This window comes from Fibrobacter sp. UWT2, assembly GCF_900142545.1.
Classification (GTDB): domain Bacteria; phylum Fibrobacterota; class Fibrobacteria; order Fibrobacterales; family Fibrobacteraceae; genus Fibrobacter.
Genome location: NZ_FRBF01000001.1, coordinates 57,672 through 172,293, shown reverse-complemented (window position 1 = coordinate 172,293; position 114,622 = coordinate 57,672). Strand labels below are relative to the sequence as shown.

110 protein-coding genes, 1 tRNA gene and 1 pseudogene (2 of these 112 only partly in view) are annotated in these 114,622 nt (G+C 51.6%); 38 read left to right on the top strand and 74 right to left on the bottom strand.

Annotation, left to right across the window (positions count from 1 at the left end; all coding sequences use genetic code 11):
• Positions 1-1,227, bottom strand: the 5' portion of a protein-coding gene (locus tag BUA40_RS00750; protein WP_072797271.1) for a glycoside hydrolase. It extends 267 nt beyond the left edge of the window; 1,227 of the gene's 1,494 nt are visible here — the first part of the coding sequence; the start codon lies at positions 1,225-1,227; its stop codon lies beyond the left edge, outside the window.
• A 269-nt stretch (positions 1,228-1,496) separates the two neighbouring features.
• Between BUA40_RS00750 and BUA40_RS00745 the strand changes: the two genes are divergently transcribed.
• Complete coding sequence (locus tag BUA40_RS00745; RefSeq protein WP_072797269.1) at positions 1,497-2,609, top strand: cation diffusion facilitator family transporter; 1,113 nt, start codon at positions 1,497-1,499, stop codon at positions 2,607-2,609.
• 25 nt (positions 2,610-2,634) lie between these two features.
• Here BUA40_RS00745 and bioD (BUA40_RS00740) read toward each other — a convergent pair whose 3' ends face one another.
• The 9 genes from bioD (BUA40_RS00740) to BUA40_RS00700 form a co-directional block, all read right to left on the bottom strand.
• The gene (gene bioD / locus BUA40_RS00740) at positions 2,635-3,300 is read right to left on the bottom strand and encodes a dethiobiotin synthase (RefSeq protein ID WP_072797267.1); all 666 of its coding nucleotides are present in this window, start codon (positions 3,298-3,300) and stop codon (positions 2,635-2,637) included.
• Between the two features lie 47 nt (positions 3,301-3,347).
• Positions 3,348-4,580 carry an aminotransferase class I/II-fold pyridoxal phosphate-dependent enzyme gene (locus tag BUA40_RS00735; RefSeq protein ID WP_072797265.1) on the bottom strand — a complete coding sequence of 411 codons (1,233 nt, stop codon included), beginning with the start codon at positions 4,578-4,580 and terminating at the stop codon, positions 3,348-3,350.
• Positions 4,577-5,317, bottom strand: a complete 741-nt coding sequence (locus BUA40_RS00730) for a 6-carboxyhexanoate--CoA ligase (protein ID WP_072797263.1) — start codon at positions 5,315-5,317, stop codon at positions 4,577-4,579. Before BUA40_RS00730 ends, BUA40_RS00735 begins: the two co-directional genes overlap by 4 nt.
• Positions 5,318-5,320: 3 nt before the next feature.
• On the bottom strand, positions 5,321-6,631 hold the full coding sequence (gene bioA / locus BUA40_RS00725) for an adenosylmethionine--8-amino-7-oxononanoate transaminase (RefSeq protein WP_072797261.1): 1,311 nt from the start codon (positions 6,629-6,631) through the stop codon (positions 5,321-5,323).
• Positions 6,632-6,692: 61 nt separating this feature from the next.
• Entirely contained in the window at positions 6,693-7,784 is a 1,092-nt protein-coding gene (locus BUA40_RS00720; protein WP_369827570.1) for an MBL fold metallo-hydrolase, read from the bottom strand.
• 7 nt (positions 7,785-7,791) lie between these two features.
• Positions 7,792-8,373, bottom strand: a complete 582-nt coding sequence (locus BUA40_RS00715) for a flavodoxin family protein (RefSeq protein ID WP_072797259.1) — start codon at positions 8,371-8,373, stop codon at positions 7,792-7,794.
• Between the two features lie 80 nt (positions 8,374-8,453).
• Complete coding sequence (locus tag BUA40_RS00710) at positions 8,454-9,119, bottom strand: DUF4405 domain-containing protein (protein ID WP_072797257.1); 666 nt, start codon at positions 9,117-9,119, stop codon at positions 8,454-8,456.
• A 15-nt stretch (positions 9,120-9,134) separates the two neighbouring features.
• Entirely contained in the window at positions 9,135-10,568 is a 1,434-nt protein-coding gene (locus BUA40_RS00705; protein WP_072797246.1) for a flavodoxin, read from the bottom strand.
• A complete protein-coding gene (locus tag BUA40_RS00700; protein WP_072797245.1) occupies positions 10,568-11,791 on the bottom strand; it encodes a carboxymuconolactone decarboxylase family protein in 1,224 nt (407 codons plus the stop codon). Before BUA40_RS00700 ends, BUA40_RS00705 begins: the two co-directional genes overlap by 1 nt.
• Before the next feature lie 285 nt (positions 11,792-12,076).
• On the opposite strand from BUA40_RS00700, the gene BUA40_RS14455 reads away from it, so the two are divergent.
• Positions 12,077-12,244, top strand: coding sequence for a hypothetical protein (locus BUA40_RS14455; RefSeq protein ID WP_173347696.1), 168 nt, complete (start codon positions 12,077-12,079; stop codon positions 12,242-12,244).
• Complete coding sequence (locus BUA40_RS00695) at positions 12,244-12,849, top strand: hypothetical protein (RefSeq protein WP_072797244.1); 606 nt, start codon at positions 12,244-12,246, stop codon at positions 12,847-12,849. The genes BUA40_RS14455 and BUA40_RS00695 overlap by 1 nt, the downstream gene beginning before the upstream one ends.
• 9 nt (positions 12,850-12,858) lie before the next feature.
• On the opposite strand, the gene BUA40_RS00690 is transcribed toward BUA40_RS00695, so the two are convergent.
• Positions 12,859-13,371 carry a flavodoxin gene (locus BUA40_RS00690; protein WP_072797243.1) on the bottom strand — a complete coding sequence of 171 codons (513 nt, stop codon included), beginning with the start codon at positions 13,369-13,371 and terminating at the stop codon, positions 12,859-12,861.
• A gap of 197 nt (positions 13,372-13,568) precedes the next feature.
• Between BUA40_RS00690 and BUA40_RS00685 the strand changes: the two genes are divergently transcribed.
• Entirely contained in the window at positions 13,569-14,381 is an 813-nt protein-coding gene (locus BUA40_RS00685) for a LysR family transcriptional regulator (RefSeq protein ID WP_072797242.1), read from the top strand.
• Here BUA40_RS00685 and BUA40_RS00680 read toward each other — a convergent pair.
• The 4 genes from BUA40_RS00680 to BUA40_RS14870 form a co-directional block, all read right to left on the bottom strand.
• Positions 14,370-15,761, bottom strand: a complete 1,392-nt coding sequence (locus BUA40_RS00680) for a DUF3943 domain-containing protein (RefSeq protein ID WP_072797241.1) — start codon at positions 15,759-15,761, stop codon at positions 14,370-14,372. The two genes, BUA40_RS00685 and BUA40_RS00680, sit on opposite strands and share 12 nt — an antisense overlap.
• 362 nt (positions 15,762-16,123) lie before the next feature.
• A complete protein-coding gene (locus tag BUA40_RS00675; protein ID WP_072797240.1) occupies positions 16,124-16,816 on the bottom strand; it encodes a flavodoxin in 693 nt (230 codons plus the stop codon).
• A 4-nt stretch (positions 16,817-16,820) separates the two neighbouring features.
• On the bottom strand, positions 16,821-17,153 hold the full coding sequence (locus BUA40_RS00670) for a putative quinol monooxygenase (RefSeq protein WP_072797458.1): 333 nt from the start codon (positions 17,151-17,153) through the stop codon (positions 16,821-16,823).
• Between the two features lie 179 nt (positions 17,154-17,332).
• Positions 17,333-17,428, bottom strand: a complete 96-nt coding sequence (locus BUA40_RS14870) for a type II toxin-antitoxin system mRNA interferase toxin, RelE/StbE family (RefSeq protein ID WP_198959551.1) — start codon at positions 17,426-17,428, stop codon at positions 17,333-17,335.
• A gap of 115 nt (positions 17,429-17,543) precedes the next feature.
• On the opposite strand from BUA40_RS14870, the gene BUA40_RS14450 reads away from it, so the two are divergent.
• The 3 genes from BUA40_RS14450 to BUA40_RS00655 are packed head-to-tail and all read left to right on the top strand — an operon-like array spanning position 17,544 to position 19,186.
• Entirely contained in the window at positions 17,544-17,696 is a 153-nt protein-coding gene (locus tag BUA40_RS14450) for a hypothetical protein (RefSeq protein ID WP_173347431.1), read from the top strand.
• A gap of 52 nt (positions 17,697-17,748) precedes the next feature.
• A complete protein-coding gene (locus BUA40_RS00660; protein ID WP_143149643.1) occupies positions 17,749-18,357 on the top strand; it encodes a type IV toxin-antitoxin system AbiEi family antitoxin domain-containing protein in 609 nt (202 codons plus the stop codon).
• Positions 18,347-19,186, top strand: coding sequence for a nucleotidyl transferase AbiEii/AbiGii toxin family protein (locus BUA40_RS00655; protein WP_083585206.1), 840 nt, complete (start codon positions 18,347-18,349; stop codon positions 19,184-19,186). Before BUA40_RS00660 ends, BUA40_RS00655 begins: the two co-directional genes overlap by 11 nt.
• 121 nt (positions 19,187-19,307) lie before the next feature.
• Here BUA40_RS00655 and BUA40_RS00650 read toward each other — a convergent pair whose 3' ends face one another.
• The 11 genes and pseudogenes from BUA40_RS00650 to BUA40_RS00600 form a co-directional block, all read right to left on the bottom strand.
• Entirely contained in the window at positions 19,308-20,144 is an 837-nt protein-coding gene (locus BUA40_RS00650; protein WP_178299487.1) for a phosphatase PAP2 family protein, read from the bottom strand.
• Between the two features lie 71 nt (positions 20,145-20,215).
• Positions 20,216-21,205: a permease gene (locus BUA40_RS00645; protein WP_072797226.1), complete on the bottom strand. Its 990-nt coding sequence runs from the start codon at positions 21,203-21,205 to the stop codon at positions 20,216-20,218.
• Positions 21,183-21,557 (bottom strand): arsenate reductase ArsC, encoded by a 375-nt coding sequence (locus BUA40_RS14840; protein ID WP_218588175.1) that lies wholly within the window; start codon positions 21,555-21,557, stop codon positions 21,183-21,185. The genes BUA40_RS00645 and BUA40_RS14840 overlap by 23 nt, the downstream gene beginning before the upstream one ends.
• A gap of 41 nt (positions 21,558-21,598) precedes the next feature.
• On the bottom strand, positions 21,599-21,838 hold the full coding sequence (locus tag BUA40_RS00635; protein WP_083585204.1) for a thioredoxin family protein: 240 nt from the start codon (positions 21,836-21,838) through the stop codon (positions 21,599-21,601).
• A 58-nt stretch (positions 21,839-21,896) separates the two neighbouring features.
• Positions 21,897-22,223, bottom strand: coding sequence for an ArsR/SmtB family transcription factor (locus BUA40_RS00630; RefSeq protein ID WP_072797224.1), 327 nt, complete (start codon positions 22,221-22,223; stop codon positions 21,897-21,899).
• A 279-nt stretch (positions 22,224-22,502) separates the two neighbouring features.
• Positions 22,503-23,402: an SIR2 family NAD-dependent protein deacylase gene (locus BUA40_RS00625; protein WP_072797223.1), complete on the bottom strand. Its 900-nt coding sequence runs from the start codon at positions 23,400-23,402 to the stop codon at positions 22,503-22,505.
• A complete protein-coding gene (locus tag BUA40_RS00620) occupies positions 23,371-24,192 on the bottom strand; it encodes a protein-ADP-ribose hydrolase (RefSeq protein ID WP_072797222.1) in 822 nt (273 codons plus the stop codon). Before BUA40_RS00620 ends, BUA40_RS00625 begins: the two co-directional genes overlap by 32 nt.
• Before the next feature lie 31 nt (positions 24,193-24,223).
• A pseudogene (locus tag BUA40_RS14715) lies at positions 24,224-24,640 on the bottom strand (Rrf2 family transcriptional regulator); the annotation flags it as partial.
• A gap of 46 nt (positions 24,641-24,686) precedes the next feature.
• On the bottom strand, positions 24,687-25,484 hold the full coding sequence (locus BUA40_RS00610) for a hypothetical protein (RefSeq protein ID WP_072797221.1): 798 nt from the start codon (positions 25,482-25,484) through the stop codon (positions 24,687-24,689).
• Positions 25,485-25,646: 162 nt separating this feature from the next.
• Positions 25,647-26,129: a cyclophilin-like fold protein gene (locus BUA40_RS00605; protein WP_255369140.1), complete on the bottom strand. Its 483-nt coding sequence runs from the start codon at positions 26,127-26,129 to the stop codon at positions 25,647-25,649.
• A 39-nt stretch (positions 26,130-26,168) separates the two neighbouring features.
• Positions 26,169-27,359 (bottom strand): Bcr/CflA family efflux MFS transporter, encoded by a 1,191-nt coding sequence (locus BUA40_RS00600; RefSeq protein ID WP_072797218.1) that lies wholly within the window; start codon positions 27,357-27,359, stop codon positions 26,169-26,171.
• A 265-nt stretch (positions 27,360-27,624) separates the two neighbouring features.
• On the opposite strand from BUA40_RS00600, the gene BUA40_RS00590 reads away from it, so the two are divergent.
• Entirely contained in the window at positions 27,625-28,128 is a 504-nt protein-coding gene (locus tag BUA40_RS00590) for a DUF2798 domain-containing protein (RefSeq protein ID WP_072797216.1), read from the top strand.
• An 86-nt stretch (positions 28,129-28,214) separates the two neighbouring features.
• Here the strand turns inward: BUA40_RS00590 and BUA40_RS00585 are convergent, their stop codons facing one another.
• Both BUA40_RS00585 and BUA40_RS00580 read right to left on the bottom strand, forming a co-directional pair.
• On the bottom strand, positions 28,215-29,408 hold the full coding sequence (locus tag BUA40_RS00585; protein ID WP_072797215.1) for an alpha/beta hydrolase: 1,194 nt from the start codon (positions 29,406-29,408) through the stop codon (positions 28,215-28,217).
• A gap of 17 nt (positions 29,409-29,425) precedes the next feature.
• Positions 29,426-29,965: a flavodoxin family protein gene (locus BUA40_RS00580; protein ID WP_072797214.1), complete on the bottom strand. Its 540-nt coding sequence runs from the start codon at positions 29,963-29,965 to the stop codon at positions 29,426-29,428.
• 194 nt (positions 29,966-30,159) lie between these two features.
• Here BUA40_RS00580 and BUA40_RS00575 point away from each other — a divergent pair, with 194 nt between their 5' ends.
• Both BUA40_RS00575 and BUA40_RS00570 read left to right on the top strand, forming a co-directional pair.
• Positions 30,160-31,041: a LysR family transcriptional regulator gene (locus BUA40_RS00575; protein ID WP_072797213.1), complete on the top strand. Its 882-nt coding sequence runs from the start codon at positions 30,160-30,162 to the stop codon at positions 31,039-31,041.
• 18 nt (positions 31,042-31,059) lie between these two features.
• A complete protein-coding gene (locus tag BUA40_RS00570; RefSeq protein WP_072797212.1) occupies positions 31,060-31,548 on the top strand; it encodes a GNAT family N-acetyltransferase in 489 nt (162 codons plus the stop codon).
• Here the strand turns inward: BUA40_RS00570 and bioD (BUA40_RS00565) are convergent.
• The 4 genes from bioD (BUA40_RS00565) to bioA (BUA40_RS00550) form a co-directional block, all read right to left on the bottom strand.
• A complete protein-coding gene (bioD, locus tag BUA40_RS00565) occupies positions 31,545-32,210 on the bottom strand; it encodes a dethiobiotin synthase (RefSeq protein WP_072797211.1) in 666 nt (221 codons plus the stop codon). The two genes, BUA40_RS00570 and bioD (BUA40_RS00565), sit on opposite strands and share 4 nt — an antisense overlap.
• Positions 32,207-33,349, bottom strand: coding sequence for an 8-amino-7-oxononanoate synthase (gene bioF / locus BUA40_RS00560; protein WP_255369139.1), 1,143 nt, complete (start codon positions 33,347-33,349; stop codon positions 32,207-32,209). Before bioF ends, bioD (BUA40_RS00565) begins: the two co-directional genes overlap by 4 nt.
• 96 nt (positions 33,350-33,445) lie before the next feature.
• On the bottom strand, positions 33,446-34,213 hold the full coding sequence (locus BUA40_RS00555) for a 6-carboxyhexanoate--CoA ligase (RefSeq protein ID WP_072797209.1): 768 nt from the start codon (positions 34,211-34,213) through the stop codon (positions 33,446-33,448).
• A 35-nt stretch (positions 34,214-34,248) separates the two neighbouring features.
• Positions 34,249-35,559 carry an adenosylmethionine--8-amino-7-oxononanoate transaminase gene (gene bioA / locus BUA40_RS00550; RefSeq protein WP_072797208.1) on the bottom strand — a complete coding sequence of 437 codons (1,311 nt, stop codon included), beginning with the start codon at positions 35,557-35,559 and terminating at the stop codon, positions 34,249-34,251.
• 162 nt (positions 35,560-35,721) lie between these two features.
• Between bioA (BUA40_RS00550) and BUA40_RS00545 the strand changes: the two genes are divergently transcribed.
• The 6 genes from BUA40_RS00545 to BUA40_RS00520 all read left to right on the top strand — a co-directional run bounded on the left by BUA40_RS00545 (position 35,722) and on the right by BUA40_RS00520 (position 41,330).
• The gene (locus BUA40_RS00545) at positions 35,722-37,023 is read left to right on the top strand and encodes a GGDEF domain-containing protein (RefSeq protein ID WP_255369138.1); all 1,302 of its coding nucleotides are present in this window, start codon (positions 35,722-35,724) and stop codon (positions 37,021-37,023) included.
• Positions 37,024-37,104: 81 nt separating this feature from the next.
• Complete coding sequence (gene queC / locus BUA40_RS00540; RefSeq protein ID WP_072797207.1) at positions 37,105-37,758, top strand: 7-cyano-7-deazaguanine synthase QueC; 654 nt, start codon at positions 37,105-37,107, stop codon at positions 37,756-37,758.
• Between the two features lies 1 nt (position 37,759).
• Complete coding sequence (gene queD / locus BUA40_RS00535; RefSeq protein WP_072797206.1) at positions 37,760-38,089, top strand: 6-carboxytetrahydropterin synthase QueD; 330 nt, start codon at positions 37,760-37,762, stop codon at positions 38,087-38,089.
• Between the two features lie 3 nt (positions 38,090-38,092).
• Positions 38,093-38,755: a 7-carboxy-7-deazaguanine synthase QueE gene (locus tag BUA40_RS00530; RefSeq protein WP_072797205.1), complete on the top strand. Its 663-nt coding sequence runs from the start codon at positions 38,093-38,095 to the stop codon at positions 38,753-38,755.
• 180 nt (positions 38,756-38,935) lie between these two features.
• Positions 38,936-39,772, top strand: a complete 837-nt coding sequence (locus BUA40_RS00525; RefSeq protein ID WP_072797204.1) for a TIGR02147 family protein — start codon at positions 38,936-38,938, stop codon at positions 39,770-39,772.
• Positions 39,759-41,330: a hypothetical protein gene (locus tag BUA40_RS00520; protein WP_072797203.1), complete on the top strand. Its 1,572-nt coding sequence runs from the start codon at positions 39,759-39,761 to the stop codon at positions 41,328-41,330. The genes BUA40_RS00525 and BUA40_RS00520 overlap by 14 nt, the downstream gene beginning before the upstream one ends.
• Before the next feature lie 33 nt (positions 41,331-41,363).
• Here BUA40_RS00520 and tatC read toward each other — a convergent pair whose 3' ends face one another.
• Complete coding sequence (gene tatC / locus BUA40_RS00515) at positions 41,364-42,080, bottom strand: twin-arginine translocase subunit TatC (RefSeq protein WP_072797202.1); 717 nt, start codon at positions 42,078-42,080, stop codon at positions 41,364-41,366.
• Between the two features lie 59 nt (positions 42,081-42,139).
• Positions 42,140-42,340 (bottom strand): twin-arginine translocase TatA/TatE family subunit, encoded by a 201-nt coding sequence (gene tatA, locus BUA40_RS00510; RefSeq protein WP_072797201.1) that lies wholly within the window; start codon positions 42,338-42,340, stop codon positions 42,140-42,142.
• Between the two features lie 236 nt (positions 42,341-42,576).
• Here tatA and BUA40_RS00505 point away from each other — a divergent pair, with 236 nt between their 5' ends.
• Together BUA40_RS00505 and BUA40_RS00500 are read left to right on the top strand one after the other, a co-directional pair.
• Complete coding sequence (locus BUA40_RS00505) at positions 42,577-42,918, top strand: P-II family nitrogen regulator (RefSeq protein WP_072797190.1); 342 nt, start codon at positions 42,577-42,579, stop codon at positions 42,916-42,918.
• Between the two features lie 31 nt (positions 42,919-42,949).
• The gene (locus BUA40_RS00500) at positions 42,950-44,224 is read left to right on the top strand and encodes an ammonium transporter (protein ID WP_072797189.1); all 1,275 of its coding nucleotides are present in this window, start codon (positions 42,950-42,952) and stop codon (positions 44,222-44,224) included.
• Between the two features lie 195 nt (positions 44,225-44,419).
• Here the strand turns inward: BUA40_RS00500 and BUA40_RS00495 are convergent, their stop codons facing one another.
• Genes BUA40_RS00495 through BUA40_RS00485 form a run of 3 tightly spaced genes read right to left on the bottom strand, consistent with a single transcriptional unit; the run spans position 44,420 to position 45,898 of the window.
• Positions 44,420-44,755, bottom strand: coding sequence for a hypothetical protein (locus tag BUA40_RS00495; RefSeq protein WP_072797188.1), 336 nt, complete (start codon positions 44,753-44,755; stop codon positions 44,420-44,422).
• Positions 44,756-44,770: 15 nt separating this feature from the next.
• On the bottom strand, positions 44,771-45,355 hold the full coding sequence (locus BUA40_RS00490; protein WP_072797187.1) for a hypothetical protein: 585 nt from the start codon (positions 45,353-45,355) through the stop codon (positions 44,771-44,773).
• Positions 45,356-45,367: 12 nt separating this feature from the next.
• The gene (locus tag BUA40_RS00485) at positions 45,368-45,898 is read right to left on the bottom strand and encodes a sulfurtransferase TusA family protein (protein WP_072797186.1); all 531 of its coding nucleotides are present in this window, start codon (positions 45,896-45,898) and stop codon (positions 45,368-45,370) included.
• A 131-nt stretch (positions 45,899-46,029) separates the two neighbouring features.
• Here BUA40_RS00485 and BUA40_RS00480 point away from each other — a divergent pair, with 131 nt between their 5' ends.
• Complete coding sequence (locus BUA40_RS00480; protein WP_255369137.1) at positions 46,030-47,595, top strand: glycosyltransferase; 1,566 nt, start codon at positions 46,030-46,032, stop codon at positions 47,593-47,595.
• On the opposite strand, the gene BUA40_RS00475 is transcribed toward BUA40_RS00480, so the two are convergent.
• The 5 genes from BUA40_RS00475 to BUA40_RS00455 are packed head-to-tail and all read right to left on the bottom strand — an operon-like array spanning position 47,585 to position 51,926.
• Entirely contained in the window at positions 47,585-47,794 is a 210-nt protein-coding gene (locus BUA40_RS00475) for a PilW family protein (RefSeq protein WP_072797185.1), read from the bottom strand. The genes BUA40_RS00480 and BUA40_RS00475 overlap by 11 nt on opposite strands.
• Positions 47,782-48,099: a prepilin-type N-terminal cleavage/methylation domain-containing protein gene (locus BUA40_RS00470; RefSeq protein WP_072797184.1), complete on the bottom strand. Its 318-nt coding sequence runs from the start codon at positions 48,097-48,099 to the stop codon at positions 47,782-47,784. The genes BUA40_RS00475 and BUA40_RS00470 overlap by 13 nt, the downstream gene beginning before the upstream one ends.
• Positions 48,096-49,067 carry a pilus assembly PilX N-terminal domain-containing protein gene (locus tag BUA40_RS00465; RefSeq protein ID WP_072797183.1) on the bottom strand — a complete coding sequence of 324 codons (972 nt, stop codon included), beginning with the start codon at positions 49,065-49,067 and terminating at the stop codon, positions 48,096-48,098. The genes BUA40_RS00470 and BUA40_RS00465 overlap by 4 nt, the downstream gene beginning before the upstream one ends.
• Positions 49,057-50,172 (bottom strand): hypothetical protein, encoded by a 1,116-nt coding sequence (locus BUA40_RS00460; protein WP_072797182.1) that lies wholly within the window; start codon positions 50,170-50,172, stop codon positions 49,057-49,059. The genes BUA40_RS00465 and BUA40_RS00460 overlap by 11 nt, the downstream gene beginning before the upstream one ends.
• Positions 50,169-51,926 (bottom strand): type II and III secretion system protein, encoded by a 1,758-nt coding sequence (locus BUA40_RS00455; RefSeq protein WP_178299484.1) that lies wholly within the window; start codon positions 51,924-51,926, stop codon positions 50,169-50,171. Before BUA40_RS00455 ends, BUA40_RS00460 begins: the two co-directional genes overlap by 4 nt.
• 263 nt (positions 51,927-52,189) lie before the next feature.
• Between BUA40_RS00455 and metK the strand changes: the two genes are divergently transcribed.
• A complete protein-coding gene (gene metK / locus BUA40_RS00450) occupies positions 52,190-53,380 on the top strand; it encodes a methionine adenosyltransferase (RefSeq protein ID WP_072797180.1) in 1,191 nt (396 codons plus the stop codon).
• Between the two features lie 107 nt (positions 53,381-53,487).
• Here metK and BUA40_RS00445 read toward each other — a convergent pair whose 3' ends face one another.
• From BUA40_RS00445 to BUA40_RS00425, 5 genes are all read right to left on the bottom strand, one after another.
• A complete protein-coding gene (locus BUA40_RS00445) occupies positions 53,488-55,215 on the bottom strand; it encodes a pectate lyase family protein (RefSeq protein WP_255369136.1) in 1,728 nt (575 codons plus the stop codon).
• Positions 55,216-55,348: 133 nt separating this feature from the next.
• Positions 55,349-56,215, bottom strand: a complete 867-nt coding sequence (locus BUA40_RS00440; protein WP_072797178.1) for a hypothetical protein — start codon at positions 56,213-56,215, stop codon at positions 55,349-55,351.
• Positions 56,216-56,217: 2 nt separating this feature from the next.
• Positions 56,218-60,324 carry a C25 family cysteine peptidase gene (locus BUA40_RS00435; RefSeq protein ID WP_255369135.1) on the bottom strand — a complete coding sequence of 1,369 codons (4,107 nt, stop codon included), beginning with the start codon at positions 60,322-60,324 and terminating at the stop codon, positions 56,218-56,220.
• Positions 60,325-60,364: 40 nt separating this feature from the next.
• Positions 60,365-61,237: a hypothetical protein gene (locus BUA40_RS00430; RefSeq protein ID WP_143149641.1), complete on the bottom strand. Its 873-nt coding sequence runs from the start codon at positions 61,235-61,237 to the stop codon at positions 60,365-60,367.
• A gap of 9 nt (positions 61,238-61,246) precedes the next feature.
• Entirely contained in the window at positions 61,247-61,999 is a 753-nt protein-coding gene (locus BUA40_RS00425; RefSeq protein ID WP_072797175.1) for a hypothetical protein, read from the bottom strand.
• On the opposite strand from BUA40_RS00425, the gene BUA40_RS00420 reads away from it, so the two are divergent.
• Positions 61,994-62,485 (top strand): peptide chain release factor family protein, encoded by a 492-nt coding sequence (locus BUA40_RS00420; RefSeq protein WP_072797174.1) that lies wholly within the window; start codon positions 61,994-61,996, stop codon positions 62,483-62,485. The two genes, BUA40_RS00425 and BUA40_RS00420, sit on opposite strands and share 6 nt — an antisense overlap.
• Before the next feature lie 66 nt (positions 62,486-62,551).
• The gene (locus BUA40_RS00415) at positions 62,552-63,790 is read left to right on the top strand and encodes a hypothetical protein (RefSeq protein ID WP_072797172.1); all 1,239 of its coding nucleotides are present in this window, start codon (positions 62,552-62,554) and stop codon (positions 63,788-63,790) included.
• Here the strand turns inward: BUA40_RS00415 and BUA40_RS00410 are convergent.
• On the bottom strand, positions 63,787-64,242 hold the full coding sequence (locus BUA40_RS00410) for a hypothetical protein (RefSeq protein ID WP_143149640.1): 456 nt from the start codon (positions 64,240-64,242) through the stop codon (positions 63,787-63,789). The genes BUA40_RS00415 and BUA40_RS00410 overlap by 4 nt on opposite strands.
• 100 nt (positions 64,243-64,342) lie before the next feature.
• Here BUA40_RS00410 and typA point away from each other — a divergent pair, with 100 nt between their 5' ends.
• Complete coding sequence (gene typA, locus BUA40_RS00405; RefSeq protein WP_072797168.1) at positions 64,343-66,175, top strand: translational GTPase TypA; 1,833 nt, start codon at positions 64,343-64,345, stop codon at positions 66,173-66,175.
• A 149-nt stretch (positions 66,176-66,324) separates the two neighbouring features.
• Here the strand turns inward: typA and BUA40_RS00400 are convergent, their stop codons facing one another.
• From BUA40_RS00400 to radC, 8 genes are all read right to left on the bottom strand, one after another.
• Positions 66,325-67,068, bottom strand: coding sequence for a hydroxymethylpyrimidine/phosphomethylpyrimidine kinase (locus tag BUA40_RS00400; RefSeq protein WP_072797165.1), 744 nt, complete (start codon positions 67,066-67,068; stop codon positions 66,325-66,327).
• A 13-nt stretch (positions 67,069-67,081) separates the two neighbouring features.
• A complete protein-coding gene (locus BUA40_RS00395) occupies positions 67,082-68,389 on the bottom strand; it encodes an MgtC/SapB family protein (RefSeq protein ID WP_072797163.1) in 1,308 nt (435 codons plus the stop codon).
• A gap of 62 nt (positions 68,390-68,451) precedes the next feature.
• Positions 68,452-70,131: a sensor domain-containing diguanylate cyclase gene (locus tag BUA40_RS00390; RefSeq protein WP_178299482.1), complete on the bottom strand. Its 1,680-nt coding sequence runs from the start codon at positions 70,129-70,131 to the stop codon at positions 68,452-68,454.
• 39 nt (positions 70,132-70,170) lie between these two features.
• Entirely contained in the window at positions 70,171-70,656 is a 486-nt protein-coding gene (locus tag BUA40_RS00385; RefSeq protein WP_072797159.1) for a dihydrofolate reductase, read from the bottom strand.
• 45 nt (positions 70,657-70,701) lie between these two features.
• On the bottom strand, positions 70,702-71,514 hold the full coding sequence (locus tag BUA40_RS00380; protein WP_072797157.1) for a thymidylate synthase: 813 nt from the start codon (positions 71,512-71,514) through the stop codon (positions 70,702-70,704).
• 19 nt (positions 71,515-71,533) lie between these two features.
• Entirely contained in the window at positions 71,534-71,773 is a 240-nt protein-coding gene (locus tag BUA40_RS00375; RefSeq protein ID WP_072797155.1) for a hypothetical protein, read from the bottom strand.
• A 111-nt stretch (positions 71,774-71,884) separates the two neighbouring features.
• Positions 71,885-74,596: an OmpA family protein gene (locus BUA40_RS00370; RefSeq protein ID WP_072797153.1), complete on the bottom strand. Its 2,712-nt coding sequence runs from the start codon at positions 74,594-74,596 to the stop codon at positions 71,885-71,887.
• A gap of 181 nt (positions 74,597-74,777) precedes the next feature.
• Positions 74,778-75,482 (bottom strand): RadC family protein, encoded by a 705-nt coding sequence (radC, locus tag BUA40_RS00365; protein ID WP_143149639.1) that lies wholly within the window; start codon positions 75,480-75,482, stop codon positions 74,778-74,780.
• Between the two features lie 130 nt (positions 75,483-75,612).
• Here radC and BUA40_RS00360 point away from each other — a divergent pair, with 130 nt between their 5' ends.
• On the top strand, positions 75,613-76,446 hold the full coding sequence (locus BUA40_RS00360; RefSeq protein WP_072797149.1) for a CvfB family protein: 834 nt from the start codon (positions 75,613-75,615) through the stop codon (positions 76,444-76,446).
• A 15-nt stretch (positions 76,447-76,461) separates the two neighbouring features.
• On the opposite strand, the gene BUA40_RS00355 is transcribed toward BUA40_RS00360, so the two are convergent.
• On the bottom strand, positions 76,462-77,193 hold the full coding sequence (locus tag BUA40_RS00355) for an OmpA family protein (RefSeq protein ID WP_255369134.1): 732 nt from the start codon (positions 77,191-77,193) through the stop codon (positions 76,462-76,464).
• 84 nt (positions 77,194-77,277) lie between these two features.
• Here BUA40_RS00355 and BUA40_RS00350 point away from each other — a divergent pair, with 84 nt between their 5' ends.
• From BUA40_RS00350 to BUA40_RS00330, 5 genes are all read left to right on the top strand, one after another.
• Positions 77,278-78,336, top strand: coding sequence for a hypothetical protein (locus BUA40_RS00350; protein WP_072797145.1), 1,059 nt, complete (start codon positions 77,278-77,280; stop codon positions 78,334-78,336).
• 48 nt (positions 78,337-78,384) lie between these two features.
• Positions 78,385-79,335 (top strand): YihY/virulence factor BrkB family protein, encoded by a 951-nt coding sequence (locus tag BUA40_RS00345; RefSeq protein WP_255369133.1) that lies wholly within the window; start codon positions 78,385-78,387, stop codon positions 79,333-79,335.
• A 94-nt stretch (positions 79,336-79,429) separates the two neighbouring features.
• Positions 79,430-80,011 carry a hypothetical protein gene (locus BUA40_RS00340; RefSeq protein WP_072797142.1) on the top strand — a complete coding sequence of 194 codons (582 nt, stop codon included), beginning with the start codon at positions 79,430-79,432 and terminating at the stop codon, positions 80,009-80,011.
• A gap of 65 nt (positions 80,012-80,076) precedes the next feature.
• A complete protein-coding gene (locus BUA40_RS00335) occupies positions 80,077-84,249 on the top strand; it encodes a hypothetical protein (RefSeq protein WP_072797140.1) in 4,173 nt (1,390 codons plus the stop codon).
• Positions 84,242-86,620, top strand: a complete 2,379-nt coding sequence (locus tag BUA40_RS00330) for an excinuclease ABC subunit UvrA (RefSeq protein ID WP_072797453.1) — start codon at positions 84,242-84,244, stop codon at positions 86,618-86,620. The genes BUA40_RS00335 and BUA40_RS00330 overlap by 8 nt, the downstream gene beginning before the upstream one ends.
• Positions 86,621-86,648: 28 nt before the next feature.
• Here the strand turns inward: BUA40_RS00330 and BUA40_RS00325 are convergent, their stop codons facing one another.
• The 4 genes from BUA40_RS00325 to argJ form a co-directional block, all read right to left on the bottom strand.
• Positions 86,649-87,389, bottom strand: a complete 741-nt coding sequence (locus tag BUA40_RS00325; protein ID WP_143149638.1) for a hypothetical protein — start codon at positions 87,387-87,389, stop codon at positions 86,649-86,651.
• Between the two features lie 93 nt (positions 87,390-87,482).
• Positions 87,483-88,496, bottom strand: coding sequence for an SDR family oxidoreductase (locus BUA40_RS00320; protein ID WP_072797137.1), 1,014 nt, complete (start codon positions 88,494-88,496; stop codon positions 87,483-87,485).
• A 122-nt stretch (positions 88,497-88,618) separates the two neighbouring features.
• Positions 88,619-89,794 (bottom strand): iron-containing alcohol dehydrogenase, encoded by a 1,176-nt coding sequence (locus BUA40_RS00315; protein WP_072797136.1) that lies wholly within the window; start codon positions 89,792-89,794, stop codon positions 88,619-88,621.
• Between the two features lie 144 nt (positions 89,795-89,938).
• Entirely contained in the window at positions 89,939-91,156 is a 1,218-nt protein-coding gene (gene argJ / locus BUA40_RS00310) for a bifunctional glutamate N-acetyltransferase/amino-acid acetyltransferase ArgJ (RefSeq protein WP_072797135.1), read from the bottom strand.
• A 100-nt stretch (positions 91,157-91,256) separates the two neighbouring features.
• Here argJ and greA point away from each other — a divergent pair, with 100 nt between their 5' ends.
• On the top strand, positions 91,257-91,721 hold the full coding sequence (gene greA, locus BUA40_RS00305) for a transcription elongation factor GreA (protein ID WP_072797134.1): 465 nt from the start codon (positions 91,257-91,259) through the stop codon (positions 91,719-91,721).
• A gap of 3 nt (positions 91,722-91,724) precedes the next feature.
• Positions 91,725-92,696 carry a DNA polymerase III subunit delta gene (holA, locus tag BUA40_RS00300; protein WP_072797133.1) on the top strand — a complete coding sequence of 324 codons (972 nt, stop codon included), beginning with the start codon at positions 91,725-91,727 and terminating at the stop codon, positions 92,694-92,696.
• A gap of 102 nt (positions 92,697-92,798) precedes the next feature.
• On the opposite strand, the gene BUA40_RS00295 is transcribed toward holA, so the two are convergent.
• From BUA40_RS00295 to pyrR, 9 genes are all read right to left on the bottom strand, one after another.
• Positions 92,799-94,331, bottom strand: coding sequence for a secretin N-terminal domain-containing protein (locus BUA40_RS00295; RefSeq protein WP_255369153.1), 1,533 nt, complete (start codon positions 94,329-94,331; stop codon positions 92,799-92,801).
• 5 nt (positions 94,332-94,336) lie between these two features.
• Positions 94,337-96,388, bottom strand: a complete 2,052-nt coding sequence (locus BUA40_RS00290) for a hypothetical protein (protein WP_072797132.1) — start codon at positions 96,386-96,388, stop codon at positions 94,337-94,339.
• Entirely contained in the window at positions 96,385-96,984 is a 600-nt protein-coding gene (locus BUA40_RS00285; protein ID WP_072797131.1) for a type IV pilus inner membrane component PilO, read from the bottom strand. Before BUA40_RS00285 ends, BUA40_RS00290 begins: the two co-directional genes overlap by 4 nt.
• A complete protein-coding gene (locus tag BUA40_RS00280; protein ID WP_072797130.1) occupies positions 96,977-97,594 on the bottom strand; it encodes a PilN domain-containing protein in 618 nt (205 codons plus the stop codon). Before BUA40_RS00280 ends, BUA40_RS00285 begins: the two co-directional genes overlap by 8 nt.
• The gene (pilM, locus tag BUA40_RS00275) at positions 97,594-98,739 is read right to left on the bottom strand and encodes a pilus assembly protein PilM (RefSeq protein WP_072797129.1); all 1,146 of its coding nucleotides are present in this window, start codon (positions 98,737-98,739) and stop codon (positions 97,594-97,596) included. The genes BUA40_RS00280 and pilM overlap by 1 nt, the downstream gene beginning before the upstream one ends.
• A gap of 113 nt (positions 98,740-98,852) precedes the next feature.
• On the bottom strand, positions 98,853-99,917 hold the full coding sequence (locus BUA40_RS00270; RefSeq protein WP_072797128.1) for a PilZ domain-containing protein: 1,065 nt from the start codon (positions 99,915-99,917) through the stop codon (positions 98,853-98,855).
• Between the two features lie 9 nt (positions 99,918-99,926).
• Positions 99,927-101,213, bottom strand: a complete 1,287-nt coding sequence (locus BUA40_RS00265) for an amidohydrolase family protein (RefSeq protein WP_072797127.1) — start codon at positions 101,211-101,213, stop codon at positions 99,927-99,929.
• Positions 101,200-102,159 (bottom strand): aspartate carbamoyltransferase catalytic subunit, encoded by a 960-nt coding sequence (locus BUA40_RS00260; RefSeq protein ID WP_072797126.1) that lies wholly within the window; start codon positions 102,157-102,159, stop codon positions 101,200-101,202. The genes BUA40_RS00265 and BUA40_RS00260 overlap by 14 nt, the downstream gene beginning before the upstream one ends.
• Before the next feature lies 1 nt (position 102,160).
• Entirely contained in the window at positions 102,161-102,721 is a 561-nt protein-coding gene (gene pyrR / locus BUA40_RS00255; protein ID WP_072797125.1) for a bifunctional pyr operon transcriptional regulator/uracil phosphoribosyltransferase PyrR, read from the bottom strand.
• 179 nt (positions 102,722-102,900) lie between these two features.
• On the opposite strand from pyrR, the gene BUA40_RS00250 reads away from it, so the two are divergent.
• The 4 genes from BUA40_RS00250 to mqnE all read left to right on the top strand — a co-directional run bounded on the left by BUA40_RS00250 (position 102,901) and on the right by mqnE (position 106,808).
• The gene (locus tag BUA40_RS00250) at positions 102,901-103,446 is read left to right on the top strand and encodes a peptidylprolyl isomerase (protein ID WP_072797124.1); all 546 of its coding nucleotides are present in this window, start codon (positions 102,901-102,903) and stop codon (positions 103,444-103,446) included.
• A gap of 88 nt (positions 103,447-103,534) precedes the next feature.
• A tRNA-Ala gene (locus tag BUA40_RS00245) sits at positions 103,535-103,607 on the top strand.
• Between the two features lie 119 nt (positions 103,608-103,726).
• The gene (locus tag BUA40_RS00240) at positions 103,727-105,766 is read left to right on the top strand and encodes a M23 family metallopeptidase (RefSeq protein WP_255369131.1); all 2,040 of its coding nucleotides are present in this window, start codon (positions 103,727-103,729) and stop codon (positions 105,764-105,766) included.
• A gap of 1 nt (position 105,767) precedes the next feature.
• Entirely contained in the window at positions 105,768-106,808 is a 1,041-nt protein-coding gene (gene mqnE / locus BUA40_RS00235; protein WP_072797122.1) for an aminofutalosine synthase MqnE, read from the top strand.
• Between the two features lie 10 nt (positions 106,809-106,818).
• Here the strand turns inward: mqnE and BUA40_RS00230 are convergent, their stop codons facing one another.
• Positions 106,819-107,064 (bottom strand): hypothetical protein, encoded by a 246-nt coding sequence (locus BUA40_RS00230; protein ID WP_143149637.1) that lies wholly within the window; start codon positions 107,062-107,064, stop codon positions 106,819-106,821.
• A gap of 6 nt (positions 107,065-107,070) precedes the next feature.
• Complete coding sequence (ettA, locus tag BUA40_RS00225; protein WP_072797119.1) at positions 107,071-108,765, bottom strand: energy-dependent translational throttle protein EttA; 1,695 nt, start codon at positions 108,763-108,765, stop codon at positions 107,071-107,073.
• Positions 108,766-108,891: 126 nt separating this feature from the next.
• Between ettA and BUA40_RS00220 the strand changes: the two genes are divergently transcribed.
• Positions 108,892-109,929, top strand: coding sequence for a BamA/TamA family outer membrane protein (locus BUA40_RS00220; protein WP_072797117.1), 1,038 nt, complete (start codon positions 108,892-108,894; stop codon positions 109,927-109,929).
• A 111-nt stretch (positions 109,930-110,040) separates the two neighbouring features.
• On the opposite strand, the gene htpG is transcribed toward BUA40_RS00220, so the two are convergent.
• Together htpG and BUA40_RS00210 are read right to left on the bottom strand one after the other, a co-directional pair.
• On the bottom strand, positions 110,041-111,927 hold the full coding sequence (gene htpG, locus BUA40_RS00215; protein ID WP_072797115.1) for a molecular chaperone HtpG: 1,887 nt from the start codon (positions 111,925-111,927) through the stop codon (positions 110,041-110,043).
• Positions 111,928-112,099: 172 nt separating this feature from the next.
• Positions 112,100-112,942, bottom strand: a complete 843-nt coding sequence (locus BUA40_RS00210; RefSeq protein WP_072797113.1) for an undecaprenyl-diphosphate phosphatase — start codon at positions 112,940-112,942, stop codon at positions 112,100-112,102.
• Between the two features lie 138 nt (positions 112,943-113,080).
• On the opposite strand from BUA40_RS00210, the gene BUA40_RS00205 reads away from it, so the two are divergent.
• Both BUA40_RS00205 and BUA40_RS00200 read left to right on the top strand, forming a co-directional pair.
• Positions 113,081-113,791 (top strand): polysaccharide deacetylase family protein, encoded by a 711-nt coding sequence (locus BUA40_RS00205; RefSeq protein ID WP_072797110.1) that lies wholly within the window; start codon positions 113,081-113,083, stop codon positions 113,789-113,791.
• A gap of 70 nt (positions 113,792-113,861) precedes the next feature.
• Positions 113,862-114,622 carry the 5' portion of a phosphoribosylaminoimidazolesuccinocarboxamide synthase gene (locus tag BUA40_RS00200; RefSeq protein WP_072797108.1) on the top strand. 124 nt of this gene lie beyond the right edge of the window, so 761 of the gene's 885 nt are visible here — the first part of the coding sequence; the start codon lies at positions 113,862-113,864; its stop codon lies beyond the right edge, outside the window.

The window sequence follows — 114,622 nt, the reverse complement described above, 5'->3', positions numbered from 1 at the left end:
ACTGCGGGCCGGAACGCTGAAACTGCACTTTGTATCGTCGACTTTGACTTCGGTTCCTTCTTTGAGGTTGCTATTGTCGTCGGTGACGTAGGGCTTGAAGCTTCCAATTTTTGTGTTTCCGAAATCAAAGTCCGCCTTGAACTCCTCATTCTTGGAATTGAGAATGACGACTGCGATTTTCGTCTTGAGGGAGTCGCGGTAGGCGGTGACCTTTACATCTCTTTCGGGATTCTTGGTAGCGTCGATTCTCCAAGAGCCGGGTCGCGCGAAGCGGCTGAAGTTCCCCATGACCCAGAGTCGCTTGGTAGGCTCCACATTGTCGGGGTTGCCTTGTCCTTGCGGCCAGAGGGCTCCGTTGCCGCAACTGGCTTCGCTGCAGGAATAAATCCACCAGAAATGCCAGGCGTTCATGTTCGCAATAGTCAGGGCGTCATGGATTACGCCTGCAACGCGGAGAGCACTTCCCATGCCCACGTCTTCCTTGTTACTTCCAAGATCATAGACTTCGGTTTCCCAGAATTCCTTGCCGGCTTCGTGGATTTCGGGATAAGCCGCCGGGTCTCCGCCGTATTCGTGCGTTCCGAAGATGTCCGTGTATTTCAGGGCGGCGGGATTGTTGAAGAAGGCTTTTTTGTAATTGGGGAATCCGTACCAGTTAATAGCTTCGGTGCCAATGATTTTGATGCCCGTGGTATCGAGGGTGGGGCCAAGGTAGTCGCCGACCCAACGTGCCAATTCATCGGGTTCGTAGTGGTTGTCTCCGGTGCCGTCGGGCTCGTTTTGCGACGAAATTGCATATAGATTAACGCCAGCCTTCCGCATGTCTTGCGTAAACTTCAAGATGGTGTTGGCCCAGTCCTGAGCGTGATTGAAATCCAGGTGCTTCTTGTCACCGTCGTAATTTACAGTGTATTTGGATATCCATGGGGCAGCCCAAACTTTGACTCCGTATTCACTCGCCTTTTTTGCGATACTCGTTTCTGATGTGGTGCCATCCGGAGCGATGCGGATACGGTGCAGCGTAAGCCCGGCGCCGCTGGTGGAGTCCCAAAGGAAGGCGGCATTCTTGTCGGTGATGGAACCGGCCCATGCCGAGGCAGCCCCAAAGCCGCTGATGCGCTGGTGTTCCTTGCCGATATCTACGTTAATCGTTGCCGCACTGGCGAGGGTGCCCAAAAACGCGACAAAACCTGCAAAAAAGGGAAATCCCTTAATTGAAAACGACATAAAGCCTCCCATACGAACTTTACTTACTATAAAATAAGTTGAAAAATTCGCTTAATATAGGGCTTTATTCGAATTCGTTTTGATAAATTGACAACAGAATGATGTATTTATCCGCTAGAACTTCTCGAAAAATTCCCATGTGGCTTGCGGCACCCAGGACTGCTGCTGACCGGGGTCCTTGTGGTCCCAAATGTCTTTTATTTCTACTTTCTTTAAGCGAACGATTGGCTTATCACCCAAGTCATTTCGCTAAAAAAGGATCAGATTTTATGAACGAAGCAGAAAACCGTCAAAAGGTCATTGTCCGAACAAGCATCATCGGCATTGCGGCAAACATCGTGCTGTCCGCATTCAAGGCGTTCGTCGGCTTTGCTACAAACTCCATCGCCGTGACACTCGATGCGGTGAACAACCTTTCTGACGCTTTGTCCTCGGTCATTACGATTGTGGGCGCAAAACTTTCGAACAAGTTGCCCGACAAAAAACACCCGCTCGGTTACGGTCGAATCGAATACTTGAGCGCAATGGTAGTTGCGGCAATCGTGCTTTACGCCGGCGGTACCTCGGCGGTGGAATCGGTCAAGAAGATTATCCACCCCGAAACAGCGGACTACTCCACGGCTTCGCTGGTCATTATCGCTTCGGCGGTAGTGGTAAAACTCGTGCTCGGCAAATTCGTGAAACGCCAGGGGGAGCGCGTGAACTCGGGCGCGCTCGTGGCATCGGGCGCTGACGCACTATTCGACGCCATACTCTCCCTTTCGGTGTTAGCCTCGGCCATCGTCTTTGTTCTCACGGAAATTTCGCTTGAAGCCTACGTGGGTCTCGTAATTTCGGGATTCATCATCAAGTCGGGCATCGGCATGCTCATCGAAACGCTGGACGATATTCTGGGCAAGCGCGCCGACGGCGACCTGGTCAAGAAAATCAAGAAACTGCTCACCGAAGAACCGCAAGTCCATGGTGCCTACGATGTCATCCTCAACAATTACGGGCCGGACAAGTTCCTCGGTTCCGTGCACTTGGAACTTCCCGATACCATGACCGTTGAAGAAGTCGACGTACTGACCCGCAGGGTACAGGCACGCGTACTCAAAGAAACCGGCGTGATTCTCACGGGCGTAGGCGTGTATTCACACAACACCAAGAATGACGAAGCTGCCAAAATTCGCAGCAACGTGTTGAAGTTGGTAAAGGAGCACCCTTGGGCATTGCAACTCCACGGCTTTTATGTGAACCTTGAAGACCGCACCATGCGTTTTGACGTGGTCATGAATTTCGAGGTCAAGCCGCAAGAAGGCCTGGACATTCTGCACAAGGAAATCCGCGAAGCCTACCCCGACTACGACCTGCATATTGCAGCAGACATCGACGCATCGTAGCGTCGACAGTGCTGTTTCTCAATTTTTAAAACGGTTGCACACCTAGGTCGGTGTCGCCGTTTTTTACTTTTGCAAGGATTTCAAGCCCCGTCAGGTCTTGCATCATGCGGATGTTGTCGTCTTCCATTTCGAGGTTACCGCTAGAGCCGTAGCGGTTCACGATGAGGCCGCGAACATCGAGGCCACAGCTGCGAGCGTACTCCACCGTAAGTACGCAAGCGTTAATGGAGCCGAGAGCCGCTGTCGTAACAATAACCAGCGGAAGGCCTAACGTTTTCATGATATCGACGAGGAATACTTTCTGGTCATCGTAGCGGATGGGGCAAATGATTCCCCCGCTGCCTTCGGCGAAAATGAATTCGTGGCAATTGCGGGCCGCATCAAAATCATCTTTGACTTTCGCGAGTTCTACTGGATTGCCTTCTTTGCGGGCAGCGAGATGCGGAGAGACAGCTTCTTTATAGACATAGCTGACGAGCTGTTCTTGCGTATCGGGTAGATTTGCGATGCGTTTCACGTAATCGGCGTCACCTGCAACCCATTTGCCATCACGGAGTTCTGCGCCGCTAAGGGCAGCCTTATAATAGCCCGCATCGATGCCGGAATCGCGCCATTTTTTTACGAGAAGGGCGGTAATGAATGTTTTGCCGACATCGGTTCCAGTTGCTGTGACGAAATAACCTTTGGACATAAAAAGTAAACAGTGGTTAGTGATTAGTGGTTAGGAATAGCGACGCTTCACAAGCAATCATTTATGATTTGAGCGATGGTTGTTGCGGCGGCTTGAAGTTGCTCGTGCGTGTGTGTGGCCATCAAGCTTGCACGGAGGCGGGCTTGCCCCTTGGCGACTGTCGGATAGCGAATCGCAGGAATGAGTATTCCCGCATTCTGGAGTTTTGCAGAAATTTCCAAAGCGCGGGCCTCGTCGCCAATGACAATCGGAACAATCGCCGAAGGAGACTGTTCAACTTTCACGCCTTCATGCTGCAAGGCTTCGCAGAAAAATTTCACGTTATCGCGCAAGTTCTGCACGCGTTCTGGATGCGCATCGATGTAGTGCAAGTTGTTGCAGGCTGCGGCGGCAACGGCAGGGGCCATCGCGGTTGTAAAGATAAAGCTGCGGGCCTTGTTGCGGAGAAAATCAATCAGTTGTTGCTTACCCGCCACGAAGCCGCCTTCGGCGGCGACGGCTTTGCTCAAAGTCCCGACGGTTACATCGGCGTGAGCACAGCCGTAGTGTTCGGCAAGCCCGCGCCCGGTCTTGCCGAGCACGCCCGTGGCATGCGCCTCGTCGATCATCAAGAGACAATCATTTTCTCTTGCAATCCGCAGAAGTTCCGGCAAATTCGCAAGGTCGCCATCCATGCTGAAAACAGCATCGGTCACAATAAGGCCACGGAAAGCCGAAACGGCACCGAGTTCCGCGGGCATTTCACGTGAGCAAAATTCATCCTTGGCCGCCGAAATCACGCGTTCCAGATCCGCCATATCATTATGCTTATAGACAAAGCATTTGGCTCGCGACAACCTAATTCCGTCAATAATGCTCGCGTGGTTCAATTCATCGCTAAAGATAAAGTCGTTCTTGCCACACAATGCCGAAATCGTACCGACATTCGCCATGTAGCCCGTATTGAACGTGATAGCGGATTCTTCGCATTTGAATTTCGCGATAAATTCTTCCAGTTCCTGATGCGGAGACTTGTTGCCTGTCGTAAGCCGAGCGCCGCCGCTACCTGTACCCCATTCCAAAACCGCCTGGGCCATTGCCTGCTTGAGTTCGTCGACGTTCGCCAAGTCCAAGTAAGAATTAGACGCCAGCAAGATTTGTTCCTGCGAAGCGCCGTTGGGCATGCGGATTTTCACGCATGACGATTCCGGCGTTTCCATCAAACGCATGGTGCGGTAGGTATTATTCGCCCGAGCTGCATCCAAAGCGTCTTTCGTAAAAATGTCAAGAATGCGACTCATGCCCCGACATCCACCAAAATTTTCTTCTTCTGCAAGTACTCGATACATTCTTCGGCACGTGCCTTGCGCGAATCAAACAGGAAAATGCGGCCTCCGTTTTCGTCGCCCATTTCCTTCATCTTCATGATGCGCACATAGCCAAGTTCCTTGCTCGCAACATAGCCCGTCACATAATTCGGGTCATCGCTCACACAAAATTCCGCAACCATTCCGGGGGCATTCGCCACCTTGGTTGCCAGCACAATCGCTTCGTTAAAATGATTCTTGCAGCCATCCACTTCGCTCGAATGCAGTGCATCCATATAAGTCGCACGCACGCCGCGTTCGTGGTCAGGTTCTAGGCGGTTTCCCGTCGCGATATCATACAGCATTGCACCACGCATCGGGAACGTTGCCCGCAGGAGTTCTGGAAGTTTTTCGCGAGCGTCGGCAGCAGCATCACCAATCAGTCCAAAAGCCTTCTCCAGCCCTTCCTGCCATGTTTCCACATCTATGCGCGTCACCGGCAAGGCCTTCAGAATTTGGATATCGCTTTCATGAACCTTCTCGATTTTCACATTGATAAAATCCGGGTCGCCCTTGGAATGCGTCATGGCCCGGCGCACCATCGCCGAACACACAGCTTCAACAGAATCCCGATTTACAATGCGTTCTGCGCCGGAAATATGCTGTTCGTGTTTCTGTTCACCCTCGCCCACTTGCTGCGAGGCCCGCATTTTTAAACTATAATATTCCATCACTTACTCGTGAAATTCGTCTTCGCCTTCTACGACAGGCGCGGGTTCACATTCGCCAATCATCTTGATGGCTTCGCAGATGCGGTCTATTTCAGAATCGGTCGTAATGAGCGGAGGCATCGTATAGACGTAATTGCAGAATGGTCTGAGCCACACACCAGTTTCACGAATCACGCGCAGAATATCGTCTGCGGAAGGTTTCGCCTTCAGTTCCAAGACTCCGATAGCGCCGAGAACACGCACGTCCGCCGCATTTTCAAGCGCACGGAGCGGCTCCAGATTCTGTTTAAGACGTTTTTCAATCCTAGCAACGCTCATTTCATAATCGCGACTTTCGAACAGCGAAAGCGAAGCAATTCCCGCGGCACAGGCCAACGGGTTCGCCATGTAGGTGGGACCATGCATGAATGCAGGAATCTTGCTGTTCGTAATCGTTTCGGCAACCTTCTCGGACGCAACGCAGGCCGCCATCGTAATGCTTCCGCCCGTGAGCGCCTTGCCGATACACATGATGTCCGGCTTTATCCCCGCATGCATCATCGCAAATCGCGGGCCCGTGCGGTAAAAGCCCGAAGCAATTTCGTCCAAAATAAGCAAGATACCGTAACGGTCGCAGAGTTCGCGGAGTGTCTTCAAGTAACCCGCATTGTAAAGCCACATGCCGTTTCCGCCCTGGAATACGGGCTCACAAATTACGGCGGCGATTTCATCTTTGTGTTCCTCGACAACGCGTTCCATCGAAGCGAAATCCGCCTGGTTCCAAGTCTCGTCAAAGCGGCAGTTCGGGCGTTCTGCAAAATAATGGTGCGGCATGATTCCGCGGAAAAGCGTATGCATTCCGTCCGGATCGCTAAGCGCCATCGCGCCTGCGGTATCGCCGTGATAGCCGCCCTTCAGGGCGACCAACTTGCAGCGCTCCGGATGTCCAAGGGAATACTGGTACTGCACAGCCATCTTGGCAGCGCATTCCACAGCAATGCTACCCGAATCCGCAAAGAAAATCTTGTTCAATCCTTCGGGCAAAAACTTCACTAACTTTTCGCCCAACTCAATTGCGGGTTCGTGCGTAAAACCGCCGAACATCACGTGGCACATTTTTTCACTTTGTTTCTGAATCGCCTCGACGATTTCAGAGGCATTATGCCCGTGCGCCATGCACCACCAGCTAGACACGGCATCAATCAGTTTCAAGCCGTCTGCCGTTTCAATCGTTGTTCCGTGAGCTGTTTTGGCGAGAAATCTTGCGGGAGTATTTTTCAGCGCCGCATACGGATGCCACAAATGTGCGCTATCAAAATCTAAAAGGTTTTTCATTTGCGGCCAAATATAGAAAAATACTATATCGCCATCGACGCGCTAACATAGGTAATGCGGTTTACTCCAGGTACACAACCTCGCCCATTTGCGGCATGAGCACGGGCTTACCTGATTCCTGGGCGGCACGTTTCGCATTTTCCAGCGGTTCGAAGTAAGTATGGTAAGCTAAGCAGAACTTAGAATGATGAACCGTCATGTAGCGGTTTGCATTCAGGTCCAGCATTTCTTTGCCGAGCTGTTCGGGCAGGGCATGAATTTGGTTCCAATCTTCATTGTACTGCCCGTTTTCTAAAATTGCCAGATCGATATCTGCAAATTTTTCACCTATCTTCTTGAAATGTTTGCCATAGCCGCTATCCCCACCAATCCAAACGGAACGCTTTGGCGTCTTGAATACAAACGAAGACCACAACGTTTTATTCGACCTTATCCCACGACCCGAAAAATGCCTTGCCGGAGTCGAGGTCACGTTAAAGCCTTCACCCAAATCGGTAGAATCCCACCAGTCGAGTTCCACGAGTTTCTCGATGGGGTATCCCCAGTATTCAAAATGTTCACCCACGCCAAGCCCCGTCACCACACGCTTTACGCGCGGTTCGAGTTCCTTCACGGCCTGGTAATCTAGATGATCCCAATGATCGTGCGAAATAACCAGGCAATCGATATCCGGCATGTCAACAGGCTTGTAAACGTCGGTTCCCTTGAACATCTTGTTCACAAAGCTTACTGGCGAACCCTGATAAAATACGGGATCCACAAGAATCTTCTTCCCAGATAAGTTCATCAAATACGAAGAATGTCCAAACCATACAATCCAATCGCGGTCCTGCGGCAGCGATTTCAAGTCCGTTTTGACGACCGTCAGCGCTGTATCGGGAACGGTTTGCGACCTTTTGCCGAACAAGAATTCAAGCGTCGTTTCAAACAAGTTCTTATCGCCCGTCATTGTGACAGTCTTTTCTTCATTCACGAACTTTTGACCATCGTAATGCGGTGACTGTTTGATGCGTTCAAGGCGTTTGCCTTGCGGAATACGCCCAAATTTTGCCTGGTTCAGGAACAGCACGCCAACGGTTCCCAGAATAAAAAGGGTCGATAAAATAATCGCCGTAATCATGAGTTTCTTGTTCTTCGCAAAACGCAAGCGCATCGTATTTTTAGCGGATAAAGTTCGTGAAAATTTTCTTTTCGGCTACGGGTTGTTCAACGCCTGCCTTCTTGCCCGCTTCGATGCTCTTCAGGATCCACGCCATGTTGCGGCCCAGTTCCTTCATAATCTGCACGCCTTCTTCGTCCTTCAGCACATCTTCGGGGCTAGAACCGTGGACCATATTCCAATAACGAGATGTCACCAGGGGCTGTTGCGCAAAGGTGGGGTACTTGTTCAGGGCGTCGAGCGTTGCGGTAGTGCCGGCACGGCGGGCAGAAGCAACTGTTGCGGCGGGCTTAAAGAGCAGTTCCGCTTCGGCAATGCCGTAAAGCCTGTCCAGGAACATCAGCATCTCGCCACTCGGGGATGCGTAATAAACCGGGGAGCCGTAAACAACGGCGTCGGCCGTTTTAAGGATTTCCTTGGCTTCGTGAACCACGGCGTCGGTTTCACCCTTCAGCACGCGGCCGCCCACAAAGAAGATTTCCGTCTCGATGCCAGCGGCCTTGAGTTCGCCAGCCACGAGGCTCAGCGCTGTATAAGTGCAGCCCTTTTCGCGACGGCTACCATTGAATAAAACGACCTTCATAAAAACTCCGTTGTTACGTCTTAAATTTATACAAAGTTCCTGCAAATTTCAATCAATAGACGCCTACACCAAGGTGAAAACTACGCTTTGACCAATTTCGCCACATAATGCACCGCAACGGCAAACAGCACAATAATGGCGATATAGTCCGCGAAAAAGAGAGCGTAGCCGCGTTCCGCGTCAAAGAAAAAGAAGGGCTGTTGTAGGAACATGTATTTCCAAAGCCCGCGAATGGCGAAGGCGTAAATTCCGTAACCCGCCACGAGAGCGGCAACCACGCGGGTTGCGACAAGGGCAGTCTTTGACTTGAATGCGCCCGCAAGTCCCAAGCGGTTTGCAATCAGGCTCACATGCAGCCCGATGTGGAGCGACATGAACACGTAATACCAGTGGCTGGCGAGCAGGTGCGCCGTGCGGGCAAAACTTGCGCCCGATTCAATCCCGAGCCAGGCGAACACATGGTTCGAAAGCATGATTCCGCTCACCATCAAGAAAATCGCGCACAAAAGGATCCCGCAATTCACGACCACCTGCAAGATGCGGAATGCGTTGTAGCGGCCCTTGAACAGCGAAAGGAAGAATCGCCGGTTCAGCGTGATGTGCACCGCCCACAGAACAAGCAGCACCACGCCCAGAATCTCGTGAACGGCCGTCGATTCAAAGAAGTAATTGCCGCCCATCAGCACGAGCGTCGCGACCGTCATCGCGATATCAAGCGGCATACGGATTTTGGCGGAAATAGGCATATCAAGGAATATACATTATTTCGTCTTCACGCCGTTTTTCTCGAGCCACTTGGCCACATCTTTCGAGAGGCTCGAACCGCCGGAGTAATGCACCGAAAGGCCTTCGCCGATTTTTGCATTGGGCGCGAGTTTCGCAATCGCAGTGATGCTCTGGCCAAAGCGCCCGCCACCGTGGGAGCAGAACGGCAGAATCCGCTTGCCCGTAAAGTCGTAACTTTCGAGCAAAGTCGCGATAGGCATCGGGATACTCGCCCACCAGTTGGGGTAACCGATGATAATCGTTTCGTAGTCGGCCCACTTCTTTGCGTCAGGCTTTTTCTTGAGGGCGGGGCGCGCCTGCTTGTGCTGGTCGTTCTGCGCCTGCTTCAAGACGGTATTGTAGTCGTCGGAATAGGGCTTCTCGAGTTCAAGTTCCACCATGTCGAAACCGGTCTGCTTCTTGATTTCGCGGGCCACGCCGCGGGTATTCCCGCTCCAGGAATAGAAAACGATCAGCGCACGGGACCCGCTTTTCGAGTTCGTCGCCGCTTGCGTCTTTTCGCCCTTAAAGCCCGCCGCTTCCTGGGTCACAAAAGTTCCCTTGACGCCTGCACCCGCATTCATGGCGAGCCTGAGCCCCACATTGTAACTCTTGCTGGATTGCTGCATGGCCCCGCGATAGGCGCTGCGGAGGTTCTTGCCGAAATCGTTCCAGCCGCCACCGCGATGCACGCGCCTTGTGCCCGAAGGTTTGCCCGCCGGATTGACCGTCACGCTTGTCGAACCTGCAGAAACACCGTAATCGCCGTAAAAGTCAAAGCACCATTCTCCAACGTTCCCGTAAATATCGTAAAGCCCGAAGGGATTGGGCTTGAACTTACCCACGGGGAGCGTGTTCCCGCGGTAAACGCCGGGGCGTGTTTCCAGAACCTCGTCGTTGAAATAATTCTGCTCGATTTGATACGGATAATGCCCGTAAAAATTCACGTCGTCGGCACCGGGAGCCTTCTTTGTGTAGAATGGCGTGGTCGTGCCGCCTCGGGCCGCGTATTCCCATTCCGCTTCGGTGGGGAACCTGTAGCCGTTCGCCTCGCGATTCCAGCTGACCGCATCGCCTTCGATAGCGTAAACGGGAGTGCGTCCGTCGCGTTCGCTTAACTTGTTGCAAAAACGAGCCGCTTCGAGCCACGTGATGTTTTCGACGGGCAAGTCGCCACCCCTGAAACTGGAAGGATTTTCGCCCATTACCTCGCGGTAAAGCTTTTGCGTCACCTCGTATTTACCCAGGTAAAAATCGGAGACTTTCACCTTGTGGAGCGTCTCGTCGTTGACGCGCCAGTCCTCGTTTGCGGGGCTTCCCATGTTGAAAGTCCCGCCCCTGATAAGCACGAAGCCGTCGGGCGCAGGTGCCGCAAAAGTTCCTACCGTCATAAGGCCAATAAATGCGCAAGCGAGAATTCTGGCAATCATTATTTCAACTTCCCATAGTCTTCGTCGCTCACGGGCTCGAGCCATTCGTTGCTTCCACCTTCGCCAGGGACTTCAATCGCCAAATGCTGGAACCAGGAATCCGGAGCCGCCCCGTGCCAATGCTTGACGCCAGCCGGAATGTTCACCACGTCGCCGGGCTTCAGTTCCACCGCCGGCTTGCCCCATTCCTGATAGTAGCCGCGGCCCGCCGTCGCAATGAGAATCTGGCCACCGCCCTTCTTTGCATGATGGATATGCCAGTTGTTGCGGCATGCCGGTTCAAAAGTCACGTTCCCGACACCCACCTGTTCCTTGCTGATCATGTCAAGATAGCTCTTGCCCACGAAATACTTGGCATAGGCGTCATTCGGCTTGCCCACCGGGAACACACTCCAGTCCTTTCCCGGCATGGATTTTGCGTCCGTCACACCAGCCGTCGCGCCCCCAGCATCCGCAGCCTCAGCCACCGCTTCCTTAAGCAATCGCAGAGCGTTCAGCGTGCGCGGGTAACCGCAATACGGCAAGCAGTTGTAAATCGCCTGTTCCACGTATTCGGCCGTGCGAATCTTGAGGTTCGCGCCGACATGCGCCTTGAGTTGCGGCTCCGTTCCCAGATTCACGAGAATCGCCATCGTCAGGAGTTCGCGGGTATTCAGATTGAGCCCCTTGCGGGTGTAGTAATCGCCAAAGCAGTTGCTCGCCAAAAAGTAATTGATAGTCGGCATCCCGTCCTTTCCGTTTTTCGCCATGTCGCGGAAAGCTTGGCCGAACAGCGTTCCCTGCGCGTCGGCACCCGCCTCCAGGCGGGACTGCGCCGTCACCGTCGCACGGTTTTCGTCCACTTTCACGTTCTTCGCCTTGAACACGCTGCGGGCAATTTCAACCGCATCCACCGTCCGCGGGAACCCGGTGTAAGGGGCACACTGGTAAATCGCCTCGAGAATTTCTTCGGGAGCAAGCCCCTGCGCAAGCGCCGTCGCCACTTCCTCTTGCAAAAGTGCACCCGACTGCTGCGTCACAAGCGACACCAGGCGAATCAACTCCACCTCGCGCTTTTCTACAAGCGGAGTCGCCGCCGGAACCTCGTTCTGCGTGAAGTTATCCATCACGGCACGCAGTTCCTTGTCCTGCGAAAGCGCCTTCGCCTCGCCCTGCGGGCAGCAGTCACACGCGGCAAGCACCGCACCCATACCAAGCATCGTCATAATCGTCCCTAGTTTCATGGTTTATTCCTTTTTTTCTACGCCTTTAATATAAATAAATGCGCAAACCCCGCAAAATACCATTTTTTCATGCTCAGTATGCGTAAAACGCATAGTGAAAACGACAAAATTCCGTTTCTTTTCCATATTGTCATTTTATGACACTCTAAAAATATATTTTTGCTCTTGCATGGTCAAAAGGCTTCATTTTCCTCAAATAAGCCAATTGACTCAAGTTTCACCACTTGCACCAACACGAGGAAAAATGTATATTGACTATAGTTCAATTCAACAATGGAGGTCATCATGGCACTAGCTATTGCATCAGTACCGATACTGACCGGCGAAGCGTCGGACAGGTTTGACCTCATGATGGAAGAAAGCGAAAAGCGTCGCGGTTCCATCGATTTTTCCAAGCAAATTGAACAGGCCAGAGACATTCTCTCCAAGGCCGACTTTAGAGAATATAAGTAATGAACTTTCTCCAACAGAATTGCCGCTTTGGGTTCTACACTCAAGGCAAGGCCGTCCTATGCAAATCATTCAAGTGCGGGGACAACGACTTGGACGATTTCTTCACAAAAGACGCTTTTTTGCAGAGCGAAGAGTTACTTTGCAAGAATTATTGTTTTTCTCTTGTCGATGACCCGGCTCAACTGGTAGCGGTTTTTACGCTTTCCAATGACAGCATCAAGAAAATTCCCGGATCTCGCAAAAGAAAGATTGAGAAGAACATTCCTCGCGAAAAGATATACAGCAGTTATCCGGCAGTCATGATCGGTCGTCTCGGAATTAGCCAAAATTTCCAAAGCAAGCATTTGGGAAGCGACGTTCTCAGTTTTATAAAAGCCTGGTTCGTCGATCCGCTCAACAAGACCGGTTGCCGTTTTCTGCTGGTAGATTCCTACAACAGGGAACGAAACCTAAAGTTTTATCAAAACAACGAGTTCAAATTCCTGTTCAGCACCGAAGAACAAGAACGCGAATTCCGGGGACTCGCGCCAGAGAAGCCTTTAAACAGTCGCCTGATGTATTTCGACTTGATTGAATTAAAGAAAAGGACTAGCAATCCTAAGTAAGGCGCAAGCCTACTTCACCCACTTATCGACTTCTTTCTGGGCCTTGTCGCGTTCGTTCTGGGCCACGTGTCCGTAGATGGCGAGGCCGGGGGTCACATTCGCGCCGGTCACCTTCTTGAGGCGCTGCACACCCGAGAGGCCGCTGCCTTCGTGAGTCACGAACGGGTGAATCGTCTTGCCCTTCAGGTTATACTTCTCGAAGAAAGTGAACATGGGCATGGGCATTTCGCCCCACCACACCGGGTAACCGACATAAATCTCGTCGAATTCTTCGGGGTTCACGTTCACCGGCTTGATTGCCGGGCGCGCGTCCTGCGCAAGTTCCTTCTTGGCCACGTTGATGCAGTCATCGTAGCCCCTGGGGTATTCCTTCGCGGGTTCCACATGCAAAAGCGTGCCGCCCGTCTTTTTCGCAATCATCTCGGCAATGATTTCGGTATTGCCCTTGGAAATGTTCCCGACGCTGTAGTTTTCATCGGCACGGGAATAGTAAACGACGAGGATTTTCTTTTCTGCTGCCATAGAGACTCCTAGAAGAAGTGATAAAAGAATCAAGGTGATTTTTTTCATGGAATCCGCCTTTTTCGTTAAAAATTCCTTTGAACCGGTTGTCTATAATATAAATAAATCCAGCACAGCCGCGTAATGCGTAATTTTTATGCCCACTATGCGTGAAACGCATAGCGGATTTATTATATTCTCCCCAAAAGGGGCTTTTTATGTTTGTCGAGACCTACATTTTGCGATTGCTGGCCGGGTTCCTGGAATACGGGACGCTTTCTGCCGTTGCGGACAAGCTCTACACTTCGCAGCCGGCGGTGAGCCGCGCGTTCAAGAAACTGGAAGACGAAATCGGCGCTCCGCTTTTCGAGCGCAAAAAGAACCGCATCGAGCTGAACGAGAAGGGACGCACGGTCGCCGAATACGCGAAGCGCATCATGGATTTGCAAGGCGAGATGATGGAAAAGGTGAGCCCGCAGGGAGCGGGTGCGCGCACGTTCTCTATCGCGTCGGTGGCCATTCTCCCCGCCATGCGGATGATGCAGGAACTGCAAGAAAAGCACCCGGGGGCACAGGTCACCTACAAGATTATCGACAATGAGGCGGGCGTGCTGAAGGCGCTGAACGAGGGCTCGGCGGATATCGGCATCACGCTTAAGGCCCCCCGCGCAAAGAAATACCGCGCCGAAAAGTATATGCAGGAGCGACTCTCGATTGCTCTCCCCAAAAAGCACCCGCTTGCGAAGCGCAAGTCCATCCGGCTCCGTGAACTCAAGGGCGAAACCATCATCCAGCGCAGCAACGTAGGGTTCTGGGAGCAGGTCAAGCGCAAGAAGATTCCCGACGCCACCTTCATCAAGCACGACAGCGTGAAGGGCATTTCAAAGCTCATCGAGCAGTCTTCGCTGTTGACATTCGTTTCGGACCACCAGTTCGATTACGAAATTCCCAAGGACCGCAAGATTGTGCCGCTCGCCGACCGCGAAATGAACGTGGAATTTTTCAAGGTGACTCTGGCGTCAACTCCCTAGCAGGTGGAAATTTAGGTACCACGAAAAGGCGTGGATGCGCCTGGACATGGGTTCGGCATATTCCGAGGAATAGGCAGCCATTTTCACGTAGGTGTCAAGCCTGTGGCCCAAATCCAACCAAGAGAACAGCCTGTATTCCACCGCGGTGTTGTTGAGGAGCAAAAAATCCCAGCCCGAAACGCCATATTCCGCAGTCGTTCCCTCGATGGTCTTCATGGCATCTATCGTCGTCTTGTTGTAGATTCTCCACCTCTTGTATAGGGTTTCTATCATCAGGCTGTATTTCACGCCGGAATTGTACTGGTAGCTATCCATATCGGGCTTGTAATCCGGGTGAAATTCTTGGATAATGTCATCGTAGCCCATGTCGGCAGAGCCGAGCATAATCCAGTAAACCTGGTTCATGACGCGGAACCGCAAGTTGGGAGTCAGCCAAAGGGCTATGTCCATGGCACCGCCAAGCGAAAGCGTGCTTACCGTGGCAAGGTCCCCGTAAAAAGTATCGTAATCCAAATTCACCGAAAAATCAAGCCAATGGCCTCGCCCGTGGATACCCCTGTTCACAAGTTTCCCCATGATATCCATCTGCAACACATTCCCTTCGAGTCCGCCTTCGCCGAAGAAGTTTAAAGTGAAATAATCGAAAGGCCGCCTTACCCTCGTGTAGGGCCGACCATACTCAAGGGAAACCGCCATCATCCCGTGACGGTCGTTCCATTCGGCATCCAGCTCGTCGGCGTCTTCGCCACCGAACCGATAGTCAGAACCGAACCTGGAGCCAATACCCGTGGCAACCGTCAACTCGATTGGCGTCCAGCCCGTATAAAAATCCCTGTTGCCGAACACCCTACGCTGGGCATAGCCGGCGGGTTCCAGGGCGAAAGCGAGCAGATGCCTGTACCAGGGCACCTTGGAACCGTTGTACGATGCGCGGGAAAGCCTGTAGAGGACTTCGCCGAACATGGAGCCCGCAACCGTCGTAGAAATCAAGTCGTTCGGCGCCGGGTATTCCGTTTCGCAGAACATTTCCCAGGTAGAACTCCCAAGGGCGGCAAACGCCATGCTTCCGTAAAAGCCGTAGCCACCGGCACGGGCCGTGGCGTAGTACATGGAGCCCTGATACGGGTGTCCGTAAAAGTTGATGGCCCAATGGTTATGGTCCCATTCCCAGCCTTCGCGGAAGTTCCGCTTCCAATAGCTGGGGCCCGTATGTGCGTAACTCTTGTCCAGGACCCAGTAATCCCAAGCCCACACAAAGGCGTTGAGCCCGAGCACTTCGGTCCCGACGATAAGCGGATTCACATGGGTGCCAAACAGGCTGTCTTTGGGAATAATGGTCGTGTCGGGAGCACTTTCTTTGGGAACCAGGGTGTCACCCATGCTCCTGCGGAAATTGACCAGATCCCGCGCTTCCTGCACGCTGAAAACAGCGTCCTTATCTAGAATCTTTATTCGGAGACTGTCCGGAAGTTGCGTAAATTCCTCGTCCAAATTTTGTGCATACGTGGTAACGCAAAAAGATATGACAAGAATAACAAACGCTTTTAGAACTTTCAGGAACTTCACGGCACAACTTTAAAAATTATCACGTCGTTTAAAAAGGGCATATTCGCAACTTTCTGACGGAGCAACAAATTCTGCAGATTAAACATACATGCACAGAGGCCAAAAAGTGGTACTGCTTGCTGGGAACCGTCGATTCTAAAAAATTCATGGCAATCCCGATGATGATCGACTATGGGTTACGGGCGCAGAACGTCTTCCAGCCATTCTTCGATTTCCTCGCGGCTGGTGCCGATGGCGAAGCGCTTGCTTTCGAGCCAGGTGGAATTGGGCGTAAGTTCCTGCAGCAGCTTGGCGCTTTGGCCCAGCGGGCTTGAAGCCGACGTGCAGAAGGTGAGCAAGGTCTTGCCAGAAAAGTCGTAGCCTTCGAGGAACGTGCTTATGATGCGGGGAGCAATCCCGTGCCATATCGGGTGCGCGATGATGACGGTATCGTATTCGTCCATGTTCTTGACAACGGTTGCGATTTCGGGGCGGGCGGATTCGTCTTTCTGTTCGCGGTCGGCACGGCAGTCCGTATAATAGGCGATGTCTTCGTCGGTGTAAGGGATTTTTGCAGTGATTTCGAATAAAGTCGCATCCAAGTATTCCGCTGCGTATTCGGCCAGCGGTTTGGTGTTGCCCGTTCTGGAGAAGTATGCCACAAGCGTTTTGCCACGGGACTTACTCGCCGATGTCGCGGAACTGGATGAAGTTTCGTCCTTTGAAGTCGCAGAACTCGAAGTCGCGGAATTTTTGCCGTCTTGCGAGACGCTGGATTCGACAGCTTCCCCGGTGCCTGTCGGAGAAGACGAGCTGTCGTCGGAACACGCAGCAAAGAGGCTCAAAAACAGAGCCAGTAGCAATGTCGAAAACAACGCGAGCGATTTCATCGGACTACTTCCTGATGAACTTTTCGTCGATCTTGGGCATGGTGTTGTCAGGCGTGTAGCGTTCGACAGTCATTTTCAAGTCGTACTTGTCGCGGAGTTTCGCAATCGTCTTCATCATGGGCGAAGCGTGGTGCACGTCGATGGCGGCCTGGCTTTCCCACGCGTCAATCAGCAAGATGGTTTCGGGATCGTCCAGCGACTGGAAATATTCGTAGCGGATGTTGCCTTTCTCGGCACGGATTTTCGCCACCGTCCCGCTAGAAACCATCTCTTCGGCGAACTTCTTTGCCGCCCCGTTCTTACCCGTATAGCGCAGGTTTACCGTAATATTGCTCATGGCACTCTCCGCAAACACGCTCGCAGCGAGCGCAAGGATTGAAAATAGCGTTAAAAACTTGAGTTTCACTTTGCCACTCCGAAATGTTTCGCATATAATATAAATAATTTCGGAGCATGCATAAAATGCTTAATTTTCATGCTCAGTATGCGCGGGACGCATAGTGGAAACAAATGCTTTTATGGTTTTCTGTCAGAAAAAATCTTCTTTAGATAAAGTAATAACCAATCTGGTTGAATATGGCATTCCCAGACGCCTTTGAAATTTCCCGTCAATTCAATCGAGCCAAGCAGTTGGGACTTTAGTTCCAGGCTTTCCCCTTTTTCAACAAATCCTCAAATTGTCATATTATGACATCCAAGGTATGTATATTTGTACCAGCGAGGTTCTATGCTGGTAACTTTCCTTATCGTGCTAGGTATTTTGGCTCTTTTCGGGGCTGGCGACGCAGGGGACGCCTGCGCCATTACCTTGCTGCTGAAAGTGCTGCCGTTCCTGATTTTCGTGGGGATTTTCGCATCTTTAATGTTCTGTAGCGGTTAAAAAGAAATAAAAACTTGCTTTTTCAACCATTTTATTATATATTTGGTTTGAAATGCAAGAAACAAACGAGAAGAAACTGGAAAAAATGCTGAACGCAAACAGCGGCTACATCACGCGAAAGCAAGTCGACATCCACAAGATTCCCTCGTGGTTCTTGACCGATTTCGTGCGAAAACAGGGCCTTGTCAAGGTAGACAAGGGATTCTACGCCCAAGAGCAATGGATCAGGGACGATTACCTTGTTTTTCAATACAAGTATCCCAGATTCATCTTTTCACACGTTTCCGCACTATTCTTGCATGGGCTAACAGACCGCCTACCCGATTATTTTGAGGTAACCGGGCCCAAGAATTATAGGCCATTTTCTCCGAACCCTTCCGTCGCAATCCACACAGATTCTCGCGATGAAACCTACAGGCTTGGAATTTGCAAAATCAAGACTTCGCTTGGACATCTGGTGGAATGCTACGACATGGAACGAACGCTTTGCGACATCATCAAGAACAGCCGAAAGATCGATGCAGAAATTTACGGCAAAGCGCTCAGGCTTTACGCAAAATCAAAAGACAAGAATACCCGCAGCCTACTCCATTACGCCCAAATATTGAAAATAGAGAACAAAGTGGCGGAACTTATGACGATGGTACTGAATGAAGATTAATAAGAATTCCCTGCAAGCGAGAATCAACAACCTCTCCAAAGAAATGAACGTTCACGCCAACGTCTTGCTCGTATCGTTCTTCTTTGATGCATTCATTTCAAGATTGGCCAAGTCAACATACGCCAACAAGTTTGTTTTCAAGGGCGGATTCTATCTCGCCACATTGCTCGGCGTAAAAAACCGCTATACTGCCGACATTGATTTCCTTTTGAGAAAGGAAACCATGAATGAGAATAGATTGAAGGAAATTTTCACCGACATCATCGCAATCGATGCAGACGATTCTATCACTTTTGAAATAAGCGATATTTCTCCTATCCGCGACGAAGACGCCTATGGCGGATTTTCCATCCTTTTGACGGGACGCCTAGAGAATGTCAGACAAAGTTTCCATGTCGATGTTGCCACGGGCGATCCTATTACGCCAAAAGATATCGAATACTCCTACCAAAGCCTCATCAGCAATGAAACCATTGCGTTCCGAGCCTACAACCTAGAAACGGTTGTTGCTGAAAAGCTTCAAACCATTCTTTTCCGAGGCCTGCTCAATAGCCGCTGCAAAGATTATTACGACATCTATATCATCAATCAATTGCAAAGGAATAACATCAATATTCCTGACTTGAAGAAATCTTTTGAAACAACTTGCCAATACCGCAAAACGCCTTTTAAAAAAGAAGAAGCTCTTTTGCTTCTAGAAGAAATTTCAAAGAGCGACATTCTTCAAACTCGATGGAAGAACTATGCAAAAAAATCTTCGTTTGCAAAAGATGTTCCATTTGAAGCGACAATTGAATCTTGCAAAGAGATTCTTGATTGTATTTTCTAACATTTCGGGGCTGGCGACGCAAGAGACATTTTCCAATAAAATTACCAGAACGCGATTGTCAAGTGGTTTATGCATTTTTTCTCTTTCGTCGGTCCACAAGGTTGTGTACCAGGCGTTTGACTTATATTCTCACGCTGAGCACGGCGCCTTTGATGTCGTCGTAGAATAGCGGGGCGATGGTGAATTTGGGCGGGGTCTGCTTTTCGCCGAGTTTATCCTTGTAGAACACGCTGCCGATGTACCAGCCGATGGAGGCTCCCATCAGGGTGCCCGCGACGGCGTCGGAGAACCAGTGGGCTTCGCCTTTTGCGCCAAGCACCATGCTTGTCGCGATGTAGCCTGCATACAGGGCGCAGCCCGCCACGACGAGGGGCTTGTCGCGGTTGTAGCTTGCGATGCTCATGGCCATGGCCGCGTTGGTCATGGAATGCCCCGAGGGCCAGCCGTAAAAGACGCCGCGCCTAAAAAATCCCCACTTGAAATCGCGGGAACGCTCGCCGCTGTTGAGTTCTGCGTCAGGGTGCTCGCGGGCCGAAATCGCCTTGAGGATGTTGTTGTAGAGGAAAGCCACGGCGGTGGCCTGCACGGCGACTGCACCGGTGTTGTTCAGCGCGCGGTTGTCGCTGATAAAGTACATGTAGCCCGGAACAAGAATCGGGAAGAATGTCCCCATCATCATGCCGGGAGTGAACGCAATGCCGTAAACAAGTTGATCCTGACGTGCCGCAAAACGGGCCACCATCAGGTCGTTGTTTTCCATCGAGAACTTGTACGTAAGCGCTCCGCCGAGCATGTGGAACCCGAGCGGCCAGCCGAACGCACTCAGCAACATGTTATGGCCCAGATGGTTGAGCGGAGAAAGCTTTTGTGCGCTATTGATGGCTGCGGAATCCACGCTTGTCGAATCGGCTGCGGGCGTTTCAGCATGTGCGAAACTTGCAAATACCGTGAACAGCACAAGCACCAATATCTTTTTAAATGTCGCTATATTCCGTAAATACATCCTTATAAAATATACAAACTAAATAATCAGGAACTTATAGAAAGATTGTAACCGATCCCAAGAACGATGATTGCCGCTGTAACCGTTCCGAAAAAGACAAATATCAGCTTAAGTGTCATGACCTTTTTCAAAAGCATGGCTTCGGGGAGCGAGAGTCCCACAACGGCCATCATAAAGGCAAGAGCCGTGCCAAGAGCGACACCCTTTTGAACAAGAACCTCGACAATGGGAATAACTCCAGCTGCATTTGCGTACATGGGAACGGCAAGAATTACCGCCAGGGGAACGGCAAACCATTTGTCTTTTGACAGGTATTCTTCAAAAAATCCCGAAGGAACATAACCGTGCATTAATGCGCCGATTGCAATGCCAGCAAGCACATAGGGCAAAACCGAACGCGTTACACCAAGGGCATCCCTTGCTACTTGGGGTATTTTCTGCAGTACTTGAACGAATCTTTGCTTAAGGCTACATGGCTTTGAATCGTTATTGACGGATTCGTTTGTCCGCTGCAAATTTTTCACCCATTCGCTTAGAAATCTTTCCAGTTTGAACCGTTCCAGGAACATCCCTAAAAATGTTCCAAGAAACACGCCGGAACCTACATAAATCACAGTCACTTTCAATCCGAATGTTCCCGCAAGCATGGCAACAGCGACCTCGTTTACAAGTGGCGATGTTATAAGAAAACTGAACGTGACGCCAAGGGGGATGCCGCCCCTGACAAAACCGATGAACAGGGGAATACTGGAACATGAGCAGAAAGGGGTAACCGCTCCGAAGATTGCGGCGAGGAAATATTGGACTCCGTACAAACGATGCGACGACAAAAAATTGCGAATCGCCTCAATCGGGAAAAATGTATTCAGCAGCCCCATCAGGAAACTAATAAAAAGCAATATCAGGATAATTTTGAGGCTGTCGTAAACGAAGAAATTTATCGTCGAACCCAAAGGAGACGAGCCATCCAATCCAATGATGTTGTAAACAAGATTATCGGTGAATAATTGTATCATAGAAAGCCCTTACTGCCATGTCTATTTCATCCCTTACACGACGAAATTCCTGCAGAATTTCGGTTTCAGTCCCTCTGAACGCGTCAGGATCATCAAAGCCAAGATGAATTCTGTTCTTGACTGCCCCAAAAAAAATCGGACAACTTTCTTTCGCCTTGTCGCAGACGGTGACAACGTAGTCCCACGATGTATCAAGATACTGCGATACATTTTTTGGCTTATTAAGGGAAATGTCAACCTCTCGTTCCTTCATCACTTCGATTGCAGTCGGATGCACGTTCTTTGCCGGAAACGTTCCTGCAGAACATACGGTCAACGACGAATCCAGTGCCTTGAGAAATCCTTCGGCCATTTGACTACGGCACCTGTTGCCTGTACAAAGAAAGAGTATCTTCATATTTCACCTTTGATAAGTTCTTTTATTTTATCTTCGCTAATTTTACCTGTGGACACAAGCCGTTCATCGATAACAAGCGCGGGTAAAGTCATGACATTGTACGGAAGCATTTGGACAACATCGTCAATGCGGGAAACTGAAGCATCTAGGCCCGATTCCTTAACGATTTTTTCAACAGATTCGGCGAAAGCAATGTTGCAGCCACACTGGCTCATGAGTATTTTTATGTTTTTCATTATTTCCTCTTTTTTTGTTTGTAGTTCGTAGAATAACGAACATATATGGTAAAATTTTTTAGCAATCGCATCCCCTATCGCAAAAATCCTTATTGAAAAAATCACCGAACAGTGCCTGGGCCTTTTTCCAGTTTTTTTTGTTTATACAGTACTTGACCTTGGGCGTTTCGATTTCACCCTGGATCAAACCGGCCTCTTTTAGTTCCTTTAAATGCTGGCTAACCGTGGCCTTCGCAATGGGCAGTTCTTCGTGGATATCGCCAAAATAGCAGGTATTGCGCTTGGCCAAGAACTGCATGATACTTATGCGTGCGGGATGCGCCAAAGCCTTGGCATACCTCGCCAAAGTCTCGGTTTCTTCACAGTATTTGCTTTTTTTGGCCATTTCGGTTCCTGTTCGTTGTTCGTAAATATACAAACATTATTAAAAAAAAGCAAGAGAATAATTGTATCTTTTTTCTTGAGGTGACAAGAAAACGTTTATTCCACCGAGAAAGTAGCCTTCACGTTCCCTTTGCCGAGGAATTTTCTTCGAGCGTCGCCGTGAAGGTGGTATCGTTCACATAGATTTTAAGTTTCACGAGAGCCTCCGTTTGAGCGGATGAATTGGCGGACGATTTTGGCGTCTGAGTTTCAGGTTGCGACGGGAACACCGACTAGAGCACTAGAAGAGAGACGCCACCACCTCGCCGATATCGCTGTCGATGCTTATCGAGCGGGTTCCGATATCGTCGGGAGCGTAGGCCTGTCCGTAGTTGATGCAGGCGTAGGTGGCGTTCGAATTCAGGGCGGTCATTTGCCAGAACGGGTACTTGATGATTCCGGGGGTGTTCATGCCTACGCCCAGTTCCAGGAACAGCACGTTTCCGCCGCGCATGGCGTTACATCTGTCGAGAAATTCGCGGTAACGTTTTGCAGCACGATGCCAGCCGTCGTCTTCTACGAAGGTGGAATCAGAGCGCAGGTTCATGGACATGGGGCGGCCGCAAATGGGGCACCTGGGCAACAGTTCCGCAGGGACGGTCATGGCGCCGAACAATCCCGTTTCTTCCGAAAATTTCTGGGCATCGAACATGGCACGAATCTGCTTTTCGTTGTCGTAGGTGCAGGGGTGGCATGGCTTACTGCATTGGAAAAGCCCGTAATCGCCCTGGGTGTAAAAAAGCCGATCCTTGTCAAAGCCCGCCTTTTGAAAACAGTGGTCCACGTTGGTGGTAAGGACAAAGTAATCCTTATCCTGTAGGATTTTCAGGAGATTTTCGTAGACGGGTTTCGGGGCGGCCATATAACGGTTTATCATGACATAGCGGCTCCAGAAGGCCCACTTTTCTTCGGGTGTGCCGTAAGGAAAAAAGCCGCCGGAATACATGTCCGAAAAGCCGTACTTTACAGAAAAGTCAGCGAAGTACTTGACAAAGCGTTCCCCGGAATAGGTAAATCCCGCCGATGTCGAAAGTCCGGCGCCCGCGCCCACGACGACGGCATCCGCCCTTGCCAGCGCCTCTTTCAGTCTCGGCACTTCGGCAGAAAAATCATCCGTTGAACTTTTCGAAAATCCGCGCATAGATAGCCTCGTCCTTTTCACTGAAAACGTTGAAGACAACCTTCATGGGTTTTTGCGAACGGCGTTTCCATTCCAGCACCGTATCCACCGCGATTTGGGCAGCACGTTCCGGCGGGAAACGGAATACGCCTGTAGAAATACAGCAGAAGGCGACAGATTCCACACCATTCCGGGCCGCAACATCGAGGCAGTTCCTGTAGCACGATTCCAGCAACTTGCAGTCCCGTTCCGTAAGGCCGTAGCCCACGATTGGCCCCACCGTGTGCAACACGTATTTGCAGGGCAGGTTGTAGGCCGGCGTGATTTTCGCCTGTCCCGTGGGTTCGGGGTGCCCTTGCCGTTTCATCAGGGCGTCGCAAGCGCTACGGAGACGAACTCCCGCGAAAGTGTGGATGCAGTTGTCGATACAGCTGTGGCAAGGCTGCCAGCAACCCGTCATGCCGCTGTTGGCCGCATTCACGATTGCATCCACCCTGAGGGTGGTGATGTCGCCGCGCCACAGGAACAAGGAATCGCCAAACAAGTCCGGCGCACCTGCGCTGAAGCGCCTGCCGATACTTTCGATGTCCGCGACATCCGTTATTCCGCGGTCACGGATGGATTCCTGCAGGTATTCGTCCTGAATCCTGTAGAATTCATCGCTTGCGGGGGCGGCCTCCCGCACGTTCATCAAGGAACGCAGCAGGATTTTCTGTCCTTCGGCGTCCGCGGGGATGGTCGTGCCGCTGTACCTGGGACTTTCCGCCAGTAGATACTTTATCAGGAATAGTCTGCGCTCTGCTTGGTTCATGTTTCCTCCCGGATGACTCAGGGGCGGTCTTGAGTTGTGCGGCGAGGCCCTTCAGGGTCGTCTTCTCCAGTTCCATTTCCAGAGCCGTCTGCGCCGAATTCAGGGCCGGGTCCAACAGGCGATGGATGTTCCTGCCTACAGGGCACAGCGGATTCGGTTCCGGGTGGAAACTGAAGACGATCCGTTCCTCGTCGTTATCGTTGATGGCCTTGTAGACATCCAGGAGCGTTATCTTGTCGGCAGGACGCGCAAGGTGAGAGCCCCCTACGCCAGGAGCCGTCTCTACCAGGCCCGCCTTTTGCAACTGCAAAAGGACCTTGCGGATGATGACCGCATTCACGCCGGTGCTGCCCGATATGAATTCCGAGGTCACCCGTTCCGCACCCTCGAAGAAGTGGATGCAAAGCAAGGTATGGACCGCCGCCGTAAAACGAACGCTGACTTTCATAATCCACAATTTAACAATTGTTGCCCGCGATCACGCGTGCCTTGGCCTATTTGTAGAACATTCCCGCCGTCATGTCCAGGTAATTTTCGCCGGAGTAGTTCGCGAATTCCTGCTTCATGGCGCTCTTGAATGCCGCCGGGTTCACGTTCTTGAGGGCAATATTCTTCATCACCTTCAGGTACTGGATTTTAGCACGCGCATCTTCCAGATTTTCCACCGTGTAGTGTGACGTGAGAATCAGGGAAATTCCGCGATCGATGTAATCCGTGAGCTGCGCGATGATGGCATCGGCGTGCTTGCTCCCTGCCACGATGGAATGGACGTCGTGGCCCATCATGTGGGTGTAGACAACGTTGATTTCGGGAAATTCGATATCGAATGCCTCCTGGGTCGCGACAATGCGCATGTCGATGCCCGCGAGATTCAAATTCTCGCCTTCGATAAAGTCTGTCGTCGCGTAAATGGAGCTGTCAAAAGCATCGCCAAAAGCCGCCGTGAAATTCTTGACCAGGGCCGCACCGCCTCCGTTATGGTTGTAATCGTCGGCATGGCGGGTGCTGTACACGGGAGCACCCTTCATGAAGGTCGCGCCCGCGCCATGGTAGGCAATCACCGTTCCCACGAATTCTACCGAAAGGCCCTTGATGTAGGCTTCCAGTTCCCTAATGTTGTCGAAGAAACAGGGGGCTTCGACCATGAACATCTTGCCGCCCTTTTCCAGCAAGAAACATTCGTCGGTTATCAGGTCATTTGTCTTGTAGGCATGCAGCTTGACCGCGCCGAAATCGTAGATTTCCATGACACCCTTACCAAGTTTTACGGTCTTGAAGTTGTTCTTTTCCATTTTGAGTCTCCTTGGGTCATGCCCTTTTTTATTTTTTTTATTGTTCTTTAATTGTTACAACACAAAATATATCCAATTGTCGTTGTAATGTCAATAGAACAACTAGAAATTTAAAATAAAAATTTGGTTACAAAAACAAGGGTTAGTTAGAGCTTTCGCTGTTTATTCCACCGAGAATGTCGCCTTCACGTTCCCTTTGCCGAGGATCTGCTGGAGGCGTTTCTTGTTCACGTTGTCAATACGGGCCAGGCGGGTGAAGTTCCAGGAATTCTTGTCGTAGTAGATGGTGATGGAATTGCCCTGGTAAAGGATGATGTCGCCTGCATCGGTGTCGATTTGCTTGTCGTTACGCGGGAAACTGCGCGGCAGGTCGGCCACCTTCTCGAAACTGCCGTAGTCGTGCATGTCGAGCGTCATGTCGCCCTGCATGAGAAATTCGGCGAAGGCCTCGGCCGAGGAATTTTCTTCGAGCGTTGCCGTGAAGGTGGTATCGTTCACATGGATCTTGAGTTTCACGGGAGCCTCCGTTTGAGCGGATGAATTGGCGGACGATTTCGGCGTCTGGGTTTCAGGTTGTGTTGAATGGTTCGCGGCATCGCTGCAAGCCACCAGAAAGAACAACGCTATAAGGACAATGTTTCGCATATACACAATATAAATAATTGTGCAAGCAATTCAAAATACTTATTTGCTATGACTCACTATGCCTTTTGCGCATAGTGAACCGATGGCGAGAACCGAAACAAGCGTCAAAACGGCACCCACAACTAGGACGATCGAAACACTTGTGGCAATGTCGCCCATGCCGACCAGCGGAGAGACGATTCCGCCCATCAAGAAGCCCGATGCCCCGATGGCCGCGGCTGCGGTGCCTGCATTTGCGCGTTCCGCATTCAATGCCAATGCGCTTGCCGGGGGCTGACTCATGCCGAACATGAACGTAAGCCCCATGAAGGCGACCTGCAGAAGCGGGAGTAAAGCGTGCGTCATGAGTGCGGCAGCAACAGCAATTGCGAAAACGAACATTCCCGTACCCGCGATTTTAAGGGCCTTGAATTCGTTGCCGACTTTACCCGACAACGCGCAACCGATGGCCGTGAAAACGGCGTTCAGCGCAAAGCACAGACTAAAGCCGACAGGCGAAAGGCCGTAGATTTTTTGGTAGATAAACGGCGAAGACGCGATATACCCGAACAAGATAATCATCGGGAATGTGCATACCAAGAAATACGATACGTAGGCGCGGTTCTTGAATACTTTTGCATACAAGCTAAAGCTCGCAAAGACAGATTTTTTGCTGCGTCGTTTTGCCGGGAGCGATTCCTGGAATTTCCCTAACATAAAGAGCAGCAGAGCCCCATACAGGAGTAACACAGCGAAAGTTCCCTTCCAGCTCATGAAATTCAGCAAGAATCCGCCTAGCACCGGGGCTATAATCGGAGCGACCCCGTTCACCGCGCTCACCATGGCAAGGAACTTGGTGAGGACGGGACCACGGTAGGAATCCGCCGAAATGGAACGCGCTATCACGATGCCGCCGGACGCCGCCATGCCCTGCAACAAACGAAACACGTTGAAGGTTACGATGTTCGGTGCGACAATGCAGGCGACAGTCCCGCAAACAAAAAGCAACAGACAAACTAGCAACAACTTTTTGCGGCCGTACTTGTCGCTCAGCGGGCCTACAAAGAGTTGCCCCACCGAAAGCCCGAGCATGCTCATGGTGAGGCTCAGTTGCGCCATCGATGGGCTTGCCGCAAAGTAATCGGCAAGGCTCGGCAGGGCCGGCAAGTAAAGGTCTGTCACGAAGGGGCCAAATGCCGAAAGCAGTCCAAGCAGCAGCATAAGGAAAGTGAATTTCTGTTTTCCGCTCATAAATTCCTCTTGGCGAAACCGCACGGAATCGCCATAAAAAAAGCCCGCAAAGCCTTACAACTGGACTTATGCGGGACCGCTACACGTTGATTTCGCAAGCGAATTTAGGAAAAAATTTTTCCGTTGGCAAGTTCTTGACAAAGCCAAAAAATATTTTTATTTATGGGCACGAAATTTCATTGCGTATAATGGTTCAGCGTGAAACTCAAACATCAGGGTTTTGCGCCTTTTTTATTGCGCAGGGCCCGCAACAAAAGAGGTTAAAATGGACTTTTACATGAAACTCCCGCGCTGCAAACGCGAATTCACCCTTTTTCTCGTGACGCTTTCGATTATCTCGATGAACATCATCGCGCCGCTCATCACCTGTTTCGAGATGGGCTTTAGCATGGAAAGTTGGGCGCACGTATTCCCGATTATGCCGATACTCTGGCCGTGCGTCATCGCGACGGTGCTTGTCACGTACAAGCCTGCGGCGTTCTTGACTTCAAAACTCACGCAGAAAGGCGACAGCTTCCACGCAGTGATTACACTCAACATTATGTGCACGGTTTTCCTGATGTCCATCATCTTGACGATTGTAGGTACCTGGGTCGGAAACCGCGAAATTACAATGGAGCCGTTGGTAAACTTCTTTTACAAGTGGCCTCGTAACTTTGCCATTTCGCTTGCGGTAGAAATCTTGATCGCGCAACCGATTGCACGCCGCGTGATGCTAGGCCTGCACAAGTACCGCGACGCACGCCGGGAAGCTGCAATTTCTAACTGAGCCGTAAATAATCTCAAAAAGCAACCAAGGTCACAATTTGTGACCTTGGACAGCAGCGATAATCGTCGCGGTTAGATGGATTTTGCTTACTTCAAGTTCGTCTTGAAGAATTCGTTCAGCTTTTCGAAGGGGATTTTTTCCAGGTTGTCGTAGAGGTCCACGTGGGAGGCTCCGGGGATGACGAGGAGTTCCTTGTTGCCGACGGTCTTGCTCCAGTTCTTGGTGGCGTCGAGTTTTGCGGGGACGTTCGCCTTCTTGCCGGTCATCTTTTCGAACGCGCCTTCGCCGAAGTAGCGGCTATGGGCCTTTTCGCCGTGGATGATGAGCACCGGGTTACGGATTTCGTCGGCATATGCGAGGAGTTTCGTGTTCATGAGCGAGGTGCCTGCGGAGGCGGCCCAACCCTTGTTGCTGTTGAGGGAGCGCTTGTGGTAGCCGCGCGGAGTCTTGTAGTAGGCGTAGTAATCCTTGACAAAGTAAGGAGCGTCGGCCGGGAGCGGGTCCACCACGCCGCCGGCCAGGTCGTATGTGCCGTTCTTGAAATCCTTGGTGCGCTGGGCCATCAAAGCCTTGCGGGCTTCGTTACGGGCATCGGCGTTGTTGGCGGAATCGAAGTAGCCGTTTGCGGTCACGCGGCTCATGTCGTACATGGTCGAAGCAACCGTCGCCTTTACGCGGGTGTCAATGCCGGCGGCGTTAATCGCCATGCCGCCCCAGCCGCAAATGCCGATGATGCCGATGCGTTCCGGGTCAACGTCGTCTCGAGTCGAGAGGAAATCCACGGACGCCATGAAGTCTTCGGTGTTGATGTCCGGGCTGTTCATGTAGCGCGGCTCGCCGCCCGATTCGCCAGTGAAGCTCGGGTCGAATGCGATGGTCAGGAATCCGCGTTCCGCCATCTGTTGGGCGTAAAGGCCGCTGGACTGTTCCTTGACGGCTCCGAACGGGCCCGAGACTGCAATCGCCGGGAACTTGCCGTTCACCTTGAGGCTCGTGTCCATGGGCACGAACATGTCGGCGGCGAGTTCAATGCCAAAGTGGTTCTTGAAAGTGACCTTGGAATGTTCGACCTTGTCGCTCTTGGAGAAAACCTTGTCCCATTCGGCGGTGAGCGTGAGCTTGTTCATATTTTCGTCCTTTGTCTGTTGTGCCGCTTCTGTTGCCGGTGCGGCGGTTTTGGCCGCATCATGCGCGGCGTTGTTTTCTTTTTCGGGGCAGCATGCCATCAGGGTGCATGCGGAAACCACGGCAAACGCCGCTTTAAAGAATTTGGATTTCATGATTTATCTCCTTGTGGTTAAGCTTTCTTTCCCATGGCGAACGCTTTTTTCAGGAGCGCGGAATTCTTCTTGACATCGCCTGCGCTTTCGGCACCCGTGGCGCAGAGGGCGCCCTTGAGCTTCACGCCGTCAAAACAGGCAATCCATCCGCCAATGCCGCGCTTCGCGATGTTCATGGCCTTCGCGTCGGTGTCGGCGGCAGACGTGAGCAGGTAAATCTCGCGGAACTTGTAATCGCTGGAATAGAGGGAATTTGCGCGGTCGAGCATCGTCTTGAGCTGGCCGCTCATCTCGTAATAGTAAATCGGCGTCGCGAACACGATGACATCAGCCGATTCCATCTTCTTGGTGATGGCGGGAGCGTCGTCCTTGATGACGCACTTGCCCTTCTTCTGGCAAGCGAGGCAGCCCATGCAAAAGCCGATCTTCTTGCCGCGCAACGATTCGAAATCCACCTTGTTGCCCGCCTCGGCGGCACCCTTCGCGAACTCCTGCGCCAGGGTTTCGGAGTTGCTTCCCTTGCGCAAGCTGCTGGACAAGACCAATACTTTTTTCATAGGTTCCTCTCGGTTGAAGTCTTTACATGTTCAAATATACCTTCATTTTTTAGATATTGCAAATACTTTGTTTTCATAACTAGATATGCTTATAAGGCATAGAAAATAAGCTTTCACAAGCCTTAGTTATTCCTTTCGGGCATTATTTTTACAATTTCATACCTGCGGGGCTTGAATTTTATTAGTTTTCGGGTATGGAACTTCGAGTTTTGCGGTATTTTCTGGAGGCGGCGCGGTTGGGGAATGTCTCGCGCGCGGCGGATAATCTTTGCGTGACGCAGCCGACGGTAAGTCGCCAGCTCAAGGAGTTGGAGGAGGAACTGGGCGAGAAGCTTTTCGAGCGCACGAACTACGCGATTCGGCTGACGCCTGCGGGGGAACTCTTGCGGGAGCGTGCAGAGGACATCCTTTCGATGGCGGACAGGACGGTGCAGGATTTCAAGTCGCTGAAGGAAGACGAGGTGGTGGGTGAAATCGCCATTGCCTGCGCGGAATCGCGGAACGTGAATTTTCTTTCGAAGTGCATCGGGATTCTCCAGGACGACTATCCGAAGATTAAGTACAACTTATATTCGGGCGACAGCGAGCGCGCCCTGGAAAAGCTGGACAAGGGCATTTTCGATTTCGCGGTGGTTGTAGATAACGTTGATTTGGAAAAGTACAACTGCCTTGCGGTGCGTTCGGTGGACCGCTGGGGCGTGGTGATGCGCCGCGACGATCCTTTGGCCAAGCGGGATTTTATTGAGCCGAAGGACTTGCTCGACAAGCCGCTGTTGGCGTCGCGCCAGGCGATGGTGGCGGATTTGCCGAAATGGTTCGGCGACGATATTTCGAGGCTGAACGTGATTGTGGGGCTGGATCTTTCGTACAACGGTTCGGTGCTTGCCAAAGAGGGCACGGGCTACCTGCTCACTTTCGACGGCCTGGTGGATACGAGCCGCAGTTCGCGCCTGTGTTTCAGGCCGCTCATGCCCGAGCTCACCACCAACATGTACATCATTTGGCGGCGGGGCCAGCAGTTCACGCGGGCGGGCGAACTTTTCCTCGACACGCTCCGGCACGTGCTGGGGGAATAAAAAAAGGAGATCATTCTCATGCTTAAAATTGAACAATATAATACAAAGTATATCAACGACGCGATTGAAATCTGGAACGACATTGTCGAAGACGGCATCGCGTTTCCGCAAATGGATTTGCTTGACCCGCAGACGGGAGACGCCTTTTTCAAGTCGCAGTCATTCACGGGCATCGCTATCGATGTGGACTCCGGCGAAGTGGTCGGGCTCTACATTCTCCACCCGAACAATGTCGGGCGATGCGGGCACATTTCAAACGCAAGTTACGCCGTCAAGAAGAACAAGCGCGGCCAGCACATCGGTGAATTTCTCGTGAAGGATTGCCTCGCGAAGGCAAAGGAAATCGGCTTCAGGATTTTGCAATTCAACGCCGTCGTCGCGACGAATACGTCAGCACTCAAGCTATACAAGAAGCTCGGCTTTACCCAACTCGGCGTGATCCCCAAGGGTTTCCTACTCAAGGATGGGAACTACGAGGACATTATCCCGCATTATATCGAACTTTAAAACGGTTGCACGCCTAGGTCGGTGTCGCCGTCTTTTATTTTTGCTAGGATTTCGAGGCCCGTCAAATCCTGCATCATGCGGATATTGTCATCTTCCATTTCCAGGTTGCCACTAGAGCCGTAGCGATTCACGATGAGCCCGCGGATGTCTAGGCCGCGGCTACGAGCATATTCTACCGTGAGCACGCAGGCGTTAATGGAGCCGAGCGCCGCCGTCGTCACTACGAGAATCGGGAGATTCACGGTCTTGATTATGTCTTCGAGGAAAATCTTTTGGCCATCATAGCGGATGGGGCAAATGATTCCCCCGCTACCTTCGGCAAAAATGAACTCGTGGCGAGCGCAGGCAGTTTCAAAATCGGCTTTGACTTTCGCCAATTCCACGGGATTTCCCTCTTTGCGGGCAGCGAGATGCGGAGAGACCGCTTCTTTATAGACATAGCTCACGAGCTGTTCCTGCGTATCGGGAAGATTCGCAATGCGTTTCACGTAATCGGCGTCACCGGCGACCCATTTGCCGTCGCGGAATTCAGCGCCACTGAGGGCGGCCTTGTAATAGCCCGCATCGATACCAGAATCACGCCACTTTTTAACGAGAAGGGCGGTCACAAAAGTTTTACCGACATCGGTCCCTGTTGCTGTAACGAAATATCCCTTATTCATACACCCTCTTTTACCGCCTGCGCAATTATGGACGCAGCGGTTTGAAGTTGTTCTCGCGTATGTGTTGCCATCAGGCTTGCGCGCAAGCGGGCCTGCCCCTTGGCGACCGTCGGATAGCGAATCGCAGGAATCAGGATTCCCTGTTCCTGAAGCTTCGCAGAAATCTGCATCGCCTTCGCTTCGTCGCCGATGACAATCGGAACAATCGCCGAAGGAGACAGTTCAACGTTCACGCCCTCGCGTTGCAAGGCATCGCAGAAAAATTTCACGTTATCACGCAGATTTTGTACGCGTTCAGGATGCGTATCGATGTAGCGCAAGTTATTGCAGGCTGCCGCGGCAACAGCAGGAGCCATCGCCGTCGTAAAGATAAAGCTGCGAGACTTGTTGCGGAGAAAATCAATCAGTTGCTGCTTACCCGCCACGAAGCCGCCTTCGGCGGCGACGGCTTTGCTCAAAGTCCCGACGGTTACATCGGCGTGAGCACAGCCGTAGTGTTCGGCAAGCCCGCGCCCGGTCTTGCCGAGCACGCCCGTGGCGTGAGCTTCATCGATCATTAAGAGGCAATCCGTTTCTTTCGCGATGCGCAGAAGTTCCGGCAGATTCGCGAGGTCGCCGTCCATGCTGAATACTGCATCGGTCACGATGAGCTTACGAGGAACCGGCAACGCAGACTCGCCCGTTCTAGACTTATCCGCTTCTTGAATCACACGCCGCAAATCCGCCATATCGTTGTGCTTATAGACAAAGCACTTGGCGCGGGAAAGGCGAATACCATCGATAATGCTGGCGTGATTCAGTTCATCGCTAAAGATAAAGTCGTTCTTGCCGCACAAAGCCGAAATCGTGCCGATGTTCGCCATATAGCCCGTATTGAACGTGATAGCGGATTCTTCGCCCTTAAATTTTACGATAAACTCTTCCAATTCCTGATGCGGAGTCTTGTTGCCCGTCGTAAGCCGAGCCCCACCGCTACCAGTCCCCCACTCCAAAACAGCCTGGGCCATCGCCTGCTTGAGTTCATCGATGTTCGCGAGGTCCAGATAAGAATTAGACGCAAGCAGAACCTGTTCCTGCGAAACGCCATTGGGCATACGGATCTTCACACGCGACGATTCAGGCGTTTCCATCAAGCGCATCGAGCGATAAGTATTATTCGCCCGCGCAGTCTCTAACGCATCTCTTGTAAATAAGTCTAAAATTTTCTCTTTCATGCTAATTTTCTCTGGATCCCGTCACTTCGTTCCAGGATGACTTGCGGAGACATCCACTAATACCTTTTTCTTCTGCAAGTACTCGATGCATTCTTCGGCAGAAGCCTTGCGCGAATCAAACAGGAAAATGCGGCCTCCGTTTTCATCGCCCATTTCCTTCATCTTCATAATGCGCACATAGCCGAGTTCCTTGCTCGCGACATAGCCCGTCACGTAATTCGGGTCATCGCTCACGCAGAATTCCGCCACCATTCCGGGAGCATTCGCCACCTTGGTCGCAAGCACAATCGCTTCGTTAAAGTGATTCTTGCAGCCATCGACTTCGCTCGAATGCAGAGCATCCATATAAGTCGCACGCACTCCGCGTTCGTGGTCTGGTTCCAGGCGTTCGCCCGTCGAGATATCGTACAGCATCGCGCCACGCATCGGGAAAGTCACCCGCAAGAGTTCCTGCAACTTTTCACGGAGCCCGCAGCCAGAGCCCATCAGCGGAGTGATCAGTCCAAAAGCCTTGTCCAGCCCTTCCTGCCACGTATCTACATCAAAGCGCGTTACAGGCAAAGCCTTCAAAATCCGAATATCGTTTTCGTGAACCTTTTCGATTTTCACGTTGATAAAATCCGGGTCGCCCTTGGAATGATTCATGGCGCGGCGTACCATCGCCGTACACACTGCCTCTACGGAGTCCCGGCCCACAATGCGTTCGGCACCGGAAATATGCTGTTCGTGTTTCTGTTTGCCTTCGCCCACCTGCTGCGAGGCACGCATTTTCAAGCTATAGTATTCCATTCACTTTGTCATGCCCGGCATGACCGGGCATCTCCTTATTCGTGAAATTCGTCTTCACCTTCTACGACAGGCGCGGGTTCACACTCACCAATCATCTTGATGGCTTCGCAAATGCGGTCAACTTCAGAATCAGTCGTAATAAGCGGAGGCATCGTGTAAACGTAATTGCAGAATGGCCTAAGCCACACGCCAGTTTCGCGAATCACATGCAGAATATCGTCCGCCGAAGGTTTCACCTTCAGTTCCAAGACACCAATTGCACCAAGTACTCGCACATCCGCCGCATTTTCAAGCGCACGGAGCGGCTCCAGATTCTGCTTCAAGCGCTTTTCAATCCGAGCAACACTCGTGGCATAATCGCGACCTTCAAACAGCGAAAGCGAAGCAATTCCCGCGGCACATGCCAACGGATTCGCCATGTACGTCGGGCCATGCATAAAGGCCGGAATTTTGCCATTCGTAATCGTTTCGGCAACCTTCTCGGACGCAACGCAGGCCGCCATGGTAATGCTTCCGCCCGTGAGCGCCTTACCGATGCACATGATATCCGGCTTCACACCACCATGACTCATCGCAAATCGCGGGCCCGTGCGATAAAAACCCGAAGCGATTTCGTCCAGAATCAACAGGATGCCGTAGCGGTCGCAAAGTTCGCGAAGCGCCTTCAAGTAGCCCGCATTGTAAAGCCACATACCGTTTCCACCCTGAAACACGGGCTCGCAAATCACGGCAGCGATTTCATCCTTATGCTCCTCGACAACGCGCTCCATCGAAGCAAAATCCGCCTGATTCCAAGCCTCGTCAAATCGGCAATTCGGGCGTTCCGCAAAATAATGATGCGGCATGATTCCGCGGAAAAGCGTATGCATTCCGTCAGGGTCAGAAAGAGCCATCGCGCCTGCGGTGTCGCCGTGGTAGCCGCCCTTCAAGGCAACCAACTTGCAACGCTCCGAGCGGCCCAGCGAATGCTGGTACTGCACAGCCATTTTGGCGCTGCATTCCACGGCGATGCTTCCTGAATCCGCAAAGAAAATCTTGTTAAGACCTTCCGGTAAAAAATTCACCAGTTTTTCGCCAAGTTCAATCGCAGGTTCGTGCGTAAAGCCGCCAAACATCACATGGCACATTTTTTCACTCTGCTTCTGAATCGCCTCGACGATTTCAGGGGCGTTATGCCCGTGCGCCATGCACCACCAACTCGATACCGCATCAATCAGTTTTAAGCCGTCGGCCGTTTCAATCGTCGTTCCATGAGCGGATTTTGCAAGGAACCTGGCCGGAGTATTCTTCAGCGCCGCATATGGGTGCCACAAATGCTCACTATCAAAATCAAGTAGCCTTTTCATTTGCGGCCAAATATAGAAATTCCCCTACACCAAGCAACATTTTACATAATTTTCCTATAAATAAAGTGGATAAAAACATTAATGACACCACTCTTTAGAAAAAGGTCTTATTTTTTTTCATTGAAATGAATATATTTTACAGGTATAGGGAGCAATGATCTTATGGACAATTACAAAAAATTTGTAGCAGACCTTCCTGTGAACTCTGCGGAGTTTTTCACAGCTATCACTCACGCCGTCACCGAACTGTACATTTCGATGCATGTACTTGATCTTGAGACCAACACTGCGTTCCCTATCAAGAGTAACGAATTCATCGATAAATTCATGAAGTGCGGTAGCACTCTACAAGAAAGCATTACCAATATCATGTCGAATCTTGCTTGTCCAGAAAGTGTTGAAACCATCAAGAACTTTACAATTCTTTCAACATTGCCAGAACGCATGAAGGATTCAAATGTGATATCAGAAATTTTTCATGGAAAGATTCACGGTTGGAGTAAGGCGATATTTGTACGCATTGGCGACGAAAAACCTCTACATCGAGTCCTGTATATTGTCGAAAATGTGAACGCGCAAATGACAAAGCTGGAACAAGAGAAAGAGCTCTTGGAGCAGAACCGCAAACAACAAAACATGATCAATGCCCTCATGAACGGATACGCCTCCGTTGCCAGTGTCGATTTTGTAACTGATAAGGTGGAAATTTTCCGCACTAGCGATCGAATCAAAAGCGCTATTGGCTCTACGAAAGAACCACCGACCTTCAAAGCACTTGTTGAAAAACTCCTCGACACGACGGTTCTTGAAGAAGATCGGGACAGTCTCAGAAAAGTGGCTGACGAGTCGTACATTAAAGAATACTTGCCAGTTGGCAATAGTTTATCAAAAATATTCCACAACGAACTCGGTCAGTATGTCGAAATGAAGGTGGTGCGAACTGGCGAAGAAACAACCGTATTCGGCTTTACCGATAAAACTAACGAAATCACAGAAATCAACGATAAAATCTACAGGGATTCGTTGACTCAAGTGATGAATCGTAAGTATTTCGACGAGATACTCGCATCACAGAATTGCCAAGCAGTCGTAATGGCCGACATCGACTTTTTCAAAGATGTGAATGACAATTACGGCCACCAGTGTGGTGACGCAGCCCTTACCGCCGTAGCATCGATACTGAGTTCATCGGTTCGTAATTTAGACCACATCGTACGTTATGGAGGCGACGAGTTCTTAATTTCGTTCAAGGGCATCAGTCATGAAGTGCTGAAAAACAGACTTGAACACATGCGCGCCAAGGCAGAAAAAAATCGTACTGAAAGATTACCCGAATGTAAAGCTAACGATGAGTTTTGGCGGAACATTCGGAGACGGAACCGTTTCAGACATGCTTTCTTTTGCCGACAAGGCGCTCTACATATCAAAGAAAAAGCGAAACTGCGTTTCCTTAATTCCGTTTGAAGGAAAAAATTAGAAAAGTTTCTATATTTGGGGCTGTCAGTTCGAAATCCATCCTGACTATAAACAAAACTAGGAGCCCCCATGAAAAACGCCTTGCTGGTACTTTCCGGCGGAATGGACAGTACCACTCTACTTTACGAACGCGCCGACGAAATCGCGCTCGCCGTTTCATTTGATTATGGTAGCAACCATAACGACCAGGAAATCCCCTTTGCCAAGTACCACTGCGAAAAGCTCGGGATTCCGCACCTGACGATTCCCCTCAAGTTCATGCATGACTATTTCAAGTCATCGCTTTTAGAAGGCGCAGATGCAATTCCCGAAGGAAGTTACGACAGCGAAAACATGAAATCGACCGTAGTCCCCTTCCGTAACGGAATCATGCTTTCCGTAGCCGCAGGCCTTGCCGAAAGTCGCGACCTCACCAAGGTCATGATGGCAAATCACTTTGGCGACCACGCCATTTACCCCGACTGCCGCGAAGAATTCGTCAAGAATATGTCGGCAGCCATTGCGGCAGGCACTTACGCAGGCATTACTATAGACGCCCCTTACACCAATATTTCTAAAGCAGACATCGCCCGCAAGGGTAAAGCCCTCGGCATCGATTACAGCCAAACCTGGTCATGCTACAAGGGCGGAAAAATCCATTGCGGCAAATGCGGCACCTGCCTCGAACGAAAAGAAGCCCTCGCCGAAGCGGGCATCGAAGACACCACGGAATACGGAGCGTAATATGTACAGAGTCATCAAGCGCATGGAAATCTCGGGAGCGCACAAGCTCTCGCTCCCCTACGAAAGCAAATGCCGCGGTCTGCATGGCCACAACTGGATTATTACGGTGTTCTGCCAGTCCGAAACGCTCGACGAAAACGGCATGGTCGTCGATTTTTCACGCATCAAGGAACTCGTTCACGGCAGGCTGGATCACCAGTTCTTAAACGACGTGATGGATGCAAATCCCACCGCCGAAAACATGGCCCGTTGGATTTGCGAACAAGTCCCCCACTGCTGCAAGGTGCAGATCCAGGAAAGCGAAGGCAATCTCGTGGAATACGAGGTTTAGTCCATGAAAGTTTGCGAAATATTTAGAAGCATCGAAGGTGAAGGCCTCCGAACAGGGCTCCCCGCCGTATTCATAAGACTTCACGGCTGCAACTTGCGATGTTCCTATTGCGATTCGATGTACGCCGTCGAAGGTTCTGACTACAAACAAATGAGCGTCACTCAGATTTTAGACGCGATAAAAGAATACAGCGGCATAACCCATGTAACGCTTACCGGCGGTGAACCCCTGATCCACCAAGATGTAGAGGAACTGCTCCGCCAGCTAAGCGGCAACGGCTATCGAGTCAACATCGAAACCAACGGGACCGTCCCTTGCAAATGGCATTTTCCCGGCTTATTCTATACCATGGACTGGAAATGCAAAAGCAGCGGAATGACCGCCAAGATGAAGATGGAAAACCTCGAGACGCTCGGAAGCAATGACGTCCTCAAATTTGTGGTAGGCACAATCGAAGACCTCAAAGAAACCGAAAACGTCGTCAAAAGCCTCGCGGAAAAGAAAAGCGACATGCCGCACCTATTCATTTCGCCCGTTTTCGGAAATTTATCTAACGATGAAATCGTGAACTGGCTACTGGGCAGCCGTACAATGGTCGAAAACAACGTACGGTTTCAAGTCCAGTTACATAAAATAATCTGGGAACCTGAACGCCGCGGCGTCTGAGAATTGTCCTTCTCTCGGGGACCCCTCTATATTGAACAGAGTGTTGCATATAGAAATATTTTTTATAAAGAATCACAAAACATTGTGATTTTTTATAAAAAAACTTAACTTTTGTTGCATAAAAGTATTGACAGGCGGATAAAAAAGAGATATATTCTTAGCATAACAGGATGGAAAACAATGAAACCGATTATTGAATATTCAGACTTCCGCCAGTTCTTGCTGGACTACTACGAGGAGCGCAAGCGCAGTTCTGCGTTCTCGTGGCGCGAGTTCTCGAAGATCGCCGGTTTTACCTCTTCTTCTTATATGAAGGTGGTGTGCGACGGAAAGAGCAAGCTCAGCAAGATCGGTGTAGAACGTGTTGCCGCAGCAATGGGACTCACGGGATTTGAACAGGATTACTTCCGCGCCATGGTCAAGTTCGGCCAGGCCGCAAGCGAAGAAACCAAAAAGGCTGCCTACAAGGACATGCTCGCAATTGCTAAAGTCCACAAGGTGCGCGTACTCGAAGGCGACCTGTTCGCCTATTACGACACCTGGCGCAACCCCATGATGCGTGAACTTGCACCTCTGATGCCCGGCGCCACTCCCGGCGAAATGGCCAAGATGTGCTACGCCGAAACCTCGGCACAGGAAGTCCGCGAATCGCTCGATTTTTTGACTAGGACCGGACTTCTCAAAAAAGGTAAAGACGGATCTTTCGCGCAATCCGAAACTTCCGTCAGCGGCACACCTGATGCCACCCGACTCGCACTCCGCGGCATGCACCGCCAGATGGCTCAACTCGCCGCCCCGGCACTTGAGCTGCCTACCGGCGAACGCAACTTTAGCGGCGTGACCATGGGTGTTTCCAAGAACACTTACGACCGCATCGTGGGCATGATCGACGAATTCCGCCGCAAGATTATTGCGATTGCCGCCGAAGACAAGAACATCGAACAGGTTTATCGTTTGAATTTACAATTATTCCCGCTTACCAAAAGCATAAAGGAGAACAACAATGAAAAAGCTTAACATTTGCATCGCGGGCGCACTCGCCCTCCTCTGCACCAGCTGCAGCGATTCCGACGGAGTCAAGGATCTCACCGGAACATCTGAAGAATTGAACGAAATCGCCGACAAGGGTTCCTCCAGCTCGGGCACGCCCGGTGCCGAATCCTCGAGCAGCATCGGCGATCAGAATCAAAATTCCTCTAGCAGCGTAGACGATCAGCAGACGAATTCTTCGTCGAGCGGAGATGCACAGACTCCGCAGATCAACGACGGCTCGCTGGACGCCTACCTGCAGCAATACGGTCTGCAGACCAAGCACCGCTTCGACAAGGCCGTGCTTGCATTCAACAAGAGCGAAATGGTCTCCAGGACTCCGGCTATGGACGGCTCCACAAATTCCACGGAATTCGATGGCGAGGGCGTCCGCAAGTTCGTACAGCAGAACATCAGCGCTATAGAAGCGCTGTTCCCGAAGGCTGCCGCCAAGTACGCCGACCTGGTTGAAGCAACCAAGAACGGCACAAACGAATGCTCGCTCTACTCCTTCAACCTTTACGGTAACGAAAAGTATGCCGGCCACGTGCTGGAATACATCTCCCCTGACACCATGAAGGTCGTGGATATCGAAGCCAAGAACTGCGAAGAAAACACGAGCAACCAGATCGTTCGATTCCTGTTCAGCTACTGCGGTGACGTGAGCGAGGATCCGGTCATTGAACGTACCACGGCAAAGTCGGACATCGCCAAGGACAAGTGCCCCGCCAGCAAGACCGACGACGAATGGGTCAACGTAATCGATTCGAAGGACATTGTCACGAGTTCGTCTTCGGAAACGCCGATTTCCTCATCCACAGACAATCCGAAGTCAAGCTCCAGCAAGGAAATCGCAAATTGCCGTCACATTTCAGATAACGAAGCATTGAAACAAGGTGCCAACTGCAACTCCGATACGGACATCGATATCGTTACCGACTGCGCTACCGGCGATGAATACAGATGCGCTTTAAATTACTGGACTCTAGTAAACGTCTGTGATCCGGGCAGCGATTGCGACGGTGACGGCATTCCTGACGGAATCTACAGGCCCGACCTGGAACCCTGCGACACGGACACGCTGCTGTATTTCTACGAACGTCACTACCAGTGCGTAGAAGGCAAGTGGGAATACCTGCCGCCTCCTGACTCCAGTGACACTCGCGCCCAGGCAAGAAACGCCACGCTCTCGCCCCGCCAAGGAATGGCAGTAACCCCGCGCGTCGTGATGGCAAGGAATGAGGACGGAACCATTTCGATTCGCGACGATGGTTACAACGCCTCTAACAACTTTGTCATAGAAGCGGTTTACACCGAAATTTCCGGCGACACCATTGTCGTAGACGTTATTTACCCTGACGGCGCAAAATTGAGCAGTTTCCAGATAGGTGCACTCACATTCACCGTGAGCAAAGTCTACACAAACGTGAAGTACTTAAGATATAAGGACGACGATCGAGTCAAGGAAATTCAAGAAGTAGACGAACTCCTCCCCTGCGCAAGCAGTTCTACTTGCCAGGAGTGCGGAGAAGGTCTCGAATGTTAAAAAAGGCTTTATTCTCTTAAGCCTGCCCCGCAATTACATGCGGGGCTTTTTGTAACGCCTTGCCGCCAGAAGCCCCGCTTCAAAAAGCAGATAAGTCGGCATTCCAAGCACCAGCTGGCTTATAATATCCGGCGGAGTCAAAAGCGCCGAGAGAGCGAGAACGCCCACTACCACGTAGGGGCGTTTTTTGCATACCGTCTCGTAATCGACAATTCCGCCGCGGATTAAAGCAAAAGTCACCAGCGGGAACTGGAACATGCATCCGAAAGCAAGCGAAAGCCAGAGGGCAAGACTCACTAAATTCGACACGCCAAAAACAGGCTGCAGCAAATCACTGGCAAAACTCATGCCGAACTTGACAATCAGCGGAAAGCAAACGATCAAGCAAAAGGCGACACCCGCCACAAACAAAAGTGAGGTCAACGCCACAATGGAACGGATAAACTTTTTCTCTTTTTCATAGAGGGCTGGCAGCACAAACTGCCAAATATTCCACGCGATAGCCGGCGAGCAGATCACCACATCCAAAAGGGCGGCAATTTTAAGCTGCAGCAGAAAAATTTCCAGCGGTGAAAAATAATGGAGTTGAAAATCACCCTGCAAAGCAATCTGACTGCAAAACCACTCCAAAACGTAGGGCGAAACTAAAAAGAGCGGCACAATGCCTATGGCAAGTACCGCAAGCGAACGCAACAACGCACGCCGGAGATCTTCCAGATGAGAGATTAAATTGGTTTCAGCTTCTTGCATACGAAACTAAAGTGTCATCCTGAGCGAAGGCGCGGAGCGCCGAAGTCGAAGGATCTCTTCTACTTTTTGTCTTCCGCTTCGGCGGCCTTCTCGACAGTCTTCTGCAAATCCTCGGCTTCTTCCTTCAGGGCATCCTTCGCCTTTTTGTATTCGTTCTGAGCTTTACCCAGCGAACGGGCCAGTTCCGGAATGCGCTTAGCCCCGAACAGGAGCAGCACAACCACCACGATCAAGATAATTTCGGGAATTCCGATAGACATAATTCACCTGCTTTTCTACGAAATATAACATAATTTCAGGCACAAAGCGAAGTTTTACAATTTCAGTTATCATTTCAATTATCGAAAAACACACGTTGTAAACATACATTATCAAAAGCTGATTTTCTTCTTAAATACGACCATTTTTTGTCGGTTGGAGTCAAAATTCAATTTTGGCACGCCTTTTGCAGTAGGTTGGGCAAAACAAGAAAACAACCTCAACAAAGGATAGGAACATGAAGCTCGTTACAGCTTATATCCAACCCGAACGACTAAACCTCGTAAAGCAAGCGCTATACGAGAAAAGCATTTTCAAGATGTCCGTCACAAACGTGCTTGGCTGCGGTCAGCAGAAGGGCTACAACCAACGTTTCCGCGGCGTCGTAACCGAAGTGAATCTGCTCAAGAAAATCTGCTTGAAGATTGCCGTGAACGATGAATTTGTACAGCCCTGCATCGACGCGATTATCGCTGGCGCAAGGACCGGTACCATCGGCGATGGCAAGATTTTCGTTACCGAACTCGAACAGTGCATCCGCATTCGTACCGGCGAAACCGGCCCCGAAGCGATTGGCTAAACAGTAACCACAATCAAAAGGATTTTCCACAATGAACGAAGCAGCAACTGTCGTACCTGTCAGCGACGCCATCTTTATGACAGAAAACATTTGGATCATGATCAGCGCCATGTTGGTGTTTATCATGGGCCTGGGCTTTGCCTGTGTCGAAGCGGGTCTTGTTCGTGCCAAGTGCGCGGCCAACGTCGCTTTCAAAAACATCGCGGTTCCCGCCATAGGTATCACGATGTATGCCGCCATCGGCTTTGCCCTCATGTACCCCGGAACGTTCAACGCGATCTCCGGTGTACTTGGATTTGCCGGATTCGGCATCGGTGACTGGGCTGACCCCTCTAAGTTCACCGCCGCCTACAACGGCCACTTCACCCTCTTCACCGACTGGTTGTTCCAGGCGATGTTTGCAGCAACCGCGGCTACCATTGTCTCTGGCGCTGTCGCCGAACGTGTGAAGCTGAACTCCTTCCTCGTCTTCACCATCGTCTACGTTGCCTTGGTCTACCCCATCGTGGGTAGCTGGACATGGGGCGGTGGCTGGCTCTCCACCATCGGCAAGGCCGGTTTCCATGACCTCGCAGGTTCTACGCTCGTTCACTCCGTGGGCGGCTGGGCAGCTCTCGCAGGCGTCATGATTCTCGGACCCCGTATCGGTAAGTATGTCGGCGGCAAGGTGCACGCTATTCCGGCCCACAACATTCCGCTCGCAACCATCGGTGTGTTCATGCTGTGGTTCGGTTGGTGGGGATTCAACGCCGGTTCTGCTCTCTCCGGCGACCCGAAGGCTACTAGCTGGATTCTCGTGACCACGAACCTCGCCGCTGTCGCAGGTATCATTACCGCAACGCTCACGAGCTGGATTGTTTCGAAGAAGCCGGACGCCACCATGGCCCTCAACGGCTGCCTTGCTGGCCTCGTCGCTATCACTGCCGGTGCAGACGTGGTTTCCCCGCTTTCTTCTTGGATTATCGGTGCCATCGCCGGTGTGCTCGTAGTCGGTGCAGTCTTCATGTTCGACCGCCTGCACTTGGATGACCCGGTCGGTGCTCTCTCGGTTCACCTGGTGAACGGTGTGTGGGGTACGCTCGCTGTCGGTATCTTCGACATCACTGGCGACTACACCCTCGGCACTCAGGCCATCGGCGTGATCGCTTACGCGGTTCCCTGCTTCGGTGCTGCTAGCCTCATCTTCTACGTCATCAAGAAGACCATGGGCCTCCGCGTTACCGAACGTCAAGAACTCCGCGGCCTCGACCAAAGCGAACACGGACAAGAATCCTACAGCGGATTCCAAATCTTCAGCAACATGTAATCCATACACTCTAGCAAAACGGATACATCAAAACGACCCTGGCTTTCGCCAGGGCCGTTTTTTATAAAAAGCGATAGAGCCGAGCGGTCTTTGTATTCGAGCGGTCTCCGTGAGCAACAAACGCCTCGTATTAACGAGGCGTGGTTGCGAGAGCGAGCGCTCTGGGTACGTACTTAGTAGATTGGGCGCGAGCGGTTATCTCAAAGCCTTGCGTGCCGAGCGCATCAGGTTCTTCAGCTGCTTCTTGTCGAGCTGCGGGACCTCGGCGTCCTTCTGGGCGCGAGACTTAGGAGCGCAATCTTCGCAAAGGTGCTTGGTCACCGTGCCGAAGCTGGCGGCGCCGTTACTGACGCTGGTTTCCTTAAAGCGGTAGGAGCGCAAAAGGGCTTCCTTCTTGCACTTGTCGCAAATACCCATCTTGGGGGCGGCAGGTTCACGGGTACGTTCCTTTTTCGGAGCGTCACTGGTGTCTTCCCAGGCCTTGCTCTGGGCCGCAATCTTGCGTGCGAAATGATCGTCTGTCAAGCTCATAGTACCTTCCTTTTTTTATTTCAATTCTTTCTTTATACAATCATAAAGGAACAACGCCATAAACGTATTGCAAATCGATGTCGGGGAGCCATCTTCGGTATAGAGGCTACGGCCGAACTTTCCGCGTTCCAGCTGTTTTTCCTTGAAATCGGCCACATAGGCCGCAAAATCCAAAATCTTTACCCGCTTTTCATCTTTCTGTTGTAACCCGCGAATGCAGTCGTTCAACGCCGTCAACTGGGAGGGCGCCACCGGGAACATGTCTTCAGGGACGGTCAGAAAATGAATGGAGGCTAGCGTCTTGCTCAGGATTTCGTCGGCCAACTTCTCGTAGGCCGCAAAAACCCCATTATAATCTTTACCGCCCCGCTTCAATTCCTTGAGTCCAAGGCCAACTATAATCCGCCCCGCCTTTTTACCGATGATGTCGGCCGAGGCGCGGTCGTAAAGTTGCTGCAAAGTCTGGGGGGCAGGGGCATTGATAGAAAACTGGATAGGCCTGTTGGCATCGCGACAAAGGAGTATTTCGGCAAAGCGGTTGGCAGCCTCGCCCTGTTCTCCCAAAAGTTCATCGCCTATAATCAGTATCCTGTTTTCCATTACTCCTATAATCTACACTCTTCCAGGCCGTTTGACCACAGAAATCGACCAAAAGCCCTCTTTTTTTTGCCTTTTTTTGACAACATGGCCATCGGCGACTAGGGCTCCAGGCACATTCTCGATAGGCGACCCATCGTCCAGGTAGATTTCCAGTTCCGCCCCGTCAGGGAGGCCAGACATCACTAGGCGGCTGCGCATGGCATTGTTCGGGCAAACGACCCCGCGCAAGTCCAACAGCGTCGGCACCCCACCCTTCAGGGTTTCCGGCAGAGGGTCCACCTTGGTCCGCTCACAAAAATCTGCAATTTCGGGGGCGAACCTCGCAGGCGAGTCCAACCACCTTCCCAGGGGGTAGTCGGACAGGTTCGCGGCAAGCACCCGGGCAAGGGCCTCTTCGGGGGGAATCGTAACTAAATTTTCACGTCTGTACCACTCCGAACAGGCGAACGAAATTAGCCTTCTGAGCGCAATTTCGAAGCCAGGATTCCCTTTTTGGGCATCCATCCACTTTTCAAGTGCATGTTTTTCGTTTTTTACAGACATTTGGGGTCTTTATTTGATATTTTTTTCAAGAAAATCTCTGCCACAATGTAGCAAACTTCCTTGCAGGTTTCTATATTTGGCCGCAAGTTCCGAATGGAGCAAAAGGTTTTACATATAGGTTATACGGTTTTATGGCAATCAGTACAATCCTACTCGACATCATGTTCGTTGTCTATGTCATCGCAGGCATCGGGCTTGTCATCTACGGTTTTAGCTGTTACTATAGCATCTACCTGTTCTTGAAGAACAGCCGCACTACACGTCTTTCTGACCGCAAAAAGATTCTGCAGTTCTACCGCGAACACTCCATGGACGAGCTGCCGCAGGTTACCACCCAGCTCCCCGTCTTTAACGAAGCCAACTGTGTTGAACGCCTGCTCGAAGCTGTTTGCGCTATTGATTACCCCAAGGATAAGCACGAAATTCAGGTCTTGGACGACTCTACCGACGAATGCTACGAAGTTGCCAAGAAGAAAGTTGCTGAACTCGCCGCCAAGGGCTACGACATCAAGCTGATCCACCGTACGAACCGCTCCGAATTCAAGGCCGGCGCTCTTAAAGAAGCTATGGAAGTGGCCAAGGGTGAATTCCTCGCCATTTTCGACGCCGACTTCGTCCCCGAGAAGGACTTCCTCCTCAAGACAATCCCCTACCTGGTGATGGACGAACAGATCGGTCTGGTCCAGGGTCGCTGGGGCCACTTGAACCGCACCGAATCCGGTCTTACCCTTGCACAGTCTATCGGTATCGACGGCCACTTCGTGGTGGAACAGTCCGCCCGTAGCTGGGGCAAGCTTTTCATGAACTTCAACGGTACCGCCGGTGTTTGGCGCAAGCAGGCCATCTATGGCGGTGGCGGCTGGGAAGGCGACACCCTGACCGAAGACATGGACCTTTCTTACCGTTCTCAGCTCGCTGGTTGGAAGATGAAGTTCGTGTTCGACGTGATCGTTCCGGCCGAACTCCCCAACGACATCAACGCCTTCAAGGCACAGCAGTTCCGCTGGGCAAAGGGTTCTATCCAGACCGCTATCAAGATTTTGCCGCGCGTGCTCAAGGCCAAGGTTCCTCTCCGCGTAAAGATTGGCGCCATCCTCCACACGACGCACTACTCGATCCACCCCTGCATGTTGTTTACCGCCCTCTGTGCTTGGCCGTTGCTCGCCTTCTTTGAACCGGTCGCACACCTGCCGACCTGGGCCTACACCGTCGGTTTCAGCTTTATCTTCCTCGCCGCTATCGCTCCTTCTGTTCTTTACTTTGTGGCACAGCGCTGCTCCGGTTACACCGGTTGGAAGATCCGCCTGCTCAGCCTCCCCATCCTCATGGCTCTGGGTGTGGGCATTGCAGTCAGCAACTCCCGCGCCGTGTTCTCTGCCGTGATCGGTGCCAAGGGCAGCTTCGTCCGCACGCCGAAGAGCGGCGGATCCAAGAAGAAGGCCAAGAGCCACTACGCCCAGAAGTTCCCGTGGCAGGCCGTTGTCGAACTCGGCGTTGGCGTCTACTGCATCTTCGGTCTTTTGGAATACATCGGTGCACAGAAGTTCATTATCGGACCGTTCCTCGCCCTCTATTCCGTCGGCTTCCTCTCTGTGAGCGTGCTGAGCTTCATGCACTACATCGGCAACCTCTTTGAAATGCACAGAGCCCGCGCCGCTGAAAAGGCCGCAGCCAAGGCAGAAAAAGCTACCGCTTAATTCTAGCGCCTAAGCAATAAGGATTTATCCGCCGCAGTTCCTCAAGGATTGCGGCGGTTTCTTTTTGGTAGTCGCCGTACAAGTGCAGGTAAAGCCTGTGGTAGCCCCCATAAAACTGAAGCGCCGCAAGCGATATGATCGAAGCGGACACGACTGCGACCAGGAGCTCTATCAGGGTAAAGCCTCTCACCGCACGCATCGCACAAGCCTCCGCAGCGAACCCACTTGAGCCCACGCGAGCGGTTTTACACCAGGCACCACCTTCAGCGAGGCGTCAACCCCATTCAAGGTAAAAGATGAATCTAGGCAAGCCGGCGGAGTCAAAACAAGCGATTCCATCGTCTGCGCCGCGGCAAGGATTTCATTCACATGCAGACGCTCCTGCGCCCGGACACGGTTAAAGCCATCTAGGTAACGGCCGAACACGACGATACCCGCCGCAAGCACCGAGAGTGCCACGCAGACTTCCATCAAGGTGAAACCGGGTTTGAGGCTACCGTTCATTTCAAGCTCCACTCAAAGGGTTTTAAATCGCCAGGAATAAAGTCAGGAACCAAGACAGAATCCTGATCCAATTCTAGTGGCAGATTCGCCGATTCAGCCGCCATCACAAACGAGGGATACCGCACCCCGACCTTGCGAGCCCCGTTCGGAAAGGCGATTTCATGCCGGGCGATGGCGACACCGGCGAACTCCACGCCCCGAGAAATTTCAATTCGATCTTCACTGAAGGCTTCCAGCCACCGGATTTTGATTGAGCCTCGCAGAAGCGAGCCGCGTAAGTGAATAGGCCCGCGAGCATACAAACGAAGCGTATCGAAGTCAGCGCTCCCACGCACATCAATCGAGCCATCGGCCATATAACGACCGGAAAACGCTTGAGGAGCAGAATTTCCGTAGCCGTCCAAATCCAGCAGCAAGTCTCCTTCTTGCACCCAAAGCGCCTGAAAGTTAGCCGATGAACCGGCTGAAGCCCGTCCCATAAGCCGACGGTTTCCGGACTTGATTTCCAATGCGAGAGGTGGCCGCACCATGGTGATTTCGCGATTCAGTTGTTGCCTAAAGCCCTCATAAATTTCACGTCGGAGCTTGTGCGACTTGAGCATATTACAGCCGCAGTCGCAGGCTACGCCCGCGAGCACATGAATGTGCTGTAACGCTTCGCCCGGCGGTGCCGATAAATTCGCAGACAAATCCGCCCACGGGCCTAGCCGCGAACGTTCAACTTTCGGGAGGTTCATATTCCACGGTTCACCCCTAAAATACCCCTCCGGAAAGCCCTCCAGGTACGCAATGAGGGCGGATTCCGCATCATAAATCTGCTGTTGCTTTTGGGCGCGGTGCTTTGCAACTCGTCGCACCCCGCCCGGCATCTGCAAAAGCGATGTCAGCAGGAGCGTCACCGCCAAAAGGATTCCTAAAACCAGCGGCAAAACGGCGCCTCGCCTACTCATGCAAAAATCAGAAACCATGAGAGCCCACCTTCTTCACGATGCTAGAATCGCCGCAAGTCAAAATAATCTGGTCGCGGCCTACCGCCCGAACCTCAAATAGACCTAACGAGTCTCCCGTCAAGACTTCTCTAGATTCCCCCGCTACCGCGACCACGGCAAATGTTTCACCTACGACCCCCTTCAAGAAAAGCTCCGGCAGAACGCATTGTTGTTTACGCTCTCGCGGCACGCTAATTTCCCGCGGTTTCTCAGCCGAGGTTTCTTCCGCCGCAACTTCCAGCAACGAGATTTCCGGCATCGACAATTCCGGCGGCACCACATCATTCAAATTCAAAAGCGAATCACGATTCAACTTCTCGCCCAGAGTCCAAAATTTTCCGAGCAACAATACGAGCGCAAGAATTACTAGCCAAAAAGTCCTGCGTCCAAGCATTGCGCCAGCGAACGCAGTGAAATCCTTCGTCGCATTCCCTTCGGGCTTTCGCAGGTCGCATCCTCGCCAAAAAGAATCTCGCGAAGCACGCTTGAATAACGCCAGCGAAAAATCGGATTCAACATTCTCTAGCAAGTTGATTTCTTCAAAATGCTTTGCCCGCGAAAACAACGCATCGCTTTCCAAGAACCGCCTAAAGCGAGAAACCGCCTGTTTCATTCGCGCATCAAGCGTTGCGCGGGAGCAATCTTCCGCAAACGATTCCTCGGACCAATGGCATAGTCGGCCTTCAAAGAATACAAGTACGCAAAGCCGACCTTCTGCGTGAGCGTAGCACAAGTAATTACCGGCGTTATCGCTTTCGGGCAACGCGCGAATCATCTGGTCTGTCGCCGCCGAAAGCCAAATCTGCCGCGGCAACGCCCGCCTACTATTTTCAAGCGGAGACTCCACCAACGCCACCAAAAATCTAGAGCGGCGTCCTTCAGCAGAATTGAAAGAGACCAAGTGCCATATCCGAAAAAATCCGCCGCACTCATGCAAGCGCAAACACGTTCGCGGAAATTCTTTTTCAAACAGATTTTCAAGTTCCGCTTGCACCGGGATTTCATCAAACGTGGTCATGCATTCCCACGTCAAGAGTTTCGCCTCTACAGGAATCGCGCAGTGCATCCCAAGCCAAACCATCATAAGCCCGCCTTTTCCACATGAGGCGTAATGAAGATGGCAAGTTCATTTTCTTCATCCTCTTCGGAGGTGTAACTGAATAAGCGTCCAAGCAGAGGGATACTTCCGAGGAACGGCACCGCCGAACGCACCTCGGATTTACTTTTTCGAATCAGGCCGCCCAGGCAAAGCGTTTCGCCGTCTTTCAGCACCACCATCGTCTTCAAGTTCCGCGTACTGATGTCGCGAGGGCCGTCGCCGGAGCTGCGCCCGGCCGATTTGATTTCAGGTGAGACCTCTAAAGTGATTCTTCCCTCCTGCGTAACCGACGGCGTCAGCTCTAATGAAATGCCATCGTTAAAGGAGCGGTAATCTGTAATCGGATAACCGTCAGCAGACACTTGGCTCACCAAGTAGTAGACGGTATTTGTTACATTGAGTTCCGCCTTATTGCCGTTGAGCGTGGTCAAGCGCGGGCGCGCGAGCACTTCGGCCTGATTGTTTTCTTCGAGCGAGGCGAGTTCCAATTCAAAGCGGTCGGGCAAGAGCCCGATTTTACCGAAGGCGCCCGCCACCGAAAAGTCCTTGCCCATAAAATCGAAGTAGCCTCGCGCGCCAAGATCGCGTTCCGCGCTCTTACGCGTGGCACCGCTGTGCAGCCCGATTTCAAAGCCACGCCCGCGCTTGAATTCAACCACAATGCACGAGAGCGTCACCTGTAGCGCAGGGATATCAATCTGCTTGAGCAAATCAACGGCCATCTGAATTTCGAAATGCGAACCGCCCAGCAGCAGCGCATTCTGCTCCTTAATCTCGGTCGCTACAAAGTTCGGACTAGGCGCAAACTTACCCAAGTACGCGAGTGCCCGTTCGCTATGGACATGCCGCAGCGGGTAGAGTTTGCTTGCCGAAAGCGCCTTGTGCGTACCGCCTTCGCTCACATACAAAGTCTTGCCATCAAGCGCAAAGCTATAGCGCCGCCCCTTGAACAGCGATTCAATTAAACATTCAAGCGTCACCGCATGCAACTTGAGTCGCATACTTTCGCGGATATCGCCGTACAGCGCCAAGTTCAATTCCGCCACCTCGGCAAGCATATTCAGCGCCTGCGCCAAATCGCCATCGTTCACCTCGGCACTGTACAAGTCACCGTCCTTGTAAATCCGAATTTTGTCGTCGGGCGCACTCCCTTCGCGAGTACGCTTGTCCGCATTAACAGAATTCACTCTTAGAATTCCATTTTCACGCCAAACCCGAAAACCATGTACAGACATGATGACGCGAAATGCCGCCTCGGCAGGCATGGAGCGAAGCTCGCCCGTAATGCGGCCTTCAAGTCCGGGTTCCGCCAAAATATTCAGACCCGAATTCAAAGCAAACTCGCGCACGAATTCATTCACCTCTTTATCCTTTACCGACAGTGAAACAAACGAATCGTGCAAGGTAAATTCATGTTCGCCGCGGGCACTCGCACGCCGCACATGGAACACAGATTCCCGCTGCACCAATTCAAGCCCGTGAGCCGAACAGAGCGCCGTCAAGGCTTCCAGCACGCCCACGCCATCTAAATGAAACGTCACCTTCAAATCGAGAGCATCGTCCACCAGCACAGGGGTCTTGTACGCTAGCGAAATCAGGCGCACCACCTCGGCGATTGGCGTGTCCACGAAATCCAGCGACACGGGCTTTTCGGCATGCACAGGCGTAAAACAGAGTAACGCCCCCAAAAGCATAGGGGCAAACAACGCAAAAGCTCGCTTTGCGGGTTCAAACAACAATGTATGGGGCAATATTCCCTCGGGAATGGCAATAACCCTGCCGCGGGATATAAAAAAGATTCCCAATTTGGCGAATCAACGCAAAGATACAAAATAATCCGTAAAAAGAACAAATTGGTCGCCACAAGGGCTGTTTGGAGTTGTCAGAGTTTATGCATTTTTGTACATTTATGCATAGAAAAACACAAACCCGTTTTTTCAGCGCTTGGGAATGCTCAAAAACGCGACATTCTTTTTGGTGCTGAAAACATTAAGGAGCCTACATGGCACATTATCTCTTTACTTCTGAATCGGTGTCCAAGGGACACCCGGACAAAGTTTGCGACCAGATTTCTGACGCTATCCTCGACGCTTGCCTTGCGCAGGACCCGAACAGCCGCGTGGCTTGCGAAACGCTCGTGAACACGGGCCTCGTCGTGATTTCCGGCGAAATCACCACCAAGGCAGTGATTGACTACCAGCAGATTGCACGCAAGACCATCAAGGGTATCGGCTACGTGAATCCGGAACTCGCCTTCGACTACAAGGGCTGCTCCGTGCTCGTCGCTATGGACAAGCAGTCTCCGGACATCGCTCAGGGCGTGGACGCCAAGGCCGCCGACGGTAAGGAAGATGACAAGCAGGGTGCCGGTGACCAGGGCATGATGTTCGGCTACGCCGTCAATGAAACTAAGGAACTGATGCCGCTCCCGATCAGCCTCGCCCACAAGCTCATGGAAGAAATCCAGAAGCTCCGCGAACAGGGCAAGATCAAGTGGCTCCGCCCGGACGCCAAGTCCCAGGTGACTGTTGAATATGACGAAAACGACAAGCCGGTCCGCGTGGACACCGTCGTGATTTCTACCCAGCACGACGAATTCGTGAACGGCAAGGAACTCAAGCACGCCACGATTGAAAAGGAAATCATCGAAAAACTCATTAAGAAGGTGATTCCGGCCAAGCTTTTGGACAAGAAGACCCGTTACCTCGTGAACCCGACCGGCAAGTTCGTGGTCGGTGGCCCGCACGGTGACTGCGGCCTTACCGGTCGTAAGATTATCGTCGACACCTACGGCGGCATGGGCCGTCATGGTGGTGGCGCATTCAGCGGTAAGGACCCGTCCAAGGTCGACCGCAGTGCCGCTTACGCTGCTCGCTATGTGGCAAAGAACATTGTGGCTGCAGGCCTCGCCTACCGTTGCGAAGTCCAGCTCGCCTACGCTATCGGTTACTCCAAGCCGGTGTCCGTTCTCGTGAACACCTTCGGCACGGGTAAGATCAGCGACCGCGAAATCGAAGCCATTGTCGCCAAGACCTTCGACCTCTCTCCGGCCGGCATCGTGAAGATGCTTGACCTGAAGAAGCCGGGCTATCAGGCTACCGCCGCTCTCGGCCACTTCGGCCGCACGGGCGCACGCTTCACCTGGGAAAAGACCGACAAGGCCGCCACGCTCAAGAAGCTCGCCAAGATTTAGGCTGCGGAGGTTTCGCAACCGCTAAACGGCGCAGGCCTAGCGCAAGATATAAAAACGGCCCCGAGATTTTCGGGGCTGTTTCTTTTACATGCCGAAGCGATTCGCGTTTATTTCACTGCGGTAAAGTAGCTTCTGCTTACGCCCGGAGCGGTAACGCGTACCAGGTACACGCCCGCGGGGAGGCCTGCGGTCAGTTCACGCGTGTTACGGAGCATCGACTGCGAGACATTTTCCGTTTTACGGACAAACTTTCCGTCGGTCGCATAGACACTCACGGTGTATGCACCTTGCTGGAGCGACAAGCCCGAAAGCATCGGGATGGCCGTCTTGGATGTATCGCCCAAACTCGTGTCGCAGACAGTCGTATCCTTCTTCGAGGTGTCCGGCGAAACCACCTGCGCCTTCACAAGCGTTACTTCGAACTGGTCGATATTCGGGCCGTCATTGCCGCCGACTGTTGCGAACTTAACCGCATTTTCGCCCGCGGCAAGACTCACGAGAACTTCCTGCGTATTCCAGGTCGTCCACGCCCCCGTCGCCTTGAACGATGCGGTCGCGGTGTCGAGGCCCGCACTTACAGCAAGACTGCGCGCCTCGCCAGAGCCGTTAGCGAAATCGATTTCGAACTTATACTGGCCCGCGGTATCCACTTTCACGGGCACGACCACGTTTCCGCCCTTGTCAAAGTTCACGTATCCGTCACCGTGAAAGCCCGAGTTGCTGCTTTCAGAAACGCCACCCGTAATGGAGCCCTTTTCGGCCTGGTACTGCTTATCGGGAGTCGGAGGCGGCGGCTCCACATAGTTCGCATCACATTCCGTAGGGCTCTTGAGTGTCGCCCCCGCGTTCGCCTTCACGGCGGCTTCCACCTCGCTTGCCGGCAGCATGAAGCCTGTGTAATCGTAGGGCGGCGTAAACGACGTTCCCGTGCCCTTCGTGTTGCCCGAGCAGTTCGTAAAGATGTTGTCGATTACCTCGTTCACGCCGGTGCCGTTCGCGTTGCCGGTGTAAATCGGGTTTGCCTCGTTGATGAACACATTCCGTTCGGTACGCACACGGCACATGTGGCCTGCCGAAACACCCAGCACGTCGGTACCGCCTGTAACGCTTGCATCGCCCGTCAAAAGGTTGTTTACCACGTGCACGTTCCCGTAGCGGCAACGCGGTTTACGCTGGTTTGCAGCCTTCCACCAGTTGAACATGTAGGTCACATTCAGCTTGCCCTCGCTTACGGGCTCGTTGTCGGAACTGCCGATAAGGTTCGAGAGGTTGTGCGTACTCTTTTTCTTGTAGCCGAATATGCACCACGTAAACGTTACATTGTCAGCGCCCTTCACCACGTCGGCGTTGCCATCCTGGCCGTCCCAGAATTCGCAGTGGTCTATCCAGATGTTCTTGGAACCGTCGTTTTCGATGGTGAGGTTGTCCCACGCCTGGTCGGCGTTGCTGCCCGGGCCCTGGATAACGATGTTGCGGACAATGATGTTCGAGGCCTTGCTGATGTGGATGGGAGCCTTCAAGAGCGTTCCCGGTTTAAGGCCGATAATTGTCTTGTTGGAGCCGGTAATATTCAGGCGGTCGCCGGTCGTGCCGCTCCAGCCGCTACCGAGGGTTCCATCGATGTAGATAACTCGCGGCGAGGAATCCTTCGCGTATTTTTGCAAATCGGCGAATGTCGTTACCGTAATGGGGGTTGCGTTACCGCCTCCGGTCACTTCGAAGGGGGTCGACGTACGGCCCGAACGGGTCGCCCAGCCGATGGGCTTACACTGGTCCACCGCGGCGGACGCGCAAACCGCGAACCCACACAGAATAGCCAAAATTCTGGAAGACATTTCAAACATCCGTGATACTCCTTGCGTCACCAACGCTTTTTTATAAATCTACCCTTTTTTCGCACAGAAAGGGCGTTTATGGCATAAAAAAGCATTTACAAGTTGTCCACGGACACGCATGTAGAGCGGAGGCTTACTTCTTCTTTTTGCCAGCGCCTTTTTTCTTCTTGTCCTTCATTTCGACGCGGCGGCTACCGGAACGCAGGCGTTCCCACGGGCCAAAGCTCGAAATCGAGAAAAAGAACACGTAGAACCATACGGCATACGCCACAAACTGGATTACGGCATAAGCCCAATTGCGTTCACCCATGTCAAAGGTGATGGCAGCAACGAGCAACAAGGCACCACCCATTACCGGCACCAGCAACTGCTTGGCCGCCTTCACCAAGGCACCGGCCTGCGGCACACCAGCAGCCAAGTGCTTGCCAGCAACCACGGCAAAAGCCATTGCACAAGCAAAGGCAAATGCAGAATGCACGCCCCACACAAGGCCAGCCGAAGCGCCAAACTTCGAAGAGACTATCTCAAGTATTCCGCTCAGGAACAGCCAAGAAACCGCGAACGGAAACAGCGCACAGGCCACCGAAAGCTTCACGAAAATGAACATGACAATCGCCACCAGCGCCAACACGCCATACATTGGAAGCGGCATACTTTCGGCGCCACCAAGCACATACAAGCCTGTAAACGAAAGAAGCGCCGCCACCACCGAGGCAATCCCCGCACGGGCTCCGCCAAACACGACAAACATCACCACGCAAGCAACGCTTGCCACGCCAAGGTAGCGAGCCGATTCCCACAAGGCTTTTGCACCTTCTGTTTCGGCAAGCCACATTCCAAACGCTTCAGAAGATCCGATCGGGAGCGATACAATTTCTTCCCAGCCTGTAGCCACAAACGAGACCGTCGCAATCACCATTACGACGAGCGAAATCAAACGAAAACGCAACATCCATTCCAAAAAAGTCTGAACTTTCCCAGGCTTTTCTCTCAAATCCATAATTACCTCGAAATAAGTAGTTTCTGTTTTTTAGTCCAAGTTTTCTTTCCGAAATCACCACTAGCGGCCACGGTGCTGCGCACCACGTAATGGTACAGGCCGTTTGCAAGGGGACGACCGTGATTGTCGCGGCCATTCCAATGAGTCACACCCGAAACAGCATCTTTAATCACTTTCACCAATTTGCCGTTCTGGTTGTAGATAAAGATGTCTACCTTCGAAGTTCTGTTATCGGGAGTCAAATTCTTGAAGTAGAACGTTGTTCCTTTTTTGCCCATCGGGTTCGGCACGTTGAATACATCGGCAAGACCGGCTTCCATGTCGTCCGTAATTTCAACATTCAAAGTCTTGGTCGACACATTATCCAAAACGTCCTTTGCAAACACCTTGAACACGTACTTGCCCGCAGGATACTGTTCCGAAGTAAAGTTCATGCGCAATTTTGCGCGCTTCGAAGTCTGTTCCAGGTAAGGCCACGGGTGGAACGGATCCTGAACGCCCTCGATTTCAAAGGCAATACCTTCGTCGGCATGTTCTCTGTAGTCGATTGCGGTAGAATCTTCGACAATCACCTGCAAGCATGCCGGAGATTGCATCTTGACCGTTTCTCCATCAGCAAAATTCGTCGCCACGCCGCCATAACAAGGCTGAATCTGAATTGTCGGCGGCAACGTATCGTTCAGCGAATCTGCATAATCCGAGATTCCGCTAATGACCAGATTCCTGAGCCAGGAACGGCCGACAGAACTTTCGTTCGTAGAATAGGCCCAAGCGCTAAATTCCGCTGTCGTGTCGCCAATGGAAATCTTGCGGGGAGTCACAAAATTCGTAGAGAATTTGCCGTTCTTCACCGGAATCTTTTCAGAATAAATCAATCCCCCATCATAGAACACATCGAGGGAATCATTATTCACTTCCAAGGACATTCTCTTATAGATACGACCTTCACGCAACACCAAATCAATATAGCCGTCATCCATGCCTTCTACAGTACCGGACAACGCCATACGATCCAGACCCTTGATAGAGTCAAGGGGCGTATCCAGCGATATCTTGAAATCACTGCTGGGCATGCGAATCACCGGTTCACCTAAAAGGACGTAACGTTCATTGTTATAGCGTTGCCTATCGTAGTCCAGGCCAACGGAACGCTTCGTCTTAAGAACAGCCATGCCAATGGTTTCGCCATTTTCCATCAAGGCGTTCATCAGGATACTCTTTCCGAAATTCGAATTATAATCGGCAAAGGTTTCGCGAGTCGCACCAATAGAAACAATAGAACCCGCATTAGGAGCCACCAGGAATTCTTCGGAAAGCGAACGGCTTGTACCTTCGTCAAAACGACCGACCGTACAAGAGAAGGATCCCAAAATGGTATAACGGCCCTTATTCGAAAGCTTGGGAATGTAGCTCGGTTTCAAAAGCCCTTCACTAGCCCAATCCGTCTTGGAACCGTGTCCAAAGTAAGTCGTAAACAGGGCGCCTTGATTCAAAATATTGATGAAGTCATCAGCGGCCCCCTTCTTCTGGCTTGCCGCATCTTCCGGATAATCCAGCAAATAGACCTTCTTGAAACTCCAGCGTTCCTGTTTGGAAATGGCCATTTGATCAAGAGCCTTCACTACGGATTCCTGGTACCACGTATGCTTCGTCATATCGTCCATGCCGCTATTTCGAGCGTCATCGGCCGCATGCAACAAGGTGGAGCGCCAATCCGAATAGTCCATGACACCTTTCTTTTCGTAATCCTTCGCCTTTTCGATGTAGTTGGCAAATTCCGTCACCGAAGAAACCGGAAGTCTACCCACCGAGACATCCAAATCATAACGGCCGTACATCACCGCTTCTCCGGAATCGAGTACGCCAAAGAAGTCTTCGACCACAGCGTCTTCTTTTTCGAAAGGCGGGAAATAAGATTTCGACAACTTGCTGTCAAAGCCGCGATAGTCAAAATTGCCTGCGCCCACAAGCAAAACGTAGCGGAAGTTCGGGCATACAGAATAAACGTAAGAAATGTAGTTGCGAACTGCCACCGGCGACAAACGTCCACCCGTATAGTGGTCATAAATATCTTCAAGAGTCACCACCGAAGTCGGAATCGCCTTCACAGAAGATTCGTCATTGCGGAACTCGGCCAAGGCCTTTGCAGGTTCCAGAAATTCAGTAGGCGTGATAATCAAGTATTCCAATTTCGAATTGGGCTTCGAAAGATCCTTCAGAACGCCATCGCCATAATCAGGAATGCCTTCGACCTTCAGTCCCGAACGGTACACGTTCTCGCGGACAGCCAAGTACCTTACATCTTCGCCGGCAGGAATGCTATCCTTCGCCACCGTTCCCGACGCCGCCAAGAAGCCAACCGGTTTCAGGTTCGAGAATTTCAGGACCTGAGTCTGCGCCGGAACAGGAACATTGATCACACCCGAAACAGCTCCGCCGGGCAAGAGCCATTCTGCGGAATCAACCACAGGGTTCCACTGGTAAGCAACCGTAAAGCCGTCAAAGCGGTCAAACTGTCTGTTGTTAGGCAGCATTTCAAGAACATACTGGTTGCCCTGCATCAAAAGCCCCGGATTATCCATGCGGAGATTACCGCCCGGAATAAGCTCCATCTCATAGCGTTCTGCGCGAAGGCCATTCACTTCCAAAGCAAAGACAATAGAATCCATGCGTTTTTTATAGTTGCCACTCGAAAGCGTCAGGTTTGCCACCTGATCGAAGCCCTGGACTGCCGAATTAGCCCACAGGGAACGGTGCGGGAAATAGCTCGTTGCAACATACTGCTTGCCTCCCTCCACCATGCCAGGCAAGTCAACGATTTCCCTGATTTCGTCATTGGAAAACGTGACACGGGTGGTTTCAAAACGGCCATGCCATTTCCAGAACCATTCCTTACCGGTCGCTCTTTCCCAGTCCAGTTCCTTTCCAAAGTAGGTGTCACGCAAGAGAGCATCTTTTTCGGCACGGACATAGCGCAACCAGGCAACATCTTTTCCATTCGCCGAAGGAGCCGCCACCTTTTGACTCAGGCGGAGTCCCTTGCCGGAATTTTTATAGCCGAACAGGAATTTCTGGTAAAAGGAATACGGAGAATAGGAATGGAAATAATCCATTTTTCCATTCACGAACATCGGATCTTCACGGTCGCAACGTTTCCAGAATCCACTGCCATAGCCGACAAAAATAATGGAGTCGCCATCATTAAAGATGCCATCGGGAGTACTGCCTCCAGGAGTATGGTCACGGACTTCGATGGGAATTTCAAAAATCTGGTTCGGCTTGCGTTCTTCTATACCAGGACCCATATCCGCCAAGGTATCGGGCGACGCACCATAAAGGCAAATTCTTTCTACAGGAATACCATCGATGGCATTTTGACGCTGCAACAGCACAAGCGAATTACGGATTGCGCTAAAGGGAACCGCATACAAGCCATCTTCGCTGAAAGAGGCCATGCTCCTGTCGCCCTTGTCACCCACCTGGAGTCTAGCCAGGAACGAAACATCGCCCAAACCGGCGTCCGCTTCCTTGCGCAAAGCCTTCATAGACTTGGCCCTAGACGTTCCAAAACGGGAAGCCGCTACAGGGTTTGCCACCTTGGAAAGAGCACGCTTGCCCGGATTGACCCCGCTTACGGAACCGTTGAACTGGACATTCAAGCGGAAATTCTTGCGGAGAGAAACAGAGGAACCATTCTTGACATAAAGGGGAACGCGGATATCGGTTATCCAGAGTCCATCGCGCAAGAACGGTTCAGAAACATTCACCGGCAAAATGCGCAAGGAATCCGAAGTTCCACCAGGGCCGCCCTTACAAAGAGCCTTTCCCAGAGGAACCAATTTAGAATCAGTCACAGAAACAGATGGCTTCTGATTCGACGGAACAGCGACATAGTAATGGCGGAAAGGAACCGCATTGCCATCCAAGTAGGCAGCGTTTTCAGGCAGGAAAACTCCGCCACGGTCACTAGGATCCAAACATTCATGAATGTTGGATTCAATAACATTATCGTCCAAGACAAATCGGTTCTTGGAATCCTCGACCACGCGGGCAAAAGAACAAATTGCCCCCAAGGCCACAAACAGAGTTATAAGTACTTTGGGCTTCACGCTACTAAAATAGCAAATAGCGGGAGCCCAGATTTACTTTTTAGCGGCGAATTTCCAATTCCGAATAGCCATTTCCGTTCGTGCGGAATTCAATGGTTTCTCCGGCTGCCGTCGTAGCCTTGAAAAGCTTGAAAAACGAGGGGGCAACGCCACGTACAAGAATCGCCTCCAGCTCGGAGCGTTTCAGCATCCATTTGGAATTCCAGGCAGGCATGTACCAATGCCACGGCTGCCAATTGAACACACCACGAACCGACTGCACAAAGGCCCTAAGCATCAAGGAATATTCATACTTGAAATAGTCTTCATAATCCGTCAGAATCGAAGCCTTTTCGTCAAGAGTCCTCGAAGCGTAATCCTTTACCATGTAAAGGGGTTCGTCGCCCTTCTTGTCGTAAGAGAAAATCATTCCCGACGGAAGCAGTTTCACCTTCAGGTTGTCCTTGTCGCGGTGAGCATATTCCGTTTCAGAAATTTGTCTGTAATCCCTGAGAACTACGTCGGGGCGAAGAACCGGATTGATCGCCAGCGGTTCCGGTTTTGCATCAAGGGATTGCAGCTCGTAGAACAGAATCGTCTCGCCATTTCCCTTGGGCAAAAGTACCGCAGCCAAAGGCTTTGCGCGTTCCGTAATCACCCACACCATTTCAGGCTTGTTGGTGCCTTTCAGCATAGGTTCCAGAACCCCCATCAGCGACGGGTCCTTGACACCGTTCACGTCCCATTCCATCCAGGTGCCCGTACCGCCTACGGAATCCAGCGTCGCAAAAAGGCGTTCGCCACTAAACGGCTTCTTGGATTCGACAGCGCCAACGACCTTTGCAGAACCGGCCGTATAAGGCTTACCCTTGGGTGCGGCCCATAAGCAGACCGCAGACATCAACAAGACAGCAAAAAACTTAAAATGTTTCATCCGCATTTATTAGAACCCGATCGGTTCGCAAAGAGAATCGTCCAGCCTAGAATAGGTCATGTGGTATTCGCGGTCCAGCCAGTAGAGTGCCAGTTTCTTGTTGGTCCAGCTCTTCTTGACGGCCGTCGCCTCGATACCCTTGGTAATCAGGGGCACCGTTTCGACCAGGTCCAGTTTCCAGGACTTATCGTCCCATTCAAAAATCATGATCGGCACTTCGGGGCTCTGTTCAAGTCCGATGCTTCCGCGGTCATTCTTGATTTTCATGGGTCCCAATTTCAGCTTGGTAAAGTTATGCATGATTCCCGCCTTCGACATATAGAGCCACAGCATGCGGTCTTCGGGAACCTGCCACAGGTGTTCGCGTTCGTAAAGGCGGTAAAGCAGAATCGAATAGATTTCGTAGAACTGGCAAGTATCCAAATCCTCGGGTCTGTACGTTCTCGCATGATTTTCCAACGTGTCGAGCCAGTATTCCGAAGAATCGGTCAGCATGGCATAAAGATCGTCGGCAGGCGTATCTTCGTGAATAGCGTTCAGGAGATTCTGGAACATGGATTCGAGCATGGCCTGCTTGTCGTATTCGCGGTGTTCCACCTTTTCGTTCTTGATTTCTGCCGATTCGCCAAGAGTGGCGTCCACCAGGGATTCGTTGCGCGGATCGTTCGTATCTTTTGCATTCGAAGAACCCGCACAGGCCGAAAAGATTACACCAAGCCCTATCGCAAGGGCCACAACAAATGTATTTTTAAGAGTATGCATCGCGATACCTATTTAAAAATGACGCTGGACGAACTGCTCCGCGCTTGCACCCTCAAGGGTTTTCAAGGGTCGGGCCCCGGCGGTCAGCACCGCAACAAGACCAACACGGGCGTTCTGCTCGGTTTACGGGATTTCAATTTAGAAATCAAATCGTGCGAAGGCAGGAGCGCTCACGAAAACAAGGTCCATGCGCTACACCGAATGCAAATGGCCCTGGCCTTGCAGGTTCGCGAAACCCCCGCCAACCCCGAGATGCCCTTCCCGGGCAGTAACGGCCACCTGCAACCCTCCAATCCCTTGTTCCCATTGTTCGTCGCCCACGTTTTCGACATCATGGCGACCAAAAACGGCGACACCAAGGCGGCAGCGGCGGCATTCAACCTGACCCCCAGCGCCCTGGTCAAAATCCTGCGCCAAGACAAAGCCTGCGCCACCAAATTGCAAGGAAACCGCAAACAAAACGGACAAAAGGCTCTAAAGCTCTAAATTTTGAACCGTTTTTTCAATTTTAGCGTGTTAATAAATAGGACCACTCAACCAAATGGAGGTAATATGAGTCCTATTAGAACAAAACACGCAACCATGGCCACATCTATCCTTTGTGCCTTAGCCCTCTGGAACTGTGGCAGCGAAACCCACGAAACCAGCGCCACCATCAGTGGTGCAGAACACGCATCCGTCGCGCTCAAGCTGCAATACAGCACTCCCCCGCTGTTAGACAGCCTGGTGCTGGACTGCTACGGAGCGGACACGCTCCACTACGTACGCTCCGCCGACAGCGCCCTCTTTAACATGGACCTGTTCCCTAGCGACAACTGGTCCTTCAAGGCTGAAATCTATGCCAACGGGGCCCTGATGCAGGTGGGCGAACTGTCGACCAAGCTGGAAGCCGGTTCCATCGAGAATCTTTCCATCCAGATGCACCCCATCGTAGGGTTCGTGCTAGTGGAAGTTCCTACGGGGCTAAAGAACGAAAGCGGTATCGCCAGCGGTACCATGATTCTCACTTCGGAAAGCGACCGCTACGAAATTCCCATGGTGGAATCTACTGGGAAAATCTACTTCAAAAGCGACATGCTGAAGCTCGGCGTCGAATACGATGTGCAGATTTCTCTCTTTGACTCCGACGGGAACGCCATCTACAGCTTAAGTGACAAGTTCCTGCTCACCGAAGACAGCCCGGTACCCAACCTGACCTTGAACTCCCTCCGGAGTAAAGTAGCTCTAGGCATCCAAACCGCAGAGGAGCGTCATGTCGAAATCACGCTGCCCCTGCGAGCCGGATTCCGTAAGCCAAAGGCCGACGACCTGCTGATTACGGAATACTACTCCGCCCCCAACGCCAAGGATAGCACTCAGTATGAATTCGTTGAAATCTACAACGGAAGCATCGACACCCTGCTCCTGGACGACTGCGTTCTGGGCATCACCAGTTCCAACGCCCTCAAGCGTTACGCTCTCACCGCAAGCGAAATCCTGCCGGGAGCAGCCCTGGTCTTGGGCGATGCCGTTTCCGAAAAGACTCCGGCAGAACACGTGAACACCGACGGTTGGAGCGACATGACCAACAGCAAAGGGAGCATTATCTTGCAATGCGACGGAATCACCCTAGATTCCCTGTACTACGCAAGCGCCCCCGACTCGCTGCACACCAACGTCGTTCCGGCTCTGGGTAGCGGCAAATACAATCAAAGCGGCCAACTGAACATTGACCGCTGGAAAGTGCGTTCGGATTCCTCGTCTTGGTGCCTTGACGCACCGACTCCGGGCGAACTGTATTTCTGTAATTAAGCGTGAATCTGCGTATTGGCCCGTTCCACGTCGAAAAGCCTACGAAGCAATTCGGTGCGGGACGGATCACGTTCTTCAGCAAGAGTCAGCGGACCCATGTTCAGGGCCACCAGGATAGAACCCGGATAATTGTTCGCGCTCTTGATGAAGTCGCTTGCGGAAACGCCTTCGGTGTAGAAGTCGACAACGAAAGTATCCCAGTCGTCGTTTTCAAGCTGTTCCTGGGCTTCTGCCTCGGTCTTTACGGCCTTGATGGTAGCACCCACCAAAAGGTCGGTCAGCACGGTAAGGCAAGCTTCGCGGTGCGAATCATCTTCTTCCCAAATCAGGATACGGCGGTCGCTATAGTCGCGAACCTGGGGGGTCTGGGCAAGGGAGTCCTCGGATTCAAACTTCTCGAGGGCAGCTTCGTCCATTTCTTCGTCATCAAAATTGTCGAATTCTTTTGCCATAGTAGCCCAAATATAGTAAACTTGCCCCAAAAACATTGCCATAATCGGCTATAATTTCTAAATTTGCGCGCAAAAATAAACGTCAATCAAAAGAGCCATTATGGATACATCTAAAATCAGAAACGTCGCCATTATCGCCCACGTTGACCACGGTAAGACTACCCTGGTGGACCAGCTCCTCAAGCAGTGCGGAACCTTCCACGAAAACGAAGAAGTGAACGAACGCGTGATGGACTCCGACAACCTGGAACGTGAACGCGGCATCACCATCCTTTCCAAGAACACGAGCGTCATGTACAAGGGCTATCGCGTGAACATCGTCGATACCCCGGGGCACGCCGACTTCGGTGGCCAGGTGGAACGCGTGCTCGGCACGGTGGATGGCGTGATTCTGGTGGTGGACGCCTTCGAAGGCCCCATGGCTCAGACCCGCTTCGTGACCCAGAAGGCCCTTGAAATGGGACTTATTCCTATCGTGGTCGTGAACAAGATCGACCGTGACGGCTGCAACCCGCACGCCGCTCTCGACAAGGTGTTCGACTTGTTCTGCGAACTTGACGCCAACGAACAGCAGCTGGACTTCGACAAGGTGTTCGGTTCTGGCCGTAAGGGCATCTGCAAGGCCGAAATGGAAGACCCCGATGGCGACTTCCACATTTTGATGGACAAGATTATCGAACGCATCCCGGCCCCGAAGGGCGATCCGAATGCAGAACCGCTTCTGCAGATTGCCTCCCTCGAATACTCGGGCTTCCTTGGCCGTTTGGCCGTGGGCCGCGTGCAGCAGGGTACCTTCAAGCCGAACATGACCGTTGCCCAGGCTATGACCGACGGCAAGGTCAAGAACATCCGTATCCAGAAGATTCTGCGCTACGAAGGCCTGACCCCGCAGCCCATCGAAGAAGCCGGTCCGGGCGACATCATCTTGATTGCCGGTCTCGACAACTTCGACATTGGTGACACCCTTTCTTCGACGAACAATCCGGTGCACCTCCCCCGCATCCATATTGACCCGCCGACCATCTCCATGCTCTTCACCGTGAACACCTCGCCCCTGGCCGGTAAGTACGGCGGAAAGTTCATGACGGGTAACCAGCTCCAGGAACGTCTGGAACGCGCCCACATGGCAGACCCCGCCCTCCTCGTCGAAAAGGTCGACGGCGCTTCTACCTTCAAGGTGTCTGGCCGTGGCATTCTCCACTTGACCATCCTCGTCGAAAACATGCGTCGTGAACTCTATGAATTCACCATCGGGAGTCCGCAGGTGATTTTCAAGACCGACGAAAACGGCAAGCTTCTGGAACCGATCGAAGAATTCAAGGTCGAAGTGCCGAACGAATTCAGCGGCGCCTGCATCCAGGAAATCAACACCCGTAAGGGCGAAATGGTCAACATGACCACCGACGAAAACGACCGCGTCACTCTCGAATACCTCGTTCCGAGCCGTGGCCTTATCGGTATCCGCCCGAAGCTGTTGTCCCTTTCCAAGGGTTACGCCATCAGCCAGTCCATCTTCAAGGACTACGAACCGTACAAGGGCGAAATTCCGGCCCGCGTGAACGGCGTGCTCATTGCGAAGGAACCGGGCGAAGCCGCAAGCTATGCCCTTTCCAACCTGGAAGACCGCGGCTACCTCATCATCGGACCGGGTGCCGAAGTTTATCCGGGCATGATCGTGGGTGAACACAACCGCGACGTCGACATCATCGTGAACGTGACCAAGGGTAAGCACCTTACCAACATGCGTTCCAAGTCTGCCGACGACATGATTCAGCTGACTCCGTACCGCCGCCTGACTTTGGAAGAATGCGTCACCTTCATCAACGAAGACGAATGCATCGAAGTCACGCCGGAAGTGCTGCGCCTCCGCAAGACCGAGCTCGACCCGATCAAGCGTAAGCAGCTCTCCAAGCGCCCTGCAGAAGAAGATTAATGACTAGGGAGGAGGAAATCCTTTCCCCCTCCCTAAAACCCTCCCTGCATTAACAAACATTCGTTTGTTAATGAGTGCCTTCGGCACGGAGAAATTCATAAAAATTTTAAGGCACTCTATCGAGTGCCTTTTTTTTGTAAAGGGGAAATCTAAACCAAGAACCCGAGGCGGCCTTCGCCAGTTTGCAGGTATTCGTTCATGTAGTTCTTCGCGATTTCGCAGGCGGTGGGAACGTCTTTGCCAAGCGCAACGTTCGCAAGGATTGCGGAACTGAGCACGCAGCCGGTGCCGTGCTTGCCTTTACCGGGGAACCTCGGACTGATAAACTTGAACTGTTCTTCGTTATACCACAAGGTATCAATCGATTCCTTGCCGCGAGCGTGGCCACCCTTCAGTAACACGGCAAAGTCGCGGCCCATCTTAATTTGACCGCGGGATTCCGCAAGGCCCAAGCCCAAGTACGCGAATTCATCTTGGTTCGGCGTCACCAAGTCAATGGACTTCATAATCGGCAAGAACTTTTCGGCATCGCGCATAAAGTGGAAACCAGCACTCGCACTTGCAATCGGATCCCACACGATGAATGCATCCGGAGACTTTTCACGGACAAATTCCACAATACGCTTCAAAGTACGCGCCTTTTCAACAAGGCCGATTTTCACGTACTTGAACTTATGTTTTTTAAAGAGTGTTTCGAGCTGAGCCTCGATGCGGTCCCAAATGACCCAGCCAGGGGCAACAAATTCTTCTTCGTTCTGTTGAGTGAGCGCCGTACAGACCGCCTGCCCGTAGACGCCAAAATGCGCCATCGTCTTGATGTCCGAGATAAAGCCTGCTCCGGCAGAACCGTCAAAGCCCGCCACCGTCAAAGCGTGAATCATTTTTTCACCCATACCCTATCCTTTTTTATAAGAACGCATAATACCCGATCAACCCAGCAGTCACAAGGCAAATCAAGATGACAGCAGGCAATATCGGACGACGCATTGATTTTGCACCCAAGAAAAATACCAAGCCACCCTTCGTGATCGTATTGGCAAGGCTAGCAAACAAAAGCGCCAGCACCAGTTCACGCACCGGTAGTCCCGATTTCAAGTTCATGTCAATCACCGAGAACGCCACCGCATCCATTTCAGCGGCACCGCCCAAGAAGCTACAAGCGAGCAACGCCCCCGAGCCCAGGTAAACGCGAGCCGCATTGGCCACGAACATCACACAGGTAAAGATGACGCCAAACTTGATCGCAGGCAACAGTTTGAAGGGGTTCGTAAAATCAGCCGATTTCTGCTGGTGATTGCGGAATTCCTTCAGCTTGAGGTAAAGCGCATAGCCCAGCGCCGGCACCACAGGCAATAGCAGCGGCAGCGCAAGGGGGCCAGCCAAAGAGCTACTCAAGAAAACGCAAATCAAATAAAGACGAGCATACATCACCGCCCAGCTCAGCACAATTCCGAGCGTAAAGTCCGAAGCGTAAGCCTCGTTTTCACGGCTGCGCCCTGCCAAATTCAAGGTCAGCGCCGTACTGCTGGCAAGGCCGCCGAGCAAGCCCGTAAGCCAAATGCCTTTGCCAGGCCCCACAAGCTTAATCAGACCGTAGCCCACAAAACCGATGCCCGAAATGAACACCACAAAAATCCAAATCGACCGCGGATTCAAGACTTCAAGTCCCGGCGGGCCATAAGAATTGTTCGGAAGGAACGGCAGCACCAACGCCGTAATCACCGCGAATTTCACAATGGCAATAATGTCTTCTTTAGAGAGGCGCTGCGCAAAAGTATGCAGCTGTTCCTTCGCCGAAAGCACCCAAAGAATCACCACCACAATCACGCATGATTCTAGCAAACGGCCATACCAACAAATGCCGCCCAGCAAATACACGATCACTACCGCGACACTGGTTGTAATACCGTCACCACCAGGCAAATGTCCCCCAGTAGAATCATCCTGCCTACGGTGACCAATCGCAAAAGACACGTGCATGGCCATTAAAAGCATGCCCACAACAACAAATCCGGTAATAAAAGGCGCCACACCGCCCATCTGGTCCGAAAGCAGTGCCGCCATGGCCCCCGCGAGCCCCACAAGGGTAAACGTACGAACACCGGCCGGATGCCTATCCGACTGGTCGTAGTAAGTGTGTTCGCGCTGCAGGCCAATAATCAGGCCTATGCCAATCGCAGCCGCCAAACGGTAAAACACATTAAAGTCTAGCATGTCTTTAATATATATTAAAGACTCAAAACAAGAAACAATAGACGAAAGAAAATATCAAAAAATTATTCTTTCCGAGCCGACTTCGACTTCATGGACGATTTCATGGCGTACATGCGCTCATCTGCCAAATGATAGACCTTTTCGGCGTCAATGCGCTGTTCTTCGGCGACACTGAAAGAATACTCCAAAAACTCATGTTTGAAGGCGATGCCATAGGCAACTTCCAAGGGAACCGGCAAATTGACGCTACTGGCTTTTTGAAGTTCCATCATTTTTTTTACAGCGTTCTTCACGTCAGCCACATGTTCACTGCGAACAATGGCTAAAAATTCATCGCCACCCACACGAATGGTCGTCCCAACGCCCTTAAAAGCTTCCTTGAAAACTTCTGCAAAAGCCTTAATGAATCGGTCACCTTCATTATGACCATACCGGTCATTCACCTCTTTAAGGCTATTCATGTCTATGCTTACAAAGGCATAATCACCAAAGCTCTTGTCAAGAATTTCGAAAATCTGCTGGCACTTGGCACGGTTGTAAAGTCCCGTCAAGGCATCCAGATAGGCCATCGTAGCCAACGCTCCCTTTTCGGCGCGGTCTTCCAAAATATATACCAAATAAACGACATAGCTTTGTACAAGCGACAGCACAAAGCCAAGCGTACCCAGAGGAATCCAAGACGATTCCAGCAACGAGTTATCGACAGCGAGATAGCGGGCGAAATTAAAGCGAAGCAAGTCCGCCACGACCATCACCACAAAGAACAAAACTCCACGGGAAAGAATCTTTCCGGACTCATCCATTTTTTTGTTGTAAAGAATACCGGAATAAACAAAGTATGCCAACCCGGCAATAACAACCACATGGAAAAACGCAAGCATTTTGGGGTAGAACAGCAACCCCGTAAAATGAAGAATCGATGCGACCACCAAGTAAGCAACTTCATAGATCACCAAGAACTTCATGACCTGAGTCTTGGAATGATTAAGACGCGTCTGGTGCATGTTCCAAAGCAGCAGCGTAAACGGAATCGGTGCAAAATAAAGGCAGATATATTCAAGGGTCGTATTGAGAGTCAAATTGTACGACACAACCTGAATCAGTTTCGTATAGCACATTGTCCAAGTGCCAAACGTAAATGACAGGAGCCCAATCATCAACAGACGAAAATAATTGACACCGTATATCCGCATGACGGTTCCAATCAGGACCGCAAGCACACCAAACAGAACAAGGAATATCCCGATGACTAGAGCAAAAATATGGCGCGAGGAATAATCGCTCGTAGCGTATTCTTCTGGCAAAAGTTCATATTTCGAGAAAGTAATCTTTCTTTTGTCTATTTTCTCGACAAGAACCACTTTCAGCTTTTGATGGTCGCCATGGTTCAAGTGGACATAGTGGTAACCGCATCCCGGAAACACGCGGTTTTTACCATACTCATACACACTTTCGCCGTTTTCGAAAACCTCGACAGCACTATGCACCGTTCGAAATCTGAAAACGGAATGAGAAAGCAGGTTCGCAGAAATTTCGCCTTCCAATATCAGCGAATCGCCGCTCCTGAGTCTCTTAGGGAACGTGTAGTTCACCAGAGATTCAACTTCGGTCTTTTCGCCCTTGTATGTAATAGTCCAACCTTTATCAAGGTAGACATGTCGCGGAGCTACGCCATTGGATCGAACCGCCACCAAAAAAACGACAAACAGCAAGAGCAACACTACAGCCGAAACAGATGTCACCCACAAATATTGCTTATGAATTGTTTCCGGCTTGACCAATTAACGCTCCCAGACTTCAAATGTTGTCGGATAATCGTTCTTTTCGTCAGCTTCGAAACGTTCTTCGCTCACCTTATGCCAACCGTCGCCCCATTCCGGGAACAGCACATCGCCATCGACATCGGCAAGTACGCGAGTCACATAAAGCTTTTGCACCAGGGGCATGGCTTCGCGGTAAACCGCCGCGCCGCCAATGATAAAGCATTCCGTTTCGTGGGCGGCGCGAGCGCTCTCGATCGCCTGAGAAAGATTATTGCAAACAATGCAGCCAGGAGCTTCAAAAGCCGCATTCCGAGTCAGCACGTAATTCGTGCGGTTCGGAAGCGGGCGTCCAATATCATCGTAATTCTTGCGGCCAAGCACAATAGAATGGCCCGTCGTAATCGCCTTGAACCGCTTGAGGTCCGCCGACAAATGCCACGGCAAATGACCATCGCGGCCGATTACATTATTCTGAGAAATTGCGACAATTGCAGAAATCAACATCTCTCGTTTCTCCTCTGTAGGGCGCAGCCCGTTCTATCGTCTAAGTTATACGGCTATAGGCGCCTTGATGGTCGGCCACGGGTCGTAATCCACCAGTTCAAAGTCTTCGAACTTGAATTCAAAAAGATCCTTCACTGCCGGATTCAACTTCATGGTCGGGAGCTTGCGCGGCGTACGAGTCAACTGCTCGCGGGCCTGTTCAAAATGGTTCGAATACAAATGCGTATCACCCAAAGTATGAATGAATTCACCCGGTTCGTAGTCGCAAACCTGAGCCAGCATCAAAGTCAAGAGTGCGTAAGAGGCAATATTGAACGGAACCCCGAGGAAGGTATCGGCACTGCGCTGGTACAGCTGGCAGCTAAGCTTACGCTTGCCAGAAGCGCCTACACCACCCACGTAGAACTGGAACAGGCAGTGACAAGGCGGCAACGCCATCTTGTCTACTTCAGAGACATTCCATGCGCACACCAGGTGACGGCGGGAATCGGGATTGTTCTTGAGGCTGTTGACCAAATTCTGAATCTGGTCGATGTGGCCACCATCAGGGGTCGGCCAACTGCGCCACTGATGACCGTAAACCGGACCAAGGTCGCCGTTTTCGTCAGCCCATTCGTCCCAAATGGTCACCTTGTTGTCATGCAAATACTTGATGTTCGTATCGCCCTTCAGGAACCACAGCAATTCATGAATAATCGAGCGCAAATGAAGCTTTTTTGTCGTCAGGCAAGGGAATCCCTTGGACAGATCGTAACGGCACTGGCGGCCGAATACAGAGCGCGTACCCGTACCCGTACGGTCAGAGCGGTCCACACCATTTTCCAAAATATCTTTAAGCAGATCGAGGTATTGTTGCATAGTTGTAATTTAATAAAAGTTACTCGCCGAATATTTCCACGCGCTTGTACTGCTTCACCTTTTTGTCTTCGGTGACCGCCTTTTCACGCAAAAGGGCATTGACCGCCTGCAAAATCAGGTCTTGCGTATGCTTGGGCACGGGCTTCTTGCCGAGGCGCGCCTTCTGCACCATCTTGTGGTTCAAATTGGCCGGGAGCATTTCCACCAAGTCGTGGTTGGAGGCTTCCAGAGAATGGAGGATTTCGTCAAGTTTGGTCATAGAGGAGTAGGAAGTTAGAAGTAGACAGTAGGAAGTAGGAAGATATTTTTGATTAAGATAGAAAAAGTCCCCGGCGGTGTGCCGGGGACTTTATTCAAAGGTTAGCGAAGATTACTGAACCAAGTTGCTTTCGCACTGGGTACCGTCGTTATCCGGCGTTACGAAGTGCATTTCGATACGGCGGTTCATTTCGCGGCCTTCGGCGGTGCTGTTGTCATCCACCGGGCAGCTGGAACCCATACCGATAGCCTTGATGCGATCCTTCTTGACGCCCGCCTTGGTGAGCACCTTCATCACTTCCTTAGCGCGGTTTTCGGAAAGTTTCTGGTTGGTCTTTTCCTTACCCACGTTGTCGGTGTGACCCTGGATCACGATCTTCAAATCCTTGTAGCTATCTTCTTCGACGAGCTTCTTAGCCACGTTCTGGAGGATCTTCTTAGCGTTGGATTCCAAGGTAGCCTTGCCGCTCTTGAAGGTCACGCCATCGAGCTTTTCGACAGCCTTCTTCGGGCAGCCATGGCCGTCGTCACCCGGTTCATCCGGGCAGCGGTCGATACCGGTACAAACGCTTTCGAATTCCTTCTGGAGCTTCTTGGTAGCAACCCATTCAGAGCAGACGCCGTCCTTATCCGGGTCCGGATCGTCTTCAATCGGGCAACCCTTGTTCCATTCAGGACCAGCTTCGAGTTCGCAACGGTCATAGCCATGGCACATTTCAGCGAACTGGTCAAGCATCTTCTGCTTGGTCACCCACGGAGAGCAGAGGGAGTCGCCATCCGGGTCCGGGCTTTCCATCGGGCAGCCCTGAGCGAAGGCTTCACCGGCTTCAGTCGGGCACTTGTCGACGCCAGAGCAGATACCGTCATACTGGTCGAGCATATTCTTTTCGGTCACCCAAGGATCGCAGAGGCCGTCCTTGTCGGTATCCGGGTTGCCGAGCGGGCAGCCTTCGTTAGTAGCCGGGCCGAGTTCGGTCGGGCACTTGTCGATACCCTTACAAGACTTGTCAATGAACCATTCCTTAGCCATTGCTTCGTCTTCAGCAGCCTTTTCGAAGTAGAAGCCCATCTTCTTTTCAGTCACCCACGGGTCGCAGAGGCCGTCGTTATCGGCATCCGGATCATCCCATGCGCAACCCTTGTTGGCAGCAGAACCGGCTTCACCCGGGCACATATCGTAACCCTTACAAATGTCGGCGAATTCGTTCATGGCGCCTTCGTCAGTCACCCACGGAGAGCAGAGACCGTCACCATCCGGGTCCGGCTGCTTGGTCGGGCAACCGTTGAATGCCGGAGAACCAGCCTGAGCCGGGCAATCGTCAATGCCTTCGCAGACATTAGCAAACTTCTTGAGCATCTTCTTCTGAGACACCCAGGCATCGCAAACGCCGTCACCATCAGCATCCGGATTGTCGAGCGGGCAACCATCGTCGCCTTCGCCAGCTTCGTTCGGGCACTGGTCAACGCCTTCGCAAACATCAGCAAATTCAGATTCGAATCCCTTTTCAGCAACCCAGGCATCGCAAACGCCATCTTCATCAGCATCCGGATTACCCAGCGGGCAACCCTGATTCAGGCGGTGACCGATATCGTCCGGGCACTTGTCTTCGTCATCCGTAATACCGTCGCCGTCGCGGTCCTGAGCCAGCAGGAAACCGCTCCAAGTGATACCGCCGTACACGGTGAACTTCGGGTTGACGCGAATACGGTCAGCATGGACAGCGTCAGCTTCCACAAATTCCGTCAAGTAGCCACCATTTCCATCCGAAACCATGGCACCATTCTCCATAGCCCATGCAGTAGCAATGGCTCCAGAGCGGTCGCCATCTCTCATGACTTCCACACCGGACAGGAACTTGTCAGCACCGAGGTGATAAGAAGCACCCAAGTGGATATCGACACCCACCGGCAGGTGGAATACCAAGGCGCCAGTCAGCTGCTTCATGTCAAGCTTGCCATCGCCATTGGCTGTACACAAGTCACCCATGCAGTATTCGTAATCATCCAGCTGGATATCCCAGTAGAATTCTGCAAAGAGAGACATGAATTCGAGGAAATAAATTTCAGCAGCAGCACTCATGAACGGAAGTGACTGATATTCGTCATTCATGGTATAGCGATAACCGCCGTTCAAGTGGAGCAAGAACGGGAAGCCGTCGCCACCGTCCAGCTTGCTGACATCCATCGTCACGGCAAGACCGCCCTTAATGGTGGTCACCTTGTTTCCGAAGGGGTAAGCAACGCCGTTCTTCTTGTTGATGTATTCCGGTTCACGAATCCACAGGCCCTGCTTGGTCGCATTGGACGTACCGGCAGTCACACCACCGAACACGGCAACATCGAAGACCTGGTCTTCGGGGAGCGGGAAACGGATCTTAACGTCACCCTTCAAGTTACCCACATATCCAACCTTCGAGTTAGAAATGGGACCCTTTTTATTGACATCTTCTGCAGTAAACTGGTCGTAGTAAACCGGCAACGTAACACCGACATCGAAATAATGCCAAATACCAATGGCAAAACCGATATAAGCCGATCCACCCAAGAAATCGCCAACCTTAGCGTTTCTTTCTTGTGCAAATAAACCTGCATCAACATAAGATTCCGTCAAGGCATATGCAGGATCTGCATCATTATTAGGGAACATGTCATTGCCAAAAGCGGCATCGCCCAAAAGGGTAAACACTAGCTTGGAATGACCAAGGGACTGAGCTGCCTGGGTCTTGTTCACACCCACGAAGCCTTCCTTGTTGATTGTCTGGGGATGTCCTGCAAAGGCAGAAGCTGCCAAAGCAAGGGCAAGGCCCATAGCTACCTTTTTCATAGCGTCTCCTTATAGTGGGCGGCCTACCAAACAAGGCTACCCGATTTAACTAATGTAAATATAACTTATTACTCAAAAAAGCAACAAAAAAATGCGTTTTTTTTTAGAAATCGCAATGAAAATCACACAACAAACCATTTGTAACATTTTTGTAATATTTGAAATTTTGTAGACTCCGGGCCTAAATCGGCTGGAAAGTTTTCTCGAATAACTCCGGCTGCTCCCTGCAAATACTCGAAAATCCCCCCTTCCCCACAATGACATGGTCCAAGACGGGAATCTGGAGTATCCGGCCCGAAGCACAAAGGACCCGCGTAATGGCCAAATCTTCCAGGCTGGGTTCCAACGATCCCGAGGGGTGATTATGGGCAAAAACCACCGAAACGGCACGGTCTTCAATCGCTTTGGCAAAGGCCTCACGGGGGTGTACAGGAGTCTTATTGACAAGCCCTGTCGTAATTTCATGCACCCGGATGACGCAATTGACCGAATTCAGGGTCACCACCACCAAGTGTTCCTGTTCCTCGTACTTCAAAAACGAAAGCCGCGACATCAAATCTTCCGGAGCCATGATCGGATTCGACTTGGCGCTCAGAATATACCGTCCCGAAAGTTCGAGGCAGGCCAGAATTTGGGCAGACTTGACCTTGCCAAGTCCCCGAATTTCGCGAATTTTGTCTAAAGTGGGCACCTGGGTCTGGTCCGAAAGGAATTCTGCCAGGTGGCGAGAAAGCTCAAAGACATTGCAATCCTGGTTCCCGCTGCCAAGAATCAGGGCGAGCAATTCTTCGTTCGTAAGGGCCGACGCCCCGTATTTTTCGATTTTTTCGCGGGGCAAGGAATTCCGAGCCGATTTGTCGTGCAGCATCATTTGATTTAGATTCATAAAACATCCTTTTGTAAGGGGGATCTACTTTATATACGCTGGAATTGAAAATTCGGTTCAAAATAGTCCCTTTGTTCTCCCCTGCACTTTTTCTATTTTTGGGCTAAATCACTTGAACGGAAGGTCCCTTATGGAATTAGGCAAATACAACCGCGCCCGGGTAGAAGAAATCATGCCCCAGGGTTACTACCTGGAACTTGAAACCGGCGGGCGCGTGCTTCTCCCCGGCAAAAAAGAAGAATTCAGCCTCACAGAAGGTGAAGTCCTGGACGTATTTGTCTACATGGATTCCGAAGACCGCCCCATTGCCACCCTCGACAAGCCCTACGCTACCGTCGGCGAATTTGCCGTACTCGAAGTCAAGGACGTGAACCGCATCGGCGCATTCCTGGATTGGGGCCTGAACAAGGACCTGTTCCTTCCCTACAAGCAGCAGCTCGGTGAACTCAGGCGCGGCGACCGCTGCGTCGTGTACATTCTCGAAGACGAAAAGAGCAACCGCATCGTGGCCACCGAAAAAATCAAGAGCTTCCTGAACCCCGACACTTCGGAACTCCACTTGGGCCAAAAGGTGCAGCTCGCCGCTTACGAAGTCACCCGCGACCACATTGATTTCCTAGTAGACTACCGCTACACGGGCCGCCTCATGGTTACTCCCAACACGCCGCGCATCTACATCGGCGACACCATGGCTGGCTACATACAACGTTTCACTGAAGACGGAAAGATAACCCTGAACCTCACGCCCGTGGGCTACAAGGGTATCATGAAGAGCGAAAGCCCCTCCGCCATCATGCAAAAGCTTGAAGAAGCCGGTGGTTTCTTACCTTACGGCGACCACAGCGATCCCGAAGACATCCGCCGCGAATTCGGCATGTCCAAGAAGACTTTCAAGAAAATCCTCGGAACGCTCTTCCGCGAAGGAAAGATTATTCTTTCCGACGAAGGCTTCCGCAAGAATTAATTCAGAACCCTAAACCTACTTGTGTTCCACCTGCACTTCGTCTTCGTTTAGTACACGAAGTTCGATGCGGCGGTTCTTTCGGCGGCCTTCTTCGGTCGCATTCGAAGCCCTAGGCTGGCTAGAACCGTAACCGCTTGCCGAAAGACGGCCGCGGTCAACGCCCTTTTCGGTCATATAAAGGAATACCGTATAGGCGCGCTGTTCCGAAAGCGTCTGGTTAAAGGCATCGCCCCCTTCGGAGCTGGTATGGCCCTGAATTTCGATGTGGGCCAAGGGATTCTTCAAGATTCCGGCCACGGCCTTGTCCAGGATTTCAATGGACTCCGGTTCCAGTTCTGCGCTGCCGGCCTTGAAGTTTACGCCTTTCAATTCCACACGGGTATCGTCAAACACCACCGTAATGCCACCCGTACTTGCCGTCGGCGACACGTAGGGAGAAGTACCGCAATCAAAGGGTCCCGTTACACTTTCGCAGTAGATTGTATAAGTTTCTTCGCGGGGAATATGGAAAGTGACCTCACCTTCTGCATCCGTAGTCACGGTCACTCTCTTATTGGGGTCGTTCTGTCCTACAAATGTCAACTTCTTGTGCGCCTGAGGCACATCCTGGTCGTTCGTGAACGTCACTGTAAGTACAGCATGAGTCTTGTTGGGCAATAAATCACGGGCAAGCGCAGGAAACGAAAAAAGATTTACACACAAAACTGCGCTAAAAACGGGCAAAACGCCAAAACGAAACCGTTTCACGGAACACTCCTTGAAAATCGAGGCAAAATTAGAAAAAATATTCTAAATTTGGACACGAAAACAAAAAACCTTCAAGGAGTAAACATGAAGTTCAGGAAAATCGCAGCGGCCGCTCTCGCGATGGGCATTTCCGCTTTTGCCGCTGATGCTACCGACAATATGACCCTCAAGGGCAACGTTCAGACCCAAGTCACCAAGTCCATCAACGACGAAGACAACAACTTCAGCAGTGGCTGGATTCGCGCCAACGTCGGCGGTCAGTATAAGAGCGAAAACCTGGACGGAACCATCATGCTCCGCATTTTCGCCCCGGAATTCGGCAACAAGATCAAGGACGGCGACGGCAAAACCACGAGCTACGACAAGATTCTCGCTGACCTCTACTGGGTGAACTACAAGTGGGCTCTCAACGACAACAACCAGTTGAACCTGAAAATCGGTCGCTGGAAGACCGACTGGTCCCAGTCCACCAACTTCGGTACCTATGTTGACAAGGATTTGACCAAGCGCGGCCTCTGGATGCGCGATTACAGCCACAACGCTGTTGAAATGGGCTGGAAAAACGGCCTGAACCAGTTGAACGCCATGGTCGCCACCAAGAACGGCACCGCCAACCAGGGTTACGTTCGTATCGAAGACGACATGAAGTTCACCTTCCCTCTGGAAGTCAAGGTGGCCTACCGTTCTAACGCCATCGACGTGGTGCAGAACACCGCCTATATTACCCACCGTGTAGCCGCCTACGCCAGCTACGAATTTCTCCCCATTCTCCGTGCCTACGGTGAATACGCCTGCATTTACACCCAGGACGACGACCTGAATACCGAAGTTGCAAACTATATCGCCCCCGAATCCAAGTATTTCCAGCCGGGCATCTACTTCCAGCCGTTCTACCTGGGCTTGGACCTCGCTCCGAAAACCGGTTTCATGAACACCCTGATGAGCCACCTCATGGTGGAATGGGAATACATCAACAAGCGTGACAACCTGGACGGTTCCCCCAAGGGTACTTACGACGACTGGGCATGGACCGTCGCCTACGTCAAGAGCATCGGCAAGTCCAAAATTCAGTTTAGCGTCTACAGCGAAAAAGAAATGTCCGATGTCGGTCTCGCCTTCCGCCTGACCAGCACCATCAAGTAATTCTTGTTCGTAATGCCAAATTGGATTAAAGAATTTTCCTGGGAGCGGATGTTCGACTATATTGCCGAACGTTCCGTTACCCCCGTCAAGGTTGCGATTATTGCAGGCAAGTCCTTCCTGTACTTTCACGGGCTTACCCGCGCCGCAGCCCTGACCTACACCACTTTCTTGGCTGTTGTTCCGCTTCTCATTCTCCTGACGTCCATTACCATTGCCGTCGGTTTCGGCAACTTTTTCTCGGACTACCTGCCGCACTTGCTCTCCTTCTTGGACCTTGACTGGCCTGTCGACCCGATTATCACGATCGTGAAAAATGCGGAGCACGTGCCTATCGGCAAACTCGGGTTCATTGGAGCCATGGGTCTATTCATCACGTTCATCCTCGCTTTCGGTAGCCTGGAATCGAACTTCAACGTGGTGTGGGAAAACAAGGTGTCTCGCCCGCTGCACAAGCAGATCCGCATCTACACCCCGCTTCTGCTTATCTTTGCAGGCATTATCGGTCTTTATGCCGGTTTTGTGAACTATCTGCAAAATGCGCTTTCGGTCATTGTGGTTGACGGATTGCATTTTGACCCGTCAGTACTCAAGAGACTCATCAACGCTTTCTGGTACCTCACATTCCACGGAGCGTTCCTCTTGATTATCTTCTTGACCCTGTATGCGCTCCCCGCAAGACCGGACCCCAAGAACTACACCAAGAAAAAGTTGCTTGTCTCTTCAATCGGCATTACCGTTCTTGCATGGATTTTCATCATCATTTACGTAAAAATCCTGATGCTCATCCAGACCATGCTCGTGACGCGTATGTCTATCTTCTATGGTTCGCTCGCCTTTATTCCCCTTATCCTTTTCCTGGTGTTCGGCATCTGGACCATCGTGCTCTGCGGAAATTCCGTGGTGTGGACGATTTGCACCTGGCCCGAATCCAAGGATCGCATCTGGAACTGGGAAGGAAGCCCCGCCGAAGGCCTGAATATGACCAAAGATCGACTGTAATTCGGCTTCCGGATTTCAGAATTAAAATAGCGGCAATCTGGCCTAGAGCCATTTGCCGTTTTTTTTATACATTGTAAGAAAAAGGACTTAGCTTATGAAAAAGATTCTCATTCTCTTGGTGGCCCTGGTGGCCTTCGCAAACGCAGAACTGCAGAGCGTAAAGTATTCGCCCGAAGAAAAGTCGAACGACGGCTTGAAGGCGTTCATCGGCGTGAGCGGCGGTAACGTGCTCGTGGCTGATGATGGTGCCATCTTTGCAAACCTCCGCATCGGTCTGGATATCAATCCCCTGCTCTCGACGGGTGTCTGGGTGTCCAGACTTTTAAGCGACGTGCGTAACTACAACGTCACCGACAAGCAGATGATCAAGTACATGTCCGTGGGTGGCTTCGTGGAACTGTTCCCGGTGCGCATCAACGACTTTTCCATCTCTGTACCGATTCAAATTGGCGGCGGCGCCCTCTATGTGATGGAACCGGACGACGAAGCCTTTGAATCCGAAGACTACTTCTTTACCGCCGACATGGCCGTGCATTTTAACTACCGTGTCACGAAGATGCTCGAGATTTCGATTGGCGGCGGCTACCGCATGTTCAGCGGCATCGAAACCAACGGCCTCGAGAACTTGGACTTCTGCACTCCGTTCGGAGAACTCCGCTTTACGATTAGAGAGTAAAGCCCGTTTAGGATTAAAAGGCGAAAATCTTGAGTTCAATAAAAATTTATAGTACGATCTGTCTTTTGGCAGCATCCGCTTGCCTTGCCGCATGGAGTGGCAAGGCAGAAAAGCCCTTATGTAACGAAGAGGCGATAATCGCATACGGCATCTACCAATGCGAGATTTCTACTCCGGAACAACTCGCGGGGCTTGCAGAACAACTCGACACCCTTGCCGAAGTTCCGACAATCACGTTGACGCTTGCAAGCGACCTCGTGTTTGGAGATGATTCCACAAGCGTTTCTGAATTCGAGTGGAAACCCATTGCAAAGTTCAGCGGCGAGTTTAACGGAAACGGCCATACGATTTCCGGCTTGAACATTACATCCCCGGACTCTGTGTTAGGCTTGTTCGAGTTCTTTAACGGCACTGTCAGAGACTTGACCATCGCCCATTCAACGCTGAACTACAAAGCCGGTTCGCCCGATCAGTATAGATATTTTTATGCAGGCTTTTTTGCTGGACAGGCAAAAGCAGACCTCATAAACGTTCACAGTATCGAAAACATGCTTCATTTCGAGGATTCGACAAGTTCCATTTTCGAAAGGGTCCACCTTGGAGGGATCGTCGGATACCTCAGAGGTTCTGTAGACAGTTGTTCTAATTCTAGTGAAATTGTCGCTGATTTTAAAGACATTTACGCCAACATTGGTGGCATTGTCGGTGAAAGCAAAAAAATTAGCAACAGCATTAATTCCGGAAACATTACCGTCACTGGAGACAATCTATACAGAAGAGACGTCGATGTCGGAGGTATCGCCGGAGAAGACGACCATACAACAAACAGCAAAAACAGCGGAACGATTTCAGCAAACGGGAACCGAGTCGGCGGAATCGTCGGTTACGGCAACTCTGATTTCTGCGAAAACATGGGTTCCATCACAAACACGCGCGTCATCCAAGGGTGGGACACTTCTTATGTCGGAGGCATTACCGGTTCGGGTAAAGCCCAATACAGCATCAACAAAGGCACAGTCAAAGGCGGAATTGCGGGAGGCCTTGCCGGAAAAGGCGGCGGCACGCAAAGCATCAACGAAGGTTCCGTAACAGGATCTCTTTATGCCGGGGGTATCGGCGGCGATTGCGGCAACGACATAGCATCTATCAACGGCAGCGTCATTGCATCTATCAACAGGGGTTCCATCGATGGAGGCAACGTCGGCGGTCTCTGCGGACGAAACTTCGCGATTATCGGTTCATCCATCTCTTATACCGAAAACGCCAAGGGCAACGCTTCTACAGGCGGTATCATCGCCATCAACTACGGCCAAGTGATCGGCGGCTTCTATGATACAACCGAAGTGCCCGGCATTCAGCCTATTGCCAAAGACAGTACAAAAGAGATCAACTGGGAAATGCGCGGCATGTCTACCAAGGACATGCAAACCGTTGAATTCGCAAGCAAACTCAATGATATCGTAAAAAATGGAACAGTGTTCGTAGACCGCAGTTTTGACGGATTCTATTCCGTTTTGCATCTATGGACAACAAACGGTTCATACCCGTTCTTCGCGGATTCCACCAATTTACCCATTCAAAAAATATTGCTTGACGACAGCCTTTACGTGAAAACAGCCTACACCGATTCCAAGGGACATCTACAAGAAATTCCACTAGCGGCATCTGAAGAAGGAAGATACTTCCAGGGCTGGATAGACTCTGTCGGCACGCCCGTGACCAAAACAACCGTATTTACGGACAGCCAGACGATTTACGCCAAATACTCCAACATCATTACCGATTCAAGCCTTGTCGTATTTAACGACAACCCCACAGAAAAAACGCCTATTATCGGATGGAACGGAGAATTCAAGGAACCCGTATTGAAGATGCACAAGGATTCTTCGCTCTACCAGGTGATTTCGACCCCTGGCGAGTATGCCTGGTACATCAAGAATACCACCCGCAGGATTGCCGGGAAAAACCAGTATGTTGATCGAGTGATTCTTGCAAACAACATTTACTTGTCCAAAGACACCACAAAATATTTGCCTGAAAATTATCTGACAGGATCACTCTTAGAGAACTTCGTTTTCGATGGCGATGGGCACAGTATATATGGATTAAACGGCAGGATGTTCTCCAGCATTCATAACGGGGCAGTTCTCCGCAACGTCAACTTGGTAAATACATTCATGAATCCTCATTCGGGATACGCAACCAATTACGCCAGTGCATTCGCTTACGACAACGAAGGAGTCATTCAGAACAGCTCTCTCCGTAATGCCTTTATTGATTCTACTGCAGTAGAATTATACGGTTTTGTTGTAAGCAATATAGAAGGTGCCATTATCGAAAATTGTGAAAACTACAGCAATTTTACGGAAGGAACTAAACGCCTGCAATATATTGCAGGCTTTGTGGGATACAACGCCGGAACAATCAAGAACGTAACCAATTACGGGAACATAAGCCTACCCATTGATCGAAACGGAATAAAGTTATCATCCCCACAGCCCGCAAGCATTGCGGGGATAGCCTTCACCAATGCAGGCGTGATCGAAAACGCCATAAATAAAGGCAATCTCTACGGCGACCTCGCCAGCGATGAAGAACAGCGTATGAGTATCGCAGGCATTGCAGTAAATGGAGGAAAAATCAAGAATTCCAGAAACGAAGGCAACATTACATTCAACTACAACAAAAGCAAATTGAATGTTCTCATCGGAGGAATCTCCAGCGGAACGGCATCTATCGATTCAAGCGTAAACTCGGGTTCAATCAAAGTCAACATTGCCGATAGCGTTGCAATCAAGTATATACTCCAGGTCGGCGGCATTGGCAAAGAAGGCTCTGTCAAGAATTCTACAAACGAAGGCGATATCACAATCATCGATTCCACTTCGTCACGATGGTCTCAAGCGATTTTTGGAGGAATTTTAGGAGCAGGAGGAACCATTGATTCTTGCATCAATAAAGGAAACATCACAGGATTCGGTCACGTGGGCGGTATTATCGGCGAAGGAGGAAACGGATCAATCCAGAATGTCCGCAATTTAGGAAAAATTACGGCATACAGTTCCCCGACTTACCTCACGACAGAGCCAGGCACTCATGTTGGAGGAATTGCCGGTTCATCTGGAGATAAGAATCAAATCAGCTATGCGTTTAATGAAGGTGCAGTCACAGTTGTAGCAAACGAAACCGACACCACCACGAGTTATGTTGGTGGAGTATGCGGGTTCTCAGTATGGAACGATATGAACATCGTTTCAAATACAGCGTCCATTTCGGCTAGTGGAAAAAAATCTTTTGCAGGCGGGATTAGTGGTTTCGCAAGATACAACAAAATGCAAAATATTTATAACTGGGGCGAAATAAAATCCGATTCCGCTGCAGGCGGTATTATTGGCAATAAATACATTTACCACAACTATTACGAAAATGTCTATAATGCGGCGCCAGTAAAGGCTGCTTATGTAGGCCCCATTGAACCATTTGCATATGAATTTGATCGCACGTTTAAAGACACCACCACAAGCATTTTTTACGATTCCACATTCGTTCGCGACACTGCAGATAAAGTGAGTATGTTTTACATTGATCCTATTAATCCTAGTGGCTATAACAGCAAGAGTTTCACAGCAATTGTTGCTATAACTCCCATGAATACGGAATCCATGCAGAGTGACAAATTCGTCAATATCTTGAACACGTCGAACAACGAAAAGCAAAACAGCGGCATATGGACTCGCAACGGAGGCTACCCCATATTCAACGAAAAGCCGACCCCAGTTGTCGCAAGTTCTAGTTCGCAGGCCATATCTTCTAGCTCGGAACCCAAATCCAGCTCTAGCATTCCGGCAAGTTCTAGCTCTAGCGTTCAGGAGAAATCGTCTAGCAGCCAGAAAATCGATTCCTCCAGTTCGCAGGCAAAGTCCAGTTCTAGCGTAGATTCCAGCTCTAGCTTGGAATCTACGGTCAAATCGTCTAGCAGTGCAAATTCTTCTAGCAGCCAGGGTAAAGTCTTTGTCTTACAGAACAACAAGGATTTCAACTTCTCGCTCGAAGTTTCTGGAAGAACAATTTTGCTTTCGAACGTTCAGGAGTATGCAAGCTACGTCCTATTCGACATGCAAGGCAAAACAGTTTCTGCAGGTGCTCTACAAAAAGGCTACATGCAGATTGCTGTACCGAGAGCAGGAACATACCTGATTCGTGTCGGAAAGAAACTGCAAAAGGTGATTGTTGAATAACTTTATTTCCATTCGCGGCTGTAGGCTGCACAATTTAAAGAATATCGATGCCCAGTTCCCGCTGGGCAAGATTTCTGTTGTATGCGGACCTTCGGGCTGCGGAAAGTCGACGCTTGTGCTTGACACCCTGCACGGGGAATCCAAACGCCGCTATTTGGAAACACTTTCGCCGTTTGCGGCGGAACTGCTCGGCGGTCGTCGCATTATTCCGCTGGATAGCGCCGAAGGTTTACCCGCAAGCCTTGCCGTTGGCCCAAGTCACGGCGAAACGCCAGCAAAGGCTTACGCCTTGAGCATTTCGGAATGCGATTCGACATTGCGCGCCTTGTTTGCAGCGTACGCGAAGCCTGCCTGCCCCATTTGCGGAAAGCCCATGGAAAGCATGAGTCGTGAAGACATGATTCGCGAGATAGCAAGCCTGCCGCAAGGGAGCAAACTGCAGTTTTTTGCGCGGATTGATGTTGAGAAACGAACAAGTCTCGATAAGTTGGCGGCGGTGTTCCTGGCGCAAGGCTTTACGCGCGCCATGGCAGATGAAGTCAGCTATTCGCTTGCCGACTTGACTGAAAACGAAAAGAAGATTGTCCCGAAGGAATTCTTTATTGTCGTAGACCGCGTGATTGTTCGCGAGAACACGCGCACCCGCATTGCCGAAGCAGTCGATGGAGTCTTGAAGCTCACACACGGCGAATTGATTCTAGACATCAACGGGAACCGCAAACTTTTCAGCACGGTGCCACGCTGCCCGGAACATGGAGCGCAGCTTTCAAGACCGCTCGCACCAGAAGACTTGTCGCCGTATTCCCGCACGAGCGTTTGCGAAAAATGTGGCGGCACCGGAATCATCGAAGACGGCGACAACAGCGAAGAATGCCCTGATTGCAAAGGACTTAGACTCAAGCAGAATTTTTTGAACGCGGCGATTGAATGTATTTCAAGTGAAGATGAGCCGCGCAAAATCCGTACCACGTGGCAAGACATCTTGAACACGCCCTTCGCGGAACTCGAAAGCCGGCTGCACGCCCTGTTTGACAATCGACTGTCGGCAAAGCAGCAACCCGCATTCCGCACGTTAATTGACCGCATCCAGGCGATTGTCGACCTTGACATCGGTTACCTTACGGCAGGGCGTGCAGGCGCCACCCTGTCGGGTGGCGAAGTCCAAAGACTTCGGCTTTCGAGCCTCAGCACCGGGCACCTGAACAACCTCCTGATTGTCCTCGACGAACCCGCCAGCGGTTTGCACCAGAGCGACGTGGAAGCCCTCTGGAAAGTCCTCAAGAAGGTTCAATCCCGCGGAAACACGCTCGTCCTCATCGACCACAATCCCGCCCTCATCAAGAAAGCCGACTGGATCATTGAAATGGGTCCTGGCGCCGGCGAAAAAGGCGGAGAAATTCTGTTGCAAGGAACAGCAAAAGAAATTCTTGGCAATCCGGTATCGCCCACAGGGAATTGGATTAGAGAAGTAGGAAGTAGGAAGCCGGAAGTAGGAAGAAATTTAAAACGTCAAAGCGAGAAGCGTAGCGACGCGACTATCGATGTTGAGAACTTCGCGATGTTCGACATGAAGCCGGTCACCGCGCATTTCCCGATTCAAAAATTCAGCGTCATCACGGGCCAGAGCGGTAGCGGCAAGTCCACGATTTTCTTCAGGAACCTTGCCCCACGCGCCACCAAGGGTGAATTTGAAAGTCTCGGCATCCAAGCTCTATCGATTCTTTCTACAGGCGATTTCCACGGAAACCGTCGCAGCACCGTTGCCTCGGCCATCAACCTGAACACAATTCTCCGCGATTTGTTCGCAAAACTCCCCGAAAGCAAGGTCCGCGGCTACACCGCCAGCAAGTTCGCGACGCACGCCCCCGGGGGCCGCTGCGAAAACTGCAAGGGCGAAGGCGTTATCCTCGACCCCGCGGGCTACGAAGAATCCGAATGCCCCGTATGCCTCGGCAGACGCTTTAAGGATGAAATACTCGAAGTCCGCTTCAAGTCGCTTTCCATCGCCGACATCTATGACCTAGAAGTCGGTGACGCCTACAAGCTATTCATCAACATGAAGCCCTTCGCCGACAAGCTCAAGCCGCTTGTAGATACGGGCCTCGACTACCTGAAACTCGGACAGACTACGACGCACCTCTCCGGCGGTGAACGCGCCCGCTTGCGCCTTTCCATCGCCCTCGCTCGCGCGAAGGCTCCGAACACGCTTTTCCTTTTCGACGAACCCGCACGTGGTCTCCATCAAAAGGACATCCAGCATCTACTCGACCTTATCCGCGGCCTCACCGAAGCGGGCCACACCGTCATCGCCATCGAGCACGCGCAAGACTTCGTCAACGCCGCCGACTACGCAGTGGAACTTTCAAGATAAGCGGTTAAAGCCTTCTAAAAAAAGCGATTTAATCCTCTTCCATCGTAACGAAAGTCGTCACTTCTAAAGAATCCTCGACACCGTACATATCGGTGTAATATGCCATCCACGTAATCGTGGTATCCTTTTCTAGCGGTTCTTCAAGAAACATGTACAAACGAGTTTCTACATCTTTAGGTATCAGCGGATAATTCGTATAAGTGGTATCCCCACAACCTAAAAGCGTTACAATCCTTTCCGTATTAGAAGAAACTCCAAATCCATCGGGCAAGTCTTTGCCATCAATATAATAGTTGCTCAAGAAATGATCTGTATGCCCATAATAGGAATAATACTTGCTATCATAGGGCTTGAGTATCAACGTGTCGAACAAGTCTTGCAATTTCTTTTCCGACAACTTGGGAACTTCAACATAGGCCGGCACGTAATCAATCAAGCGTTTTTTGCCATAATTGATGTAGGTCGTGTCGACTCGCGTCACATTTACCGTTAAATGCTTGGCAGAATCCTTTACGATACCATTTGCGCTTGCCACGCTATAACTATAGGAAAAACACCCATGAATAAACATCAAGGAACAATGAAAATTATCATCCTCGATATCACAAGTCATCCTATCCGTTGTCGCCGTCACCGTATCTAGGGAATCTTTGCCCACATAGTAAACAAAGCTATAGACCCTCACATCGGTGTAGGTTGTATCGCAAATATAATTTTCAGGGCAATCGTCTCTAGAACTTGCAGAACTTGTATTATCTCCGCAAGCCACAAAAATAATGATTAACTCAGCTAAAACAAAAAAACTAAAAACGCATTTGAACAAATGTTTTTTCATAGTTCAAATGTAGTTTATGTTTCGAGGTTAAAAAGATTTCTTCGCGCTTTCCAGCGTCGCAATCACCTTGTCACACCAGGCGTCGAATTCGGGTTCTTCTTTCTGGAATTCCGGATGCGCAAGCACATAGTCAATCGTGCGGCGAATTCCTTGGTCAAAACAAACCTCGGTGCGGAACGTGGGCACGGCACGCTTGAGCTTGGAATTGTCGAACACCACGGAGTTCGCCTTGTCGCCAATTAGACTCCCCAGCAAGTCGTAATCGCTTACATCTGCAAGGAACTGCGAAGACACATAGTAGGGCTTAAGTTCGACGCCGAGAGCATCGGCAACCGCCTTGTAAATTTGGTTCCACGTCAAAGTCTCGTCGCTTGTAATCTGGAACGATTCACCGATAGCGTGCACATTGCCCATCAGGCCCACAAAGCCGCGGGCAAAATCAGTGTTGAAAGTCATGGTCCAAAGGCTCGTACCGTCGCCGTGAATGATGACCGGTTTGCCTTCGAGCATGCGCTTTGCAACTTGCCAGCTACCGTTCTTGCCGTGAACGCCCAGTGGAATGTGGCGTTCATCGTAGGTATGGCTCGGGCGCACAATCGTAATCGGGAAACCGTCCTCGCGGTACTTGCGCATTAGGAATTCCTCCCCCGCAATCTTGTTGCGGGAATATTCCCAGTACGGATTCGCGAGAGGCGTGCCCTCGGTAATGCGATAATCCGAAAGCGGTTTCTGGTAAGCACTCGCAGAACTGATGTACATGAACTGCTTGGTTTTACCCTTAAACAGGCGGTAATCACGTTCGAGCGCACTCGGGTGAAATACGATGAAGTCGCAGACGACATCGAACTGCATGCCCTTGATTTTTTCAGCAACAGCAGCTTCGTCGTTGATATCCGCCTGAATGATTTCGACTCCCGCAGGAATGTCTTCTGCGGGGCGGTTTCCGCGATTAAGCAGGTACAGTTTCCAACCCTGAACCACCGCAAGGCGCGTAATCGCCATGCTGATGGTTCCTGTACCGCCGATAAAAAGTGCAATCATATTGAGGATGTGAGGTATGAGGCATGAGCACGGCCGCCTTCGGCGTCCTTTGAGGTTATAATCACGCCTACAAGCGCCTCAAACCTCAAAGTGCGAAGCACGACCTCACTGCTCATAGCTAGTTACACCGTTGCGTGGGCCGCAATTTTATAAATCTCAGTGACGTCCTTCGCCTTAAGCGGAACAAAGCCCCAGCCGTCGCCCGGGTTCTGCTTTTCGACAAGCTTCGGGATATCCTCTTCCTTGGCGCCGAGTTCAGCGAAGTTAATCGGCATGCCGATGGAATGCAAGAAGCGGCGGAAAGCCTTGATGCCTTCGAGGGCGGTGGACTTCGGGTTCTCGAAATTCATCTCGCAGCCGAACACGCGCGTCGCCATCTGCGCAAAACGCATCACGTTGTGGTCGACGACGTATTCCATCCAGGCAGGCATGATGACTGCTAGGCCCGCGCCATGGGCGCAGTCGTAAAGCGCCGAAAGTTCATGTTCGATGGCGTGGCTGTTCCAATCCTGACTGCGCCCGCAGCCCACAACACCGTTGTGGGCTACCGTCCCCGCCCACATGATGTTCGCACGCACCTGGTAGTTGGTCGGGTCAGCAATGGCGCGCGGCCCCTCCTTCACCATCGTTAAAAGCACCGCTTCGCACAGGCGGTCGGTGATTTCCACTTCGAGCGTATTCGTGAAGTAGCGTTCAAACACATGCGCCATGATATCGGTAATGCCGCAGGCCGTCTGGTAAGCAGGCAACGTGCAAAGGAGCGCCGGATTCTGCACCGCGAACTTCGGGCGGATATGTTCGCTACTTGCACCGCGCTTGAGCATGCCGTCTTCCTTGGTAATCACGGAGTCGCCGCTACCTTCGGAACCGGCAGCCGCAATCGTCTGCACCACGCCAATCGGGAGCGCAGATGTCGCCGAGGCCTTGCCCTCGTAAAAATCCCAGAAGTCGCCATCGTAAAGGCTCCCCACGGCAATGCCCTTGGAGCTATCGATCGTAGAGCCGCCACCAACGGCCAAAATAAAGTCAACCCCATTGGCGCGCACCATTTCGATGCCCTTGTAAATGAGCGTATCGCGCGGATTCGGCTTCACGCCACCGAGTTCCACATGGGCAATTCCAGCGGCATCGAGCGATGCCTTCACGCGGTCAATCAAGCCCGAACGCACTGCAGAGCCACCACCGTAATGAATCAGCACCTTGGTGCCGCCATACTTTTTAACGAGTTCACCGCATTCATTTTCGCGGTTCATGCCAAATACGAATTCTGTAGGGCTGTAAAAGTTGAAATTATCCATGATTATCCTCTTGTTTCTCCTAAAAATACAAGAAAATCCCGCCCGAAAGCAGGATTTTCTACTAAATGTTGTTCACGCTAGAAAACACCATGTAAACAGTCTTTGTTAGACAACCACTGTCTACTTCCTACTGTCTACTTCCTACTACGTTGTGTATTCTGCATTAATTTTAACGTAGTCGTAACTCAAGTCGCAAGTGAATGCGCTAGCGCTAGCATGACCGATGTTAAGAACGAGCGTTACTTTGTATTCACGCTGGCGGACTACCGCACGCAGAGCCTTGGTCTGTTCTTCGTCGAGTTGCACCGGGCGGCCATTAGAAAGCACCTGCACGTCGCCAAAGAAAAGGTCCGTCTGTTCGGCGATCATATTGCAACCGCTGGAACCGGCACTGCTGAGGATACGGCCCCAGTTCGGGTCTTCGCCGAACATAGCGCACTTGGCCAAGTTAGACGTACCAATGAAACGGGCCATGCGCAAAGCCTCTTCGTGGCTTTCGGCCTTTTCGATGCAAAGTTCAATCAGCTTGGTAGCACCTTCGCCGTCGCGAACGATATCCTTGGCAAGTTCCTTCATCACGAGCATGAGTGCTGCACGGAATTCACCCTGTTCGGTGAGCGTCAAGTCTTCGTACTTGAGGCCGCTCATGCCGTTAGCCAAGAGAATGCAAGTGTCGTTCGTGCTGGTGTCGCCATCGACCGTAATCGCATTGAAGGAATCAGCGATGTCGGCGCGGAATTCAGCAAAGAAATCAATCGGCAAAGCAAGGTCAGTCGTAATAAAAGCAAGCATCGTGGCCATGTTCGGGTGAATCATGCCCGAGCCCTTGCAGGCGCCACCAATCGTCACCACACCCTTTTCGGTCTGGATTTCAACGGCATGGCTCTTGAGCGCAAGGTCAGTCGTCAGAATGGCGCGGCCAAATTCTTCGGAAGCATCGGCGTGGAGCTTTTCGACAAGCTTCGGGATACCGGCTTCAATCTTGTCCATCGGCATCAGGTGGCCGATCACACCGGTGCTGCAAACGAGTACGCTCTTCGGGGTAAGCTTCAAGGCTTCTTCGGTAAGGACAGCCATGCGTTCTGCATCGCGCAGGCCCTGTTCGCCGGTACAGGCGTTTGCGTTACCGCTGTTCACCACGACAGCAGAAGCAAAGTGGGCGTGTTCAAGAGCGGCTTTGTCGTAAAGCACCGGAGCAGCCTTCACCTTGTTCGTTGTAAACACGGCAAAGCAACGTGCAGCCTTTTCGCTCTTCAAAAGAGCCATGTCAGCGTTTCCGCTGGCCTTAATGCCTGCACAAATACCAGATGCGGTGAATCCCTTCGGGGAACAAACGCCGCCTTTTTCCAATACAGTGTACATAGTATCTCCTATTGTTTTTTACCCCCTAAATTATAGCAAAAAAGCGACTATGTTGAACACTACGCGATTCCGCTCAACAAAAAAATTCTAATTTAAAGGCATGGCTAAAACACCCTGTACTAAAGAAACTTACGACAAATTGGTTGAACGTTACACCTTCCTCAAGAAGGTCGAACGTCCCCGCGTTGTTGATGAAATGGAAGAAGCCCGCAAGCAAGGCGACCTGAGCGAAAACGCCGAATACCACGCCGCCAAGGAAATGCTGGCTCATATCGATCTGGAAATCCCCAAGCTGGAAGACCAGATTTCTAATGCAATTATCGTTGAATTTGACGCAAACTCCGACACCGTCCGCTTTGGCGCCACCGTCACCGCTAAAAACCTCGCCACCAAGAGGGAAGTGGTTTATCAGCTGGTGAGCCCCGAAGGCGTCGATCCGATGAACGGCAAAATCAGCTTCAAGAGCCCCATGGGTTCCGCTTTCATGGGTAAAAAGAAAGGCGAAATCGTCGAAGTCGTGACACCCAAGGGCAAGAACCGCTTCGAAATCGTCGACTTCAAGTAAGCTATGATTCTAGCCCTCATCGGCAAAGACCAGTTCTCCAAGGACAAACAGGTCGACAAGTTCCTGACAGACTCCCTCGGAGACCGCAAAGACGACCCGCTTTCTAAGCAGGTCGTGTATGCCTCTGACACCAACATTCCGTCGGTCGCCGGCCTCATCATGGAAAGCTGCGGTGCAGTCTCCATGTTCGCTCCGGAACAGGCGGTGGTCGTCCGCAATGCAGACGCCATGAAGGCCGATGAATCCAAGGCTCTCGCCCGCTGGCTCAAGGATGCCCCCGACTGCAAGCTCTTGCTTGATTTCGACGAACTCCGCGCGAATTCGGAACTCTACAAGATTCTGCAGAAGGTCGGTAAAATCGAAAAGTACGAAGAACCCAAGCAGTACAAGATGCAGGATTGGATTGCATCGAACATACCCGCCCACTTCGGAAAACCGATCGAGCCCGCCGCCAGCCAGTACCTGGCAGACGCTTTGGGCACGAACACCAAGCTCGTTTGCGAAGAACTGGAAAAAGCCTTAATTTACGATCCGGACTGCACCAAAATCACCTTCGATCTCGTGAAGACCATGATTACGCCCCGCCGCGAAATCCCGCCTTACGAGATTCTGAACTACTTTGGAATGCGTGACGCCGTAGGTTACACCCGCAAGTTGCACGAGATTCTTTACGGCAACAAGGACAACGACGCGATCCGCATCGTGAACGCGCTTTATGGCTACGCCGTGGATCTGCTCAACTTCATGTCGCTTACCGCCAAGAAGATTAGCGCCGAAGACGCCGCCCAGGCACTCGGCAAGAACTACTTTATGTTCTGCAAACAGGGCAACGCCGCCGAATGTTGCCGCCGTTGGGGCAAACCGCTCCTCTGCCGCGTCATTCGCCGCCTCGCCGACCTCAACTACGAATTCAAGAGTTCTAGTTGGACCGTGACTAGCCAAGAACTCGCCCTCGCCGCCCTCGTGGTGAGATAGTAAGCATCAAGCACGAATTCATCATTAAAACAAAAATATTGTCTATTATATGAAAAGAGCATCGGCATAGCCGATGCTCTTTTTTAAACGCAGTAAATTAGATTAGTTCCAGCCTTCTTCTTCGTCGTCGCTAGGAGCAGGAGCGGCAGGAGCCGGAGCTGCGGAATTTTCAGAAGAGGAAGCCTTTTCCTGGGCAGGTTCCTGCTTCGGCTTGGGTTCCACAATCGGGGTTTCACCGTCAGCGGCTTCAGCAGACGGAGTGCGATCCACCTTCTTGGCCTGCGGAGCGCCTTCCAAGGCATCGGAGACTTCATTAAGTTCCACAGAACCCACGTAGTTGCGAATGATACGCGGAGTCACGAAGATAATCAGGTCACGCTTGGTAACAGCCTTACGGGAGTACTTGAAGAGGTTACCGAGCAGCGGAATATCCTTCAAGAACGGAATACCGGATTCACTTTCGGTATTTTCGTTACGGGTAAGGCCACCGATTACGACCGTTTCACCGTCAGCCACCACGACCTTGGTCTTGGCTTCCTGAGTACTGATCACCACCTGGCCCTTTTCATCGTAACCATAGGAGTTGTTTTCAGGATGCAGGTCGAGCAAGATGCGGTTGTCGCCAGAAACGTGCGGGGTCACCGTGAGCTTGATACCGGTTTCCACGAGCTGAGTCGAAGATTCGCCGCTATCGTCAATCACACGGATAGAGACCTTGTCACCCATAAACACCTGGGCTTCGGTATTGTCAAGTGTAGAAACCTGCGGGCTAGCGAGCACTTCGGTAGAAGCGTCACCCATGATGTTGGAAATTGCAATCTGCAAGTTGTTGTCCAACAGGCTTGCGGTAATAGCAGTCGTTGCAGAACCCACAGCCGGAGAAGAACCTCCGTTCGGCAAGGAATGAATGGCTGCACTGGTACGGGTGTCGCCAGCACCGCTTCCCTGCGGAGTCGTAACCGTTCCCGGAGTCAAAGCAGTGGTACCCATTCTTGCGGTCCAGTCCACACCGAGTTCGCGAGCGCGTTCGCTGTTCACGACCACGAGCTTTGCGGTAATCATGATCTGGAGCGTTTCCACGTCAAGTTCGGTCAAAGCCTTTTCCATCTGCTCGATCTTGCCGTCGGTATCGTACACGATAATGGAGTTCGTGCGTTCCACCGTCGTAATACGGCCGCGGTTGGACTTCATGCTTTCGAGCACTTTCACCAGTTCTTCAGCCTTGGCGTGGTGAACCTGGAAGTTCTTACGGACCAACGGAGCATTCTGTTCGGCCTGGGCTTCTTCATCGGCAATCTTCTTCTGCTTTGCCTGATAAGTGGCAGAGCGCTGAATCAAGATGTACTTGTCTTCGATGATCCAAGTCAAGTCGTTCATGCTACAAACGATGTCGAGAGTTTCTTGCCAAGTCTTCTTGGTCACCTTGAGGCTTGTCTTACCCTTGACTTCGGGAGCAAGGATAATGTCCACACCGGCAATCACGGAAACAGAGCTGAACACCGCTTCGAAGTTCATGTCAACGAAACTGAAATCGTACAACTTCTTATTCGGGGTTTGCACCGAACCTTCAGCAGGAGCACTCCATGCAGTAGTGAGACCCACCACCAAGAGAAGAATAGTAAGGATTTTTGTCATCTTTTTCACTTTTGACCCCCAAGTTTATCGGGAAGACCCATGGAGTAGCGACGGCTCACCCCGAATTCCTGGATCAGGAAGAGTACGTCAGTTTGTGTGATTTTTAAAACTTTACCGTTGAGAATCTTGTCGCCTTCTTTGACGGTGTACGAGATAGACGGGTTCTTGGATTCAACAAGAATTGCTACCGGCACATCCGATTCCCAAATGATACCCACCAGTTCAACCTGGTCAATATTGATACCTTCTTCCACAAGGCCATCCACTTCGACAAACGGGTCGCGACGGCCAAAGGAACTATAAGTCACGCGGTCTTCATAGAGGCCATCGAGCTGGCTGCCCACCGGCACGGCACCTCCAGTAAGGTTGGTACCACGTTCCTTGTCAATTTGTTTCAAGCGTTCTTCCTGAACAGAAGAAAGTTCATCAAAGAAGCCCACGGCGCGGCGGTCCACATAACCGACCCTGTTGCCGGACTGGACCTTACGATACTGACCCTTCATGTCGAGACTTACCAAGCGATCGCCAAACACAAGGCGCTGCATCACCTGGGAATTTTCATTCGGAGCGGCATAGAATTCCGTTTCGTCAGCCACCACGATAAGTTCGCGGACAACAGGACGCAGATGGAATGTCTGAGAGCCAGAAATAATCTTCTTGCTGCCCTTGTCCAAATTCTTCACGAAAGAATCGAAGTTGGGCCTATCGTCAGCAGGCTTCAGCCAGTCACGCACATAGATGCCCTTGGGCTGAGCGGACCAGAACATAAAGCCATCCTTGTTGATGCCCTTTTCGGTAATCTGCAACACAAACACACCGTCCTGCACCAAGACAGCCGGCTGTGCAGAGCCCTTCAACTGGACCTTGAGACCGTTAGCGCCCCAAGTCACAGACTTCACCAAAGAACCGGCACCGATTCTGAAAATGGGAGACTTCTGGGGACCGGCAAGACCAATCGTAATGGTATTGTTCTTGTCGGCGCTAGAGACATTCTGGATGTCAATCGCTTCGTCAGCCACAATACGGAACTGTTCCAAGCCAGAACCGATAAGCACCGTCATTTCCTTGAGTCCCGGAAGCAGAGCGGAAATGGCACCGCCTTCGAGAACGGCCTTGTCAATCTGCTTCTGCTGTTCGGCAAAAAGCTTTTCCGCTTCACGAGCAGCCTTTTCAGCAGCCTTCTTTTCTTCGGCCAAGCGCTTCTTTTCTTCGAGAGCGGCCTTCTCAGCGGCCTTCTTCTCTTCAAGAGCACGGCGTTCAGCTTCTTTCTTTTCGGCAGCCAGGCGTTTCTTTTCTTCGGCAGCGGCTTTTTCGGCAGCTTTCTTTTCTTCGGCCAAGCGCTTCTTTTCTTCAGCGGCAGCCTTCGCAGCGGCCTTCTTTTCTTCAGCTAAACGTTTCTTCTCTTCGGCAGCGGCCTTGGCGGCAGCCTTCTTATCGAGAGCGGCCTGCTTTTCAGCGGCTTTCTTTTCTTCAAGAGCACGCTTCTCGGCAGCCTTCTTCTCTTCAAGGGCAGCCTTTTCAGCGGCCTTCTTTTCTTCGGCTAAGCGCTTCTTTTCTTCGAGGGCGGCCTTGGCGGCAGCCTTCTTATCAAGAGCAGCCTGCTTTTCGGCAGCCTTCTTGCGTTCAGCAAAGAGCTTCGAAAGCGTCCAGGACTTACCGCCCTTGCTCTTGAGCTTGATCAAGAAGTTGGACTTGTCGAGTGCAATTTCATTCTTGTCAGACGTAACGGCAGCGCCAACATCCATTTCAATCTTCAAGAAGGGCATGCCCTTGTAGGCTTCCTTAAAGACCTTCATAGATTTTACGAACTTGGAATTGGCATCCACATCGTAATCGCCTTCGCCAAGAGCGAACGTCGTTTCAGAGAAACCCACCGTGAGCTTCTTGGAAGCAGCATCGTACTTCTGGAAGAAAGTCGGCAAGTTCTTGTCGGAAGCAAAAGCAAACACCACCTGGCATCCCTTCGCATCGCAAGCGAAGCGGACATCCTTGATCTGGGCGGCGCTAGCAAAAGCCGTAAAGGCGAGCAACAAAAGAAGAATCTTCATTTTCATCATTTGCCCACCTTCTTCGATGTGTACGTCGTCAGGTTGAACGTCACCGACATGGTAATCGGAGTCCAGCCGTGAGTTTCAGACTTTTCGACTTCAGCCTTGATACCCGAATAACGGTTCAGACGAAGGTTCGTAATGGCTGTCGGGTAATTGAAGTTTGCAATTTCTGCAAACAGGTAACCCAGCATATGGTAACCCGAATTGACCGCAATGGAATAGCGGTTTTCGATGTAGTGTTCCTTTTCGGCGCGGCCTTCAGGATTGAACTTCTGGATTTGCACCATGGAGCTACGAATCACCGCATAAAGGTCCTGCAAGCGCAGCGGAACCTTTTCTTCTTCGGGGAACATTTCCTTCAGCTTTTCGAAATCCTTTTCAGCCTGAGCGAGCTGCATTTCGAGTTCTGCCACGCGGTGTTTCTTGGCGTTGATTTTGTCCAGTTCAGCCTGAGCCGACTGCAAATCGCGTTCCAGAGATTCACGCTGATACGTAAACGGATCCCACACATAGTTATACACTAAATGGGCCGCAGCCATAATCAGAAGGCACACGATTATGGCGTATACGTTTCGTTTATCTTTTAGATCTATCTTACCCATTATCACCCTCCCCAAGATCTCGCTTGAGAACTACCTTGATGGTGAAATTATAGGCTTCTTTTCCATCCACTTTCGCAGTAGAGATGGTCACCAGCGAAACCGATTGGATGCTCACCTGCTTTTCGAGTTTCACCATGTATTCGGCTACTTCCGAGAAGTCGTAGGTCACACCACGCATTTCAAGGTCAAATTCACCCATCTGGTTGATGCTGGTAATCCACATGTTAGGCGGAAGCACCGACGAGATGTTTTCGAACAAAATAACCCAGCGTTTCTTGCTCACCTGAATGGACTTGAGAGCATTGATCTTTGTATTGACAATGCCCTGCTTCTGTTCCAGGTCGCTAATCTTGGAAAGCAGCGGACGTTCACGTTCCACTTCTTCCTGAACACGGGTCAGTTCTTGGCTCAGACCGTTAATGGTTTCTGTGACATAACCTTGCAACATGACCACAGCAACGATTGCAACAAGCAGAGCAACGGTCGGCCAAATGATGCGACGGTCCGTTATCCAAGAAAAGTCTTTTTGCTTCTTGCGGAATTCCGGCGGAAGCAAGTTAATGGAAATGGCCAAGGCATTTCTTGTGGGTTCTTTTTTCGTAGACGCCATTAGAACTTCCTCATTGCCAAGCCCAACGCAGGGGCGTAAATATTGGAGAGAGCAATCGAGAGACCGCCTTCGCCAAACACCTTGGAATCACAAGGCACGAGCCTGAACGGGTTCACCGTATCAGTTTCGATACCGGAGTGTTCTGCAATAAATTCCCTCAGACCAGGGGCAGCGGCTCCACCTCCGCCCAACAAGATTTTGTCAAGCGGCTTGGAATCTTCCGAAGACGAGAAATAGCGGATACCGATATCGATCTGCGCCATCAGGTCCTCGTATGCCAGTCGGAGCGCGGCTTCGACTTCAGCTTCGGAGAATCCGTCCACCACGGACAGATCACCCTTGCTTAAAATTTCGTGACATTTTTCAGAATCAATGCCCAAATTCATGCAGGTTTTGCTGACGACCATATCCAAGGAACCACCGGCCATGGCACGCATGGAGTGGAACTGGCCGTCCTGCACAAAGGCAACGCTCATCTTCTTTTCACCAATATTGAAAATAGCGACAGTCTTTTCTCTTTCAACGTCTTCGACCGTTGCCGTATAAGCGTTCAGCAAGCCAAAAATATCGACATCCAGCGCCGACAGTTTGAGTCCGCGACGATTGAAGAACTGAGCCCAAGAGTCCAGCAATGCACTCTTTGCGGCCACCACGTTCACCTTGACGTCTTCGTTTTCGCGGGAATAAATTTCGTAGTCAATCACGTTGTCCTGGTCATCGAAGGGCGGACGGGACTGGGCGGTCTGAAGAATAATGGCCGCTTCATTTCCGTTTTTCGGCACCTTGACCGAAACGCGGTCCACCAACACACCACCGGCACCGGCTCCGCAGTTGACGGAGGCCACGACATCACAGGAATCATCGATGGGATGACGAATCATGAGCTTCGCCATAGCCTCGGCGAGCAGTTCGGCACCATCCTTTTCACGTTTGCCGTCCTTATCGGTAGGGGCGTCCCCTTCGCGCACCTGGATTTCACCATTGACGATGCATCCATCGGGCACACGTTCCAAGTCGGCGTCTAAAACAATCTTGTTCCCGCTCGCGCCGTGCAAGACCCTGACATACTTGATGCTGTAATGACCAACATCAATGCCAACTGTCTCGCGCAAGCCACGGATTTTAGAAATCAATCCTAAAGCCAAAGTTAACTCCGATTGTAAAACATTTCCTTACTAATTCTACCTTTATAAAAGCAGAATGTCAAGCGAAAAATCAATCTAAGTCATTGAAAATGAACTACTTAGGCTTGTTTAGCCTACTTTTTTGCCTGTTTTTTTGACTTACTTAGTTCAAACAAGTACTGAAGCACCCTTTCCTGGGTCCAACCGAAGGTCCCACGGAAAGAGGCCGTTAGGCAATAGTAGTTGGGGAAATCCTTGTTTTTTTGGCCTAAATTGCGCAAAATCTCAATTTCCACGTCTTCATCGCCAAAACTAGGAAGCTCAAACTGGATGCGCAAATGCTGTCCCGGATAGCACTCTTTGGGCAGTCCAATCATAATACCGCCGGCAGAAAGATCGAGCAAAGTCCCGTACAGGGTTTCGCCATTTTCAAAAACGGCTGTCACGGGGAAAGCGACCTGTTCACGAACCCAGCGACGCAACTGGCGTTTATCCAAAGAGAAAGAATGATGCAAAACAAGATTGTTGGTTTCATCAACGCGCAGAACAGTAATGCTGGTAGAATAGATGGCGTCATCAGGACGCGTCCAACGAATTCGAATAGAGCGGTTCACAAACGAACTTGCAGGGCCATCGCTACCATCGTAAGAAATCGCCCATTCTTTTTCGGTACGCCACACGATATCGGATCGCTTGATCAAGGTTCCATTTTCAGGAACCAAGTCTACGCGGTCGCCCACGTTGAACTGCCTGGTCGAATAAATTTCAGACAAAGGATTCGACGCTGTAAAATTCATCTTGTGGCGAAGCGCTTCCACAACAGCAAGATCTTCGTCAGGAAGCTTGAATACGTTTTCAACATCGTAGTATGCGGATACGGCCTCTTCAAAAAGACCGGACGAATTAAGAATGGCGTCCTTGTTTTCAAAGGTCGACTTTCTAATCACATCGTCCAGGACTTTTTTTTCTTCTTCGGAAAAACCGCATTCCGCTACTTTGTCATCAAACGCCTGCGTACCGAACATGACTTCTTTTTCACGGCGGTTGTTGATGCGGCGAGCTTGAAACAGCGCAATCAATGCAAAGACCAAGAAAACGACTATCGCGCCCCACACCAAATAAAGCGGGTCGGGCGGGAACTTGGGCGGCCAATCAGGCAGCCATTCAGATAGCCGTTGTAAAATGCCTTGATCCTGCATCTAAGAATCCTAGAACTTGGTCAATGCTCCGCTAATGAATGTTCCAAGAATCGAAGACGGAAGCGTCTTGCCGAGCAACGGCGAATTGCTCACGTGTCCGGCAAAATCCTTCTTGGAAACTACATGCGTCTTGTTCGGATCAAGAACAACCATGTCAGACATCTTCTTGGAGAAGCAATCAAAAGCAGGCTTTGCACCAACGAGTCTTGCCGGAGCTTCCGACAACAGTTCAATGGCTCGGGCATCGCCCACTCTAGAGCTCAGTTCCTTCCAGATAGCGGGGAGAGCAATTTCAAGAGACAATGCACCCGGCACAGAATCTTCAAAGTTCACTTCGGTATCTTGTCCAAGCACCGGCGTGTGGTTCATGCTGATTGCATTGACCGTACCGTCTTCGATGCCCTTCCACAAGGCTTCACGGTCTGCAGCCGAACGAATCGGGGGCAGAATGTGGTAAGCGGAATCCAGAGTTTCCAGGCAAGAATCATCCAGAAGCAAATGGTACAAGCCGACATCGCAAGTGACATCGATTCCCTTCTTGCGGGCTTCGCGAACAAGGTCAAGCGTTTCGCCGCAAGTCACCTGCTTAAAGTGTACCGGCACCTGCAAGAAACGGGCCATTTCGAGCACCGTATGGGCAGCGATGGTTTCTGCAATACGCGGAATGCCCTTCATACCGAGCATGTCGGAGTAAGCACCTTCGTGAACGCAGCCGTGCTTACGCAGCGATTTGTCCAGCGGCTGGAAAAAGAAGCGTTTGCCCGTCATCTTGCCGTATTCCATGGCAAGACGAATAAAACGCGTCGTAGGAATCGCTTCACCGCCGTCACCAAAGCCGGCAACGGATTCGTCTTCGGCAAGTTCCATCATTTCAGCGAGGCTATCGGAACCGAAGCCCTTGCTGTAAGCACCAAGGAACTTGATGTCGAAACGGTTGGCAAAGTTGTATTCCAAATCGGGAGAGTTCACGCGGAACTTCATTGCCGAAAGCTTGTCCGCATCGTCAATCGGATTGGCAGCACTTTCGTAAAGTGCGCCGAAAAAGCCACCGCGGTGCATGGCGTCGAGGCCATCTGCAAACGTATAGACGTCATCGCGAAGCGGTTCCATAAAATCAACACCCAAGCCAAACAAGGCGGGCATCACCAGAGCGCCGTTACAATCAAATTCTTCAGATGCTAAATCCTTTCCCTGGATTACACAGAATTCATCGCAATCGTCAAAGCAGTTGCCATTCCAAACTTTCGCATTCTTGAAAATGACATTCTTGATATTCATTTCATTACGCATTTTCATTTGCACGTCCTCCAGCCAAAAGGTAAAGTACCGCCATACGCACGGCGACACCGTTAGTCACCTGATCCAAAATCACGGAATGTTCGCCATCGGCGATATCGCTATCCAGTTCCACACCGCGGTTAATCGGACCCGGGTGCATCAAGATGACCTTGTCCTTGGCTTCAGAAAGAACCTTCTCGGTAATGCCGAAGAAGTTGCGGTATTCACGCATGCTCGGGAGGAGTGCATCATCCATGCGTTCCTTTTGCAAGCGGAGAGCAATCACGGCATCGGCGTCTTCGACTGCCTTATAGACGTCGGTTTCCCAAGAGACGCTGCCAGCGAGTTCCTTATACTGCAGAAGTTCGGTATTGCGCGGCACCAGAGTGCTCGGGCCGCAGAGCGTTACGTGTGCGCCCATCGTGGTCATGCCCCAGATGTTACTGCGGGCCACGCGGCTGTGGCGGATATCGCCTACGATTGCCACCTTCTTGCCTTCGAGCGTACCAAGCTTTTCTTCGACCGTAAGCATGTCCAGGAGGGACTGCGTCGGGTGTTCATGGGCGCCATCGCCTGCGTTCACGATAATGGCGTTGCTGTGTTCAGCGAGAAACTTGGGGACGCCCGTCCCCTTGTGGCGGACCACCACGATATCTATCTTCATCGATTCGATATTGCGCAGCGTATCGACCAAGGTTTCGCCCTTCTTGACGCTGGAATTGGAACTTGCGAAGTTCACCGTGTCGGCAGAGAGGCGCTTTTCTGCAAGTTCAAAGCTCGTGCGGGTACGGGTGCTGTTTTCGAAGAACAGGTTCACCACCGTAAGGCCTCGGAGCGAGGGAACCTTCTTGACCGGACGTTCCAGAATTTCGCGGAACTGCTTGGCGTTATCCAAAATAGTACGAATATCGGACTTGGAAACCCCCTGAAGTCCGAACAAATGCTTGATCTGTAATGCGCCCATCTTAGGCCTCCACCTCTACGAGATAAACGGAATTTTCTTTGTCAATCGGTTCGATCTGCACGCGGACTTCCTGGTCTTGTGCGGTCTCGACCGTAAGTCCTACGCAATCAGGCGCGATCGGAAGTTCGCGATGACCGCGGTCTACCAGCACGCAAAGGCGGATGGCTGCCGGGCGGCCCAGATCGAGAATCGCCTGCATCGCGGCACGAACCGAGCGGCCCGTGTAGAGCACGTCGTCCACCAGAATGACCGTCTTGCCTTCGACAGAGGCCGGCATTTCGGTGATGCGCATTTCGCTAGAACCCATGTGGGTGCGGTAATGGAAGTCGTCTCGGTAGAAGGTCGCGTCGAGGCTTCCCATCGGGACGGTCTTGTTAAACTTTTGACTTAAGCGCTCGCAAATCTTTTTGGCGAGAGGGATTCCGCGGCTTGCCATGCCGAGCACCACCATGTCGTCGGCATTCGGGTGCATTTTTGCCAGTTTAGCAGCCATTTCATCGAGAGCGAATTCCATCGCCTGCGCAGATAGGAGCTCTCTGATTTTTTTGCAGTTGTCTTTCATATAGGTATCAGGTTCAGGTAACAGGTTTTCAGCCTTGCCTTAATTATCACACTTGAATGTAGCATTTTTTATGGTTTTTCACCTTTAAATACTGAAATTGACCCCACTTTTTTTGTATATATAAGAAAAGAAACATTAAACCCCGGCAGCGCCCTGTCGGGACATTAATAGGAGATTTTATGTTCAATCAGCTGGGTAAACCGGAAGCAGGCGAAACTATCGCTATCATGAAGACCAACCACGGCACCATGAAGCTGCGTATTTTCGAAGATATCGTCGGCGAATGCGCCACGAACTTTGTTGAACTCGCCAAGCAGGGCAAGTACGACGGCGCTCCGTTCCACCGCATCATCAAGAACTTCATGATTCAGGGTGGCGACTTTACCAACCGTAACGGTACCGGCGGACACTCTGCCAAGGGCCCCGGCACCACGATTGGCGACAAATACGACCCGCGCCTCACCCACATGCGTGGCGCTTTGAGCTGGGCCAAAACCCAGTTCCCGAACTCCATCGGCAGCCAGTTCTTCATCGTTCACGGCGACGACGTCCACTTCTTGGACCACGAACAGGTAGGCCCCGGCCCGGCTGACGGCTACTCCGTATTCGGCCAGCTCTACGAAGGTTTCGAAGTTCTCGACGATATCGCCGGTGTCAAGACCGACCGCCGCGACGCCCCGTACGAAGACGTGATCATCGAATCCGTGACCATCGAAAAGGCCTAAAAATATCGGGTCGTGAAAAAATTTTCATTTTTTTCATGACCCACCCTTGACAAGTCAGATTAGTTCTTCTATATTTGGCTCGTCCTTCGGGGTTATAGCTCAGTTGGTAGAGCGCCTGCATGGCATGCAGGAGGTCAGGAGTTCGACTCTCCTTAGCTCCACTAGACAAGAACCGTTTGCACAAGCAAACGGTTCTTTTTTTGCTCCCTGGATATCACATAAATCCTGCAATTCAATCGACCTCTCCCGCTAGTTTGTAATAATTTTGTATTTTTGTGGTATGGATACTACAATCTTGAACAAACTCGCTAAAATCACCCGCAAGGGAATGTTCTTGGGTACTATGGCAAGTTTCGCCATGATGCCTTCCACGTTCGCCGCCGAATGCAACGAAAAGACCATGGATGCCTTCGCTTACGAAGACTGCATCAAGGCCAAATCCGGCGAAACAGTATCTAACGACAACTTCGGCGCAAGCGCCGATGCGAACAAAGTCAACAACGCCGACGGCATGGCGGAAAAGAGAGTTCTCAAAGCTGCAGAACCGACTTACCGCCCGTTCAACCGCGACGCTTACTTGACCTCGAGCTTTGGCGAGAACCGCGGCACACGTTACCATGCAGGTTTCGACTATTCCACGCAGATGGAAGAAGGCTGGCCCATTTACGCGCCTGAAGACGGCAAGGTTGTAGAACTGCGAGTTTCTCCGTTCCACTACGGAAAGCTGATGCTCTTCAAGGGCAACAGCGGCAAGACCTGGGCGTTCGCACACCAGAGCAGCTTCGGCAAGCTCGACGACCAGATTATCAAGAAACAGTATGCCTCCAAGAAGAACGACGTTACCATCAAGACGAATGCAAGCTACAAGAAGGGCGATACGCTGACCTTCTCGGGCAGCACCGGCATCGGAAACCCGCACTTGCACTTGGAAGTCCGCTTGGACAACGACCGCATTATTAACCCTGTGCAGGCCGGCGTTGTTATTTCAGACACGCTTGCTCCGCAAATTTTTGGCGTCGCCGTTTGGCAGGGCAACCACATGGCTATTACCAACCCCGAAGCTTTGAACAAGGGTTGCGTCGAAACGCCGGTGAAAAACGAATTCAACTTGAGCATGGCCGTAAAGATTGCAGACTACAGCCGCGAGCCCAAGGATAATCCAATGTCCGTACGCCGTCTTACCGTGTGGCGCTACGACGAAAAGATTTTTGAAGAAGTGCTCGACACCTTGCGTTACAGCAAGATGGCTCTGATTCGCGACCAACTCCTGTGGGCCGAAGAGGCCGACACCGCTGGCGACTGGCACCTTATTAACGCCAAACTCGCTCCGCTTTCAACTTACACGATCGAAGCAGAAGACTATAGCGGCAACAAGGTCAGCAAGAAGTTCACGTTCCACCCGCGTTGCAAGAGCGACAAGCCCATGCAGCTGTACAAGGACCAGGCTTCCCCGCTGTTCACGTTCCTTAGCCGTCCGATGCTCGACTTGTTCCGTTGCAAGAACGGTATGAAGTTCACCGCCATGGCCGGCGACCAGATTATCGAAGAAGACATGTGTAAGGCATTCAAGCCCGCACCGATTACGATTGGCCGCCTGCTTGAAATCTATCCCGAAATGACAAGCATCCACTACACCGCTGACTCTCGTTCTACGGGTGACGGCGTCGCTGCCGATGCAAGCATTGAACTTTACGCCTTCAACCAGTACCAGAGAAGCGTCAATTGGTCTACCAAGGTCGGAAACGTGGGCATTACGCAAAAACTTACCGGCATTCCGACAGGCCGCGACACGACCAAGAAGATTTTGGCCGTGACCCGCACGCATACCGACAGTCTGGATTACTTTGAATTCCACCCGAAGGGCATGCAGCTCGGCAACTGGACCGTTTGCATTGACAATCCGGAAAACAATCAGCCGCTTTACTGGCTCGGCGAAACGACCCGCAACTGGTTCTACTTTAGCAAGCAGACCAAGGGCAAGAACCGTTGCGCAACCATGAACGAAATTCGCGACATCGCCAACATCGAAAACACCGAAGCCCCGACGCTCGGATTCCCCTACTGGTCTGACATGATGATCAGCGGTGTCCGCCAGCCGGCCCTCAAGATTCCGGTGCTGTTCAAGTACGACGGCATTCCTGACGGCAACGCCATTACGGTGTTGGTCGGCAAGAAATGGGTCGCCGCTGAATACGATTCTGAACCTCGCGAAATCGTCATCGAAGGCGCACAGATTCCTGAAGAAGGATCTATCACCATCAAGCTCGTTGACGAAGCCGGTCACAAGGCAAGCTATAACGTAGACATCCCCGAGATGTAACATGGCGCGCCTGACCGAAGCCGAAGCTCTAGACTTATTTTTAAACGCCCCGCTCGACGAACTCTGTGCCCGCGCGAATGCCGAAAAGGAACGCAGGCACGGCAAGTCCGTGTATTGGGTGAACAACCGCCAGATCAACTACACCAACGTGTGCGTGTTGCACTGCAAGTTCTGCGCGTTTTCTAAGATTAAAAAGGATAGCCCCACCGCTTACGACTGGGACTACAACACCATTCGCAACAAGGCTGCCGAAGCGATTGCTGGCGGAGCCCGCGAATTGCACATTGTTGGCGGCCTGCATCCGGACCACCCGTTCGATTACTACATCGAGATGCTGCGCAAGCTGCGCGTGGAATTCCCGAAGGTGAATCTGAAAGCATTTACCGCTGTGGAAATTTGCCACTTCGCCAAGATTTCGGGACAGACTCCGCTGCAAATCATGAGCACGCTGAAAGAAGCTGGCCTTGATGCTCTGCCCGGTGGCGGTGCAGAAATCCTGGTGCAGGATGTTCGCGACCAGATTTGCCCGGGCAAGGAAACCGGCGAAGAATGGCTTGACGTTCACCGCGCGGCCCACAAGATTGGAATCCCGACGAATGCGACCATGCTGTTTGGGCACATCGAAAAGATTGAAGACCGCATCGCCCACATGAAAATGCTGCGCGACTTGCAGGACGAAGCACCTGGCTTTTTCGCCTTCATTCCGCTCGTGTACCATCCGGAACACAATGCGTTGCACAAGATTGTTCCGAATATCACCAGCGAAGAAGACATCCTGCGTACGGTCGCTGTCGCAAGACTTTTCCTCGACAACTTCCCGCACATTAAGGCGTACTGGATTCAGATGGGTATCGAGACCGCGATGAAGGCGCTCCACGCCGGCGCGTCGGATTTGGATGGTACGATTATCGAAGAAAAGATTACGCACGCCGCCGGCGCCACGGTTCCCGTGGGCATGAGCCCCGAACGCATGAAGTCCTTGATTACAAACGAAGGCTTGGAACCGGTCGAGAGAGATGCGTTGTATGAACGATTCTCTTAACGATTAAAAATTAGTCGCAATCGCCGTGGTACGACGCTCTGGCGTTGCATTGGCTTTTGACAAATTCTTGCGACAAGCCAATCCACTGGTCTTCTTTAAGACAAGCGTTGTACTTTTTCTGGTCTACACAATTATCCATTTCACGGGCTTCGTCGCCCCACCATTCTTCGGCGCAAGAATCATCACTTGCACAAGTGCATGACTGCAGCATCAAAGCTGCAGCCATCAGCGCAAATGCAAGCAACATTTTGCTCATACGCAATTACTGACGCGTGAGAGTCTTGTACTTAATCGGCTTCGGATTGTCCGCATCTTCGCCAAGACGTTTGCGGCGATCGGCTTCGTATTCGCTCCAGTTGCCTTCGAACCACACCACCTTGGAATCGCCTTCGTAAGCGAGGATGTGGGTTGCGATACGGTCGAGGAACCAGCGGTCATGCGAGATAATCACGGCGCAACCAGCGAACTTAAGAATAGCCTGTTCCAAAGCCTGCAGTGTTTCAATGTCAAGGTCGTTGGTCGGTTCGTCGAGGAAGAGCACGTTGCCCGGCTTCTGCAGATTCTTCGCCATGAGCACGCGGTTGCGTTCACCGCCCGAAAGAGCCGTCAGTTTTTTCTGCTGGGCAGCACCGGTGAAGTTGAAGAGTCCGCAGTAGGCACGACCATTCATCTTGCGGTCACCCACCATGATTTCGTCGTTACCGCCGGTGATTTCTTCCCACACGGTCTTGGAATCGTCGAGGCTTTCGCGGCCCTGTTCCATACTGATGATTTCAACGGTTTCGCCAATCTTGAGCGTACCTGCATCGGGCTTTTCCTGGCCCATGATCATCTTGAACAAAGTCGTCTTACCCGCACCGTTCGGACCGATAATACCCACGATACCCGAACGCGGCAAGCTGAAATTCAAATCATCGAAGAGCACCTTGTCGCCAAAGGCCTTCTGCAAGTGTTCGGCCTGAATCACGATATCGCCAAGGCGCTTGCCGTTTGCGATGTGAATCTGGGCAACCTTGATCTGTTCGCGAGAATCTTCGGCGAGCAAGTCTTCGTAAGCCTTCAAACGAGCCTTGCTCTTGGCCTGGCGAGCCTTCGGAGAAGCCTTCACCCATTCCTGTTCGCGAGCGAGGCGCTTCTGACGGTCAGATTCGCCCTTTTCTTCGTTCTTCATGCGTTCAAGTTTCTGATCAAGCCACTGGGCGTAATTGCCTTCCCAAGGAATGCCGCGACCACGGTCGATTTCCAGAATCCAATTCGTTACGTTGTCAAGGAAGTAACGGTCATGGGTCACCAGAATCACGGAGCCCTTGTATTCGCGGAGGTGGCGTTCGAGCCAGGCAACCGTTTCGGCATCCAAGTGGTTCGTCGGTTCGTCGAGGAGCAACAAATCCGGTTCTTCAAGGAGCAAGCGGCAAAGAGCCACGCGGCGCTTTTCACCGCCGGAGAGGTTCGTTACCGGCCAATCGCCCGGCGGGCAGCGGAGAGCATCCATTGCAATTTCGATATTGCGGTCAAGGCTCCACAAATCCTGAGCGTCAATGATGTCCTGAAGCTTCGCCTGTTCGTCGAGGAGCTTGTTCATCTCGTCGTCTTCCATGGGCTCTGCAAACTTCATGGAAATTTCGTTAAAGCGGTCGAGAATAGCCTGCTTCTTGGCCACGGCCTGCATCACGTTTTCCTTGACGGTCAGGTTCGGGTCCAGCTGCGGTTCCTGCGGCAAGTAGCCTGCAGTGCGGCCCGGTTCAATCCATGCCTCGCCTTGGAATTCCTTGTCGATGCCAGCCATGATGCGCAGGAGCGTCGACTTACCGGCACCATTCTGGCCGATAATACCAATCTTTGCGCCATAGTAGAAGCTCAAAGAAATGTCCTTCAGCACCTCTTTGTTAGGCGGATAGGACTTGGTCATCTTGTACATGTAGAAAACGAATTTTTCTGCTTTGTTTTGTTCGGCCATATTTGCTCGCTTCGCTTCGAGGTGTGAGCGCGGACCAAAGGTCCTTTGAGGTGAGAGGTTATAAATTGTTGGGATAAATGATTCTTTCTATAAATATAACAAAAAATGTTTTCTATACTTGCATCCATGAAGTTGTTCTACACCATTATCGTGTGCCTCGCGCTCTCCGTCTTTGCCCAAGACAACTTCCAGCGATTCTCAGTGCTACCCTTTGGCGCCTACACCGAAGAAACCAAGATCCAGTACGGCGCGGTATTCGTTTTGTTCTTCAAGCCGTTCCAAGGCGGCGAAAACATTTCTTCGATGGACTTTATCGCACGCGGTACCACGCGCGGGCAGTTCCAATTCCAGTACGCCCCGAACCTGTGGCTATTCGGTGACCACTTGCACATTCCCGCAAAACTCAACTTGAACAAGTGGCATTACTCGCTATTCGAGCGCGGCGCCCGCGGAGATTTTGACCGCATAGACGAATACAAGAGTTCCTTTGTCTACGGCAAGATTCCCTTCGAAATGAACTTCGGCATTTCGAACAACATTCCTCTGCGCTACGGCGTTGTATTAGAAGGTGAAGCCCGCGACAACGAACTCGGAAGCGACATCCCCAAAAATTACCAAGACGGATTTTATTTGGGCGGCGGCTACCTTTTGGTTCTCGATAAAAAAGACAACGACAACTGGCCCACCAAAGGCTACTACGCAAGCTTCGAAGAAATCTTTTTCGGCGGCGACTTTAGCTACCACACCGAAACGCTTGACGCAAGATTCTACGCTCCACTGTTCTGGGAAACCTCTATCGCACTCGGGCTTTACGCAAAGCAGAGCCGCGGCGACAATGTTCCGCTCGGCTGCCTCGCCGGCCCCGACGGCACCAAGCGATTCCGCGGCGTAGAATCGGGCATCTGGAGCGACACGCAAGCCTTAATCTGGCAAATGGAATTCCGCCGTCCGCTCTTCTGGCGATTCGCCGGCGTTATCTTTGGCGAAGCCTTGCAATCGGCGCCCTACTTCAGCGAACTCTTTAGGCGCCAAGTACATTACGCCGTAGGCTTCGGCGGACGCCTCGCCTTGAACAAAAGCGAAAAGCTGCACGCCCGCGGCGACCTTTCGCTTGTCGACGGCAAGCACATCGGCATTACGATTGATTTAAGAGAATCGTTCTAACAATAAGTTTGAAACAAAAAAGGCCGCGATTGAATCGCGGTCTTTTTCGCAAGTGTATAGATTCTTCGACTCCGGCGTTACACGCCTCCGCTCAGAATGACACTGAAACGGCTATTTGACGGAAGCAGTCAGCAACTTTGTAATCGCAGCGACATATTCTGCCGGGTTCGGGAGCGGAGAGCCTTCGGCAAGCAGAGCCTGACCGTAGAGGGCCTTCGGCCAATCGCCCAGGTCTTCCTTGGCTTCTGCCTTCTTCTTGAGCATTTCGCAAATCGGGTGCGTCGGATTGATTTCGAGGATGCGCTTGGACTTCGGCAAGTTCTTCTGACCCATGGCCTTCATCATGCGTTCCATCTGGGCGCTCATGGCGTCTTCGCTGGTCACGAGGCAGCAGGGGCTGTCTTTGAGGCGGCTGGACACGCGGACTTCCTTGATGTCTTCGTCCAAGACCTTCTGCAGGTTTTCGCAGAGTCCCTTGAAGATGCCCTTGTTAGCTTCTTCGGCCTTCTTTTCGTCTTCGGTCTTTTCGAAGTCCACATCGCCGCGGGCGATGTCGTGGAACTTCTTGTCGCCGAATTCTTGGAGGCTAGACATCATGAATTCGTCGATGCCGTCGCTCATGAGCAACACTTCGTAACCCTTGGCCTTGAAGGCTTCGAGCATCGGGTTAGACTTCACGGCGTTCTTGTCGCCGATGAGGTAGTAGATTTCCTTCTGGCCTTCGGGCATGCGCTTCACGTATTCGTCAAGGCCCACGAGAGCGTCGCCTTCAGTCTTGGTGCTTTCGAAACGGAGCAACTTCTTGAGTTCGTCAAGATGTTCCCAGTTCATGTAGAAGCCTTCCTTAAGGACCATGCCGAGTTCGCGCCACCAGGCGTTGTACTTCGCGGCATCCTTGTCGGCCATGCTCTGCAAGGTATCGAGCACCTTCTTGATCACGTGCTTACGGATGCTGGCGATAATCTTGTTGTTCTGCAAGATTTCACGGGACACGTTCAGCGGCAAGTCTTCGCTATCTACCACGCCGCGCACAAAGCGAAGCCAAGGCGGGAGCAAATCCTTGCAGTCGTCCATGATAAAGACTTTCTTCACGTAGAGCTTCAGACCGTGCAAGGCGTCGTTGTGCCAGATGTTGAACGGGGCCTTGGACGGAATATAGACGAGGCTCCAGAATTCCTGGGAACCTTCGGCGTGGCTGTGGCTCCAGGCGGCCGGTTCGTCGGCTTCGTGGCTGATGACGTTGTAGAAGTCCTTGTACTGTTCTTCAGTGACTTCCTTTTCGCTCTGGCGCCACAAGGCCTGCTTTTCGTTCAAACGTTCTTCGGGCTTTTCTTCGATTTCGCCCTTGTCGTTCTTGGTGGCTTCCGGGTGGAAGTAGATGCCGTAGCTCACGAAGCCGCTGTACTTCTGCACGATGTCCTTGATCTTCCATTCGCTCGCGAAATCTTCGGCGTCTTCGTCGTCCTTCAGGTACAACGTAATCTTGGTACCCACCTTGTCGCGCGGGGCTTCAGAAATCTCGAATTCGCCTGTGCCTTCGGAGGACCACATATAGCCCTGAGTTTCGCCGGCCTTAAGGGTCAACACTTCGACCTTCTTTGCGACCATGAACACGGAGTAGAAACCCACACCGAACTGGCCAATCAAATCGACGCTGCCCTTGTCGCCTTCCTTCAAATTCTTGATGAAGTTCTTGGTACCGCTACGGGCGATGGTGCCCAGGCAGTTGATCAAGTCTTCCTTGTTCATGCCGATACCGTTGTCCTCGACAACGATGCGCTTGCCTTCCTTGTTCACCGAGATATCGATGCGGAGCTGCGTGCCCTGCGGCAAAAGGTCTGCTTTGGAGAGGGAAAGGAAACGACGCTTGTCGAGTGCGTCCGCCGCGTTGGAAACGAGTTCGCGGAGGAAGATTTCCTTGTTGCTATAAAGGGAGTTGATCATCAAGTTCAGCATGTCGCGAACTTCGGTCTGGAATTCCATCTTCTCTGTTGCCATTATTTATCTCCATTTATCGTTAAAATTTGAAGCGAATTAGCAAAATCATGTTTCATTTTGAAACAAAATCTACTTTCCGCTTTGTTTTCGCGATAAATAATGCAAGAACTATGCCAACACCAAAAACAAAAAAAGGCGACCGTTTCGACCGCCTTAATTCAATTTCAAGAACTTAGATAAAGATCAGTCCGAGGATACCCACGGCCCATACGTACCAGGCGAAGTGCTGGAACTTGCCCTTCTGCAAGAAGGTCATGAGCCACTTGAGGGCGATGATGCCGAAGATAAACGACACGACCATGCCCACCAAAAGTTCGGGGGTAAAGCCACCGGCGTCGGCACACTTCATGGCCTTTTCCGGGTCGAGGAGCGCCTTTTCGGGAGTCATGCTCTGGCACTTGATCCACTTGATGCAATCGAGGAGAGCGGCACCGCCCACGGCAGGGATACTCATAAGGAAGCTGAATTCGCCGGCGTACTTGCGGTTCACGCCCATGAACATCATGGCGCTGATGGTAGAACCGCTACGGCTGATGCCCGGAATGCAGGCGATGCCCTGCACGGTACCGGTCACAAGAGCGCGCCACCAGTTCATTTTGACGCCTTCATTATCCGGATGCTTGGCTCCGGTAGCGCCCCACTGCGAGGTAAACAGCAACAAGCCCGTAAAGAGTTCGGCGACGCACACGGCACGCGGATTCTCGAACAGGCCTTCGAGAGCGTCCTTGAAACCGAGGCCAATCAAAGCCGTCGGAATGCTAGCCAAGATAATGTAGCCCGCTTCGCGGAGCTGGTCGGGATTTCTGCGGAGGCAACCCACGATGATGTCGGTAATCTTCTTGTGGAACACCACGAAGATGGACAGCAAGGTGCCGGCATGGAGCATGATATCGAAGAACATGCCCGCTTCGTTCATGCCTAAAAGTTCGTGTCCAAGCACAAGGTGGCCGGAGCTAGAGATGGGGAGGAATTCGGCGAGGCCCTGCAACAGGCCCAAAATAATAGATTCTAACATAGTAGGGTAAATGTAGTTTTTAGTAGGAAGTAGGAAGTAGGAAGTAGGAAGTATTTTGCAATTTTGAGACACATTTTAGCTGTTTTCTGTCTACTGTCTACCGTCTACTGTCTACTTCTTTTTTCTATAATTTTTTTCATGCGCAAATTCCTCCTCTGCTTTCACGATTTCAGCGTCTGGAACTACCAGAAAGTCGCCCCGATTCTTGAAGAACTCAAGGACCTAGCAGGGGGACCTTTCAGCGTGCTTGTTATCCCGGATACCGAAAAGGCCCCGTCCGACATGGTCAAAGGCTTTCGCGAAACACTCCAGAAGCTAAAAGCAGACGGATTCGAACTTGCCCTCCACGGCTACAAGCACCAGGCCGAATTCAGCCAGGGCCGCAGCTACGCCGGCCTTATCGGAATGAACCTGACCGGTGGCGAAGCCGAATTTGCAGGCCTCAGCGAATTTGAATCGAGCAGGCTTTTGCACCTGGGGCTAGACGCCTGGAAAGCTTTGATTGGAGACTCCGAAAAGCCCACCGCATTTGTTCCGCCAACTTGGTACAGCAACAAGTTCCTGCCGAGCCAGGTACACGCCGAAAAAATGCTCTACGAAGAACGATTCGCCCTGGTGACCGCCAAAGGCAAGCGCTACGCCTCCCCTGTCGCAAGTTTCGCAGGCATTCCCGACTTCTTGATCAAGGCCGCCTTCAAGTTCGGCGCATTCGCTCTGAAGATTCCCGTCGGGCTCCCCCGCATCGCTCTCCACCCGGTGGATTTCCCTGCCCGGACCGAAAAAATTCACGATTTAATCCGCATTGCCTTGAACAGCGGACGCAAGCTTTCGCAGTATAAAGATCTTTAAAGCTATGCCACCTACAGCAGAAACTTATAATCTTGCCTTAACTGTTTAATTTTCCTAAATTTGGGTCACTATGAGCTTAAAATTTGATACCCCCATTACCGAAGTTCCGCTGTTCCACCAGGGCAAAGTACGCGACATGTACGACCTGGGCGACAGCTTCCTGATGGTCGCCAGCGACCGTCTTTCCGCTTTTGACGTGGTGCTCCCCACCCCGATTCCTGGTAAGGGCAAAATCCTCAACCAGCTTTCGCTGTTCTGGTTCAAGCACCTCGGCATGAAGAACCACCTCATCACCGCCGACGTGAACGAATACCCGGCCGTGCTCAAGAAGCACGCCGACTACCTCCGCGGCCGTTCCATGATCGTGAAGAAGGCCAACCGCCATTCCGTGGAATGCATCGTGCGTGGTTACATCGTGGGTTCTGGCTGGAAGGACTACCAGAAGACCGGTAAAATCTGCGGTCACGTTCTCCCCGAAGGCCTGCAGCTCTGCCAGAAGCTCGAAAAGCCGCTCTACACGCCGAGCACCAAGCCCGACGTTGGTCACGACGAAAACATCAGCTTCGAACAGACTTTCGATATCGTTGGCGAAAAGGTTGCAACGACTCTCCGTGACATGTCCCTCGACATCTACACGAAGGCTCGCGACTACGCTGCCTCCAAGGGCATCATCCTCGCCGACACCAAGTTCGAATTCGGTGAAATCGATGGCGAAACCATCTTGATCGACGAAGTGCTGACTCCGGACTCCAGCCGTTACTGGCCGGCAGACAAGTACCAGGTGGGCAAGAACCAGGAAAGCTTCGACAAGCAGTACGTTCGTGACTGGCT

Bases quoted from the DNA above. Each gene is read 5' to 3' on its own strand.
- BUA40_RS00745 (WP_072797269.1), top strand. From the start codon at position 1,497: ATGAACGAAGCAGAAAACCGTCAAAAGGTCATTGTCCGAACAAGCATC.
- bioD (WP_072797267.1), bottom strand. From the start codon at position 3,300: ATGTCCAAAGGTTATTTCGTCACAGCAACTGGAACCGATGTCGGCAAA.
- BUA40_RS00735 (WP_072797265.1), bottom strand. From the start codon at position 4,580: ATGAGTCGCATTCTTGACATTTTTACGAAAGACGCTTTGGATGCAGCT.
- BUA40_RS00730 (WP_072797263.1), bottom strand. From the start codon at position 5,317: ATGGAATATTATAGTTTAAAAATGCGGGCCTCGCAGCAAGTGGGCGAG.
- bioA (WP_072797261.1), bottom strand. From the start codon at position 6,631: ATGAAAAACCTTTTAGATTTTGATAGCGCACATTTGTGGCATCCGTAT.
- BUA40_RS00720 (WP_369827570.1), bottom strand. From the start codon at position 7,784: ATGCGCTTGCGTTTTGCGAAGAACAAGAAACTCATGATTACGGCGATT.
- BUA40_RS00715 (WP_072797259.1), bottom strand. From the start codon at position 8,373: ATGAAGGTCGTTTTATTCAATGGTAGCCGTCGCGAAAAGGGCTGCACT.
- BUA40_RS00710 (WP_072797257.1), bottom strand. From the start codon at position 9,119: ATGCCTATTTCCGCCAAAATCCGTATGCCGCTTGATATCGCGATGACG.
- BUA40_RS00705 (WP_072797246.1), bottom strand. From the start codon at position 10,568: ATGATTGCCAGAATTCTCGCTTGCGCATTTATTGGCCTTATGACGGTA.
- BUA40_RS00700 (WP_072797245.1), bottom strand. From the start codon at position 11,791: ATGAAACTAGGGACGATTATGACGATGCTTGGTATGGGTGCGGTGCTT.
- BUA40_RS14455 (WP_173347696.1), top strand. From the start codon at position 12,077: ATGGCACTAGCTATTGCATCAGTACCGATACTGACCGGCGAAGCGTCG.
- BUA40_RS00695 (WP_072797244.1), top strand. From the start codon at position 12,244: ATGAACTTTCTCCAACAGAATTGCCGCTTTGGGTTCTACACTCAAGGC.
- BUA40_RS00690 (WP_072797243.1), bottom strand. From the start codon at position 13,371: ATGGCAGCAGAAAAGAAAATCCTCGTCGTTTACTATTCCCGTGCCGAT.
- BUA40_RS00685 (WP_072797242.1), top strand. From the start codon at position 13,569: ATGTTTGTCGAGACCTACATTTTGCGATTGCTGGCCGGGTTCCTGGAA.
- BUA40_RS00680 (WP_072797241.1), bottom strand. From the start codon at position 15,761: ATGGGTGACACCCTGGTTCCCAAAGAAAGTGCTCCCGACACGACCATT.
- BUA40_RS00675 (WP_072797240.1), bottom strand. From the start codon at position 16,816: ATGAAATCGCTCGCGTTGTTTTCGACATTGCTACTGGCTCTGTTTTTG.
- BUA40_RS00670 (WP_072797458.1), bottom strand. From the start codon at position 17,153: ATGAGCAATATTACGGTAAACCTGCGCTATACGGGTAAGAACGGGGCG.
- BUA40_RS14450 (WP_173347431.1), top strand. From the start codon at position 17,544: ATGCTGGTAACTTTCCTTATCGTGCTAGGTATTTTGGCTCTTTTCGGG.
- BUA40_RS00660 (WP_143149643.1), top strand. From the start codon at position 17,749: ATGCAAGAAACAAACGAGAAGAAACTGGAAAAAATGCTGAACGCAAAC.
- BUA40_RS00655 (WP_083585206.1), top strand. From the start codon at position 18,347: ATGAAGATTAATAAGAATTCCCTGCAAGCGAGAATCAACAACCTCTCC.
- BUA40_RS00645 (WP_072797226.1), bottom strand. From the start codon at position 21,205: ATGATACAATTATTCACCGATAATCTTGTTTACAACATCATTGGATTG.
- BUA40_RS14840 (WP_218588175.1), bottom strand. From the start codon at position 21,557: ATGGCCGAAGGATTTCTCAAGGCACTGGATTCGTCGTTGACCGTATGT.
- BUA40_RS00635 (WP_083585204.1), bottom strand. From the start codon at position 21,838: ATGAAAAACATAAAAATACTCATGAGCCAGTGTGGCTGCAACATTGCT.
- BUA40_RS00630 (WP_072797224.1), bottom strand. From the start codon at position 22,223: ATGGCCAAAAAAAGCAAATACTGTGAAGAAACCGAGACTTTGGCGAGG.
- BUA40_RS00625 (WP_072797223.1), bottom strand. From the start codon at position 23,402: ATGCGCGGATTTTCGAAAAGTTCAACGGATGATTTTTCTGCCGAAGTG.
- BUA40_RS00620 (WP_072797222.1), bottom strand. From the start codon at position 24,192: ATGAACCAAGCAGAGCGCAGACTATTCCTGATAAAGTATCTACTGGCG.
- BUA40_RS00610 (WP_072797221.1), bottom strand. From the start codon at position 25,484: ATGGAAAAGAACAACTTCAAGACCGTAAAACTTGGTAAGGGTGTCATG.
- BUA40_RS00605 (WP_255369140.1), bottom strand. From the start codon at position 26,129: ATGCGAAACATTGTCCTTATAGCGTTGTTCTTTCTGGTGGCTTGCAGC.
- BUA40_RS00600 (WP_072797218.1), bottom strand. From the start codon at position 27,359: ATGAGCGGAAAACAGAAATTCACTTTCCTTATGCTGCTGCTTGGACTG.
- BUA40_RS00590 (WP_072797216.1), top strand. From the start codon at position 27,625: ATGGACTTTTACATGAAACTCCCGCGCTGCAAACGCGAATTCACCCTT.
- BUA40_RS00585 (WP_072797215.1), bottom strand. From the start codon at position 29,408: ATGAAATCCAAATTCTTTAAAGCGGCGTTTGCCGTGGTTTCCGCATGC.
- BUA40_RS00580 (WP_072797214.1), bottom strand. From the start codon at position 29,965: ATGAAAAAAGTATTGGTCTTGTCCAGCAGCTTGCGCAAGGGAAGCAAC.
- BUA40_RS00575 (WP_072797213.1), top strand. From the start codon at position 30,160: ATGGAACTTCGAGTTTTGCGGTATTTTCTGGAGGCGGCGCGGTTGGGG.
- BUA40_RS00570 (WP_072797212.1), top strand. From the start codon at position 31,060: ATGCTTAAAATTGAACAATATAATACAAAGTATATCAACGACGCGATT.
- bioD (WP_072797211.1), bottom strand. From the start codon at position 32,210: ATGAATAAGGGATATTTCGTTACAGCAACAGGGACCGATGTCGGTAAA.
- bioF (WP_255369139.1), bottom strand. From the start codon at position 33,349: ATGCGCTTGATGGAAACGCCTGAATCGTCGCGTGTGAAGATCCGTATG.
- BUA40_RS00555 (WP_072797209.1), bottom strand. From the start codon at position 34,213: ATGGAATACTATAGCTTGAAAATGCGTGCCTCGCAGCAGGTGGGCGAA.
- bioA (WP_072797208.1), bottom strand. From the start codon at position 35,559: ATGAAAAGGCTACTTGATTTTGATAGTGAGCATTTGTGGCACCCATAT.
- BUA40_RS00545 (WP_255369138.1), top strand. From the start codon at position 35,722: ATGGACAATTACAAAAAATTTGTAGCAGACCTTCCTGTGAACTCTGCG.
- queC (WP_072797207.1), top strand. From the start codon at position 37,105: ATGAAAAACGCCTTGCTGGTACTTTCCGGCGGAATGGACAGTACCACT.
- queD (WP_072797206.1), top strand. From the start codon at position 37,760: ATGTACAGAGTCATCAAGCGCATGGAAATCTCGGGAGCGCACAAGCTC.
- BUA40_RS00530 (WP_072797205.1), top strand. From the start codon at position 38,093: ATGAAAGTTTGCGAAATATTTAGAAGCATCGAAGGTGAAGGCCTCCGA.
- BUA40_RS00525 (WP_072797204.1), top strand. From the start codon at position 38,936: ATGAAACCGATTATTGAATATTCAGACTTCCGCCAGTTCTTGCTGGAC.
- BUA40_RS00520 (WP_072797203.1), top strand. From the start codon at position 39,759: ATGAAAAAGCTTAACATTTGCATCGCGGGCGCACTCGCCCTCCTCTGC.
- tatC (WP_072797202.1), bottom strand. From the start codon at position 42,080: ATGCAAGAAGCTGAAACCAATTTAATCTCTCATCTGGAAGATCTCCGG.
- tatA (WP_072797201.1), bottom strand. From the start codon at position 42,340: ATGTCTATCGGAATTCCCGAAATTATCTTGATCGTGGTGGTTGTGCTG.
- BUA40_RS00505 (WP_072797190.1), top strand. From the start codon at position 42,577: ATGAAGCTCGTTACAGCTTATATCCAACCCGAACGACTAAACCTCGTA.
- BUA40_RS00500 (WP_072797189.1), top strand. From the start codon at position 42,950: ATGAACGAAGCAGCAACTGTCGTACCTGTCAGCGACGCCATCTTTATG.
- BUA40_RS00495 (WP_072797188.1), bottom strand. From the start codon at position 44,755: ATGAGCTTGACAGACGATCATTTCGCACGCAAGATTGCGGCCCAGAGC.
- BUA40_RS00490 (WP_072797187.1), bottom strand. From the start codon at position 45,355: ATGGAAAACAGGATACTGATTATAGGCGATGAACTTTTGGGAGAACAG.
- BUA40_RS00485 (WP_072797186.1), bottom strand. From the start codon at position 45,898: ATGTCTGTAAAAAACGAAAAACATGCACTTGAAAAGTGGATGGATGCC.
- BUA40_RS00480 (WP_255369137.1), top strand. From the start codon at position 46,030: ATGGCAATCAGTACAATCCTACTCGACATCATGTTCGTTGTCTATGTC.
- BUA40_RS00475 (WP_072797185.1), bottom strand. From the start codon at position 47,794: ATGCGTGCGGTGAGAGGCTTTACCCTGATAGAGCTCCTGGTCGCAGTC.
- BUA40_RS00470 (WP_072797184.1), bottom strand. From the start codon at position 48,099: ATGAACGGTAGCCTCAAACCCGGTTTCACCTTGATGGAAGTCTGCGTG.
- BUA40_RS00465 (WP_072797183.1), bottom strand. From the start codon at position 49,067: ATGGTTTCTGATTTTTGCATGAGTAGGCGAGGCGCCGTTTTGCCGCTG.
- BUA40_RS00460 (WP_072797182.1), bottom strand. From the start codon at position 50,172: ATGATGGTTTGGCTTGGGATGCACTGCGCGATTCCTGTAGAGGCGAAA.
- metK (WP_072797180.1), top strand. From the start codon at position 52,190: ATGGCACATTATCTCTTTACTTCTGAATCGGTGTCCAAGGGACACCCG.
- BUA40_RS00445 (WP_255369136.1), bottom strand. From the start codon at position 55,215: ATGTCTTCCAGAATTTTGGCTATTCTGTGTGGGTTCGCGGTTTGCGCG.
- BUA40_RS00440 (WP_072797178.1), bottom strand. From the start codon at position 56,215: ATGGATTTGAGAGAAAAGCCTGGGAAAGTTCAGACTTTTTTGGAATGG.
- BUA40_RS00430 (WP_143149641.1), bottom strand. From the start codon at position 61,237: ATGAAACATTTTAAGTTTTTTGCTGTCTTGTTGATGTCTGCGGTCTGC.
- BUA40_RS00420 (WP_072797174.1), top strand. From the start codon at position 61,994: ATGCATCGCGATACCTATTTAAAAATGACGCTGGACGAACTGCTCCGC.
- BUA40_RS00425 (WP_072797175.1), bottom strand. From the start codon at position 61,999: ATGCATACTCTTAAAAATACATTTGTTGTGGCCCTTGCGATAGGGCTT.
- BUA40_RS00415 (WP_072797172.1), top strand. From the start codon at position 62,552: ATGAGTCCTATTAGAACAAAACACGCAACCATGGCCACATCTATCCTT.
- BUA40_RS00410 (WP_143149640.1), bottom strand. From the start codon at position 64,242: ATGGCAAAAGAATTCGACAATTTTGATGACGAAGAAATGGACGAAGCT.
- typA (WP_072797168.1), top strand. From the start codon at position 64,343: ATGGATACATCTAAAATCAGAAACGTCGCCATTATCGCCCACGTTGAC.
- BUA40_RS00400 (WP_072797165.1), bottom strand. From the start codon at position 67,068: ATGGGTGAAAAAATGATTCACGCTTTGACGGTGGCGGGCTTTGACGGT.
- BUA40_RS00395 (WP_072797163.1), bottom strand. From the start codon at position 68,389: ATGCTAGACTTTAATGTGTTTTACCGTTTGGCGGCTGCGATTGGCATA.
- BUA40_RS00385 (WP_072797159.1), bottom strand. From the start codon at position 70,656: ATGTTGATTTCTGCAATTGTCGCAATTTCTCAGAATAATGTAATCGGC.
- BUA40_RS00380 (WP_072797157.1), bottom strand. From the start codon at position 71,514: ATGCAACAATACCTCGATCTGCTTAAAGATATTTTGGAAAATGGTGTG.
- BUA40_RS00375 (WP_072797155.1), bottom strand. From the start codon at position 71,773: ATGACCAAACTTGACGAAATCCTCCATTCTCTGGAAGCCTCCAACCAC.
- BUA40_RS00370 (WP_072797153.1), bottom strand. From the start codon at position 74,596: ATGAAAAAGGTAGCTATGGGCCTTGCCCTTGCTTTGGCAGCTTCTGCC.
- radC (WP_143149639.1), bottom strand. From the start codon at position 75,482: ATGAATCTAAATCAAATGATGCTGCACGACAAATCGGCTCGGAATTCC.
- BUA40_RS00360 (WP_072797149.1), top strand. From the start codon at position 75,613: ATGGAATTAGGCAAATACAACCGCGCCCGGGTAGAAGAAATCATGCCC.
- BUA40_RS00350 (WP_072797145.1), top strand. From the start codon at position 77,278: ATGAAGTTCAGGAAAATCGCAGCGGCCGCTCTCGCGATGGGCATTTCC.
- BUA40_RS00345 (WP_255369133.1), top strand. From the start codon at position 78,385: ATGTTCGACTATATTGCCGAACGTTCCGTTACCCCCGTCAAGGTTGCG.
- BUA40_RS00340 (WP_072797142.1), top strand. From the start codon at position 79,430: ATGAAAAAGATTCTCATTCTCTTGGTGGCCCTGGTGGCCTTCGCAAAC.
- BUA40_RS00320 (WP_072797137.1), bottom strand. From the start codon at position 88,496: ATGATTGCACTTTTTATCGGCGGTACAGGAACCATCAGCATGGCGATT.
- BUA40_RS00315 (WP_072797136.1), bottom strand. From the start codon at position 89,794: ATGGATAATTTCAACTTTTACAGCCCTACAGAATTCGTATTTGGCATG.
- argJ (WP_072797135.1), bottom strand. From the start codon at position 91,156: ATGTACACTGTATTGGAAAAAGGCGGCGTTTGTTCCCCGAAGGGATTC.
- greA (WP_072797134.1), top strand. From the start codon at position 91,257: ATGGCTAAAACACCCTGTACTAAAGAAACTTACGACAAATTGGTTGAA.
- holA (WP_072797133.1), top strand. From the start codon at position 91,725: ATGATTCTAGCCCTCATCGGCAAAGACCAGTTCTCCAAGGACAAACAG.
- BUA40_RS00295 (WP_255369153.1), bottom strand. From the start codon at position 94,331: ATGACAAAAATCCTTACTATTCTTCTCTTGGTGGTGGGTCTCACTACT.
- BUA40_RS00290 (WP_072797132.1), bottom strand. From the start codon at position 96,388: ATGATGAAAATGAAGATTCTTCTTTTGTTGCTCGCCTTTACGGCTTTT.
- BUA40_RS00285 (WP_072797131.1), bottom strand. From the start codon at position 96,984: ATGGGTAAGATAGATCTAAAAGATAAACGAAACGTATACGCCATAATC.
- BUA40_RS00280 (WP_072797130.1), bottom strand. From the start codon at position 97,594: ATGGCGTCTACGAAAAAAGAACCCACAAGAAATGCCTTGGCCATTTCC.
- BUA40_RS00270 (WP_072797128.1), bottom strand. From the start codon at position 99,917: ATGCAGGATCAAGGCATTTTACAACGGCTATCTGAATGGCTGCCTGAT.
- BUA40_RS00265 (WP_072797127.1), bottom strand. From the start codon at position 101,213: ATGAAAATGCGTAATGAAATGAATATCAAGAATGTCATTTTCAAGAAT.
- BUA40_RS00260 (WP_072797126.1), bottom strand. From the start codon at position 102,159: ATGGGCGCATTACAGATCAAGCATTTGTTCGGACTTCAGGGGGTTTCC.
- pyrR (WP_072797125.1), bottom strand. From the start codon at position 102,721: ATGAAAGACAACTGCAAAAAAATCAGAGAGCTCCTATCTGCGCAGGCG.
- BUA40_RS00250 (WP_072797124.1), top strand. From the start codon at position 102,901: ATGTTCAATCAGCTGGGTAAACCGGAAGCAGGCGAAACTATCGCTATC.
- BUA40_RS00240 (WP_255369131.1), top strand. From the start codon at position 103,727: ATGGATACTACAATCTTGAACAAACTCGCTAAAATCACCCGCAAGGGA.
- mqnE (WP_072797122.1), top strand. From the start codon at position 105,768: ATGGCGCGCCTGACCGAAGCCGAAGCTCTAGACTTATTTTTAAACGCC.
- BUA40_RS00230 (WP_143149637.1), bottom strand. From the start codon at position 107,064: ATGAGCAAAATGTTGCTTGCATTTGCGCTGATGGCTGCAGCTTTGATG.
- ettA (WP_072797119.1), bottom strand. From the start codon at position 108,765: ATGGCCGAACAAAACAAAGCAGAAAAATTCGTTTTCTACATGTACAAG.
- BUA40_RS00220 (WP_072797117.1), top strand. From the start codon at position 108,892: ATGAAGTTGTTCTACACCATTATCGTGTGCCTCGCGCTCTCCGTCTTT.
- htpG (WP_072797115.1), bottom strand. From the start codon at position 111,927: ATGGCAACAGAGAAGATGGAATTCCAGACCGAAGTTCGCGACATGCTG.
- BUA40_RS00210 (WP_072797113.1), bottom strand. From the start codon at position 112,942: ATGTTAGAATCTATTATTTTGGGCCTGTTGCAGGGCCTCGCCGAATTC.
- BUA40_RS00205 (WP_072797110.1), top strand. From the start codon at position 113,081: ATGCGCAAATTCCTCCTCTGCTTTCACGATTTCAGCGTCTGGAACTAC.